At 64.8% G+C, this 113,658-nt stretch carries 102 protein-coding genes, 3 tRNA genes and 1 pseudogene (1 of these 106 only partly in view); 38 read left to right on the top strand and 68 right to left on the bottom strand.

Annotated features, from left to right (window positions below; genetic code table 11):
- Positions 1–135 carry the start of a PAAR domain-containing protein gene (locus HMPREF9710_RS27105; RefSeq protein ID WP_005666290.1) on the bottom strand. 147 nt of this gene lie to the left of the window's left edge, so 135 of the gene's 282 nt are visible here — the first part of the coding sequence; its start codon is at positions 133–135; its stop codon lies beyond the left edge, outside the window.
- A 31-nt stretch (positions 136–166) separates the two neighbouring features.
- Entirely contained in the window at positions 167–493 is a 327-nt protein-coding gene (locus HMPREF9710_RS10850; RefSeq protein ID WP_051205069.1) for a T6SS immunity protein Tli4 family protein, read from the bottom strand.
- A gap of 86 nt (positions 494–579) precedes the next feature.
- On the opposite strand from HMPREF9710_RS10850, the gene istA reads away from it, so the two are divergent.
- Entirely contained in the window at positions 580–1,659 is a 1,080-nt protein-coding gene (gene istA / locus HMPREF9710_RS10845; protein ID WP_005663623.1) for an IS21 family transposase, read from the top strand.
- Positions 1,656–2,441: an IS21-like element helper ATPase IstB gene (gene istB, locus HMPREF9710_RS10840; protein WP_005663619.1), complete on the top strand. Its 786-nt coding sequence runs from the start codon at positions 1,656–1,658 to the stop codon at positions 2,439–2,441. Before istA ends, istB begins: the two co-directional genes overlap by 4 nt.
- A 64-nt stretch (positions 2,442–2,505) precedes the next feature.
- Here the strand turns inward: istB and HMPREF9710_RS10835 are convergent, their stop codons facing one another.
- The 6 genes from HMPREF9710_RS10835 to HMPREF9710_RS10810 all read right to left on the bottom strand — a co-directional run bounded on the left by HMPREF9710_RS10835 (position 2,506) and on the right by HMPREF9710_RS10810 (position 10,426).
- Positions 2,506–3,342, bottom strand: a complete 837-nt coding sequence (locus tag HMPREF9710_RS10835) for a Tli4 family immunity protein (protein WP_229409813.1) — start codon at positions 3,340–3,342, stop codon at positions 2,506–2,508.
- Positions 3,343–3,353: 11 nt separating this feature from the next.
- Positions 3,354–3,587: a hypothetical protein gene (locus HMPREF9710_RS10830; protein WP_005666287.1), complete on the bottom strand. Its 234-nt coding sequence runs from the start codon at positions 3,585–3,587 to the stop codon at positions 3,354–3,356.
- Between the two features lie 31 nt (positions 3,588–3,618).
- Positions 3,619–4,764 carry a T6SS immunity protein Tli4 family protein gene (locus HMPREF9710_RS27100; protein ID WP_005666286.1) on the bottom strand — a complete coding sequence of 382 codons (1,146 nt, stop codon included), beginning with the start codon at positions 4,762–4,764 and terminating at the stop codon, positions 3,619–3,621.
- Positions 4,765–4,845: 81 nt separating this feature from the next.
- On the bottom strand, positions 4,846–5,991 hold the full coding sequence (locus HMPREF9710_RS27095) for a T6SS immunity protein Tli4 family protein (protein WP_081589931.1): 1,146 nt from the start codon (positions 5,989–5,991) through the stop codon (positions 4,846–4,848).
- Positions 5,988–7,820 carry a restriction endonuclease subunit S domain-containing protein gene (locus HMPREF9710_RS10815; RefSeq protein WP_005666284.1) on the bottom strand — a complete coding sequence of 611 codons (1,833 nt, stop codon included), beginning with the start codon at positions 7,818–7,820 and terminating at the stop codon, positions 5,988–5,990. The genes HMPREF9710_RS27095 and HMPREF9710_RS10815 overlap by 4 nt, the downstream gene beginning before the upstream one ends.
- Positions 7,817–10,426: a type VI secretion system Vgr family protein gene (locus tag HMPREF9710_RS10810; RefSeq protein ID WP_005666283.1), complete on the bottom strand. Its 2,610-nt coding sequence runs from the start codon at positions 10,424–10,426 to the stop codon at positions 7,817–7,819. The genes HMPREF9710_RS10815 and HMPREF9710_RS10810 overlap by 4 nt, the downstream gene beginning before the upstream one ends.
- Positions 10,427–10,584: 158 nt before the next feature.
- Between HMPREF9710_RS10810 and HMPREF9710_RS10805 the strand changes: the two genes are divergently transcribed.
- Positions 10,585–11,775 (top strand): AcrVA2 family anti-CRISPR protein, encoded by a 1,191-nt coding sequence (locus HMPREF9710_RS10805; RefSeq protein WP_005666282.1) that lies wholly within the window; start codon positions 10,585–10,587, stop codon positions 11,773–11,775.
- On the opposite strand, the gene tssG is transcribed toward HMPREF9710_RS10805, so the two are convergent.
- The 3 genes from tssG to tssE are packed head-to-tail and all read right to left on the bottom strand — an operon-like array spanning position 11,739 to position 15,178.
- The gene (gene tssG / locus HMPREF9710_RS10800; protein ID WP_005666281.1) at positions 11,739–12,869 is read right to left on the bottom strand and encodes a type VI secretion system baseplate subunit TssG; all 1,131 of its coding nucleotides are present in this window, start codon (positions 12,867–12,869) and stop codon (positions 11,739–11,741) included. The two genes, HMPREF9710_RS10805 and tssG, sit on opposite strands and share 37 nt — an antisense overlap.
- Positions 12,833–14,683: a type VI secretion system baseplate subunit TssF gene (tssF, locus tag HMPREF9710_RS10795; protein WP_005666279.1), complete on the bottom strand. Its 1,851-nt coding sequence runs from the start codon at positions 14,681–14,683 to the stop codon at positions 12,833–12,835. Before tssF ends, tssG begins: the two co-directional genes overlap by 37 nt.
- A 21-nt stretch (positions 14,684–14,704) precedes the next feature.
- Positions 14,705–15,178, bottom strand: a complete 474-nt coding sequence (gene tssE, locus HMPREF9710_RS10790; protein WP_005666278.1) for a type VI secretion system baseplate subunit TssE — start codon at positions 15,176–15,178, stop codon at positions 14,705–14,707.
- Between the two features lie 199 nt (positions 15,179–15,377).
- Here tssE and tssK point away from each other — a divergent pair, with 199 nt between their 5' ends.
- Positions 15,378–16,709, top strand: coding sequence for a type VI secretion system baseplate subunit TssK (gene tssK, locus HMPREF9710_RS10785; RefSeq protein ID WP_005666277.1), 1,332 nt, complete (start codon positions 15,378–15,380; stop codon positions 16,707–16,709).
- Positions 16,710–17,038: 329 nt separating this feature from the next.
- Here tssK and HMPREF9710_RS10780 read toward each other — a convergent pair.
- Positions 17,039–17,114, bottom strand: a tRNA-Asn gene (locus HMPREF9710_RS10780).
- 143 nt (positions 17,115–17,257) lie between these two features.
- On the opposite strand from HMPREF9710_RS10780, the gene purT reads away from it, so the two are divergent.
- From purT to HMPREF9710_RS10770, 3 genes are all read left to right on the top strand, one after another.
- Positions 17,258–18,472, top strand: a complete 1,215-nt coding sequence (gene purT / locus HMPREF9710_RS10775) for a formate-dependent phosphoribosylglycinamide formyltransferase (protein WP_005666275.1) — start codon at positions 17,258–17,260, stop codon at positions 18,470–18,472.
- Between the two features lie 116 nt (positions 18,473–18,588).
- On the top strand, positions 18,589–19,056 hold the full coding sequence (locus HMPREF9710_RS27090) for a penicillin-insensitive murein endopeptidase (protein WP_081589892.1): 468 nt from the start codon (positions 18,589–18,591) through the stop codon (positions 19,054–19,056).
- Positions 19,057–19,063: 7 nt separating this feature from the next.
- Positions 19,064–19,435: a hypothetical protein gene (locus HMPREF9710_RS10770; RefSeq protein WP_157225550.1), complete on the top strand. Its 372-nt coding sequence runs from the start codon at positions 19,064–19,066 to the stop codon at positions 19,433–19,435.
- A 45-nt stretch (positions 19,436–19,480) separates the two neighbouring features.
- On the opposite strand, the gene HMPREF9710_RS10765 is transcribed toward HMPREF9710_RS10770, so the two are convergent.
- From HMPREF9710_RS10765 to HMPREF9710_RS10750, 4 genes are all read right to left on the bottom strand, one after another.
- Positions 19,481–19,556, bottom strand: a tRNA-Asn gene (locus HMPREF9710_RS10765).
- A 66-nt stretch (positions 19,557–19,622) separates the two neighbouring features.
- On the bottom strand, positions 19,623–20,381 hold the full coding sequence (locus HMPREF9710_RS10760) for an alpha/beta fold hydrolase (RefSeq protein ID WP_005666273.1): 759 nt from the start codon (positions 20,379–20,381) through the stop codon (positions 19,623–19,625).
- An 86-nt stretch (positions 20,382–20,467) separates the two neighbouring features.
- Positions 20,468–20,543: transfer RNA gene (locus HMPREF9710_RS10755), tRNA-Asn, on the bottom strand.
- Between the two features lie 114 nt (positions 20,544–20,657).
- Positions 20,658–21,869, bottom strand: coding sequence for an amino acid aminotransferase (locus HMPREF9710_RS10750; protein ID WP_005666272.1), 1,212 nt, complete (start codon positions 21,867–21,869; stop codon positions 20,658–20,660).
- A 107-nt stretch (positions 21,870–21,976) separates the two neighbouring features.
- Here HMPREF9710_RS10750 and uvrB point away from each other — a divergent pair, with 107 nt between their 5' ends.
- Entirely contained in the window at positions 21,977–24,073 is a 2,097-nt protein-coding gene (gene uvrB, locus HMPREF9710_RS10745) for an excinuclease ABC subunit UvrB (RefSeq protein ID WP_005666271.1), read from the top strand.
- Between the two features lie 145 nt (positions 24,074–24,218).
- Here the strand turns inward: uvrB and HMPREF9710_RS10740 are convergent, their stop codons facing one another.
- The 19 genes from HMPREF9710_RS10740 to ndk all read right to left on the bottom strand — a co-directional run bounded on the left by HMPREF9710_RS10740 (position 24,219) and on the right by ndk (position 44,781).
- The gene (locus HMPREF9710_RS10740) at positions 24,219–26,225 is read right to left on the bottom strand and encodes a hybrid sensor histidine kinase/response regulator (protein ID WP_040776103.1); all 2,007 of its coding nucleotides are present in this window, start codon (positions 26,223–26,225) and stop codon (positions 24,219–24,221) included.
- A gap of 97 nt (positions 26,226–26,322) precedes the next feature.
- Entirely contained in the window at positions 26,323–26,955 is a 633-nt protein-coding gene (locus tag HMPREF9710_RS10735) for a PEP-CTERM sorting domain-containing protein (protein ID WP_005666268.1), read from the bottom strand.
- Between the two features lie 104 nt (positions 26,956–27,059).
- Positions 27,060–27,656: a MarC family protein gene (locus tag HMPREF9710_RS10730; protein WP_005666267.1), complete on the bottom strand. Its 597-nt coding sequence runs from the start codon at positions 27,654–27,656 to the stop codon at positions 27,060–27,062.
- 128 nt (positions 27,657–27,784) lie between these two features.
- On the bottom strand, positions 27,785–28,324 hold the full coding sequence (locus HMPREF9710_RS10725; protein ID WP_005666264.1) for a phosphoribosyltransferase: 540 nt from the start codon (positions 28,322–28,324) through the stop codon (positions 27,785–27,787).
- Between the two features lie 24 nt (positions 28,325–28,348).
- Positions 28,349–29,665, bottom strand: a complete 1,317-nt coding sequence (locus tag HMPREF9710_RS10720; RefSeq protein WP_005666263.1) for an adenylosuccinate synthase — start codon at positions 29,663–29,665, stop codon at positions 28,349–28,351.
- A gap of 3 nt (positions 29,666–29,668) precedes the next feature.
- Positions 29,669–30,823: an ATP phosphoribosyltransferase regulatory subunit gene (locus HMPREF9710_RS10715; protein ID WP_005666261.1), complete on the bottom strand. Its 1,155-nt coding sequence runs from the start codon at positions 30,821–30,823 to the stop codon at positions 29,669–29,671.
- A gap of 253 nt (positions 30,824–31,076) precedes the next feature.
- Positions 31,077–31,955: a protease modulator HflC gene (hflC, locus tag HMPREF9710_RS10710; protein WP_005666260.1), complete on the bottom strand. Its 879-nt coding sequence runs from the start codon at positions 31,953–31,955 to the stop codon at positions 31,077–31,079.
- Positions 31,955–33,241: an FtsH protease activity modulator HflK gene (gene hflK / locus HMPREF9710_RS10705; protein ID WP_005666258.1), complete on the bottom strand. Its 1,287-nt coding sequence runs from the start codon at positions 33,239–33,241 to the stop codon at positions 31,955–31,957. Before hflK ends, hflC begins: the two co-directional genes overlap by 1 nt.
- 3 nt (positions 33,242–33,244) lie before the next feature.
- Positions 33,245–34,483, bottom strand: coding sequence for a GTPase HflX (gene hflX, locus HMPREF9710_RS10700; protein WP_005666257.1), 1,239 nt, complete (start codon positions 34,481–34,483; stop codon positions 33,245–33,247).
- 5 nt (positions 34,484–34,488) lie between these two features.
- A complete protein-coding gene (hfq, locus tag HMPREF9710_RS10695; protein ID WP_005666255.1) occupies positions 34,489–34,728 on the bottom strand; it encodes an RNA chaperone Hfq in 240 nt (79 codons plus the stop codon).
- 158 nt (positions 34,729–34,886) lie between these two features.
- On the bottom strand, positions 34,887–36,224 hold the full coding sequence (gene der, locus HMPREF9710_RS10690) for a ribosome biogenesis GTPase Der (protein ID WP_005666254.1): 1,338 nt from the start codon (positions 36,222–36,224) through the stop codon (positions 34,887–34,889).
- 8 nt (positions 36,225–36,232) lie between these two features.
- Positions 36,233–37,387: an outer membrane protein assembly factor BamB gene (gene bamB / locus HMPREF9710_RS10685; protein WP_005666252.1), complete on the bottom strand. Its 1,155-nt coding sequence runs from the start codon at positions 37,385–37,387 to the stop codon at positions 36,233–36,235.
- 84 nt (positions 37,388–37,471) lie between these two features.
- Complete coding sequence (locus tag HMPREF9710_RS10680; RefSeq protein WP_005666250.1) at positions 37,472–38,158, bottom strand: YfgM family protein; 687 nt, start codon at positions 38,156–38,158, stop codon at positions 37,472–37,474.
- Positions 38,159–38,205: 47 nt separating this feature from the next.
- Entirely contained in the window at positions 38,206–39,549 is a 1,344-nt protein-coding gene (gene hisS / locus HMPREF9710_RS10675) for a histidine--tRNA ligase (protein ID WP_005666249.1), read from the bottom strand.
- A 66-nt stretch (positions 39,550–39,615) separates the two neighbouring features.
- Positions 39,616–40,935 (bottom strand): flavodoxin-dependent (E)-4-hydroxy-3-methylbut-2-enyl-diphosphate synthase, encoded by a 1,320-nt coding sequence (gene ispG / locus HMPREF9710_RS10670; protein ID WP_005666247.1) that lies wholly within the window; start codon positions 40,933–40,935, stop codon positions 39,616–39,618.
- Positions 40,936–40,956: 21 nt separating this feature from the next.
- Positions 40,957–42,033 carry a RodZ domain-containing protein gene (locus HMPREF9710_RS10665; protein WP_005666245.1) on the bottom strand — a complete coding sequence of 359 codons (1,077 nt, stop codon included), beginning with the start codon at positions 42,031–42,033 and terminating at the stop codon, positions 40,957–40,959.
- A 49-nt stretch (positions 42,034–42,082) separates the two neighbouring features.
- Positions 42,083–42,904 carry a type IV pilus biogenesis/stability protein PilW gene (pilW, locus tag HMPREF9710_RS10660; protein WP_005666244.1) on the bottom strand — a complete coding sequence of 274 codons (822 nt, stop codon included), beginning with the start codon at positions 42,902–42,904 and terminating at the stop codon, positions 42,083–42,085.
- Positions 42,904–44,073 (bottom strand): dual-specificity RNA methyltransferase RlmN, encoded by a 1,170-nt coding sequence (gene rlmN, locus HMPREF9710_RS10655; protein WP_005666242.1) that lies wholly within the window; start codon positions 44,071–44,073, stop codon positions 42,904–42,906. The genes pilW and rlmN overlap by 1 nt, the downstream gene beginning before the upstream one ends.
- Before the next feature lie 282 nt (positions 44,074–44,355).
- On the bottom strand, positions 44,356–44,781 hold the full coding sequence (gene ndk, locus HMPREF9710_RS10650; RefSeq protein ID WP_005666240.1) for a nucleoside-diphosphate kinase: 426 nt from the start codon (positions 44,779–44,781) through the stop codon (positions 44,356–44,358).
- A gap of 255 nt (positions 44,782–45,036) precedes the next feature.
- On the opposite strand from ndk, the gene HMPREF9710_RS10645 reads away from it, so the two are divergent.
- Positions 45,037–45,723, top strand: coding sequence for a Bax inhibitor-1/YccA family protein (locus HMPREF9710_RS10645; RefSeq protein WP_005666239.1), 687 nt, complete (start codon positions 45,037–45,039; stop codon positions 45,721–45,723).
- Positions 45,724–45,768: 45 nt separating this feature from the next.
- Here HMPREF9710_RS10645 and HMPREF9710_RS10640 read toward each other — a convergent pair whose 3' ends face one another.
- From HMPREF9710_RS10640 to HMPREF9710_RS10600, 9 genes are all read right to left on the bottom strand, one after another.
- Positions 45,769–47,361 carry a PQQ-dependent sugar dehydrogenase gene (locus tag HMPREF9710_RS10640; RefSeq protein WP_005666238.1) on the bottom strand — a complete coding sequence of 531 codons (1,593 nt, stop codon included), beginning with the start codon at positions 47,359–47,361 and terminating at the stop codon, positions 45,769–45,771.
- Between the two features lie 34 nt (positions 47,362–47,395).
- Entirely contained in the window at positions 47,396–49,315 is a 1,920-nt protein-coding gene (locus HMPREF9710_RS10635; RefSeq protein WP_005666236.1) for a hybrid sensor histidine kinase/response regulator, read from the bottom strand.
- Positions 49,316–49,419: 104 nt separating this feature from the next.
- Complete coding sequence (gene rlmD, locus HMPREF9710_RS10630; RefSeq protein ID WP_005666235.1) at positions 49,420–50,832, bottom strand: 23S rRNA (uracil(1939)-C(5))-methyltransferase RlmD; 1,413 nt, start codon at positions 50,830–50,832, stop codon at positions 49,420–49,422.
- Positions 50,833–50,979: 147 nt separating this feature from the next.
- A complete protein-coding gene (gene rpoS / locus HMPREF9710_RS10625) occupies positions 50,980–52,020 on the bottom strand; it encodes an RNA polymerase sigma factor RpoS (RefSeq protein WP_005666233.1) in 1,041 nt (346 codons plus the stop codon).
- Positions 52,021–52,027: 7 nt separating this feature from the next.
- Complete coding sequence (locus tag HMPREF9710_RS10620; protein WP_005666231.1) at positions 52,028–52,888, bottom strand: peptidoglycan DD-metalloendopeptidase family protein; 861 nt, start codon at positions 52,886–52,888, stop codon at positions 52,028–52,030.
- A 55-nt stretch (positions 52,889–52,943) separates the two neighbouring features.
- Positions 52,944–53,810: a protein-L-isoaspartate(D-aspartate) O-methyltransferase gene (locus HMPREF9710_RS10615; protein WP_005666230.1), complete on the bottom strand. Its 867-nt coding sequence runs from the start codon at positions 53,808–53,810 to the stop codon at positions 52,944–52,946.
- Positions 53,807–54,556, bottom strand: coding sequence for a 5'/3'-nucleotidase SurE (gene surE / locus HMPREF9710_RS10610; RefSeq protein ID WP_005666228.1), 750 nt, complete (start codon positions 54,554–54,556; stop codon positions 53,807–53,809). The genes HMPREF9710_RS10615 and surE overlap by 4 nt, the downstream gene beginning before the upstream one ends.
- Before the next feature lie 625 nt (positions 54,557–55,181).
- A complete protein-coding gene (locus HMPREF9710_RS10605; protein WP_005666227.1) occupies positions 55,182–57,695 on the bottom strand; it encodes a tetratricopeptide repeat protein in 2,514 nt (837 codons plus the stop codon).
- A gap of 8 nt (positions 57,696–57,703) precedes the next feature.
- Entirely contained in the window at positions 57,704–58,312 is a 609-nt protein-coding gene (locus HMPREF9710_RS10600; protein ID WP_005666225.1) for a toll/interleukin-1 receptor domain-containing protein, read from the bottom strand.
- 177 nt (positions 58,313–58,489) lie between these two features.
- Between HMPREF9710_RS10600 and HMPREF9710_RS10595 the strand changes: the two genes are divergently transcribed.
- A complete protein-coding gene (locus tag HMPREF9710_RS10595) occupies positions 58,490–59,464 on the top strand; it encodes an NADPH:quinone oxidoreductase family protein (RefSeq protein WP_005666224.1) in 975 nt (324 codons plus the stop codon).
- A gap of 17 nt (positions 59,465–59,481) precedes the next feature.
- On the opposite strand, the gene yoaA is transcribed toward HMPREF9710_RS10595, so the two are convergent.
- On the bottom strand, positions 59,482–61,530 hold the full coding sequence (gene yoaA / locus HMPREF9710_RS10590) for a DNA repair helicase YoaA (protein ID WP_005666223.1): 2,049 nt from the start codon (positions 61,528–61,530) through the stop codon (positions 59,482–59,484).
- A 31-nt stretch (positions 61,531–61,561) separates the two neighbouring features.
- Positions 61,562–61,762 carry a YdcH family protein gene (locus HMPREF9710_RS10585; protein ID WP_005666222.1) on the bottom strand — a complete coding sequence of 67 codons (201 nt, stop codon included), beginning with the start codon at positions 61,760–61,762 and terminating at the stop codon, positions 61,562–61,564.
- Between the two features lie 181 nt (positions 61,763–61,943).
- On the opposite strand from HMPREF9710_RS10585, the gene HMPREF9710_RS10580 reads away from it, so the two are divergent.
- Positions 61,944–62,729, top strand: coding sequence for a PP2C family protein-serine/threonine phosphatase (locus HMPREF9710_RS10580; RefSeq protein WP_005666221.1), 786 nt, complete (start codon positions 61,944–61,946; stop codon positions 62,727–62,729).
- Here HMPREF9710_RS10580 and HMPREF9710_RS10575 read toward each other — a convergent pair.
- The 6 genes from HMPREF9710_RS10575 to HMPREF9710_RS10550 form a co-directional block, all read right to left on the bottom strand.
- A complete protein-coding gene (locus HMPREF9710_RS10575) occupies positions 62,726–63,415 on the bottom strand; it encodes a hypothetical protein (RefSeq protein WP_005666219.1) in 690 nt (229 codons plus the stop codon). The two genes, HMPREF9710_RS10580 and HMPREF9710_RS10575, sit on opposite strands and share 4 nt — an antisense overlap.
- A 14-nt stretch (positions 63,416–63,429) precedes the next feature.
- Positions 63,430–64,527: a cell division protein ZapE gene (zapE, locus tag HMPREF9710_RS10570; RefSeq protein WP_005666217.1), complete on the bottom strand. Its 1,098-nt coding sequence runs from the start codon at positions 64,525–64,527 to the stop codon at positions 63,430–63,432.
- A 104-nt stretch (positions 64,528–64,631) separates the two neighbouring features.
- Positions 64,632–66,068, bottom strand: coding sequence for a dihydrolipoyl dehydrogenase (gene lpdA / locus HMPREF9710_RS10565; protein ID WP_005666216.1), 1,437 nt, complete (start codon positions 66,066–66,068; stop codon positions 64,632–64,634).
- Positions 66,069–66,083: 15 nt separating this feature from the next.
- Positions 66,084–66,437: a PspC domain-containing protein gene (locus tag HMPREF9710_RS10560; RefSeq protein ID WP_005666215.1), complete on the bottom strand. Its 354-nt coding sequence runs from the start codon at positions 66,435–66,437 to the stop codon at positions 66,084–66,086.
- 60 nt (positions 66,438–66,497) lie between these two features.
- Positions 66,498–67,760 carry a 2-oxoglutarate dehydrogenase complex dihydrolipoyllysine-residue succinyltransferase gene (odhB, locus tag HMPREF9710_RS10555; RefSeq protein ID WP_005666213.1) on the bottom strand — a complete coding sequence of 421 codons (1,263 nt, stop codon included), beginning with the start codon at positions 67,758–67,760 and terminating at the stop codon, positions 66,498–66,500.
- An 83-nt stretch (positions 67,761–67,843) separates the two neighbouring features.
- Positions 67,844–70,699, bottom strand: a complete 2,856-nt coding sequence (locus HMPREF9710_RS10550) for a 2-oxoglutarate dehydrogenase E1 component (RefSeq protein WP_040776094.1) — start codon at positions 70,697–70,699, stop codon at positions 67,844–67,846.
- A 322-nt stretch (positions 70,700–71,021) separates the two neighbouring features.
- On the opposite strand from HMPREF9710_RS10550, the gene HMPREF9710_RS10545 reads away from it, so the two are divergent.
- Genes HMPREF9710_RS10545 through HMPREF9710_RS10525 form a run of 5 tightly spaced genes read left to right on the top strand, consistent with a single transcriptional unit; the run spans position 71,022 to position 75,476 of the window.
- Positions 71,022–71,732 carry a PepSY-associated TM helix domain-containing protein gene (locus HMPREF9710_RS10545; RefSeq protein ID WP_005666209.1) on the top strand — a complete coding sequence of 237 codons (711 nt, stop codon included), beginning with the start codon at positions 71,022–71,024 and terminating at the stop codon, positions 71,730–71,732.
- 25 nt (positions 71,733–71,757) lie between these two features.
- Positions 71,758–72,270 carry a DUF2271 domain-containing protein gene (locus HMPREF9710_RS10540; protein ID WP_005666207.1) on the top strand — a complete coding sequence of 171 codons (513 nt, stop codon included), beginning with the start codon at positions 71,758–71,760 and terminating at the stop codon, positions 72,268–72,270.
- A gap of 25 nt (positions 72,271–72,295) precedes the next feature.
- Complete coding sequence (locus tag HMPREF9710_RS10535; RefSeq protein ID WP_005666205.1) at positions 72,296–73,111, top strand: DUF4198 domain-containing protein; 816 nt, start codon at positions 72,296–72,298, stop codon at positions 73,109–73,111.
- A 5-nt stretch (positions 73,112–73,116) separates the two neighbouring features.
- Entirely contained in the window at positions 73,117–74,136 is a 1,020-nt protein-coding gene (locus HMPREF9710_RS10530; RefSeq protein ID WP_040776091.1) for an FAD:protein FMN transferase, read from the top strand.
- A complete protein-coding gene (locus HMPREF9710_RS10525; protein ID WP_005666201.1) occupies positions 74,133–75,476 on the top strand; it encodes a sulfite reductase subunit alpha in 1,344 nt (447 codons plus the stop codon). The genes HMPREF9710_RS10530 and HMPREF9710_RS10525 overlap by 4 nt, the downstream gene beginning before the upstream one ends.
- Positions 75,477–75,535: 59 nt before the next feature.
- Here the strand turns inward: HMPREF9710_RS10525 and HMPREF9710_RS10520 are convergent, their stop codons facing one another.
- Positions 75,536–75,919, bottom strand: a complete 384-nt coding sequence (locus HMPREF9710_RS10520) for a KGG domain-containing protein (protein ID WP_005666199.1) — start codon at positions 75,917–75,919, stop codon at positions 75,536–75,538.
- A gap of 655 nt (positions 75,920–76,574) precedes the next feature.
- Between HMPREF9710_RS10520 and HMPREF9710_RS10515 the strand changes: the two genes are divergently transcribed.
- The 13 genes from HMPREF9710_RS10515 to HMPREF9710_RS10455 all read left to right on the top strand — a co-directional run bounded on the left by HMPREF9710_RS10515 (position 76,575) and on the right by HMPREF9710_RS10455 (position 92,749).
- Positions 76,575–77,012, top strand: a complete 438-nt coding sequence (locus tag HMPREF9710_RS10515) for a hypothetical protein (RefSeq protein WP_040776088.1) — start codon at positions 76,575–76,577, stop codon at positions 77,010–77,012.
- A gap of 59 nt (positions 77,013–77,071) precedes the next feature.
- Positions 77,072–77,890 carry an alpha/beta fold hydrolase gene (locus HMPREF9710_RS10510; protein WP_040776374.1) on the top strand — a complete coding sequence of 273 codons (819 nt, stop codon included), beginning with the start codon at positions 77,072–77,074 and terminating at the stop codon, positions 77,888–77,890.
- Between the two features lie 95 nt (positions 77,891–77,985).
- Positions 77,986–79,752 carry a GMC family oxidoreductase gene (locus HMPREF9710_RS10505; protein WP_005666191.1) on the top strand — a complete coding sequence of 589 codons (1,767 nt, stop codon included), beginning with the start codon at positions 77,986–77,988 and terminating at the stop codon, positions 79,750–79,752.
- Positions 79,753–79,841: 89 nt separating this feature from the next.
- Positions 79,842–81,197, top strand: a complete 1,356-nt coding sequence (locus HMPREF9710_RS10500) for an MFS transporter (protein WP_005666189.1) — start codon at positions 79,842–79,844, stop codon at positions 81,195–81,197.
- A gap of 4 nt (positions 81,198–81,201) precedes the next feature.
- Positions 81,202–84,225, top strand: coding sequence for a xanthine dehydrogenase family protein molybdopterin-binding subunit (locus HMPREF9710_RS10495; protein ID WP_005666188.1), 3,024 nt, complete (start codon positions 81,202–81,204; stop codon positions 84,223–84,225).
- The gene (locus HMPREF9710_RS10490) at positions 84,222–85,040 is read left to right on the top strand and encodes an FAD binding domain-containing protein (RefSeq protein ID WP_005666187.1); all 819 of its coding nucleotides are present in this window, start codon (positions 84,222–84,224) and stop codon (positions 85,038–85,040) included. The genes HMPREF9710_RS10495 and HMPREF9710_RS10490 overlap by 4 nt, the downstream gene beginning before the upstream one ends.
- Entirely contained in the window at positions 85,037–85,630 is a 594-nt protein-coding gene (locus HMPREF9710_RS10485) for a (2Fe-2S)-binding protein (RefSeq protein ID WP_005666186.1), read from the top strand. Before HMPREF9710_RS10490 ends, HMPREF9710_RS10485 begins: the two co-directional genes overlap by 4 nt.
- 39 nt (positions 85,631–85,669) lie before the next feature.
- Positions 85,670–87,229 (top strand): AMP-binding protein, encoded by a 1,560-nt coding sequence (locus HMPREF9710_RS10480; protein WP_005666185.1) that lies wholly within the window; start codon positions 85,670–85,672, stop codon positions 87,227–87,229.
- Positions 87,226–88,695 (top strand): UbiD family decarboxylase, encoded by a 1,470-nt coding sequence (locus HMPREF9710_RS10475; protein WP_005666184.1) that lies wholly within the window; start codon positions 87,226–87,228, stop codon positions 88,693–88,695. The genes HMPREF9710_RS10480 and HMPREF9710_RS10475 overlap by 4 nt, the downstream gene beginning before the upstream one ends.
- Entirely contained in the window at positions 88,692–89,306 is a 615-nt protein-coding gene (locus HMPREF9710_RS10470; RefSeq protein ID WP_005666183.1) for a UbiX family flavin prenyltransferase, read from the top strand. Before HMPREF9710_RS10475 ends, HMPREF9710_RS10470 begins: the two co-directional genes overlap by 4 nt.
- A gap of 31 nt (positions 89,307–89,337) precedes the next feature.
- Positions 89,338–90,144: an enoyl-CoA hydratase/isomerase family protein gene (locus HMPREF9710_RS10465; RefSeq protein ID WP_005666182.1), complete on the top strand. Its 807-nt coding sequence runs from the start codon at positions 89,338–89,340 to the stop codon at positions 90,142–90,144.
- A 14-nt stretch (positions 90,145–90,158) separates the two neighbouring features.
- Entirely contained in the window at positions 90,159–91,610 is a 1,452-nt protein-coding gene (locus tag HMPREF9710_RS10460) for an aldehyde dehydrogenase family protein (RefSeq protein WP_005666181.1), read from the top strand.
- A gap of 38 nt (positions 91,611–91,648) precedes the next feature.
- Complete coding sequence (locus tag HMPREF9710_RS10455; protein WP_005666180.1) at positions 91,649–92,749, top strand: porin; 1,101 nt, start codon at positions 91,649–91,651, stop codon at positions 92,747–92,749.
- A 12-nt stretch (positions 92,750–92,761) separates the two neighbouring features.
- On the opposite strand, the gene HMPREF9710_RS10450 is transcribed toward HMPREF9710_RS10455, so the two are convergent.
- Positions 92,762–93,697, bottom strand: coding sequence for a LysR family transcriptional regulator (locus tag HMPREF9710_RS10450; protein ID WP_005666179.1), 936 nt, complete (start codon positions 93,695–93,697; stop codon positions 92,762–92,764).
- Positions 93,698–93,844: 147 nt separating this feature from the next.
- On the opposite strand from HMPREF9710_RS10450, the gene HMPREF9710_RS10445 reads away from it, so the two are divergent.
- The gene (locus HMPREF9710_RS10445; RefSeq protein ID WP_005666178.1) at positions 93,845–94,309 is read left to right on the top strand and encodes a DUF421 domain-containing protein; all 465 of its coding nucleotides are present in this window, start codon (positions 93,845–93,847) and stop codon (positions 94,307–94,309) included.
- A 166-nt stretch (positions 94,310–94,475) separates the two neighbouring features.
- A complete protein-coding gene (locus HMPREF9710_RS10440; protein WP_005666177.1) occupies positions 94,476–95,078 on the top strand; it encodes a CHRD domain-containing protein in 603 nt (200 codons plus the stop codon).
- Here the strand turns inward: HMPREF9710_RS10440 and gluQRS are convergent.
- The 5 genes from gluQRS to HMPREF9710_RS10415 all read right to left on the bottom strand — a co-directional run bounded on the left by gluQRS (position 95,050) and on the right by HMPREF9710_RS10415 (position 98,671).
- On the bottom strand, positions 95,050–95,985 hold the full coding sequence (gene gluQRS / locus HMPREF9710_RS10435) for a tRNA glutamyl-Q(34) synthetase GluQRS (RefSeq protein WP_005666176.1): 936 nt from the start codon (positions 95,983–95,985) through the stop codon (positions 95,050–95,052). The two genes, HMPREF9710_RS10440 and gluQRS, sit on opposite strands and share 29 nt — an antisense overlap.
- Before the next feature lie 4 nt (positions 95,986–95,989).
- Positions 95,990–96,481, bottom strand: a complete 492-nt coding sequence (locus HMPREF9710_RS10430) for a nuclear transport factor 2 family protein (RefSeq protein WP_005666174.1) — start codon at positions 96,479–96,481, stop codon at positions 95,990–95,992.
- Between the two features lie 76 nt (positions 96,482–96,557).
- Complete coding sequence (gene rnk / locus HMPREF9710_RS10425; RefSeq protein WP_005666172.1) at positions 96,558–96,965, bottom strand: nucleoside diphosphate kinase regulator; 408 nt, start codon at positions 96,963–96,965, stop codon at positions 96,558–96,560.
- Between the two features lie 333 nt (positions 96,966–97,298).
- Entirely contained in the window at positions 97,299–97,973 is a 675-nt protein-coding gene (locus HMPREF9710_RS10420) for a thiol:disulfide interchange protein DsbA/DsbL (protein ID WP_005666171.1), read from the bottom strand.
- Positions 97,974–98,038: 65 nt separating this feature from the next.
- Positions 98,039–98,671 (bottom strand): MSMEG_1061 family FMN-dependent PPOX-type flavoprotein, encoded by a 633-nt coding sequence (locus HMPREF9710_RS10415; protein ID WP_005666169.1) that lies wholly within the window; start codon positions 98,669–98,671, stop codon positions 98,039–98,041.
- 105 nt (positions 98,672–98,776) lie between these two features.
- On the opposite strand from HMPREF9710_RS10415, the gene HMPREF9710_RS10410 reads away from it, so the two are divergent.
- Both HMPREF9710_RS10410 and HMPREF9710_RS10405 read left to right on the top strand, forming a co-directional pair.
- Positions 98,777–99,583 (top strand): AraC family transcriptional regulator, encoded by an 807-nt coding sequence (locus tag HMPREF9710_RS10410; RefSeq protein WP_005666168.1) that lies wholly within the window; start codon positions 98,777–98,779, stop codon positions 99,581–99,583.
- Positions 99,584–99,896: 313 nt separating this feature from the next.
- Positions 99,897–100,247 carry a hypothetical protein gene (locus tag HMPREF9710_RS10405; protein WP_005666167.1) on the top strand — a complete coding sequence of 117 codons (351 nt, stop codon included), beginning with the start codon at positions 99,897–99,899 and terminating at the stop codon, positions 100,245–100,247.
- A 76-nt stretch (positions 100,248–100,323) separates the two neighbouring features.
- On the opposite strand, the gene gltA is transcribed toward HMPREF9710_RS10405, so the two are convergent.
- The 7 genes from gltA to HMPREF9710_RS10370 all read right to left on the bottom strand — a co-directional run bounded on the left by gltA (position 100,324) and on the right by HMPREF9710_RS10370 (position 106,638).
- Positions 100,324–101,625 (bottom strand): citrate synthase, encoded by a 1,302-nt coding sequence (gene gltA / locus HMPREF9710_RS10400; RefSeq protein ID WP_005666166.1) that lies wholly within the window; start codon positions 101,623–101,625, stop codon positions 100,324–100,326.
- 95 nt (positions 101,626–101,720) lie between these two features.
- Entirely contained in the window at positions 101,721–101,999 is a 279-nt protein-coding gene (locus HMPREF9710_RS10395) for an FAD assembly factor SdhE (RefSeq protein ID WP_005666165.1), read from the bottom strand.
- A 264-nt stretch (positions 102,000–102,263) separates the two neighbouring features.
- Positions 102,264–102,974, bottom strand: coding sequence for a succinate dehydrogenase iron-sulfur subunit (locus HMPREF9710_RS10390; protein WP_005666164.1), 711 nt, complete (start codon positions 102,972–102,974; stop codon positions 102,264–102,266).
- A 51-nt stretch (positions 102,975–103,025) separates the two neighbouring features.
- On the bottom strand, positions 103,026–104,804 hold the full coding sequence (gene sdhA / locus HMPREF9710_RS10385) for a succinate dehydrogenase flavoprotein subunit (RefSeq protein WP_005666162.1): 1,779 nt from the start codon (positions 104,802–104,804) through the stop codon (positions 103,026–103,028).
- A 2-nt stretch (positions 104,805–104,806) separates the two neighbouring features.
- Positions 104,807–105,175: a succinate dehydrogenase, hydrophobic membrane anchor protein gene (gene sdhD, locus HMPREF9710_RS10380; RefSeq protein ID WP_005666160.1), complete on the bottom strand. Its 369-nt coding sequence runs from the start codon at positions 105,173–105,175 to the stop codon at positions 104,807–104,809.
- A 3-nt stretch (positions 105,176–105,178) separates the two neighbouring features.
- Positions 105,179–105,604, bottom strand: coding sequence for a succinate dehydrogenase, cytochrome b556 subunit (sdhC, locus tag HMPREF9710_RS10375; RefSeq protein ID WP_005666158.1), 426 nt, complete (start codon positions 105,602–105,604; stop codon positions 105,179–105,181).
- Between the two features lie 269 nt (positions 105,605–105,873).
- The gene (locus tag HMPREF9710_RS10370; protein ID WP_005666157.1) at positions 105,874–106,638 is read right to left on the bottom strand and encodes a GntR family transcriptional regulator; all 765 of its coding nucleotides are present in this window, start codon (positions 106,636–106,638) and stop codon (positions 105,874–105,876) included.
- A gap of 320 nt (positions 106,639–106,958) precedes the next feature.
- Here HMPREF9710_RS10370 and HMPREF9710_RS10365 point away from each other — a divergent pair, with 320 nt between their 5' ends.
- The 4 genes from HMPREF9710_RS10365 to acnA all read left to right on the top strand — a co-directional run bounded on the left by HMPREF9710_RS10365 (position 106,959) and on the right by acnA (position 112,405).
- Positions 106,959–107,948: a malate dehydrogenase gene (locus tag HMPREF9710_RS10365; protein ID WP_005666156.1), complete on the top strand. Its 990-nt coding sequence runs from the start codon at positions 106,959–106,961 to the stop codon at positions 107,946–107,948.
- Positions 107,949–108,033: 85 nt separating this feature from the next.
- Entirely contained in the window at positions 108,034–109,023 is a 990-nt protein-coding gene (locus HMPREF9710_RS10360; RefSeq protein WP_005666155.1) for an HpcH/HpaI aldolase/citrate lyase family protein, read from the top strand.
- Positions 109,024–109,031: 8 nt separating this feature from the next.
- Positions 109,032–109,577, top strand: coding sequence for a hypothetical protein (locus HMPREF9710_RS10355; RefSeq protein ID WP_005666153.1), 546 nt, complete (start codon positions 109,032–109,034; stop codon positions 109,575–109,577).
- A gap of 119 nt (positions 109,578–109,696) precedes the next feature.
- Entirely contained in the window at positions 109,697–112,405 is a 2,709-nt protein-coding gene (gene acnA / locus HMPREF9710_RS10350; protein WP_005666152.1) for an aconitate hydratase AcnA, read from the top strand.
- Between the two features lie 132 nt (positions 112,406–112,537).
- Here the strand turns inward: acnA and HMPREF9710_RS10345 are convergent, their stop codons facing one another.
- Together HMPREF9710_RS10345 and HMPREF9710_RS10340 are read right to left on the bottom strand one after the other, a co-directional pair.
- The gene (locus HMPREF9710_RS10345) at positions 112,538–112,795 is read right to left on the bottom strand and encodes a PAAR domain-containing protein (protein WP_005666150.1); all 258 of its coding nucleotides are present in this window, start codon (positions 112,793–112,795) and stop codon (positions 112,538–112,540) included.
- A 21-nt stretch (positions 112,796–112,816) separates the two neighbouring features.
- Positions 112,817–113,293, bottom strand: coding sequence for a hypothetical protein (locus HMPREF9710_RS10340; RefSeq protein ID WP_040776080.1), 477 nt, complete (start codon positions 113,291–113,293; stop codon positions 112,817–112,819).
- A gap of 185 nt (positions 113,294–113,478) precedes the next feature.
- On the opposite strand from HMPREF9710_RS10340, the pseudogene HMPREF9710_RS28230 reads away from it, so the two are divergent.
- Positions 113,479–113,658: pseudogene (locus HMPREF9710_RS28230) on the top strand (IS256 family transposase); the annotation flags it as partial.

Here is a 113,658-nt window from a genome sequence, read left to right as displayed (position 1 = left end):
CGGACAAAAGGTCATGTCGTCCTGGATTGCCGCTGCTTTGCCTATAGCAATCGTCTCCGACGAGGCACTGATGACCTGGCCGCCATGATCAGTCTTGTCATCCAGGCGAATCACGCCTCGGCCCTGATGTTTCATCACCGCTCCCAATTATAGTTTCGCCGCATTGTCACTTGGCGGCAGACGTATCCGGTTGGCCTTTTGGGTAAATGTAGGAACCTTCGGGTGCGCCGGGCACTTTGACTCGGAACTTCAGGCTGGAAAGAAGTTTGTCCCATACCGCGACCGCCTCGTCGTCGGTGACCGATGCCTTCTTAGCGGCCCCGACCATATTGTCCTTAACCTTGGTAAACATGGCGGCATGAAACTCGGATGGATTGGCCACGTCTGTCGGCGTGCCGACAAAGGCCCACTCGAAATCGTGAGTGCCGTCGGGCCTGCGAATGAGCGATTCTTCGCCCTTCCAATGTTGTACGTCCCGTTTGCCCTCGCGCAGATGTCAGCAGCGGTTGTAAACTGATACAGGCAGCGATTGAAAACTGATACACCATTTTGAGAAGATGGCCGCTTTGCGGAGCGGCCTTGAAACCCAAAGAGGTGTACGTGGAAATCCAACTACTGAAGAAGCATGGGTTAAGCCTTCGGCAGATCGCCGCCGAGGTAGGCTGTGCAGTGAACACGGTGCGCCGGCACCTGGCCCTGGAGGCCGTGCCGAAGTACGAACGCAAAGTCAAACGCCAGACGAAGCTGGCGCAGTTCGAGCAGTACCTGAGGGATCGGCAGCAAGCTGCTCAGCCCGACGTGATTCCAGCCACCGTGCTGTACCGCGAGATTGCCGCGCGCGGCTACGAGGGCGGCATGAGCCAGTTGAGGGCCTTCGTGCGCACCTTGCGCCCGGCGCCTCCCGCCGATCCGGTGGTGCGTTTCGAGACGGCGATGGGTGAGCAGCTGCAGGTGGACTGGGTCGAATTTCGTAAAGGCAGCGCGCCATTGCACGCGTTCTGCGCGACGCTCGGCTTTAGCCGGGCCAGCTACGTGGAGTTCGTCAACAACATGAAGGTGGATACCCTGATCGCCTGCCACGAGCGCGCCTTTGCAGCGTTCGGCGGCGTGACGCGGCGGGTCCTGTACGACAATATGAAGACGGTGGTACTGGAGCGCGATGCGTACGGTGAGGGCGAGCACCGCTTCCACGCCGGCTTCCTGGACTATGCCAGGCATAGCGGCTTCGTGATCAAGCTGTGCCAGCCGTACCGGGCCAAGACCAAGGGTAAGGTCGAGCGGTTCAACGGCTACCTGCGCCGATCGTTCTATGTGCCGCTGGCGAGCCGGCTGGCACAGAGCGGCCAGAAGCTCGACGTCGTGACGGCCAACGTCGAGGTGGCCCACTGGCTGCGCGAAGTGGCCAATGCGCGCATCCACGGCACGACCGGAGAACCGCCAGCCGAAGCCTTGAAGCGGGAAGTGGAGCACCTGCAAGCGCTGCCGGCACCGTGGCGGGCGGACATCGCGGCAGCCAGGCCGCAGCCGGCTGCTGCAGCACCTGCGGCGCCGCGGCCGGCAGCAGTGGTGGAGCGGATCGCGCAACCTTCTCCGGTACAGCATCCGTTGCAGGTGTATGACGCGCTGCTGGTGCGGGTATCGGAAGGGGTGGCGGCATGAACCTGCAGCATGAGCGTATCGCGGCGTTGTGCGAGAGCCTGAACCTGCCGTTCGTGGCACAGGGCTACGGCGCCGCAACCCAGAAAGCAGCGAAACAGGAGATGGCCTACAGCGACTTCCTGGAGGGGCTGCTGAGGGAGGAAGCAGCTGGGCGCAACGTGCGCAAGCAAAACACGATGACCCGTCTGGCAGGATTCCCCGTGGTGAAGACGCTGGACGAATTTAACTATGACTTCGCCAAAGGCGTAAAGCGCAGCCAAGTCGAGGAGCTGGCCGGCCTGGGATTCGTCGAGCGGCATGAGAACGTGGTACTGGTCGGGCCGAGCGGTGTAGGCAAAACGCACCTGGCGATGGCACTGGGTTACAAGGCCACGCAGGCCGGCATCAAGACGCGCTTCACGACGGCGGCCGACCTCATGCTGGCACTGACGACGGCGCATACGCAGAACAATTTGAAAGCGGTGATGCACCGCGCGATCAAGGCATATCGGCTCTTGATCATCGACGAGATAGGTTACTTGCCGATGAACCGGGAACAGGCCAACCTGTTCTTCCAGGTGATCGCGGCCTTGTATGAGCGCAGCAGCCTGATCGTGACCAGTAACCTGCCGTTCGGACAATGGGACACGACCTTTGCGCAGGATACGACGCTCACCGCGGCCCTGCTCGACCGGCTGCTGCACCATGCGCATATCGTGCCGATTGCAGGTGAGAGCTACCGGCTGAAGCACCAGCGACAGGCCGGGATGATGAGGGGGAGCGATGTTGCAGAAATGGGCTGAACACGGACGGTGTTCGGCGACGGCGGTGTATCAGTTTTAAATCGCTGGGACGACGAAATCTGTATCAGTTTTCAATCGCCGTTGACAGCAGAACGTCACGCTTGGGGTACGACGCGCCTTGGGTTTCTTGGGCGCCCTTAATGCGGGCAAGCAGGGACAGTTCATCACGCTTCATCTGCTCGAATTCAGCTTTGTCATAATCGGCGTAAGCGTCTTTGTTGGAACTGACGGAGAAGGTAACATCCGAAAGACTGGGCAAATAAATTCCCGCACTGATCGTTTCCTGAGCCACATAGCGATCGCTCGGCATGAAGCCGTGTTCGACGCAAAAACCCGGCTCAGTCGGTAGTGCCTCTGCAGCGCGCAATCTCAAGCGTTCGGCCCGAGCCAGCTGTCGGGCGATTACCGTGCTTTCGTTCTCTCCTTTTGAGATCGAATCATCTAACACGAATGTGATTTCGCCCTTGCTTATGTACGTGTAAAAAAAAAGCGCATTGCGTTCTTTATTGTACTTATCTTCGAAATAGCGAACTTGCCAGCTATCCGCGATCGGCCCCGGGCCGCTATAGGTAATCTCAGCAGTGTCGTCTTCCCACTTCACTTTCCTTATTTTCGCGTCGGCGCGGCGCTTTGCCTTTTCTAATCCGCCGGAAACAACCTCAATGCCAGAGTCGAGAACGGCACTCCCCGGTATGAGCTGCGCCTCCTGAGGCACTTCGATCGCATAGCGGCCGAAACAAAGGATTTTTGTCCTTTCAAACAGTGCCTGCAGGCGCGGGCTGAGCTTGACTTGTTCGGGCATGACGGTCTCCTTGTAAGTGTAATTGCGGGAATTTACACACAACGACACCAAGGCAAGCAGCAAGAGGGCCAGGATCGTACCGCGCTTCAGGTAAGTCATAGTTTTCACGATTACTTCCATTTCGCTGTCTTGGCGATTTGAACAACGGAATACAGCAGGGACGCCAGGACGTCTTGGTTGGCGTAGCTATTTTGGTGCTCATAGCTTTTTCCTTTCGTCTCGCCGTGCACAAACAATTTCCCAGTGACCTGTTTGTCGGAACGGGCGGCCGGAACGGTTTCGTCGCCCGGGGCCGTTGGAGGCTTGTCATCCAGGCGAATCACGCCTCGGCCCTGACGTTTCATCACCGCTCCCGATTATAGTTTCACCGCATTGTCACTTGGCGGCAGACGTATCCGGTTTGCCTTTTGGGTAAATGTAGGAACCCTCGGGTGCGCCGGGTACTTTGACCCTGAACTTCAGGCTAGAGAGAATTTTGTCCCATACCGCGACTGCCTCGTCATCGCTTACCGACGCCTTCTCAGCGGCGCCCACCAAATTGTGCTTAACCTTGGTGAACATGGCGGCGCTAAACGAAGACGGGTTAGCCACTTCTGTCGGCGTACCGACAAAGGCCCACTCGAAATCGTGGGTGCCGTCGGGCCTGCGAATGAGAGATTCTTCGCCCTTCCAATGTTGTACGTCCCGTTTTCCTTCGCGCAGAACGTCCCGCTTGGGGTAAAGAGCGCCCTGCATATCTTGGGCACCCTTGATACGGCCAAGCAGGGACAACTCGTCGCGCTTCATTTGCTCGAACTCAGCCTTGTCGTAATCGGCATAGGCATCCTTGTTCGAGCGGATCGAGAACGTAATGTCCGGGAAGCTGGGCAAATAGACTCCTGCATTTACCTTCTCTGAATCACCGTACCGATCACCTTTCATGAACCCGTGTTCGATACAGAAGCCCGGTTCGGTCGGCACCTCCTCCGCTGCGCGGAGCCGCAAGCTCTTGGCTTGCGCGAGCTGTCTGGCGATTACCGTGCTTTCGGTCTCGCCTGTCTCGATGGCATCGCCCAGGACGAAGGTGATCTCGCCCTTGCTGATATACGTGTCGAAAAAAAGAGAATTGTCCTCCTTTGCGAATTCGTTCTCGAAATAGCGTGTCTGCCAGCTATCCTCGATCGGCCCTACGTCGTTGTAAGTAATTTCGGAAGTACGCTTCTCGCGTTTCAATTTCACAATTTTTTCTTCCGCCCTGCGTTTCGCTTTCTCGATACCTCCCGAAATAATATCTATATCTGAAGGAAACGAGGCGCTCCCCCAAACAAGCTGAGCTTCCTGCGGCACCTCGATCGCATAGCGGCCGAAACAAAGGATTTTTGTTTTCTCGAACAGCGTCCGCAGGCGCGGACTGAGCTTGACTGGTTCGGGCACGGTGGTCTCCTTATAGGCATAGGTACTGGAGTTTCCAGCCAACGACACCAAAACAATCAGCAAAGCAGCGAACACTGCGCCACGCTGCAGGGTCGAGGTGATCTTCATGCAGCCTCCCACTTTGCGGACTTGGCGATTTGCACGACCAAATACTGCATCGTCGCTCCTGATTACAGTTTCGCCGCATTGTCACTTGGCGGAAGTCGCCTCGGGTTTGTCCTTAGGTAAATAGTAGGAACCCTCGGGTGCGCCGGGCACTTTGACCCGGAATTTCAGGCCGGACAGGAGCTTGTCCCACAGCGCGACTGCCTCGTCGTCGGTGACTGATGCCTTATTAGCGGCCCCGACCAGATTGTGCTTGACCTTGGTGAACATGGCAGCGCCAAACGAAGACGGATTAGCCACATCTGTCGGCGTACCGACAAAGGCCCATTCGAAATCGTGGGTGCCGTCGGGCCTGCGAATGAGCGATTCTTCGCCCTTCCAATGTTGTACGTCTCGTTTGCCTTCGCGCAGAACGTCCCGCTTGGGGTAAAGAGCGCCCTGCATATCTTGGGCACCCTTGATACGGCCAAGCAGGGACAACTCGTCGCGCTTCATTTGCTCGAACTCAGCCTTGTCGTAATCGGCATAGGCGTCCTTGTTCGAGCGGATCGAGAACGTAATGTCCGGGAAGCTGGGCAAGTAGACTCCTGCATTCGCCATCTCCTGATGATCGTACCGATCACTGGCCATGAAGGCGTGTTCGATGCAGACGCCTGGTTCAGTCGGCACTTCGTCCGCAGCGCGCAGCCGCAAGCTCCCGGCGCGCGCGCGCTGTCTGGCAATTACTGTGCTTTCGGTCTCGCCCTGCTTGATGGAATCGCGCAGCACGAATGTCATCTCGGCTTTGCTGATATACGTGTCGAAGAACAGCGCGTTGCGCTCTTTTTTGTATTTGTCTTCGAAATAGCGCGTCTGCCAGCTGTCCTCGATCGGCCCTACATCGTTGTAAGTGATTTCGGCAGTAGCGTCTTCCCACTTCATTTTTGCAATTTTTTCTTCGGCCCTGTGTTTTGCTTTCTCGATTCCACCGAGAAACACCCTGACGGTTGATGGAAACGAGACTTCTCCCATAATGAGCTGGGCTTCTTGGGGTACTTCGATCGCATAGCGGCCGAAACAAAGGATTTTTGTTTTCTCGAACAGCGTCCGCAGGCGCGGACTGAGCTTGACTGGTTCGGGCACGGCGGTCTCCTTGTAGGCATAAGTACGAGAATTTCCAGCTAATGACACCAAAGCAATCAGCAAGGCAGCGAATATGGCACCACGCTGCAGGGTCGAAGTGATCTTCAAGCTGCCTCCCATTTCGCCGTCTTGGCGATTTGTACGACCGAATACAGCAGCGAGGCCAGCACATCCTGGTCTGCATAGCTGTTCTGGTGTTCGTAGCTCTTGCCTTTGGTCTCTCCATGCACGAACAGCTTGCCCGCAATCTGTTTGGCGGAGCGGGCGGCGGGGACGGTTTCGTCGCCGGGGGCGGCTGGCGGTTGCAGGACGAGCGTCAGCACGCGGCTGGCGGTCTGGACTTTCAATGTACCCTGGGCGTCATCGCTCAGCAGCTTCCAGGTCTCTACTGGGGACAGCCTGATGTGCCGGCTGTCCCATAAGTCGGGGTCGGTCGCCTTGAACACGATCTCGCCATAGCTGAGGCGTTCCTGCGACGAACAGAAGCTGCCGTAGCAACTGGTCGGATGGAAGGTGGTCTTGATGTCTTCAATAAATTCACTGGCTTTTTTCAGGCGCTCCATAACGGCAGAGATACCCCCGCCATCCTCTTCTATTACGCGCCCGGGGTTGACCCAATTCGGATTGATGAGTCGCCACCATCGATCGGCGGGTTGCAGGTAAATGCTCTTCAAGGCGCTCGCTTTGTCGCCCGGCCAGCTCCACATCTCGCGCCCGGACCCGTCCACGACCTTCAGCGACGATTTGCCGTAAGCGGAACCGGGAAACAGTTCCAGTGCGGCAGGCGCGTTGGCGAGGATGGCGGTGGCATGTTTCCCATTGAGGCCGAAAATGCTGGCCTTGGTTTCGGGAAACAGCAACGCCTTTTCCAGGAACCCAAAACGCATGCGTTTATAGGATGCGGCGGCGCCCATGGTCGGCATCACGTTATGGTAGATGCCGAGCATCTTGACAGCGGGGTCGTTCAGCAGGTTCCCATACTTTGGATGGATGAGCGCCCGCGCCAGCAGGCCACCCATGCTGTGCGTGACGATAATTACCTCGTCGCACTTGAAGCCCCGCTTCTGGTAGCCCTTGGCAAGCCCGCGGATCCGCTCCGCGATCGTCGTCGCGGTTTTTCCGTTGCTCTTCAAAAAGTTGTATCCCATGGCATGGACGGGATACCAGCACGCGGCGATTTTCTTCAGGTCCTGCTCCGTCAGTGCCGAGCCTGCATTTACGCCGCCAAAAGTGCGTGGATCGGCGAAGAAGGGTTTCCACATTGGGTTGGCCGCATCTCCTACCACCATATTGTTGAGGTGGCTTTCAGCCGTTTTCAACATCTTCCCGTAAGCTCCGGCGAACAGGACCTCGCTCCAGCCGCGCCACCTTGCGATCTGTGCTGGTGTTTCGCGTTTCTTCACCAGAGGACCGCGCCTGAAGTTCCGTCCTGTTACCGCACGCATTCCTATCAGGGGTGGAATGGGTTCGAGGCTGTCGGGGACGTTTTGATGCAATTTGTCCGAAGCCAGCGTTTCGGCGCCTTCGGGATCGAAGCGATCTTCGCTTTCCGTATAGTTGTAGTACTCGACCTCCGTCTCGTTCGGGTCGAGCATGAGTTGCCGCTGTTCCGGCGAGGCATTCTTGTACCAGCCGACCAGCCCGGCACCAACAAGGGCGGCCCCGCTATTGATGCCGACCATGTCGTCCGGTCGCCACGAACGGTTATCGGGCCGATCAAGTTCTTCTTGTCGTTTTTTGCTCAGCCGAAGATTGCTGCCCATCACACCGGGCAGGAAGATCACGGGAATCACTTTTTTGGGCGGGAGCTTGACGTCGTGGCGGATCGTGTCGGACGTCTTCGTCATGTGGACCGTGTATTCCGCCCACCCGCCGACACCCTGCGTGAATTCGCCCTGATAATTGCCGCGCTCGTTCAGTTCGGATTGATCGCTCATGGTAGTTCGCCCTTGTAGCGGATGGTATAGGAGTCGAAACCGCCGGATTTCTGTACCTCGGTGCTGCCGCTGGCCGCCGTTTTCCCGTCCATGACCGTTCCATCTCCGCGCACGAGTTCGTAGGCGACGGCCTTCTCGGGCTTCAGGTTCGCGTCGACGAAGTTGACCTCCTGGTCGAACTGGTAATCCCGGGAGCGTTCGTTGAACGCCTGCGACACGCTTTTTGGCGGCAGCGTCTCGAGATTGCCGTGGAATAGCACTGGCGCCGCGGTGAAAAACTGGACTTGCTCGCCGATCTCGACCATGTTCTTGCCGCCGCCGTACATGCGGATCCCTTTCTTGCCGCGGATGTTCACCCACTCCGTGTCGCTGATCATCTCGAGCACCTTATTGGCGATGATTTCCACGTCGTCGGTCTGCGCCTGCACCGACACCTTGCCGGCGGCCGCAATCAGCTTCATTCCCGCCTTGTGCACGAACAGCCTGAAGGTCTTGCCCACGCTGGCGAACAGGCTGTCGACGCTTGCGAGCGAAAGACTCTTGCCGCTTGTGATCGCGGTGTGGCGTTCGCTGGCGATGTGGGTCGACTGGGCGCTCGTGAGCTCGATGCCGGCAGGGCTCGCCATGACAAGATGCGGCTCAGAGAGCTCGGGGGACGACCCCTTGGCTGCCCCGCGGATAGCCGAGTTCTGGGCTTTGACGTCCTCCGCAGCCTCATCCTGTTGGCCGCTTTCCTGCGCTTCGTGATCGAGCGCCATCGCGGCCAGCTGTTCCTGAATCTGCGCCGCCGATGCCAGCCGCTGTGCGGTCTCGCCCAGGTCCTTCGCATGGGACGCCGCGTTCAGCCGCGCTTCGGTGGTAATGAGCATCCCCTGGGCGGCGCGGGCGACACCCCAGGCATTGGTCGTGAGTTCCCAGCCTTCCCCGCGCGCGTCCTTGCGCCCGCTCGTGTCTTCGATGCGTGTAATATGTCCCAACGAGAGCTGGCTGCATTGATGATCGCTTTTCAGCTGCGCCTGGATCTGCTCCTTCGTGTCATCCAGGATCAGGTGATTGCCGCGCGAGCCGCCGCCGAGTTCCCGGCTGCGCAGGCCGGCCAGGGCACTTTGCTCCGGGAGCTTCCAGGGCGGCATGTGTTTGCCGTTGTAAACTGCGCCAAGGATCAAGGGGTGGTCGATATTCCCATTGGAATAGACGACGCCCACTTCCTCACCCACGCGCGGCAATCGGACCTGCCCGAATTCATTGCCGGCGGCGGGGGTCATCACCCGGATCCAGGGCGAGCTGTTCTCGTCGTATTTTCCCAGCCGGTCCCAGGGAAACTGCAGCTTGACTCTTCCATAGCCGTCCGTATGGATATCGGCGCCGGCGGGGCCGACCACGGCCGCGGTGTGCAGCCCCATGTTGGTGCCGGGCGCGCTGTTGAAGCCGGGGCCTGGGCGCCAGCGGATGTCCTTGCGGATGCAGGTGAAGCGGTTCTCGTATTGCGAGGGCGCGCCGACCCCGGCCTGGTAGTTGTTGGTCGCTTCGTGTTCGACGTCCAGGATCAGGTAGCGGCGGTCGCCGATACTGCGGCGCGGCTCGGGATCGTATTCGGGCGAACGCGGCTCTGCGCTGAAATGGTCGCCGAGCTTGAAGGTGCGGCCCGGCAGCACGCTCCTGTCGTTGCCCGCCGCCTCGAAATACTGCCTGTTCTTGTCCTGCTCTTCCATGCGTCGCGCTGCCAGTTGTTCACCGTCGCTGCGCATGCGAAAGCCGTACGCCCCGGTGTCCTCGTAGATCTCGTAGGGGAAGACGTCGCCTTGCTGGTTGCCCGAATCGACGCTGGCACGCTGCGCCCCCGGATTCTTGTAATCCGTGCTCGCCAGCGTGACCTGGCCCGGACCGAGGCGCCGGATCGCCGTCCACTCGTGGATGCCGTCGTCCTCGCGCGAGCCGCCCTTGTCGTGGAACGGGATCAGGTAGGCTTCCTCGTCGATCGGCTCGGCCAGGAAGCTGTTGTCCGAGATCATGAGCTTATGGCGGCCAAATTCATGCTCGTACCAGTAGTGCAGGCCGAGCGCTTCCCAGCGCCGGTGCAGGTGGTTGTAGTCGGTCTCGTTGTACTGGTTGGCGACGGTCAGCTTCGACTCGTCGACCGGGTACATGTGCCAGTCGGCCGGGCGGTAGTGCTTCAGGGTGTCCTCGGTGATCTCGCGCACGCTCTTGTTGTGGAACGACATGCTGTTCTTGCGCAGCCGCGTGAACGCGAGCCAGGGTTCGAGCACCATCTGGTAGAAGGCGAAGCCGCCGTCGCTGCGGACAAAACGGAACTCGGTGACGTAGCCGTTGAAATAGCGCAGCGACCCGTCTTCCCGCACCAGGGAGATCGTCACCATTTTGCCCATCACTATCTTGAGGGGGATTTGCGGGTCGTCCGACAGCGCCTCGACCACGATGCGGAAGCAGCGCGACACTGCCTCGGAAACTTTCAGCTTGTTTGGAAGCAGGATGGCGGGCGGGCCGTCCTCGAACGGAAAATCGAGCCGCATGATGCGGTTGTGCTGGGATGCGCCGCTAAACGCCGAGCGCGCGGCGCCGGCCGCGATTGCCTGGATTTCCCCCACTGATTGCCTCCGATCGCCGCGAATTAGAAAAAGTCCAACGGCTACGTTACCTTGACGCCGCTAGGCTGAAATTGACCAGAGTCAATGCGTTTCCGTAAGCCATGTCTACAGTTTCCCGAGAGTCTTCTGCGAATCGATCTTCTCTAGGCGAAATTGACATGCTGAAAAAACTGGCACAACGAGGACTGGCCCGAAACGATGGCGTCATCGCGCCTGGAAGGCAGTCGCTGGAGCACCAACTGATCGACATCGGTCCAGCGGTGGACTGCAGCCGGGTGACGACTCTGCGCGGGCGGCCCTACCCGGTCGAGTTTCGCAATCAAGGGGCAATCGACGCCTGGACGCGGGCGCTCGGGCACACCGAGGTCTGGCGCCGCTGGCAAGATCAGAGCACGCTGTGCTGGCAGATCAGGAAGGAGATCCTCCGGCAGTTCGAGCACACACGGCCCGAGCACCCGCTGTCCGGAGCGATGGCCGAGATGCTCGCCGAGGACCTGCAAAGGCTCGCGGTCGAGATCAGCGTGAACCTGAAATACCATTTGCAAAAGGGGACGGTAATCGAGGCCACGCCGGCACTGGAAACGCTGCTGATGAACTCGGACGTAGACCTCAGCCTGCCGATGAGCATGGTGGCGCTGCCTTATCCGGCCCAGTACTTACGCTTTGGAGACACGGCGATGCGCTACCTGAAGGTGCCGGTTTCGCAGGCCGAAGACCATTTGTTCGATGGCGTTTTCTGTTTCCTGACCCCACCCGCCGAGCTTTGCGCCGACGGGGAGTCTCGCTGGACGCTGGAACTCATCTTTGCCAGCAAGCGCCAGGATCTCTACAGAGGCCATGTATCGCTGCTCGGCGAGACCGACAGGGGAAACACCACAGTTGGCGAATGGTTGACCAGGGTTCCTGGCGCTGTCAAAGAACAGGCGGACGGGGATTTCCATCGGCCGATGCACGCCGCGGTCAGCTACGTTGTGAGGGTGTTCTTGTATATGGCATTGAAACAGGCGCGCGTCGCGGAGCACCGTGACCACGATGCGGCGCTGCGCCGTGCCGCTGGCTTGGGCGAGCGCAAGCGCGCCAAACTCTTGCAGAGATCGGCCTCCCTGTACGACGGCATCATGGTTGGTCCCGAGTCCTTGCCGTTAAGCGCGCCGACGTGTGCGTCCGGAGGCAGCGTGACGCCTCATTGGCGCCGGGGGCATTTTCGGATGCAGCCCTTTGGCATCGGAAACCTGCAGCGCAAACTCATCTTTGCCGCGCCGGTACTGGTTCATGCGGAACAGCTGCAGGGCGAGGTGCCCGCGCCCAAATCCTACCGGGCCGGTGCCGCCGCAGTCACCGCCGCTTGACCCGTTCCCCCTCCCTGTGCCGGGAGAGCGACGCGCGCCGGCAGGCGCAGCATCGACCTGATTTCTGGACGCCTGGCGACGCCGTCAGTCCCGGTCAGGAACGTGTTCCAGCCAAGCCGGCGTGGCGCTGTCCTCGTGCTCAAGGTGAAGCGCTTGATGCAGGGAGGCGCGAGCAGCAGCCGTAGTTCGTAACGAACGGTTGGCGTCGCAAACAGGCTGGCCATCTCCGCCAGGGCGGTCAGCGCGTCTCCGCCGGGAAGAAATCCCGCTACGTGCGCATCGTCGAGAGGGCCGATGTGCAGCTTGGCGCGCAGGTCGTGGCGCCACTGGCGCACGCCGAGCGCCGCACTGACGCCAAGCGTCGGCGCCGTGACGCCGAGCGTACTGCGCCGGTTCAAGGGGACCGGCGCCCAGCAGCCCACGAACTGCTCCAGCTGGACCGGTAGCCCGAAGTAGGCGCTCAACACTTGTTCGACTGTGCCTGCCGAGACCGGCCGGGTCCTGAGCAGCCCCGAAAAGTAGGCTGCAGTCTCCTGCTTCACCTGGCCAGCCGGGTACATGTGTCCGGATGCCGATCTTACGCCCGCCATGGCGGTCAGCATTGGAAGCAGGCGGTCCTGGCCCTGGACGTCGAGGCTATGCTCGACCCGGTACTTGGCCCAGGCTTCGTAGAACATCCCGATCAGGCGGTTCGACAGCACATCAAGCAGTTCGCGCTGGCTGGCATCGCCGGCATGCGCCTTCTGGGCGGCGATCCGCTCGGTGTCGTGCATGGGAAGGGTGCCGCCAGCCCCCAGCAGCCCGATGAATGCCGGCGTGATCCGGATGCGCTTCAGCTCCCCCATGCGCAGGGAAGCGAGAGAATCCGGCACGTCCGGCTCGACCTCGAGCGAATGCACTTCGCTGGCCGGGAACGAGAGCGACAGGTTGTTCTGGAACCTGAGCACCTCGCGCATGGCTCGCTCGTAGGGAATACCCTGGCGCCGCAGCTCGCGCAGCAGGAGGTTGAGCAACTGTGTGAATTCGAACTGGTGCGGTTCGGCCAGCAGCACGCCGATCACACTAGATTCATGCGTCCGCTTCGTGGCTTGCATCGGAACAGTTCCTTTCCGCTTTGCTGAGACAGGATGACGAGCTCGACAAAGCTGTTGATATGCACGTACAGCGCGAAGAACTGGTCGAGAACCTGCACGAACAAATGCAGGCCGGCGCCGGCGTAGGCTTCTTCGTCGAGCGTGAGGCGGATCTCGGTGCCATGCACCAGGGAGGAACCGCGCTTGTGCCGCATCCAGGCCGTGGTCTCGCTCTGATCGAGGGAGACAATGCCGCCGATCTGCCGGCGCGAGACGGGCGACGGTGCGAAGTCGTACAGTGCCAGCATCTCCCGCAGGCCGTGCGCCCCTTCCAGCACCAGCGAATGGTGGTTGAGCGCGAGGTGGGAGATCAGGCGCCAGTGCATGCCAGGTGTGTTCGCCAGCCGAACCGGACGGGTCGGCCTGCGCAACAGGCGGATCACGTTGCCACCCGTTGCGCCGGGAATGGACAAGTCTCCGTCCGGCGCGCCGATCTTGAGCGAGCATGGCAGGTCGCGGTTGGTGCAGTTCAGATCGATGGACAGGACGTTGCGTTCTATTTCGAGCGGCTCGCAGTCGGCGTTGACGAGTGTGATCGATTTTTCATGGCCGGGACTGCAAATGGCAAGGGTTTCGTCATGGTGCATCAGCCAGTAGCGTCCACGTCCCGTCAGGCTTTCGTCGCCATGCTGAAGCGAATAAAAGGGGCGAAATTCGGTGACGGTCGCGCCCGAGCCTTGCTGGCGCACCAGGTGCACCTGGTCGACCGAGTACACCTCGTACGCTTGCGGATGATTGCCGTGCGCTAGCAGGGTGTAGTCGGCCGATAGCTGGTCATAGGTGATCGGCACGCCCGGTTGCCTGAACAGGTTCACTACCGGCGTGCAGCCGGCCAGAAGATGCTGTTTCGACAGGCTTGCCAGCATTCGCGCCTTGTCGCCCTCGTGACGTATGTCGGCGATCGCCAGGCGCAGCGTGAAGTGCGTGCGCCCGGCAGGGATGCGGCGGAGCAGGACTGGAATGTCGATGTCGAAGAAGTTGAATTTCTCGGGAAAGGCGAAATACTCGGCGAGGAGACGGTACGCCGCGTGGGCGCGTGCTTCGAAGGGAATGAGCGCATCGTCATCAGCGAATCCGGCTGGCGTGACCGGGACGAGCGGCAATCGTTCCCATGGCCCCTTGTCGTCCAGTTGCACGTATGCGGCTCGGGTGTGCATGAAAAGGGTGTCGCGCAGCGCAGCGCAGAACGAGGCATCGCCATCGGCGTACAGGCGCATGGCGGTAGCGGTTGCCGCGCAGAGCGGCTCGCCCGGCCGCGCTGATGCGAACTTTAGCGTCAGCGTCGCGGTGACACTCTCGGGCAGGCGCGTCGCGACAGGGGCGCAGACGGCGGTGTCGAAGCTCGCTTCGGAAAGCACGACGCCCGAAGGCTTGACGTCGTAGACAGTCTTGAACGTGCAAGCCACGCCGGCTACTGGCGCGGATGCGAGCAGGGTGCCACGCGGCATGTCGGGAATCGTTCCTGATTCTTTCTTTCCGCCTGGCTCGCCCAGCACGCGCGCGATCGCGCACGAGGGAAACGGTCGCAGGTAGTGAGGAAACAGCAGATTGAGCAGCGCTTCGGTGAACTGCGGATACGAATCGTCCACGCGCTTCGCGACGCGTGCGCTGAGCAAGGCGACGCCCTGGATCAAGCGTTCCACGTGGGGGTCGTCGCACGTGTCTCCTCCCAGCTGCAGTTTCGCCGCGACCTTGGGGTAGCGCTGCGCATACTCCCGGCACAGCGACCTGAGGGTGACGAGTTCGCGCTCGTACTTCGTGAACAGTTCATCCATGGGATCGGTGCTTTTCGCGTTTTAGTCCGTGCCTTCGATCGAATACTGCTGGAGGGAAGGCCGGAACACGGCGTTGAAGGACATCGGTTCGCCCAGGTGCGCGCCTTTGAGCCGGGCGGTGATGACGAAGTCGACGCGGTTGATCGCACCCTGCCTCGGTCGCAGGGTCACCGCCACCTGATGCAATCGCGGCTCGTGGCGTACGATTGCCAGCTGGACGGCCTTGCAGATTTCCTGCTGATCGTTGTCGCTGCCCATGCACATGCTGGCGAAGTCGATGAGGCCGTAGTTCACGATCGATCCGGATACTGCCGAATAGGACTCCAGCGACGCCAGCGACAGGGCCGATCGGGTATTGAGGAGCGCCTGCAGGTCGCGCGTGACGCTGCGTATGGCCTCTTCCATTGCCCGCGCGCGCGTTTCGCGCTTGTTGCCGGAAGGCAGGGCGTCATCATCGTCGAGGCGATCGAACAAGCCGCGGGTAAAACCTTGCATGGTGTTCTCCTCCAAGGGGCCCCGAAGCGACCACGGCAGCCATTATCGAGCCTTGCATGTGAAAAACGTTGCGCATTCACAATGGAGTGGCGTGAGCAGGCCGATGGCACAACAGGATGAGCAAGATCAACGACTGCGAAGGGTTGCGAAGTCATGCTTCCAAGAATCTGTCTGGTAAAAACACTTCGTGGAGGAGCTCATGAGCGCGGCATCCAAGATCATGTGGTCGGAAGGCCTGACGTTAGGTCCGCAACACTTCCAGCGCCAGGATCTCTACCACGAAGCGCGGCTCAAGCGGATAGCCTCGGCCCTGAACCCGTACTTCTGGGGCGTGTGCGCGGTGCAGTGGAATCTGGCCGGGCTGGAAAATAACCGCCTTGGTGCGAGCACAATGTCGATCATCTTTCCGGATGGCGAGATCTATGAGGCGCCGGAGGCCGACCTGTTGCCTGAGGTGGTCGACCTCTCGCGCCTGCCGGCTGACATTAATACGTTCACGTTTTACGCCGCGCTTGCCCTCGTCAAGCCGCACGGCGGCAATGCCGACGAGAATGGGCGCTACGCGTGCCGAGAAATCGAAACAAGCGATCTGTTCAGCGAGGCCCTGGCGATCGAAGTGCCGTTCCTCAAAAAGCAGCCGAGGTTAATCACCCACGCCGAGACGAGCGGCCTGCATGACAGCGTTTCCGTGGTCCGGATCCGGCGCGCGCCAGAAGGCGGTTTCGAGATAGACCCTTCATTCGTCCCGCCGAGTGTTACGATCGGCGCCGCTCCGGCCCTCCGGGGTTTGCTGGATGAGCTGGTTAGCGTGATGACGGCGAAGATCGAATCGCTCCAGCGTACGCACCGCAAGGCGAGTAGCGAAGTGTACGAAGTCGGCGCGGGCGACATTTCGTCATGGTGGATGCTCAATATCCTGAGCACGGCCAACGCCCAACTGATGCACTGCTCCCGGTCCCCGGGCTTGCATCCGGAAGCCATGTTTCGGCAAATGCTCTCCGCCGTAGGCGGCCTGATGACGTTTTCCGACCGCTTCAAGACAGCCGATTTGCCGGCCTACCGCCACGAAGCACTGGGCGAGGTGTTTGCGGAGCTCGATGGATTGTTGCGCGACCTGGTCGATACGGTGATTGGGACAAAATATTTCATCATTCCGCTGGTCGCCGAACCGGGCCGGCGTGCGTATTCGCAGGCGGTGCTGGACCCGGCAAGAGTCACTCAACAGACGCAGCTATGCCTGGGAGTCACCGCCGATATGCCCGGACTCGAACTGGTGGCGACAGTGCCCATCCGGCTCAAGGTTGCCGCACCCGATGCCATCGAAAGTATAGTCAAGTCGGCGTTGCCGGGCGTGCCGCTGGCGCATATGCCTCAGGTACCGCCAGCAATCCCGGTGCGGCCAAATACCTATTACTTTTCATTGTCGACCAAAAGCCCTCTCTACGAAAAGGCATTGCACGCTGGAGCGCTGGCGGTCTACGTGCCGGACGGAATACCGGGGCTAAAGATCGAGCTGATCGCCATTACGTGATCAGGGCCACGGTGTACTTCGACCCGCGTATTCTACCTCTATGCCTGACTGTGACCCTTCCAATGCATCCCGATCGTGCTTACGTGCTATCGGTTTCGACTGAAAATAATTCAGCAATGCTCCTCCAGGGTTCCAAGAGGTGACCGGGGCATTGATGATCCGGTGCGGAACCTCGACGATGTCAGGGTTATACATTGGCTGCTGACAGCAGCCAAGTGGCAGCAAGAGGCGGCCTTCTGCACGTCACGATTACAGCACAGCGGGATGAGGCACTCGCCGTTCCGGAAATAAAAAAGAGCTCATATCACTATGAGCTCCCCTTCGTATTCTGGCTCCCCGACCTGGACTCGAACCAGGGACCTGCGGATTAACAGTCCGTCGCTCTACCGACTGAGCTATCAGGGAATTGAGGCAATATTATAGCCGGGCGTTTGCAGTTTGACCAGTCCCGTATGCGAATCGCTTTCGCCACCGATCCCGCGCCGCCCGCTTTGCTATAGTTTCGGCTTCGCCGCCAGCTGCGGCCTGCTACTTTTCACAGACAAACCATGACCACTCCCCGCACCCTCGGCACCCCACTCTCCCCTTCCGCAACCAAAGTCATGCTGCTCGGCTCCGGCGAGCTCGGCAAGGAAGTGATCATCGCCCTGCAGCGCCTGGGCGTCGAAGTGATCGCCGTCGACCGCTACCCGAACGCGCCCGGCCACCAGGTGGCGCACCGCGCGCACGTGATCGACATGACGGATGGCGCCGCGCTGGAAGCGCTGATCGACCAGGAGCGCCCCGACCTGGTGGTGCCCGAGATCGAGGCCATCGCCACCGACAAGCTGGCCGAACTCGAAGCCGCGGGCCGCATCACCTGCATCCCGACCGCGCGCGCGGCCCAGCTGACCATGAACCGCGAAGGCATCCGCCGCCTGGCGGCCGAGGAACTGGGTCTGGCGACCTCGCCCTACCGCTTCGCCAGCAGCCTGGCGGAACTGGAAGAAGCCTGTGCGGCGGTCGGCTTTCCCTGCGTGGTCAAGCCGGTGATGTCGTCGTCGGGCAAGGGCCAGTCGAAGCTCGATTCGGCCGCCGACGTGCAGCATGCATGGGACTACGCCGCCGCGGGCGGCCGGGTCGACGCCGGCCGCGTGATCGCCGAAGGCTTCATCGATTTCGACTACGAGATCACCCTGCTGACCGTGCGCTCGCTCAGGCAGGACGGTCAGGTCGAAACGAGCTTCTGCGAGGCGATCGGACACAAGCAGGTGCAGGGAGACTACGTCGAATCGTGGCAGCCGCATCCGATGCAGCCGCTGGCGCTCGAACGCGCGCGCGACATCGCGGCCAAGGTCACCGCCAACCTGGGCGGCCTGGGCGTGTTCGGCGTCGAGCTGTTCGTCAAGGGCGATATGGTGTGGTTCTCGGAAGTGAGCCCGCGCCCGCACGATACCGGCATGGTGACGATGGCGAGCCAGGTGCAGAGCGAATTCGAGCTGCACGCGAAAGCCATCCTCGGCCTGCCGGTGAACCCGGCATTGCGCGCGCCCGGTGCTTCCGCCGTGATCTATGGCCAGCTGGACGAAGCCGGCATCGCCTTCGAGGGCGTGGCCGAGGCGCTGGGCGTGCCGGGCGCCGACCTGCGCCTGTTCGGCAAGCCTGAATCGTTCGCGCGCCGCCGCATGGGCGTGGCGCTGGCCACCGCCGACGACGTCGAAACCGCGCGCCAGCGTGCGCTCGAGGCGGCGTCGAAGGTCAAGCCGGTGTCGAGCAAGCGCTGATCGGCGCAGCGGGCTACCGCGTACACTTCCGTACGCAACATGCTTGCGCCGCGCTAATACTGCAGAGGGCTGGACCGGCATGATGGGATGCATTGCAGCCATCGCAGGAGTGATCGATGCATCCCCAACCGCAGGACAGCCGAGGTTATTTCATGTTGCCTCAAGGGCCGGAAGGCGCCGGCTATTACGTGTATGGAACGCCGGGTCGAGGTGCCGGCCAATATGCGCATCCGGCAATGATGAACTTGCTCCTGTACGTCGAGAGGGTCTGGGCAACGCTAGATTCCCGCAAATTCGGGATAGGAAACATCAGCTTGGCGGGTGGAAAACCTTATGACAAACACAGATCGCATAAGACGGGGCTTGAAGTCGACGTACGGCCCATTCGAAAGGATGGCAAGCGACAGGCCGTATATTGGCAGTGGACTGATCAATACGATCAGGCAGCCACTGCACGGCTAATCGAACTCTTTCGTCATTTTCCTGGCGTGACGAAGGTCTACTTCAATGACCCAGCGCTCCGTCATCTGGCGCGCCCCTTGGGCGGCCATGACCACCATTTTCACGTAGAGGTGAGAGGCTGAAATGAGAATGCCAATAGCCGCCATCCTCTGCATCGCCGGCTTATGCTCGGTCGCTTTTGCCGCAAAACCATGGGACGGCACATACAGCGATTTCAAGGGCAGTTACCTCATCTATTCTGGCGACCTCGGCGAAGAAGCGGCGCCGACATCGAGCGATCACAAAGCCGCACTTTCCATCCAGGGCGACATGGCGAAAGTCTTGTTCGACTCAATCGGACCGGACTTGAAAGACGCATGCGGGGCGTCGGCCGACATACGCGTGCGCGAGAAAGGCGATCTTGACTGCGTCCATGACAAGGGGGATCGAGCTTCGCCCTACGTCTGCCATTTCGGCATCAATCTGCGAACGGGCAAGAGCATGCGTGGATCAATCTGCTAGCCAAATACAAAAAGGGCCGCATTCGCATGCGGCCCTTCTCAATTCTGGCTCCCCGACCTGGACTCGAACCAGGGACCTGCGGATTAACAGTCCGTCGCTCTACCGACTGAGCTATCAGGGAAAGGAGGCCGCATTATACCTGCTGATTTCGATTTCGCAAGTGTTCACACGACGAAAAAACGGGAAACTAGACTGTCGCCCGCGCAACCAGGCGCTTCAAGGCGTCCAGCACCACGTCCGGCTCGGTCAGTTGCGGGAAGTGGGCGCTGCGCTTGGCCTCAATCCGCTCGCCCAGCGGCGACAGCGCCGCCAGTCCCAGCTGGGTGCGCTCGCGCTCGCGCACCAGGGCGGCCGGCACCATCCAGCGCGGCAGGCGCTTCGTGCCGGACAACACCGTCACCGGCACCGGAGGAAACGCCGGCGCCTCCTGGATATCCTTCACGGTCTCGAGTTCGTTCCGGATCTCGTCGAACTGGTCGCGCGGCGAGATGCGGTCGAGCAGCTTGATGAAGCCGCGCTGCAGCGGCGACTGGAATTGCTTGAGCGTGGTGACGTCGCTAGGTGCGGTGGCTTCCAGGAACAATACACCGGCCACTTCGTCGGCGAAGGCGCGCGCGAACAGGTTGGCGTGCAGGCCGCCGAAGGAATGGCCGACCAGCACGAACGGCGGCTCGACGCCGGCCGCCTGCAGCAGCAGGCGCAGCTGAGCGACCACGGTCTCGCCATACTGCGCCTCGCGCGGCTTGGGACTGCCGCCGACGCCGGGCCGGTCGTAGGCGAACACCGTGCCCAATTGCTCGATCTCGGGATACAGCTTGTACCAGCCGTCGAGCGGGCCGCCCGCGCCATTGATCAGCACGATCGACGGCTTGCCCTGCCCCGACTTCATCAAGCGGAACATCTGCCCTTCGATCAGGGTAGCATGGCTGTTCGGCAATTGCTTCACGCAAGAATCTCCTGTGACCAGCGACGCCTTGGCACGCGCCGCAAAGCAAAAAGGCCGCATCTCACGACGCGGCCTTTTCAGTATTCTGGCTCCCCGACCTGGACTCGAACCAGGGACCTGCGGATTAACAGTCCGTCGCTCTACCGACTGAGCTATCAGGGAATTGATGCTTGCATTATATGGCTGCTGAAACGTTTCTGTCAAATTTGCCCAGATCGCAAGCGCCACTCCTGCTGCTCTCCGCACACGCCGTAACGCTTGCGGAGAGCCGGGATTTTAGAGAACTTTGGCAACCGCGTCAACGACGCGATCGATATTGGTCGAGTTCAGCGCGGCGACGCAGATGCGGCCGGTGTCCACGGCGTAGATCGACTCGTCGCGCAGCTTGCCCACTTGTTCCTTGGTCAGGCCCGAATACGAGAACATGCCGACCTGCTGGCGCACGAATTCGAAGTCGTGGCCCGGGGCCTTGGCCTTGAGCTTCTCGACCATCGCGCCGCGCATTTCGCGGATGCGCACGCGCATGCCGGCCAGCTCTTCTTCCCACAGCTTGCGCAGCTCGGGGTTCGACAGGACGGTGGCGACGACCTTGCCGCCATGGGTCGGCGGGTTCGAGTAGTTGGTGCGCACCACGCGCTTCAGTTGCGACAGCACGCGGGCCGCCTCCTCACCGCTGGTGGCGACGATCGACAGCGCGCCGACGCGCTCGCCGTACAGCGAGAACGACTTCGAGAACGAGTTCGACACCAAGAGCGGCATGCCGGTCGCGGCGAAGCGGCGCACGACGGCGCCGTCTTCGTCGATGCCGTTGGCGAAGCCCTGGTAGGCCATGTCCAGGAACGGCACCAGGCCGCCCGCCTGTACGGCGGCGATCACCTCGTCCCACTGCGCTTGCGACAGGTCGGCGCCGGTCGGGTTGTGGCAGCAGGCGTGCAGCACGACGATCGAGCCGGCCGGCATCGCCTTCAGCGCGGCCAGCATGCCGTCGAAGTTCACGCCACGCGTAGCAGGGTCGTAGTAGGCGTAGTTGTGGACGGTGAAGCCGGCGCTCTCGAACAGCGCGCGGTGGTTTTCCCAGCTCGGATCGCTGATGTAGACGTCGGCGTGCGGCAGGAAGCGCTTGAGGAAGTCGGCGCCGATCTTGAGCGCGCCGGTGCCGCCCAGGGCTTGCACGGTGATCGCACGCTTCTCTTGAATTACCGCGCTGTCGGCACCAAATACCAGTTCTTGCACGGCCTTGTCGTAAGCCGCCAGGCCGTCGATCGGCAGGTAGGTGCGCGGCGCAGGCTGCTCCATCAGTTTCGCTTCCGCTTTCTGTACGCACTCCAACAGTGGCACCTTGCCGTTATTGTCATAATAGACGCCTACTCCAAGATTGATCTTGGCGGGATTGGTGTCGGCATTGAAGGCTTCGGTAATACCCAGGATCGGGTCGCGCGGGGCCATCTCAATGGCGCCAAAAAGGCTGGCGGAGGCAGTGGAAGTCATCGTGATAAACTCAGTTGTTTCGGCTGGGTTGACAGCGGTTGTATAGACAGCGGCCCTTGTATTGAAAGGCCGCGAGCGGATTCTCATTCTAACAAAGGTCTGTAAGTATGGCTGATTTATCCATCGCAACTTCACCCGAACCGACGGTCCTCACCTTCCCCGATTCGCCGTTCAAGCTGCACCAGCCCTTCCCGCCGGCCGGCGACCAGCCGACCGCGATCGAGGGCCTGGTCGAAGGCATCAACGACGGCCTGTCCTACCAGACGCTGCTCGGCGTGACGGGCTCGGGCAAGACCTATACGATGGCCAACGTGATCGCGCGCGCTGGCAGGCCGGCGATCGTGTTCGCGCCGAACAAGACGCTGGCGGCCCAGCTGTATTCGGAGTTCCGCGAATTCTTCCCGCAGAACGCGGTCGAGTATTTCGTCTCCTACTACGATTACTACCAGCCCGAAGCCTATGTGCCGCAGCGCGACCTGTTCATCGAAAAGGACTCGTCGATCAACGAGCACATCGAGCAGATGCGCCTGTCGTGCACCAAGTCGCTGATGGAACGGCGCGACGTGGTCATCGTGGCCACCGTGTCGGCAATCTACGGTATCGGTAATCCGAACGAATACCACAAGATGATCCTGACCCTGCGCCACAAGGACAAGGTGGCGCAGCGCGACATCATCGCGCGCCTGATCCAGATGCAGTACACCCGCAACGAGATGGATTTCTCGCGCGGCAGCTTCCGTGTGCGCGGCGACACCATCGACATCTTCCCGGCCGAGCACGCCGAGCTGGCGATCCGCGTCGAGATGTTCGACGACGAGATCGAATCGCTGCAGCTGTTCGACCCGCTGACGGGCCGCGTGCGCCAGAAGATCCCGCGCTTTACCGTGTATCCGGGCTCGCACTACGTCACGCCGCGTTCCACCGTGCTGCGCGCGGTCGAGTCGATCAAGGCCGAGCTGCGCGACCGCCTCGAGGAATTCCGCCAGCAAAATAAACTCATCGAAGAACAGCGCCTCGAACAGCGCACCCGCTTCGACCTCGAGATGCTGGCCGAGATCGGTTTTACCAAGGGCATCGAGAACTACTCGCGCCACCTGTCCGGCGCGATGCCGGGCGAGCCGCCGCCGACGCTGATCGACTATCTGCCGAAAGACGCGCTGATGTTCATGGACGAGTCGCACGTGATGATCGGCCAGCTCAACGCGATGTACAACGGCGACCGTTCGCGCAAGACCAACCTGGTCGACTATGGTTTCCGCCTGCCGTCGGCGCTCGACAACCGGCCCTTGAAATTCCAGGAGTTCGAGGGCAAGGCGCGCCAGACGATCTTCGTCTCGGCCACGCCGGCCGAATACGAGCAGCAGCGCGCCGACAACGTGGTCGAGCAGGTGGTGCGCCCCACCGGCCTGGTCGATCCGCAGATCATCGTGCGCCCTGCCCTGTCGCAGGTCGACGACCTGATGAGCGAGATCAACGACCGCATCGCCAAGGACGAGCGCGTGCTGGTCACCACGCTGACCAAGCGCATGGCCGAGCAGCTCACCGAATACCTGGGCGACCACGGCATCAAGGTGCGTTACCTGCACAGCGACATCGACACGGTCGAGCGCGTGGAAATCCTGCGCGACCTGCGCCTGGGCACCTTCGACGTGCTGGTCGGGATCAACCTGCTGCGCGAGGGCCTGGACTTGCCTGAAGTGTCGCTGGTGGCGGTGCTCGATGCGGATAAAGAGGGCTTCCTGCGTTCCGAGCGTTCGCTGATCCAGACCATCGGCCGCGCCGCGCGTAACCTCAACGGCGTGGCGATCCTGTACGGCGACCAGATCACCGATTCGATGCGACGCGCGATCGACGAGACCGAGCGCCGCCGCGCGAAGCAGATCGCCTTCAACGAGGCCAATGGCATCACGCCGAAGGGTGTGCAGAAGAAGATCAAGGAAATGATCGACGGCGTGTACAGCAGCGCCGCGCAGAAGGCCATGGTCGAGGGCGTGCACGAGGATGCGGCGACGGCCAAGGTCGAGTCGATGAGCGAGAAGCAGATCAGCAAGGAGATCAAGCGCCTCGAGAAGCTCATGGTTGACCATGCCAAGAACCTCGAGTTCGAGAAGGCGGCGCAGGTGCGCGACCAGCTGCATGTGCTCAAGCAGCAGGCGTTTGGCGCGCCGGGGGCGGATAACGTGGTGTCGATGTTGGGCAAGTAACGCGGCTGCGTAACCAGGGTGCAGGGTGGGGCTGGCCTCGGCGGCCCCGCGCTTCGCCGCCGACGCGGTGATGGTTACCGGTTCCTTTCCTGGCCGGATGACCTCGCCGCCAACGATCACCGCGTCGGCAGCGCCGCTGCCAACCCTACGCTACTCCCGCCAGCAATTCCAGCAATTTCGCCAAATCCGCCGGCTTGGCCATGTGATGGTCGAACCCGGCCTTGTACGCCCGCCGCTGGTCTTCGACCTGCCCATATCCCGTCAGGGCTACCAGCACCGCCTGCGTGGTCTCGGGCATCGCCCGCAGCCGGCGCGCCAGTTCGTGGCCATCAATGTCCGGCAATCCGATGTCGAGCAGAGCCACGTCCGGCGGCGCCTGCACCGCGCTCGCCAGCGCGCCCTTGCCATCGTAGGCGATGCTAACCTCATATCCATTCATCTCGAGCAGCGTCGCCAGCATCTGGGCCGCGTCGACGTTGTCGTCGACCACCAGCACCCTCAGCCCGCGCGCGCCGCGCGGCTGCACGTCAAGCGGCGGCGGGCTCACTTCCGGCGCCTCGGCCAGGCATGGCAGGTAGACAACGAACTCGCTGCCCTTGCCCAACCCCGCGCTGTGCGCCTCCACCCGTCCGCCATGCAGCACGGCCAGGCTTTTGACCAGCGCCAGGCCGAGCCCCAGGCCACCCTGCGAACGGTCGGGCGTGCGCTCGGCCTGGATGAACAAATCAAAAATGTAGGGCAGGATCGGCGGATCGATGCCCTGCCCGTTGTCGCGCACCGCCACCCGCAAGCAACCCGACTCGATGCACGCGGTGAGCAGCAGGCGCCCACCTGGCGCCGTGTACTTGGCCGCATTGTTCAGGATGTTGGACACTACCTGGATCAGGCGCGTGCGGTCGCCCTCCACGCGAAGCGCGCCAGAGGCGATCTCGCACTGCAGCTCGTGGCCGCGCGCATCGATCAACGGTCGCACCTGCTCCACCGCCTCGTGCACGATCTCGCGCATTTCCAGCGCCTCTTTCGAGATGGTCACCAGGCCGCGCGTCACGCGCGAGACGTCGAGCAGGTCGTTGACCAGGGACGTCATGTGCTGGGCCTGGCGCGCGATGATGTCGCTGGCGCGCTGGATGCCGGGCGCGTCCATCTGGCCGCGCTGCAGTAGCTGGGCCGCCGTGGTGATCGGCGCCAGCGGATTGCGCAGCTCGTGCGCCAGCATCGCCAGGAACTGGTCCTTCTGGCGGTTGGCGGCGCGCAGCTCGTCCTCGATGCGCTTGCGCGCCGTGACGTCGCTGCCCTCCACGAAGATGCCCGAGACCTTGCCGTGCTGGTCGTGGATCGGCTGGTAGACGAAGTCGATGAAGCGCTCTTCCAGCGGCGCATTGGGGTCGCGCTGCACGCGCAGCGGCACCGCGTGGCCCACGAAAGGCTGGCCGCTCTGGTACACGTGGTCGAGCAGCTCGAAGAAGCCCTGCCCCTGCACCTCGGGCAGCGCGTCGCGCACGGCCTTGCCGACCAGCGCGCGGTGGCCGACCAGCTGCAGGTAGGAGCGGTTGGTGATCTCGAATACGTGGTCCGGGCCGCGCAGCACGGCGATGATGCCGGGCGCCTGCTCGAACAGGGTCACCAGGCGCTCGTTCTCCTCCTCGCGGTAGCGCTGGGCCAGCACCTCGCCCGTCATCTCGACGCAGGCGCAGAACATGCCGGCCACGGTGCCGTCTTCGTCGCGCACCGGCGAATACGAGAAGCGGAACCAGGTGTCCTCATCGTAGCCGTGACGGCGCATGCGCAGCGGCAGGCGGTCCATATAACTGGCCTCGCCCCTGAGCGCGCGTACGATCAGCGGGTGGATGTCGTGCCAGATCTCGGCCCAGACGTCGTGGAAGCGCTTGCCGAGCGAGGTCGGATGCTTGTCGCCCAGGATCGAGATATACGAGTCGTTATAGAGAAACCCGAGTTCGCCGCCCCAGGCGACGAACATCGGGAACTTCGAGTTGAGCATCAGGCCGACCACGGTGCGCAGCGCCTGCGGCCACTGGCGCGGTGAACCCAGGGGCGACGCACTCCAGTCGTGGGCGCGCATCATGGCGCCCATCATGCCGCCACCGCTGAGGAAAGGCAGCCATTCGGAGGGTGTCGCTGGTTCCTGTTTCATTCATGGTCCGGGAGTCGCGCGCAATCTGCGCGACTGCAGTGTGCCAGATTTGGGGCAACGACTCCCGCACGGATGCCCGGAACAGGCTGCTTGCGGCTCAGGCAGCGCGTGCGCGCCGCCACCTGCTCAGGCCAAGACAGCCGAGCGCCATGCCGAACAGCGACAAGGTTCCGGGCTCGGGGATCTGGCTGACCGCCAGCTCGACCGAGATGTCGTCGAAGAAGATCCCCGAAGGGTCGTGGTAGCCGGACAATTGCAGGATGGTCGATGCCGATGTCGCCAGCAGGTTGCGGACGATGATTTGCGTGGACGGGCCGCCCGTCCCGATATCGGTGGACGTGTTCGTGGTCGGGAAATTGTAGATGGTCGTCGCGATCGCGTCTCCGAACATCACCCTGATTCCATTGTCAAACTGAAATATCGGAAAGCCATCCGGGCCGATCACGCCGTCCGCATACAGCCAGAAGCTCAGGTCGTAGCGCTGGCCGGTCGTCGTCGGCAGGGCTTGGGTAGCAAAGCAGGAAAACTCGGGACCGAAGCAGCCGGTACTGAGCGAGTTGACGCCGCTGCTCGCGCCGCGGCCGGCGTCTCCCAGAAACCAGCCTTCGGTGAGTTCCCAACTGCCATCGTTCAGTTCAAAATCGCCGTCGCGGACAATATTGGCGCTTGCCGGCACGGCGACTGCCACCGCAAGCAGGATTGCGGCGGCAAGGCGCATTACAGCGTTCATCGAGACCTCCTCTGAGCAGACCAGAGTAAACGATGATTGATTGCCGCAAGGACGATCTGATGGGAGTCAATGCGGCAGGGGATCCATTGCCGCCCGCCGTCCGCTTACAGGCTCTGTACGAACTCCCGGATACCACCCAGCAGCATCTCGATGGACATCGCCGTCAGGATCAGGCCCATCAGGCGCTCGAAGGCGGTCATGACTTGCGGGCCGAGTTTCTGCTGCAGCTTTTCGGCGCTCAGGAACACTGCCAGCCAGACCACGCCCACCGCCGCCAGCGCGGCGACGTGCACCATCGTGTCGGTGAAGCTGGTCGACGAGAACAGCAGCACGGTGGCCAGCGCCGACGGCCCGGCCAGCGCGGGAATCGCCAGCGGCACGATGAAGGGCTCGCCGCCTTCGCTCTTGCCCAGCACGCCGTCGGGGTGCGGGAAGATCATGCGGATCGCGATCATCAGGAGGATGACGGCGCCGCCGATGCGCAGCGCGACCGGGCTCAGGTGCAGCGCCTCGAGGAAGTGCTTGCCGAAGAACATGAACACCAGCAACAGCAGGAAGGCGATGCCGCATTCGCGGATTACGATCTTGTTGCGACGCTCGATCGGGGTGTCTTTCAGGGCGGCAGCAAACAGGGGGACGTTACCAAAAGGGTCGGTGACGAGGATGAGGAGAATGAAGGTCTGGAAGAAGCTTTGGGTCATGGCTTGTTATTGTTGGGTTGCCAGAAATGTTAACAGCGCAATATTAGCAGCCGCCACCTCGGCCGACGAAAAAAAACAGGGAAAGGCTTGTACCCTTCCCTGCTTCGATTCGATCGCGCGGACCGGTATTACTTCTCGAACTTCTTCAACCACGCCGCCAGCTGATGCGGACGCAGGCCGTCATATTCTTCGAACGGCTGGTGGATCCACGGATTGTGCGGCAGGTCGTCCAGGTAGTAATCAGGACGGATCGAAGACGTGCCCTTGACCCAGATGACGGCCGATTTCACTTCGGTGACATCCTTGTAGTTCTCGGTCAGGTGCTCGCTGACCTTGCGCAGGGTGACGCCCGAATCGGCCAGGTCGTCGACCAGCAGCACGCGGCCGGCCAGCGGGCCCTTGGTCATGGTCATGTACTTCGAGATGTCCAGGTCGCCCTGCTTGGTGCCGGCTTCTTCGCGGTACGAGCTGGTCGACAGGATCGCCAGCGGCACGTCGAAGATGCGCGAGAACACGTCGCCAGGACGCACGCCGCCGCGCGCCAGGCACAGCACTTGATCGAACTTCCAGCCCGATTCATAGACCTGCAGCGCCAGGCGCTCGATCAGGCGGTGGTATTCATCCCAGGAGACCCACAGGTCCTTGTCGGTCGATACGGGGGTATTCATCTTCTACTCCAGATTCTTCTTGGTTTACGCTGCGAACGGATGACGCAGGACGATGGTTTCTTCACGGTCCGGACCGGTCGACACCATGTCGATCGGCACGCCAACCAGTTCTTCGATGCGCTTGATGTAGGCGCGGGCGTTGGCCGGCAGCTCTTCCATCGACTTGGCGCCGACGGTGCTTTCGGTCCAGCCCGGCATTTCTTCGTACACCGGCTCGCACAGTGCGGCTTCTTCAGCGCCGACCGGGAAGATGTCGACGTCGCGGCCGTCGATCCTGTAGCCGGTGCAGAGTTTGAGGGATTCAATACCATCCAGCACGTCCAGCTTGGTCAGGCACATGCCCGACACGCCGTTAATCTGGACCGAGCGGCGCAGCAGGGCGGCGTCGAACCAGCCGCAGCGGCGGGCGCGGCCGGTCACGGTGCCGAATTCATGGCCGATGCGCGACAGGTGCTCGCCCACGCCTTCTTCGGTCGGCAGCTCGGCCGGGAACGGGCCCGAACCGACGCGGGTGGTGTAGGCCTTGGTGATGCCCAGGATGTAGTGCAGCATGTTCGGGCCGACGCCGGCGCCGGCGGCGGCATTGCCCGCCACGCAGTTCGACGAGGTGACGAACGGATAGGTGCCGTGGTCGACGTCGAGCAGCGAACCCTGCGCGCCTTCGAACAGCAGCTTGCCGCCTTGCTTGTGGGCCGCGTACAGCAGCGACGACACGTCGGCGACCATCGGACGCAGGCGCGGCACCAGGGCCATCGCGTCATCATAGGCGGTCTGGAAGTCGATCGCTTCGCCGCCCAGGTAGTTGACCAGCACGTGGTTGTGGTAGTCCAGGTTTTCCTTGAGCTTCTCGGCGAAGCGCTCGGCGTTGAGCAGGTCGGCGATACGGATCGCGCGGCGCGCGACCTTGTCTTCGTAGGCCGGGCCGATGCCCTTGCAGGTGGTGCCGATCTTGTTCTCGCCGCGCTTGGCTTCGCGCGCCTTGTCGATGGCGACGTGGTAAGGCAGGATGATCGGGCACGCCTCGGAGATCTTCAGGCGCGACACCACTTCGATGCCGGCGGCCTGCAGCTTGTCGATCTCGCGCATCACGTCCGGCACCGAGACCACGACGCCGTTGCCGATGTAGCAGGCCACGCCTTCGCGCATGATGCCCGAAGGGATCAGTTGCAGCGCGGTCTTCTGGCCCTTGATGACCAGGGTGTGACCAGCGTTATGGCCGCCCTGGAAACGCACCACGCCGGCGGCGTGGTCGGTGAGCCAGTCGACGATCTTCCCTTTGCCTTCATCGCCCCACTGGGTGCCGATGACAACGACGTTCTTTGCCACGTTAGTATTTGACATCACTTAACCTAAGTTTTTGAGAATCCAATTTCCGTTTTCGAGGACGAGCACGCGGTCGCACTCGAACTCGTCCTGAACATTGTCGTGACCAGGCATGCTCTGGATCACGACTTCGCCTGCCTTGCGCAGGTCAGCGATTTTTTCCTTCAGCTCGGGGGCATTGCCCCACGGCGCGCGGATGGAATGCTTGCGCTCGGCCGTCGGCAGCAGCCGGGCCAGTTCGCGCAGGTCGAGCGAGAAGCCGGTCGCCGGACGCGCGCGTCCAAAGGCCTCGCCCACGTGATCGTAGCGCCCGCCCCTGGCGACCGCATTCGGCAGGCCCGGCACGTACAGTGCGAACATGGCGCCGCTTTCGTACTGGTAGCCGCGCAGGTCGGCCAGGTCGATCGCCACCTCGGCGCGGCCGATGGCGCCGGCGGCCAGCGCGGCCAGTTCGGCCAGCGCACGCTGTATGCCCGGCAGCGCCGGCAGCTGTTCGCGCGCCTTGGCCAGCACCTCGACGTCGCCGTACAGGTGCGGCAGCGCCAGCAGCGCCTGGCGGGTCTGCGGATAGTAGTTCGTCGAGATGGCGTCCAAACCCGGCGCATCCTTGGCGCGCAGCAGGCAGTAGATCTGGGTTTCGTCACGCTTGGCGGCCGGGTCTTCGTTCAGCAGCGCGCGCAGCACGCCGACGTGGGCCAGGTCCAGGCGCACGTTGGCGAAGCCGGCCAGGGCCAGCGAGCCGAGGGCCAGTTCCTGGATCTCGGCGTCGGCTTCCAGGCCGGCATGGCCGTAGATCTCGGCGCCGATCTGCACCGGCTCGCGGGTGGCGTGCAGGCCCGACGGACGGGTGTGCAGCACGCTGCCGGCGTAGCACAGGCGGGTGATCGATTCACGGTTCAGCAGGTGCGCGTCGATGCGCGCCACCTGCGTGGTCATGTCGGCGCGCAGGCCGAGCAGGCGGCCCGACAGCGGATCGATGACCTTGAAGGTCTTGAGGTCGGTATCTTCGCCGGCGCCTGCCAGCAGCGACTCGGTATATTCGAGCAGCGGCGGCATCACGAGCTCGTAGCCGTAGAGCCGGAAGTTATCGAGCATCAGGCGGCGCAGCTCCTCGATCTTGCGCGCTTCGGACGGCAAGACATCGGCAATATTCTCAGGCAATAGCCAGTTCGGCATGGGCAACAGATGGGAGTTGGGATAATTAGCTGCGACTGGCAGGGACGACGATAGACGTGCCAACGCATGGCGCGAACGCCGAATCGGTGATTTTACCCGAAAACCGCGCGGGTGAGGCAGGGAATGCTGGTTCGACACCTTGCCGGGTTAACAATCTGCCACGTCACGGATGCCTATACAAGCTGGCAAATCCCATGAAAAACGGGCTCCCGTTGTGCGGGAGCCCGTCCTGGGCAAGGCCTGGGAGCGCGGCTCAGCGACCCGACGCCGCCGGCTGCTTGAAGTACTTGAAGAACTCCGAGTTCGGATCGACCACCAGCACGTCGCTGCGGTCCTTGAAGCTGGCGCGGTAGGCTTCGAGCGAACGGTAGTAGCGGGCGAATTCCGGGTTCTTGCCGAAAGCTTCGGCGTAGATGGCCGAGGCCTTCGCGTCGCCGTCACCCTTGACCTTCTCGGCGTCGCGGAAGGCTTCGGCGATGATCACGGTGCGCTGGCGGTCAGCATCGGCGCGGATCTGCTCGGACTCGGCGGCGCCGGTCGAACGCAGCTCGTTGGCGACGCGGACGCGCTCGGCGCGCATGCGTTCGTACACCGAGTTGTTGATCTGCTCGATGTAATCCACGCGCTTGAGGCGCACGTCGACGATGCCGACGCCAATTTCCTTTGCCTCGGCCACGACCTTGGCCTGCACCGCCGCCATCACCGCGGCACGCTCGCCGGAAATCACTTCGCGCACGGTGCGCTTGGTGATCTCATCGTTCAGGGCCGCCTTGATGATCTGCGACATGCGGTCGCGCGCACGGCTTTCGTCACCACCGAAGCTGACGTAGTACAGGCGCGGATCTTCGATACGCCATTTCATGAAGGCATCCACCAGGATGTTCTTCTTCTCGGCCGTGATGAAGCGGTCGGCGTCGGGCGTGTCCAGCGTCAGGATGCGCTTGTCCAGGTAGATCACGTTCTGGAACGGCGGCGGCAGCTTGAAGTGCAGGCCCGGCGTCGAAATCACTTCCTTGACCTGGCCGAGCGCGAACACGATCGCGAAGCGACGCTGGTCGACGACGAAGATCGTGGACGACAGCAGCATCAGTGCGATGAAGCCCGCGACGAAAAGAGTTACGAGGCGGTTCATCAGCGGGTCTCCCTGTCACGTGAGGAATCGCGGCTGCGCTCGTCTCGCTGGCGCACCGCTTCCATGGCCTGGCTCACTTCGGCAGGTTGGCCGGACTGCGGCAATTGCACCGGACCCGATTTGCTGCCGATCTGGGCATCGTTGGCTGCCTGCTGCTGCATCAGCTTGTCGAGCGGCAGGTACAGCATATTGTTGTTGGCGCGCGAGTCGACCATCACCTTGGTGGTGCTGGTGAAGATCTGCTGCATGGTGTCGATGTACATGCGGTCGCGGGTCACGGCCGGGGCGCGCGAATAGGCGGCCACCACCTGGTCGAAGCGGGCGGCGTTACCGGTCGCGTTCTCGACCACCATCGAACGGTAGGCTTCGGCGTCCTGCTGCAGGCGGAAGGCCTGGCCGCGCGCCTGCGGGATGATCTGGTTGGCATACGCCTCGCCCTCGTTGCGGGCGCGGGCGCGGTCCTGGCCTGCGCGCACGGCGTCGTCGAAGGCGCTCTGCACCTGCTCCGGCGGCTGCACGCCCTGCATCGTCACGTTGGTGATCAGGGCGCCGAGCGCGTAGCGGTCGCCGATCGCCTGCATCATCGAATGCACGTCGGCGGCGACCTTCTCGCGGCCTTCGTACAGGACGAAGTCCATCTTGTTGCGGCCGACCACTTCGCGGATCGCCGTCTCGGCGATCTGGCGCACGCTGTCGTCCTGGTCGCGGTTGTTGAACAGCCAGGCGACCGGGTCTTTCAGCGTGTACTGCACCGCGAACTGGATGTCGATGATGTTTTCGTCATCGGTCAGCATCAGCGATTCTTGCGGCTGCTTGTTGCGCACGTTCGCCCGGTAGCCGATCTCGGCGGTACGGATCTGCGAGGTGTTGACGGTCTCGTGGGCCTGGAACGGATACGGCCAGCGCCAGTTGAAACCCGGCGTGGTCGAGTGGCTGTACTTGCCGAAGGTGGTCACGACGCCGACCTGGCCCTCTTGCACGATGAAGGCGCCGCTGGCAAGCCAGATGAAGCCGACGATGATGGCGATCACGCCGGCGCCGATGCCGGCGCCGCGCATTTCGCCGCGCGGGCCGCCGTTGTCGCCGCCGCCGTTATTGTTGCCGCGGCCGCCGAACATGCGGTTCAGGCGCGCATTGAAATCGCGCCACATCTGGTCGAGGTCGGGAGGACCGTCACCGGGGCGGCGACCATCCTGGGCCTTGCGGTCGTCTTCGGGGTTGCGTCCCCAGCGTGGGTCGTTCAGCGACAATTTGACGCCGAATCTTTTTAGTAGAGAAACAAGCATAGGCTAGTTGGGCCTGACATGGGTGGAAGTTGGCATATTGTCGGCAAGACCGCCGGGGTGCGCGTCCACCGACGCGTCTTCCTCGGCGAGCCCGAAGGCTTCGTCGTGCTCTTCGTTTTCTGGGTTGCTGTACCCGCCTGGGCCCGGCGCGGACTTGGCCGCCTCGGCGATTGCCGAACGCAGCAGATCCAGGCCGGCGCCACTGTGGGCGCTGATGAAAACCCGGTTGATCTTATCATACTCATCACGCTCGACCCCAGGTTCCAGCCCGGCGGCATCGATCTTGTTCCACACCAAAATTTGCGGAACATGATCTGCGCCAATCTCGCGCAAGACTTCATTGACCTGTTCGACCTGCTCCATGCGCGTCGGGGAGGCGCTGTCGACCACGTGCAGCAAGAGGTCGGCATGGATGGTTTCTTCCAGCGTGGCGCGAAACGCCGCCACCAGCTGGTGCGGCAGTTCGCGCACGAAACCGACGGTGTCCGAGATCACGACGCTGCCCACCTCGTCGCCCAGGTACATGCGGCGGCTGGTGGTGTCGAGGGTCGCAAACAGCTGGTTCGCCACGTACACGCCGGCTTTCGTCAGCGTGTTGAACAGGGTCGACTTGCCGGCATTGGTATAACCGACGAGCGACACCGAGAAGGTCTTGTTGCGGCCGCGCTGGCGGCGCTGGGTCTCGTGCTGCTTGCGCAATTTGCCGAGGCGCGCGCGCAGCATCTTGACCCGCTCGCCGATCAGGCGGCGGTCGGTCTCGAGCTGGGTTTCACCCGGACCGCGCAGGCCGATACCGCCCTTTTGACGTTCCAGGTGGGTCCAGCCGCGGATCAGGCGCGTGGCCAGGTGCTGCAGTTGAGCGAGCTCGACCTGGAGCTTACCCTCGTGGCTCTTGGCGCGCTGGGCGAAGATATCGAGGATCAGGCTGGTGCGGTCGATCACGCGCAGCTGGAGGCGACGCTCCAGGTTGCGCTGCTGGGCGGGAGAGAGAGCGTGGTTGAAGATGACGATCTCGGCGCCAAGGGCCTTGGCGTCGAGGGCGATTTCGTCGGCCTTGCCGCTGCCGACGAAATGCGCGGGGTCCGGGCTGCTGCGCTTCGCCGTGATCGTGGTGATCGGATCGGCGCCGGCGGAGCGCGCAAGCAGCGACAGCTCATCGAGACTGGCGGCGAAGTCGCCAGTCCCGAAGTCGATGCCGACCAGCGCTGCGCGCAGGGTTGGAGTGCCGGGGGCGTCAGCCATCGGCCTTACTCGGCTTCGTTGGAGTCGAGGTTAAGGTTGACGGCACGGGCCGGCACGACAGTGGAAATGGCATGCTTGTAGACCATCTGGGTCACGGTATTACGAAGCAAAACGACGTATTGGTCGAAGGATTCGATATGACCCTGGAGTTTGATACCGTTGACGAGGTAGATCGAGACAGGGACGTGTTCCTTGCGCAAGGCGTTGAGGAATGGGTCTTGTAACAGTTGCCCTTTGTTGCTCATAACAGCTCCGTAATGTTGTTGTAGTTAAAAGTTTGAGGCGATTTGCCGGTTTTCAAGTAGTTAGAGCCATATTCTGCGTGAGCGAATGCAGCCCTAAGCCTACTGTAACCTGTTTTGCCGCTTTTTGTCGTACTGCTACGACTTTCAGCCTAAACAATTCAGTCTTTTGCGAACGGATTTTTCCCGCTGCGCAGCTCGATCCTGAGCGGGGTGCCGACCAGGTTGAACGTGTCACGGAAATGCTTTTCCAGATAGCGCTTATAAGGCTCGGTGATCCCCTCCAGCGCATTGCCGTGGATGACGATGATCGGCGGATTCTGACCGCCCTGGTGGGCATAGCGCATCTTCGGACGCGAGGTGCCCTTGCGCTTCGGCTCCTGCTTCTCGACCGCCTCCTGCAGCGCGCGCGTCAGGCGCGGCGTCGACAGGTTGGCCGTCGCGGCGGCATACGCCGACTCCACCGACTTGAGCAGCTGGCTGATGCCGGTGCCGCGCAGCGCCGAGACGAAGTGGGTCTTGGCAAAGCCCAGGAAGTCCAGCTTACGGTCGAGGTCGTTCTTGACCTGGTCGCGCTGGTCGGTTTGCAGGCCGTCCCACTTGTTGACGGCCACCACCAGCGCCCTGCCCGATTCCAGGATGAAGCCGGCGATGTGGGCATCTTGCTCGGAAATATCTTGCTGGGCGTCGAGCAGCAGGATGACGACGTTGGCATCCGAGATCGACTGCATGGTCTTGACCACGGAGAATTTCTCGATAGCCTCGAAAATCTTGCCGCGGCGGCGGATGCCGGCGGTGTCGATCAGTGTGTACTTCTTGCCGTCGCGCTCGAACGGCACTTCGATCGCATCGCGGGTGGTACCCGGCATGTCGAAGGCGATTACGCGCTGCTCGCCGACCAGGGTATTGATCAGGGTCGACTTGCCGACGTTCGGGCGGCCGACGATGGCGATCTTGAAGCCGTGATCGGCCGGTTCCAGCTCTTCCGGTTCGTCGGGGCGCTGGGCGAAGGCGATGTCGAGCGCCTCGTTGACCAGGTCGTGCACGCCGTCGCCATGGGCGGCGGAGATCACGTACGGGTCGCCCATGCCGAGTTCATAGAAGTCGGCGGTGACGGAGGTGTACTTCATGCCTTCCGACTTGTTCACCACCAGCATGACCTTGCGGCCACTCTTGCGCAGGTAATCGGTGATGGTCTTGTCGTGCGGGGTCAGGCCCTGGCGGCCGTCCACGATGAACACGACCACGTCGGCCTCGGCCACGGCCTGGCGCGTCTGCAGCGCCATTTCATGCATGATGCCTTCTTTGGCGACCGGCTCGAAACCGCCCGTGTCGATGACCAGGAATGGCCGTTCGCCAATCCGGCCTTCGCCATAGTGGCGGTCGCGCGTCAGGCCAGGGAGGTCGGCCACCAGCGCGTCACGCGAACGGGTCAGGCGGTTAAATAAGGTCGATTTCCCGACGTTGGGACGACCTACGAGTGCGATTACCGGCTTCATGTTTTATTCTATTCGACCGCGATCGCGGTCACAGTTCCATTTTGTGTTTGAAAAATCAGGTTCGTGCCGGCCACCAGCGGCGTGCCCATGATCGGGCTGCCATCGGTCGCTGCGCGCGCCAGGAAAGATCCGTCCTCGCGCGACAGGAAGTGCACATAGCCTTCGAAGTCGCCGACCGCGACGGCGCGGCCATACGACAGCGGGGTCGACAGGCGGCGGAAGGCCAGCTTGTCGTTCTTCCAGCTGGAAGAACCCGTGTCGCGGGTGAAGGCATGCAGGGCGCCCTTGTCGTCCGGTGCGAACACGTACAGCTGGTCGACGGCGACGCCGGCATCGGACGACAGGTCGCGCGTCCACTTCGCCGAACCGGTGACCAGGTCGAAGCAGCCTACGCGGCCCTGGTAGGACGCGGCGCACACCTCGTTCTCGAACAGCACCGGCGCGCCGCCGATGTCGGTCACGCGTTCCAGTTCGGTGGCGCCGCGCGAGACGCCGACCTCGACGTCCCAGCGCGGCGCGCCGGTGGCCAGGATCATCGACGACAGCTTGCCGCCCGGCTGGGCCACGATGACGTCGGTCCCGGCCACGATCATTCCCGGCGCATTGCGCAGGGTGAGCGGCGGCGCGACTTTTTGCACGGTCCACTTCTTGTTGCCGTTGGCGGCATCGATGCCGACGATGCGGTTGTCGATCGAGCGCGCCACCACGATGCCTTGCGACACCACCGGCGCCGACAGGATCTCGCTCGACAGCTGGGTCTTCCACAGCGCCTTGCCGTCCATGTCGAAGGCCAGCAGCTGGCCCTTGTCGCCGCCGACCACGATCAGGTTGCCGTCGGTGCCGACGCCGGCCGACAGTTCGGTGTCGGCCTTGATGCGCCACAGTTGCTTGCCGCTCCCGGCTTCGACGCGCGCGATGGCGCCGTCGGCGCCGGCCACGACCACCGTGTTGCCGGTCAGCGCAGGCGAGAAGGTGTAGCCGCGCGCCTTGCCGATATCAAGTTTCCATGCGGTGCGCACGGCCATGCTGCCTTTCAGCTCGACCAGCTTGGCCGGCTGGTCGCCCTTCTTATCCGACGCGAATGGATTGAGCGAATTGAGGGTCGAGCAACCCGTCATCAGGGCCAGTACGCCGACACCAACAAGCTTGCTGCAAATACGCATTTTGTTCTACCTTGTTCCTGGACTATAGAGGACGCAAGGCCCGCGCCGCCGTCAGGCGTGCGCGGGCCCTCTCATGGGGGAGGATTACGCGGCTGCCTTTTGCTCGGCAGCTTTTTCTTGTTCCGATTTCTTGTCGGCCGGCACCGTGCCGCCGATCGCTTCGAGCTTGATCTGCACCAACTGGCGGCCCGGCGCGTTCGGATCCATCGCGGCGATCGCCGCGACATAGGCCGCGCGCGCTTCGTTCAGCTTGTTCTGCGCGACCAGCACGTCGCCCTTGCGGTCGTTCACTTCCGAGGTGAACTGCGGCAGGAATTTGCCGTTCAGGACCTTCAGCGCTTCGTCGAATGCCTTTTCGTCCAGCAGCACGCCGGCCAGGCGCAGGTTGGCGATCGACTTGTATTCGTCGTTGCCGTGCTCGGCCGCCCACTGCAGCTGCGCCTTGGCGGTCTTGAGGTCGTTCGCTTCGAAGGCGGTCTTGGCCGCCGCCAGCGCCGCCATCGGGGCATAGGCCGACGATTCGTACTTGGCGCGGATGTCGCCCGCCACGCGCTGCACCTTGGCATTGTCGTTCGCCAGCAGCGAGGTCTGCAGCTCGTCATACAGCGCCGACGCCTCGACCGACTTGTTGCGCTGGTGGGTTTTCCAGTAGTTCCAGCCGGCGTAGGAGCCGAGCGCGAGAATCAGGACCCAGATGATGATGTTGCCGTACTGCGACCAGAACGCCTTGAAGGAATCAAGCTGTTCCTGTTCCTGGTGATCGTATGCCATGTGCGTATTCTTGTATTAAATGGTTGATTGGTGGTGCCGAACGCCGGTTACGGGTGGTAGTGCACGTGATCGTGGTCGTGGCCGTGGTCGTGACTGCCGACGATCTGGTCGACCAGGTAGTCGACCACTTCCTCGAACGGCACGGCGGCCTGCTGCTGCTCGCCCACTTCGCCGCGCATGGTCTTCACTTGCGCGGCATTGTTCGCGATCTCGTCCTGGCCGATGATGACGGCAAAGGCGGCGCCGCTGCCATCGGCCTTCTTCATCTGGCTCTTGAAGCTGCCCGCACCTGTTGGCGTTGCGCAATGTAACACAACATCCAGGCCGGCATCCCGAATCCGCTCGGCCAGGATGAAGGACTGCAGCTGGGCCTCTTCTCCCTGGTGGACCATGTACACGTCGCACACGTTCGGCTCGGCCGGTTCGCCCAACCCTTTCATGAGCTCGATGATGCGTTCCATGCCCATCGCGAAACCGACCGCCGGGGTCGGCTTGCCGCCGAAGGTTTCGATCAGCGGATCGTAGCGGCCGCCGGCGCAGATCGTGCCCTGGGCGCCCAGCTCGTCGGTGACCCATTCGAACACGGTGCGGTTGTAGTAGTCCAGGCCGCGCACCAGGCGCGGGTTGACGGTGTACTGCACCGCGTTCTTGTCCAGCAGCGCCTTGACGCCGTTGAAGTGGGCCAGCGACTCTTCGCCCAGGTAGTCCAGCAGGCGCGGGGCGGCATTGACCATCTCCTGCATCGCCGGGTTCTTGGTGTCCAGGATGCGCAGCGGATTGCTGTGCAGGCGGCGCTTGGCCTCGGCGTCGAGGATGTCTTCGTGTTTTTCGAGATAGGCGATCAGGTCGGCGCGGTGGCGGTTGCGCTCTTCGGCGTTGCCGATCGAGTTCAGCTCGAGGCGCACGTTCTGCAGGCCCAGGTCATCCCACAGGCGGCGCGACATCATGATCATCTCGGCGTCGATGTCCGGGCCCGAGAAGCCGATCGCTTCGGCGCCGAACTGGAAGAACTGGCGGTAGCGGCCGCGCTGCGGGCGCTCGTGGCGGAACATCGGGCCCTTGTACCACAGGCGGCGCGGGCCGTCGTAGACCAGGTTGTGCTCGAGCACGGCGCGCACGACGCTGGCCGTGCCTTCCGGACGCAGGGTCAGCTGGTCGCCGTTCATCGAGTCTTCGAAGGAATACATCTCCTTCTCGACGATGTCGGTGACGGCGCCGATGGCGCGCGAGAACAAAGCGGTCTGCTCGACGATCGGGGTCACGATCTTCTGGTAGCCGTAGCTCTTCAGGATCGTTTCGGTGGTGTTCTCGAACAGCTCCCACAGCGGCGCGTCTTGCGGCAGGATGTCGTTCATGCCTTTGATGGCGACGATTTTTTCTGGTTTGGACATGGTTTTCTTTCTCAATTCTTGGCGCTGCTCGTGGGCGCAGGTCGGCCAGCTCTCCCAGCCCCAGGCTTACGCCTGGGTCGCTGCGCCGGCGAGCGACATGTCGCTCGAAACCCCGGCTCGCCCGTAATTCTTCTTCACATAATCGAGCACGATGGTCTTGAACTCATCGACGATGCGCTCGCCGCGCAGGGTCGCGAATTTCTGGCCGTCGACGAACACCGGGGCGGCCGGCGATTCGCCGGTGCCCGGCAGGCTGATGCCGATGTTCGCGTGCTTCGATTCGCCCGGACCGTTGACGATGCAGCCCATCACGGCCACGTTCATCGCCTCCACGCCCGGATACGTTTTCTTCCATTCAGGCATCTGCTCGCGCAAGAAGCTCTGGATGTTGTCGGCCAGCTCCTGGAACACGGTCGAGGTCGTGCGGCCGCAGCCCGGGCAGGCGATCACCATCGGGGTGAACTTGCGCAGGCCCATGGTCTGCAGGATTTCCTGGCCAACCACGACCTCCCTGGTGCGGTCGCCGCCCGGTTCCGGCGTCAGCGAGATGCGGATGGTGTCGCCGATGCCCTCTTGCAGCAGCACCGACAGCGCCGCGGTCGAGGCGACGATGCCCTTGCTGCCCATGCCGGCCTCGGTCAGTCCCAGGTGCAGCGGATAATCGCAGCGGCGCGCCAGTTCGCGGTAGACCGCGATCAGGTCTTGCACGCCCGACACCTTGCACGACAGGATGATCTTGTCGCGCGCCAGGCCGACTTCTTCGGCGCGCACGGCGTTCTCGATCGCCGATGTGATCAGCGCTTCGTACATCACCGCCTGGGCGCTCCACGGATTGGCGCGCGCGGCGTTCTCGTCCATGATGCGGGCCAGCAGCGTTTGATCCAGACTGCCCCAGTTGACGCCGATGCGGACCGGCTTGTCGTACCTGGCGGCGATCTCGATCATCTGGGCGAACTGGGTGTCGCGCTTGGCGCCCTGCCCCACATTGCCCGGATTGATGCGGTATTTCGACAGCGCCTGCGCGCATTCCGGATAGTCGCGCAGCAGCAGGTGGCCGTTGTAGTGGAAGTCGCCCACCAGCGGCACGTCGACTTCCATGCGGTCGAGCTGTTCGCGGATCGCCGGCACGGCGGCGGCTGCCGCCGGGGTGTCGACCGTGATGCGCACGATCTCGGAACCGGCGCGCGCCAGCTCCTTGACCTGGATCGCGGTGCCGATCGCGTCGGCGGTATCGGTATTGGTCATCGACTGCACCACCACCGGGGCGTCGCCGCCCACCCAGACCGTGCGCTGGCCGTGCGAGACGGCCACCTTGCGGCTGGCGCGGCGCGCCAGCGGGCCGGACGGTATGGCTTCAGGAGTGCAGGCTTCGTTCAACGAATTCATTTGGTGTATTCCAGCTTCAGCTTATTTCAGCGCCACGCGCGCGATGGTGCGGCCCGACTGCTGCGGCAGCGCGACGTTGGCGCCGCGCAGGGTCGCGGTCACGCCGCCAGGGGCCCCGACCACCAGGGTCGCCGGGCCGCTCAGCTCGACCGACTCGGTGCTGCCGCCCTTGACCAGGCGCGAGATCAGCGGACGGCCGCCGGCGCTCGGACGCACTTCGATCCAGGAATCCTCGCGCACGTTCAGCACCAGGGTGTTGGCGCCGGCGGCGGGGGCCACGGCGGTGACCGGTGCGGCAGCGGTCGAGATGTTCGGGGCCGGCGTCACGCCAGGCGCGGCCGCGCTCGACGTTCCCGCCGCCGGTGCATTGGCCGGCGCATTGGCCGGCGCATTGGCCGGCGGCGGGACGGCCGGCACCGGTGCGGTCGGGGTGGCCGGCGCGGCGCCCGGCGCCGAACCGGGCGCTGCCGCTGGCGGCGCAGTTTCGCCAGCCGGCGCCGGCACCGAGATCAACGGCACCGATGGATTGATCAGGCCTTGCTGGGCGCCGGCCGCGGGCGCCGAGCCTGGCGCGACGACGCCGGCGGCCGGGTTCTCGAGCACCGTGGCGTCGCCCGCCTGGCCGTCGCGCTGCAAGTTCGGAATCAGGTCGAACTGCCAGGCCGCAACGGCGGCGCCGGCCACCACCACGGCGGCGGCGATCCAGCCCAGCGGCAGGCGGTTGCGGCGGCCGGCGATCGGAAAGCGGGTCTCGGAGAACGTGGCCGGACGCTGTTCGCGGCGCACGGCGCCGGTGTTGATGGGCGCGCCGGCCTGGGCTTCCGGCGGCATGTTCAGTTCGATCATCGACACCAGCGGCGCGGCGTCGATCTTGAGCAGCTTGGCATAGACGCGCACGAAGCCGCGTGTCACGGCCGGGCTCGGCAGTGAAGCGTAATCGCCGGCTTCCAGGGCCACCACCTGGCGCGGGGCCAGCTTCAGCTGGTCCGCCACCTGTTCCACACTCCAGCCCATCGCTTCGCGCTGGGATTGCAGGGTCTTGCCAGGGATGCCGGGCTGGTTGCCTGGCGTAGCCGGCTGATCTGCTTGCTCGTTCATTGTCCTCGTCCTTGTCCGTGTGAGCTTCTAGTTGAGCTTGTTCTTGTGCTTACTCGTCGAACGCGCCGCGCTCGAACGCCGCGTATTCGGGCGAACCCGGGAAACGCCGGCGCAGCTGGGCCGCGAGCGTCGCCTCATGGGTCCGGTCGCCCAGCTTGCGCTGCACGCGCAGCGCGAGCCAGAGCGCGTCGGCCGGCAGTGTCTCGATGCTGGCCGTCTCGATCAGGCGATTCACGAAAAAACCGGCGCGCTGCATGTCGCGCCGCTCGTAGTACACCCGCGCCAGGCCGGCATTCACGGCCGGCAGCGCCGGGCTCAAACGCAGGGCTTCGAGCAGGTAGCGCTCGGCCGCGTCGACATTCCGGTTCTTGATGCTGCACGCACCCGCATTGACCAGCGCGGAGAGCGGCGTCTGGTAGGCGGGATTCTTGAGGGCGGCGTCGAAATAGCGCAGCGCGTCGAGCGGCTTGTTCACCGACTGGCACAGGAAGGTGCCATAGTTGTTCGCGAACTCGGGATTGCCCGGTTCGAGGCGCAGCGCGTGGCGATGGTTTTCGTCGGCCAGCGGGAACTGACCCATCGAGGTATAGATCAGGGCCCGCAGGCCATAGGCGTCGGCGTAGTTCGGATCGGCCGCCAGCGCCTGCTTGACTTCGTCGAGGGCGATCTCGTGCTTGCCCTCCTGGTAGTAGCCGACCGCCAGCTGCACCCGGATCGAGGCGCGCTTTTCCAGCGCGGTCTGGTCCGAGGCGGTCTTGAGTTCGCCGTCGCGCGTGGTCGTCGCGCCGCCCGCCCCCGTGCCGGCGCAACCGGCCAGCAAAGCGAGGGACAGGGTCGATGCGAATGCGAGCCAGGCGGCGGCGAATTTCATCAGGTCGGGATCTCCACGATGCGGCCGAAATCGGCGCCGAATTTCTTCTGGTACTCGGCCATCTTTTCCATGCGCTCGGCCACGCGGGTGCGGTCCTTGACCTCGCCCGCCAGCTGGCCGCAGGCGGCGTCGATGTCGTCGCCGCGCGTCTTGCGCACGGTGGTCACGATGCCGGCGTTCATCAGGACTTCGGCGAAGGCCTTGATGCGCGGGTTCTTGGAGCGGGTCAGGCCCGACTCGGGGAACGGGTTGAACGGGATCAGGTTGAACTTGCAGTTCACGCCCACCACCGGATCGTTCACCAGCGCGATCAGTTCGCGCGCGTGCTCGTCGCTGTCGTTGAAGCCGTCGAGCATGCAGTACTCGAAGGTGATGAAGTCGCGCGGCGCGAATTCGAGATAGCGCTTGCAGGCGGCCATCAGCTCGCGCAGCGGATATTTTTTATTCAGCGGCACCAGGATGTCGCGCAGCGCATCGTTCGAGGCGTGCAGCGACACGGCCATGGCCACCGGCACGTCTTGCGACAGCTTGTCGATATTCGGCACCACGCCCGAGGTCGACAGCGTCACGCGGCGGCGCGACAGGCCGTAGGCGTTATCGTCGAGCATCATCTTGAGCGCGGTGACGGTCGGCTCGTAATTGAGCAGCGGCTCGCCCATGCCCATCATCACCACGTTGGTGATCTGGCGCTCGCCTTTCGGGCCCGGTTCGATGCCCTTGGTACGGCGCAGTTCGAACTCGGCCATCCACAGCTGGCCGATGATCTCGGCGACCGTCAGGTTGCGGTTGAAGCCCTGCTTGCCGGTCGAGCAGAAGCGGCAGTTGACGGCGCAGCCGGCTTGCGTGGAAATGCACAGCGTGCCGCGGTTTTCTTCCGGGATGAACACGGTCTCGACCGCGTTGCCGTTGCCGACGTCGACCAGCCATTTGCGGGTGCCGTCGCTGGCCGTCTTGTCGCTCACGATGGCCGGCGCACGCACTTCGGCGCGCGACTTCAGCTTTTCGCGCAGCGACTTGGCCAGGTCGGTCATGCTGTCGAAATCCGACGCGCCGAACTGGTGTATCCAACGCTGCAGTTGCTTGGCGCGGAACGGTTTCTCACCCAAGTCGGCGCAGTAGGCGACGAGTTGCGCGGGATCAAAGTCCAGCAGATTGGTGAGAGTTGTCATGTCGTAATCCTATATTCCTGAACCTGCTCGCATCGCCCCGGGGGCGCAGGCGAGCAGGTTACTCATTTGGAGCCTTCCCTAGCAGGTGGTAGTCGCTGCTAGCGCGCCTGGCAAGCGTGGGCGGCGTTGCTCGTCGTTGCATGGCTAGCCATGCGGCCTCCTCGCGCCTTGCCCACACTTGCCATGCATCGCTATCAGCTTCCCCCCACCTGCCAGGAAAGGCTCCTATTAGTCCGGGGGAATCGATCCGGGGAACGCCCGGACTGCGCTCCCCCTTACTAATTAACGCGAGTAGACGTTCAGCGCCGGGAAGTAGTAAGCGATTTCCACAGCGGCGGTTTCGGCAGCGTCCGAACCGTGAACGGCGTTGGCGTCGATCGAGTCGGCGAAGTCGGCGCGGATGGTGCCGGCGTCGGCCTTCTTCGGATCGGTAGCGCCCATCAGGTCGCGGTTTTTCAGGATCGCGCCTTCGCCTTCCAGCACCTGGATCATCACCGGACCCGAGATCATGAAGTCGACCAGGTCCTTGAAGAACGGACGCGCAGCGTGCACTGCGTAGAAGCCTTCGGCTTCAGCGCGCGACAGTTGCACCATGCGGGCAGCCACGATCTTCAGGCCGGCTTCTTCGAAACGGCTATAGATTTTGCCGATCACGTTTTTTGCAACTGCGTCCGGCTTGATGATGGACAGGGTGCGTTCGATTGCCATGAGAAAACTCCAATAAAAGAAAGGTTTTGAACTGAGAAATTCGTTTGAACTTTAGGACTCAATCAACCTTTAATTTTACCATACCTGCCCCAGATATCCGATATTGCGGTCGTGGCAAGCATGGTGTTACAGTGGCGGAAAAGTCCGTCCGATGTGGGCCTTTCTTCATCTTCAGTTAAGAAAGATGCGATAGGATCAAGCTGACGTACCTTGCGTAGCACTCGCACGTACCATTTATCTAACCGGAGGCACTATATGTACCCTAGTACCCAACAGCAAAGTACCATCGACCTGAGCAAAGGTGGTCAGGCCACGCGTAACAAAGTGTTACGCAACACGTATTGGCTGCTGGCGCTGTCGATGATTCCTACCGTGCTCGGCGCGGTCGCCGGCATGTCTTTCGGCATCGCCTTCACCGGCATCATGGGCTTCGTGATCTTCCTCGCGGTTGCCTTCGGCTTCATGTGGGCCATCGAAAAGAACAAGGATTCCGGCCTGGGCGTGGCCCTGCTGCTCGGCTTCACCTTCTTCATGGGCATGATGCTGGCCCCGCTGCTGACCCACACGCTCAATTACTCGAACGGCGCCAGCCTGATCATGACCGCCTTCGGCGGCACCGCGGCCGTGTTCGCCGTGATGGCCAGCATCGCCACCACCACCAAGCGCGACTTCTCGGGCATGGGCAGCTGGCTGATGGCCGGTGTCGTCGTACTGCTGCTGGCGGTCGTCGCCAACATCTTCCTGCAGATGTCGGTGCTGTCGATCGTGATCTCGGTCCTGGCGATCGGCATCTTCTCGGCCTTCATCCTGTATGACGTGCAGCGCATCGTCAACGGCGGCGAAACCAACTACGTCACCGCCACCCTGTCGATCTACCTGAACGTGTTCAACATCTTCACCAGCCTGCTGCGCCTGCTGGGCATCGTGGGCGGCGACGACTGATCGATCGCGTCTCCAAAAGAAAACCGGCCTTCGCGGCCGGTTTTTTTATGGCTGGCTCAAACGCAGCAGGCGGGCGTCCAGGCCATCCGTCAGGACGTAGATCGCGCCATCCCGGCCGACCTTGACGTCGCGCAGGCGCTGATTCAATTCTGCCAACAAGGTCTGCTGCCCGACGATCCTGCCGCCATCGCGCACGACGCGGTGCAGGGCGCGACCTCGCAGCGCCGGCACCAGCAGGTCGCCACGCCATTCTGGAAACAATGCGCCATCGTACACGGCCAGGCCAGCCGGCGCGATCGACGGCGTCCATTCCAGCAGCGGCGCCTCGAAGCCGGCCAGGCGGCTGAACGGCGTGACGCGGCCGAACGGGTAATCGATGCCGGCCGTGACCAGCGGCCAGCCGTAGTTCTTGCCGGCCACGATGCGGTTGATCTCGTCGCCGCCGCGCGCGCCATGCTCGGTGAGCAGCAATTCGCCCGTGCCTGGGTCGACGGCGATGCCCTGCGGGTTGCGGTGACCGAGGCTGTAGACCTCGGGCGCGGCGCCGGGGCGATTGACGAAGGGATTGTCGGCCGGCGCCCTGCCGTCGCGGTCGAGCCTTACGACGGTGCCCAGGTGGTTGGCGGGGTTCTGCGCCTCTTCGCGGCGCCAGTTGCCGTCGCCGACCGTCAGCGCCAGCGTGCCGTCGGGCAGGAAAGCGATGCGGCCGCCGTTATTGCCGGCGCGCGGCTTGGGCGTGGAACTGAACAGGATCCGGACGTCTTCCAGACGGTCATTCCGCAGCCTGGCCCGCACCAGGCGCGTGCCATTGGCGCCCTCCGCGCCATGGCCCATCGTCAGGTACAGCAAGCCATTGCGCGCGAATGCGGGGTCGGGGGCGACGTCCATCAGGCCGATGGTGCCGCCGCGCTGGAACACAGGCGGCAGGCCATCCGTCGCGATCGGCGTCGATGCGCCGTCGGCGCCGATCGCCAGCAGGCGTCCGCCCATCTCGGTGACCAGCATGCGGCCGTCCGGCAGGAAGGCCAGCGACCATGGCCGCTCGAGTCCCCGCGCGACCGTCTCGATGCGGTAGCTGGCCGGATCGACCGCATCGGGGCGCCCGGCGGCGCCGGGCGACGTCACCAGGAACAGCAGCGCCGGGACCAGCGCCAGCATGGCCGCCAGCGCGGCATGGCGCCGCGGATCGCCCGGGCCGCGCGCCGGCGCGCTCATGCGGGCGTACAGCAGGCCGCCGACGATACCCGTCGCGGCCATCAAGGCGTGATCGGCGCCGCCGCGGGTCGCGGCGATGGCCGGCATGGGAATCACGTGCAGCATCAGCCAGAACGCCACCCACAGGGCGACGACCGCCGCCAGCGCGAAGATGGCGGCGCGCCATGGCGACGGTGCGCGCCGCGCCAGCAGGTGCCCGGCGCCGAACGCCGGCAACAGCGCGACCAGCGCGATGCCGGTCATGACCGCGCCAAAGCCGGCCAGGTCGCCCAGTGTGACCCGAAGCCGGTCCGCCAGGCCGATCGACGCGCCGAGCGCGCTGAGTTCGCCGAGATTGATCTGCGTCTGCACGACGCTGGCAACGGCCGCGGTCGCCACCGCGGCGGCCAGCCAGTCGGCGAGCCGCCGGGTGAATTCCTTCATTTCATTCCTTCCGATGTCTCGGCGGCCGGACGCGTCAGCGCGCCTCGACCAGCTCCTTGATCCGCACCGCCAGCGCGTCCACCGCGAACGGCTTGGTCAGCACCTGCATGCCTGGCATCAGGTGGCCGTTGCCGATCAGGCTGTTCTCGGCATAGCCGGTGATGAACAACACCTTCAGCTCCGGCCTGCGCTCGATGCCGGCTTCCGCCATCTGGCGACCGTTCATGCCGCCAGGCAGGCCGACATCGGTCACCAGCAGGTCGATGCGCGTATCGGACTGCAGCAGCTTGAGTCCGGCCACGCTGTCGGCCGCTTCGAGCGCCACGTAACCCAGGTCTTCCAGCACCTCGGTCACCAGCATGCGCACCGACGGCTCGTCGTCGACCACCAGCACCGTCTCGCCCTGGCCGGCCGGCGCTTGCGGCGCCGGCGGCAAGCCGATGTCTTCCGGCTTGAGCTCGCCATAATAGCGCGGCAGGTAGAGGCAGACGGTGGTGCCCTCCCCCACCTCGGAATAGATGCGCACCTGGCCGCCCGACTGGCGCGCGAAACCGTGGATCATCGACAGGCCCAGGCCCGTGCCCTCGCCCATCGGCTTGGTGGTGAAGAAGGGTTCGAACACCCTGGCCACGATCTCCGGCGTCATGCCGGCGCCGGTATCGGTCACGCAAAGAGACAAGTACTGGCCTTCCGGGATGTCGTGCGCCCTCGAGGCCGAATAGTCGAGCCATTTGTTGGCGGTCTCGATCGTGATGCGGCCGCCGTCGGGCATGGCGTCGCGCGCGTTGATGCACAGGTTCAGCAAGGCGTTCTCGAGCTGGCCGGCATCGACCAGCGTCGGCCACAGTCCCACCGCGCCAACCACCTCGAGCGTGACCTGGGGCCCGATGGTGCGCCTGATCAGCTCTTCCATGCCGGACACCAGCGCATTGACGTCGACCGGCGTCGGGGCCAGCGTCTGGCGCCGCGAGAAGGCCAGCAGGCGGTGCGTAAGCGCGGCGGCGCGCCGGGCGGCGCCCTGCGCCACCGCGACGTAACGCTCGAAGTCGCCGAAGCGCCCCTGGCGCATCCGGATCTGCATCAGGTCGAGCGCGCCGGTGATCCCGGCCAGCAGGTTATTGAAGTCGTGGGCCAGGCCGCCGGTGAGCTGCCCCACGGCCTCCATCTTCTGGGCCTGGCGCAGCTGCTCCTCCAGGTGGCGCTGGGCCGTCGTCTCGATCCCGACGCCGGTGCGGCGCAGCGGCTGCCCATGTTCGTCGAGATAGGTGCGCCAGCGCGAATGCACCCAGCGCACGACGCCATTCGGATGCCGCAGGCGGTACTCGAAATTGGCGTCCTTGCCCGAGGTGAGGCTGTCCGCGATCTCGGTCATCAATGCCGGGCGATCGTCCGGATGGATGTTGGCCATGAGTTCCTCGGCCGGCAAGCCGCCGGCGGCGCGCACCGGATCGACCCCATACAGGTCGGCGATCGCGGCGTCGCAGACATAGGTGCGCGCCTGCAGGTCGGCGGTCCAGATGCCGACGCCGCCCACCGAATGCAGGGCCAGGCGGGTAAAGTCCTCGGCGTCCTGCAAGGCCTTCTCGCGCCGGTGCTCGTGCGTCAGGTCGCGCCCGGCGGCATACACCTTGCCCTCTTCGAAGGCGCCGGTCCAGCCGAACCAGCGCCATGAACCGTCCCGGTGGCGGAAGCGGTATTCATAGGGCGTCGCCAGCGGCCGCTCGAGGATGCCCGCGAACGCGGCCAGCGTCGCATCGAGGTCGGCGGGATGGGTGAACTCGATGAACTTCCGGCCGACGATCTCGTCGTCGGCATAGCCCAGCAGCCTGCTCCATGCCGGATTGACCGCCTCGATCGTCCCATCTTGCGCGGCGACGACCAGCAGCTCCCGGGAAAAGCGCCAGAAGCGTTCGCCATGATGCTCGTCGTTATTGCCGTGTTTGGTAGTGTCCATACGCACCTCTGTTTCCCAACAGTAAAACCGAGATGGATAGCGCGGTCTGTACGGTGTCGCTCATCCGTTACAGCTGCTTACCAAAACGCGGCAGCTTGCAGACCTCAGGCGGCGTCGGGCGGCGCGGGCACGTCGGCCGGCACATAGTGCGCGCCATCGGCGGGCCGCGCCGGCTTGTCTCCCAGCTCGAACACGCCGATCGACTCGACGTGCGAGGTGTGCGGGAACATGTTCACCACGCCCGCCTTCTTCATCACATAGCCGGCCTTGTGCACCAGGATGCCGGCGTCGCGCGCCAGGGTCGACGGGCTGCACGAGACGTAGACGATGCGCTGCGGCATCAGGTGTTCGTGGGTCTCGCGCAGTTCGGCCAACGCAAGCGCCAGCGCCATGGCGCCGTCGCGCGGCGGGTCGATCAGCATGCGATCGAATTTGCCCAGCGCGACCAGGTCGTCCTTGGTGACTTCGAACAGGTTGCGGGTCGAGAACGAGGTCTTCTCCGCCAGGCCGTTCGCCTTCGCATTGTCCAGCGCGCGCGTGGTGAGGGCCGTGCTGCCTTCGATGCCGACCACCTCGCGCGCCTGGGTCGCCAGCGGCAGGGTGAAGTTGCCCAGGCCGCAGAACAGGTCGGCCACGCGGTCGTCCTGCTGCACTTCGAGCAGGCGCAGCGCCTTCGACACCAGCACGCGGTTGATGTGATGGTTCACCTGGGTGAAGTCGGTCGGCTTGAACGGCATGCGGATGCCGAACTCGGGCAGCGTGTAATACAGCTTCTTGCCCAATGGGTAGAACGGATAGGCGGTGTCCGGGCCCTTCGGCTGCAGCCACCACTGGATCTCCCATTTGTCGGCGAAGGCCTTGACCAGCACCTCGTCGGCCGGCGTGAGCGGCGCCATGATGCGCAGCACCAGCACCGTGGTCTCTTCGCCGATCGCCACCTCGATCTGCGGCATCTGGTTGTAGATCGACAGGGCGCCGACCAGCTCGCGCAGCGGCACCAGCAGGCGCGCGACGTGGTCCGGCAGGATCTCGCAAGTGGTGATGTCGGCCACATAGGACGAGGCGCGCTCGTGGAAGCCTACCAGGACCCCACCCTTCTTCGCCACGTGGCGCACCGACAGGCGCGCGCGATAGCGGTAATCCCAGGTCGGGCCATACATCGGGCGCATGATCATCTCGGCCTTCACTTTACCGAGGTGCCACAGGTTGTCTTCCAGCACGCGGCCCTTCATCGCCACCTGCGCGCTCGGCTCCAGGTGCTGCATCGAGCAGCCGCCGCAGTAGCCGAAATGCTGGCATTTCGGCTCGACCCGCATCGACGAGGCGCGCTGCAGGGTGACCATGCGGCCTGCTTCCCAGTTCTTTTTCTTGCGCGTCGTCTCGAAGCTGACGCGCTCGCCCGGCAGCGCGCCTTCGACGAAGATCACCTTGCCTGGCGAGCCGTCCTCGTTTTCGAGGTGGCCAACGCCGCGCCCGTCCATGTCGAGGGATTTGATGTCGATGAAGATTTCTTGCATGGTGATGAGAAAGTGGAGTGAAGGCAGGAGCCGGCCCCGGCCGGCGGCGCATGCTTCAAAGGCCGCGCATAAAAGAAAAATGGCCGAAACGGCCCGGCGGGCATGATAGCAAGGAATCGAAGTGGGCGCTACCTGGTAGGGTTGCCGTTACAACAATGAATCGCGCACCACGCCGCGCGCCGCCATCGCGCGCTTGAGCTTGACCAGCGCTTCCTGCTGGATCTGGCGCACCCGCTCGCGCGTCACGCCCATCTCTTCGGCCAGGGTTTCCAGGGTGGCCGGATCGTCGTTGTCGAGGCCGAAACGGCGGGTGACGACCAGGCGCTGCTTGTCCGGCAGCCGGGTCAGCCAGTCGCGCACCAGCAGCGCCACCTCCTGCTGCTCGGCGTGGGCGTCGGGGCTGCCTTCGCCGTCGTCGGGCAACATGTCCATCAGGCTCGATTGCGGATCGTTGTCGAGCGGCGCATCGAGCGAGGTCGCGTGCTCGGACAGGGTCAATATGTCTTGCACTTCCTCGACCGGGCGGCCGACCAGGCTGGCGATGTCCTCGCTCGAGGCTTCCTTGCCGTCGTGCTTCTGGGCTTCGAGATGGTATTTGGCGCGCAGCACGCCGTTGAGCTCGCGCACCATGTGCACCGGCAGGCGCACGGTGCGGGCCTGGTTCATGATGGCGCGCTCGATGCTCTGGCGGATCCACCAGGTGGCATAGGTCGAAAAGCGAAAGCCGCGTTCGGGCTCGAACTTGTCGATGGCGCGCATCAGGCCGATATTGCCCTCCTCGATCAGGTCGAGCAGGACCACGCCGCGGTTGATGTAGTGCTTGGCGATCGAGACGACCAGGCGCAGGTTATGCTCGATCATCTTCTGGCGCGCGCCGAAGTCGCCGGACTTGGCCAGGGTGGCGAAGTGGACTTCTTCGACGGCCGTCAGGAGCGGCCTGGCGCCGATCTGGTTCAGGTAGTGCTGGGTGGTGTCGGTCGCGAGCTCGGCCTGCAAGACCTTGCCCAGCTCGTCGACCGTGTCGATGCTGGCGTGGCGCGCCAGCGCCTCTTCGCCCGCCGCGCCGCCCGCGCCGTCGACGCGGTCGACATGGTCGAGATCGCCGTCGGCATGCGCGCGCCCGCTTTCCGGCTCATCCGGAAACTCGTCCGTATCCTCCTGGTCCAGCGGGTGCGGCGGCTGCGTCATACCGTTCCTAACGAACGGGCAAGAACCTCGTCGGGTCGACCGGCTTGCCCTGCTGACGAATCTCGAAGTGCAACTTGACCGCGTCGGCGTCGGAGTCGCCCATCTCGGCGATCACCTGGCCACGGCTCACGTTATCGCCCTCCTTGACCACGATCTTGCGGTTGTGGGCATAGGCGGACAACAGGCTGTTGCTGTGCTTGACGATGACGAGATTACCATAACCGCGGATGCCGCTGCCAGCATACATTACCTTGCCCGAGCCGGCGGCGACCACCGGCTGGCCCATCTTGCCGGCGATGTCGATGCCCTTGTTGCGGCCATCGTCGAAAGTGGCGATGACGCGGCCTTCCGAAGGCCACATCCAGCTCAGGCGCGCTTCGTCGCTGGCGGCCGGGGCGGCAGGCGTGGCCGGCGCGGTGGTGGCCGGCGGCGTGGCGGTGGCCACCTTGCCTTCGCTGTAAGGGGTCTTGTCGGCGCGCGGCTCGGTCTTGCGCGGCACGCTGGCCGACGGCGGCATCGGCACCGGCTGGGTCTGCACATTGGCGCTGCGCTCGCCTTCCGGCTGGGTCACGCGCAATACCTGGCCGACCTTGATGTCGTCCGGATTGGCCAGGTTGTTCCAGGTCACCAGATCGCGGTAGTTCTGGCCGAAGTCGAGCGCGATGCGCAGCAGGGTGTCGCCCTTGCGCACGGTGTACATGCCGCGCTCGTCCTGTTTCGGCGCTTCTTCCACGCGCGCGGGCGCTGGCCGGCTTGGCGCGGCGGTGACGGGGCGCTCGACGACCGGCGCCTGGCGGGTGGTGGTGGAACAACCGGCCACGAGGCCGATGAGGATCGTCAGGAGGGCTAAACGCGGTGCTTGTGTCATTGGCATTCTATTGTCTTATCGGCGTACGGCGGGCCTGGCGGCCCCTGTTGGGTTTTCAGATGGTGCCTGGGCGCAGCGGCACGAAGTGGCACGCTTCCAGCGTTTCGCTGGTCCACTCGGATTTGCCGGTGCGGGTAATACGGTGCAGGTGCTGCACCTGGGCGCCGACCGGCGCCACGAGATGCGCGCCGATGGCCAGCTGCTCGAGCAGGGCCCGCGGCACCTCGAGCCCGGCGGCGGCGAGGATGATGCCATCGAAAGGCGCGACCTGCGGCAAGCCTAGCATACCATCCCCATACTGCAAACGCAGGTTCGATATCCGCAGCGGCCGCAGATTGGTCTTTGCGAGCTCGTGCAAGGGCTTGATGCGCTCGATCGAATACACCTCTTTCGCGACGAAGGACAGGACCGCGGCCTGGTAGCCGCAGCCGGTGCCGATCTCGAGCACTTTCCCCAGCGTGGCGCCGGGACGCATCGCTTCGCGCATTGCTTCGATCATGCGGGCGACGATATAGGGCTGGGAAATCGTCTGGTTATGGCCGATCGGCAGCGAGGCGTCGACATACGCCTGGCCGGACATCGCCGGCTCGATGAACAGGTGGCGCGGCACGGTTTCCATCGCCATCAGGACCTGCGGATCGCGCACGCCCTGGCGCGCGACGCGGCCCACCATCGCGCGGCGCACCGCCTCGGTGGCCGCCAGGTCGGAACGCTGGGCGGCCGGCGCGCTGCTGGCCGCCTGCACATAGCCTGGCGTGCGTGGCGCCGGGCTCGGGGACGGCGGCGTCCTGGCGCCGGTATAGGTGGTGGCGTTGCGGGTGGCGGTCTGCGGCGTCTGCACCGGCGCCGGCGTGCCGGGCTTGCGCACGCCGCTCGTCACCGACGACAGCGGCAGCGGAAAATTCGGTCGCGCATCCTTCATGCCAACCCTCCCGCCAGCAGGGCCAGCTGGGTCTTGTGGGTCAGGTCGATCTGCAGCGGCGTGATCGACACGCGGCCCTGCGCGGTCGCGTGGAAGTCGGTGCCCTCGCCGGCGTCGCGGCAGGCGCCGGGAGCGCCGATCCAGAAGATCTCGCGGCCGCGCGGATCCTGCGCGCGGATCACGGGCTCGGCCTGGTGGCGGCGTCCGAGGCGGGTCGGGGTCAGCGGGCCAATCTCCTCGTACGGCAGGTTCGGGATGTTCACGTTCAGCAGGAAAGGCTTGGGCAGCATGTCGAAACCGCCGGCGGCGAAACGCTCGACGATGTCGCGCGCGACGCGGGCGGCCGAATCGACGTGGGCCCAGCCACCGTGCACCTGCGAGAAGGCGATCGCCGGCAGACCGAACAGGAAGGCTTCGGTGGCGGCGGCGACGGTGCCGGAGTACAGGGTGTCGTCGCCCATATTCTGGCCATTATTGATGCCGGAAACCACCAGGTCAGGCGGCGCATCGGACATGCCGGTCAGGGCGATGTGCACGCAGTCAGTCGGCGTGCCATTCGTGAAATAGAAGCCGTTGGCCGATTTGTAGACCGACAGCGGCCGGTCCAGGGTCAGCGAATTCGAGGCGCCCGAGCGATTGCTGTCGGGTGCGACGACGACGATGTCGGCGATCGGCGCGAGCGCGTCCGCCAGCGCCTGCAGCCCAGGCGCCAGATAACCGTCATCGTTACTGATCAAGATTCGCATGGCGGAGATTTTACCCGAAGCAACGCCTGTATCGACGCCCGGCAGCAGAAATTCACGCCTGGATTTCACAATCCGGGACGGCCGATGAACCGTCTGATAACAGTGCGGCGGCCATGCGACAGTTTACTGGACAGGCTGACAAGCCCGGCGATAACCACGCAATGCCGTCCTGTCAAGTTGCTTGTCGCGCAGTTAATTCGGGGGTGGCGCGGTAGCGATGGCAAGTCGGCGCAGCGCGATGCGAAGCCGGCCAGGCTGCTGTGGACTGGCGCCGCGCAATGGATGTCGGTTCGATGCCGTCGAGCCAGGGCCGGTGAATCCGGGCTGGCAAGTCGACAAGTTGGCGCGGCAAGGGCTCGGCGGGACGGCGGCCCGTTGGACTGGTGGACTGGTGGACTGGTGGACTGGTGGACTGGTGGACTGGTGGACTGGCGGACTGGCGGACTGGCGGACTGATGGTCTGCGGGCAAGCGGGGCCGGTCGGCGGCTCGGCGCCCGGCGATCCGGGCATACGGGCGCCGGCATACGGGCACCGGCATACGAGCGCCGGCATACGGGCGCCGGCGCAAGCACTTGCCCGGACCATGCCGGGGGTCGAGGCTGGCGCAGCGCCCGCCCCGCGCTGTCAGCGCATCGCCATCGGATTGTCGCGCGCCGCCTCGATCAAGGCCCCTTCGAGCAGCGACACTTCGTCCTGGGTGAAGGACAACAGCGCATCCTTGTCGCCCTCTTGCAGATAGACCTGCTTGATCATGGCGGCGCCGCGCCGGCGCAGCGGATGGGCGGCGCTGGGCCTGAGCACCGAGGTGCGCAGGCTGTCGGCCAGCGCCCTGGCTTCTTCAGGACTGCGGCTGTCGATCAGGTTCTGCAACTCGGTAAGCTTGTGGCCCAGGTTGTCGGCCGCATGACTGGTTTCGGCATGCTCGCGCGGCGCCGCAAGTTCATGCTGTCCGTGCGCTGCAACGCCGTCCGCCGCAGGCGGCGACGATGACAGGCCGGGCGCCACGCCGCCCGGCGACAGGCTGGAGCCGGATGCCCCGCTGTGCGCCCGCATCTGGTCCCGCATCTGGTGTGTCAGCTGCACCTGCACGGCATCGTCCAGGGCGCCGCCGGACGGCGGCGCGCCTTCGACCTCGCGCAAGTGCTGGCGCAGCTCGGCCACCTGTTCGCGCAGGCGGCGCGCGGCTTCGGCCTCGCCCTGCTGGCCCAGGGTGGAGGCCAGCCGCAGCTGCATATTGAGCGTTTCGGGATGGCCGGCTCCCAGGTGCCGCTCGCGCGTGCGCGCCAACGATTCCTGGATGCTGCGCACCGCCGCCAGGTCGCCCTGCGCCGCCAGGATCTCGGCCAGCGCCTCGCGCGCCGACAGTGTGCCGGCGGCGTCCAGGCCGTCGTGACGTTCATGGGCCCGCAACACCGATTCGAGCATGCGCCGCGCGTTGCCCAGTTCGCCCGTCTCGCCCAGCAGCAGCGCCAGCCGCTGGCCGCAACGCAGGGTGTCGGCATGCTCGCTGCCCTGGCGCCGGCGACGGGCGTCGAGCACCCGTTCGACCACGATGCGGGCGCGTTCGAATTCGCGCTGCTGCACCAGGCTATGCGCCAGGTCTTCGAGGCAGTCGAGCGTGACCAGGTGTTCGGCGCCGAGCGCGCGTTCGCAGGTGGACACCACCTGCTCGTGCAGCGCCAGCGCGCGCTCGCCCTCGCCCAGCGCGGCCAGCGCCCGCGCCAGCTGCGAGCGCGCCGCCAGCGTCTCGGGCGCATCAGGACCGGCCGTGCGCGCGCAGGCCTGGACCAGCAGGTCGTAGTGGCGGCGCGCCTCTTGCACGACGCCGCTGTCGAGCAGGAGCGCGGCCAGCGCGACGCGGGCCTGGCGCGTGGCCGCATGGTCGTCGCCAAGCAGGCGTTCGCGCACGGCCAGGCTTTCTTCGAGGCAGGCGCGGGCTTCGTCGCGGCGCCGCTCACGGCGGCACAGCTCGCCCAAGCGGCCGAGGTGATCGGCCAGCGACGGTGAGCCGATGTCGTCGCCGCCGGCCTGGCGGCGGGCCTGCGCGACCGCCGCGCGCAGGCGCACTTCGGTCAGCGACTGCCAGGGGAAGCGGCCCGGCGCCAGCCATTCGGCCAGCAGCGCGGCATGGCGCGCCAGCGCACGGCGGTCGCCGCCCGGGCCGGCGGTGGACAAGGCGTCGGCCAGCGCCAGCTGGGTCTCGTCGAACCAGCTGTCGAGGTTGACGCGCGACCAGCCATAGCTGGCGCGCAGCAGCGCCTCGATGCGCGGCTGGTAACCCGGGCCATGGCGCGCATCGCCGCGCCGCCAGCGCGCATGCGGGTCGCTGCGCGCGCCGTCGGCCGTGCAGGCCAGCGGGTAGAGCAGCAGCGGACGCTGTTCTTCTTCGTGGGTGCAGCGGTAATCGATGGCGCGCCGCAGCATGCCTTCGATGCCTTCGATGCTGCCCGGCGCCGGCGTGAACAGGCCCACCAGGCGGTCGGGCACCAGGGTCGAGCACACGCTGACGGCGGCCGAGCGCCCGGCGGCGGTGGCGACCAGCACGTGGCCGAAATGCTGCGCCAGGCGCGCCGCGAAGCGGCGGAACAGCGCCGGGCAGGCGTCGAACAGGGCTGGGTAGTCGAGCCGGCCGGCGCGTTCGGCATAGCTGCCGTCGAAGCGTCCGGCGCGCAGCAGGTAGAGCGGACGGCGGCCGTCGGCGCGCTCGAGATAGGCCTGCCAGCCGACGCCGTCGATCACGCGGTCGGCCAGCTCCTCGCCGCGGCCGGCGGTGTTGCGCAGCCGGGCGCGGCAAGCCTCGAGGAATTCGAGCAGCCCGGGCCGGGCCGCGTCGCCGGCGTCGGTGGCATGCGCGCCCGCAGGCGCCGCCGGGTGCGCGGGCGCCGGCCCGGCGCCATGCAGGGAAACAGGCAGGTCGGCATACGGTTCATCGGCCGGCACTGCGAAATGGCGATGCAGTGCCGGCGCCTCGAGATCCCAGTCGATCACCAGCACCGGCGCCTCGGCGTCCCCACCCGCCAGCTGCAGCGCCAGCGCCGCGAGCACGGCATTGCGCGCCGCGCCGCCCTCGTAGGCATAGAAGCTCGTCACCGCGCCTGGCGTGGCCAGCGGCTGGAGCGAGATACCTTGTTGGTCCATATGGCTCCTCATTCTTTTGGAAACGTCAGTTCTGGAACATCGCGCCATTCGGGTGGGACAGCGGGAAGCACGAATTGGTTGCAGTCGTGGTCGAGCGGCGTATGCTTTTTTTGACATGCATAATGGGCTGCAATCCGCTTGACCATCTTGTCAATGTCCGGCAAGAAGTCTGGATTCGACATCAGATCGGGCGTGGCCATCGTGTAGTGCGAGAAGTCGACATAGAAGCGCGCGTCGCTGATCTGGGGCGGCAGGGATTCGGGGTGGCGCGTCATGACGACCGGGATGATCAGGCGGCTCGGCAGCGTGTACCACTTGCCGCGCTCGGCCTCGATCAGGCGCATGGCCTCGTACTCGCGCCGCGTATAGGCGTGGGCCTCGTACTTGGGCGTGTAGATGAGGATCATGCAGACGCTCTCGCACATGGCGCGTGCGATCTTGCGGTCGAGATCGTCGCCGCCGCCCAACTGCTCGGTATCGACAAACAGTTCGTCTTCGTTGTCGAAGTAGGGTTCGAGATAGCAGCGCAGGGCGTCGGCCAGGGCCGACTTGAAGCGCTGCATCAGCGCGTGTCGGCCGTGGGCATAACTGAAGAAACAACCGTAACGAATTGCCATGCTTGTCCTCTGGTCCCGGCGCGCGTGGCGCCCGCATCCCAAGACTCTAGCGCGCGGACCCCTGCCGGCTTTGCGGGCGGACAAGCAGACACGGGCCTTGCGGACGAAGATTCGCTCTCTTTCTTAAGGCATAATTCGCCCCGCCAATAACCCCGCCAATAAAACTGTGAGGAAGCAATGAAAGCCGTACGCTGCACCGCTTGGGGACCACCAGACAGCCTGGTGCTGGAAGACTTGCCGGAACCGGTCGCCGGCCCGGGCGACGTCGTGGTGGACGTGAAGGCGGCCGGCGTCAACTTCCCCGACGTGCTGACGGTCCAGGGCAAATACCAGGTGCGTCCTCCCCTTCCCTTCACGCCGGGCAACGAGTTCGCGGGCGTGGTGCGCGCCGTCGGGGCCGACGTCCGCGGCTTCGTCCCCGGCCAGCGCGTGATCGGTTTCACCCGCACCGGCGCCTTCGCCGAGCAGGCCGTGGCCCCGGGCAGCGCCTTCCTCCCGATGCCGGACGACATGGACTTCGATGTCGCCGCCGCGATCACGCTCACCTACGGCACCTCGTACCACGCGGTCGCCGACCGCGCTGCCTTGCAGCCGGGCGAAACGATGCTGGTGCTGGGCGCGGCCGGCGGCGTGGGCCTGGCGGCGATCGAGATCGGCAAGGCCCTCGGCGCGCGCGTGATCGCGGCCGCGTCCAGCGACGAGAAGCTGGCGGCGTGCAAGGTGCACGGCGCCGACGTGCTGATCAATTATGAAACCGCGGACTTGCGCGAAGCGCTGCGCGCCGCCACCGATGGCCGCGGCCCGGACGTCATCTACGATCCGGTCGGCGGCAAGTACAGCGAACCGGCGCTGCGCTCGATCGCCTGGCGCGGACGCCACCTGGTGGTGGGCTTCGCGGCCGGCGAGATCCCGCGCCTGCCGTGGAACCTGATGCTGCTGAAAGGGGCGTCGGTGGTGGGCGTGTTCTGGGGCGACTTCACGCGCAAGGAGCAGGATGCGCACCTGGCGGCGATGGCGCGCATCACCGGCTGGATCGCGCAAGGGAAACTGCGGCCGCTGGTGTCGCGGCGCTATGCGCTGGCCGACACCGCGCAGGCCTTGAACGACATGGCGGCGCGCAAGGTCATCGGCAAGGTGATCATCGTGCCCTGACGCCGCTCAGGCCGCGCTCAGGCCGCGCTCTCGTCCGCCTCTTCGACCGGCCGGAAGAACTGGATCACCTCTTCCTGCACCCGGGTGCGCTTGAACGACGGCAGGCTCTGCCAGATGCGGCGACCATACGGCTTGGTGATGATGCGCGGATCGCAGATCATCAGCACGCCGCGGTCGTCGACGTCGCGGATCAGGCGTCCGGCGCCCTGCTTCAGGGTGATGATCGCCTCGGGCAGCTGGTGGTGCATGAAGCCGTTCATGCCCTGCTTTTCCATCACCTCGATGCGCGCGGCCAGCACCGGATCGTCGGGCGGCGCGAACGGCAGCTTGTCGATGATCACCAGCGACAGCGCATCGCCGCGCACGTCGACGCCTTCCCAGAAGCTCTGGCTGCCGACCAGCACCGCATTGCCCGCATTGCGGAAGGAATCGAGCAGTTCGGTACGGCCGCGCTCGCCCTGCACGAACAGCGGGAAATCCCAGCCGCGTTCGGCGAACTCGGCGCGCAGGCGCTCGGCCACCTTGTTGACGGCGCGGATCGTCGTGCACAGGAAGAAGGTGCGGCCGCCGGCGGCCTCGATCACCGGCAAGGCGGCATCGACCACCGCGTCGGTGTACACGGCCGCCTGCGGCTCGGGCAGGCCGGTCGGCACGTACAGGATGCCCTGGTTCTGGTAGTCGAACGGGCTGGGCCAGGTCTTGGCCGGCTCGCCGGTCAGTCCCAGCTGGTCTGAGAAATGCTTGAAGTCGTTCTTCACCGCCAGCGTGGCCGAGGTGAAGATCCAGCTGCGCGGCGTGCCTTCGCGCTGGCTGGCGAAGATCGGCGCGATCGACAGCGGCGTCTTGTGCAGTTGCAGCGAAGACGAGAAAGCCTCGGCCCACAGCACCGCCTGCTCGTTGGCCGGCGCCTTGTGGTCCGGCTTCCAGGCCTCGAAGGCGGCGGCCAGCTCGTGCGCACGCACGCGGCAGGCTTCGATGGTTTCGGCGCGCGCGGAATTTTCCTCCAGCACCGTGATCATGCCGGCGATTTCTTCTTTGAGCTTTTCAAGTGCCGGGAAGAACTGGGAGGTCGGCATGATCTGCGGCAGCGACAGGCGCAAGTTGCCGTCGCCGAAGGACAGGCGCAGGTCGCGCGCGGCCTTCTCGACCACGGTCACCACCTTGGCCCAGTCCGGGCCGCCGCGCGCATGGGCCAGGCCTTCGGCCAGCACGTCGCGGCACAGTTCCAGCACTTGCGAGGTCGAGACCGACTGGCCGAAGAACAGGGTCGCGACGTCGGGCAGCTGGTGCGCCTCGTCGAAGATGATGGTATTGGCCGACGGCAGCAGCTCGGCCACGCCGGTATCCTTCAGCGCCACGTCGGCGAAGAACAGGTGGTGGTTGACCACCACGACATCGGCCTGCTGCGCTTCCCTGCGCGCCTTCATCACGAAGCAATCCTGGTAGTACTGGCATTCGGCGCCCATGCAGGTGTCGCGCGTGGAGGTGACCAGGTTCCAGACGGTGGCGGTCTCGGGCACCTTGGCCAGCTCGGCCTTGTCACCCGAGCTCGTCATCTTGATGAAGCGCGAGATCTCGCGCAGGTGGCCGACATCGTCGCGCGAGGTCAGGCGTCCGTTCTGCAGGGTGCGCTCGAGATGGAAATGGCAGACGTAGTTCGAGCGGCCCTTGAGCAGGGCGACCGAGACCGGCGCGCGCAAGGCGGCGCGCACGGTAGGGATATCGCGCAAGAACAATTGATCTTGCAAGTTCTTGGTGCCGGTCGAGACGATGGTCTTGCCGCCCCACAGCAGCGCCGGCACCAGGTAGGCGAAGGTCTTGCCCGTGCCCGTGCCGGCCTCGGCCATGAGCACTTGCTGGTCGGCGATGGCCTGGGCCACGGCCTTGGCCATCTCGGTCTGCGACTGGCGCGGCTTGAACGTGCCGACGGCGGGTGCGAGCGGGCCGCCGGCGCCGAACAGGCGATCGACGTCGGCGTCGTACTTGCCGGCGGGAGCCTGGGATTCCAGTGTTGCGGGAGCAATAGTCTCTACCGCATCCGGAGAAGCAGAAAGTTGGTCGGTCAAAATACGTGGTTTCGTTGGGCCTGGGAATGAATCAGGCCGGGATATCGGGTACCAGCTGCATCTTCAGCAGCGTAATATGATCTTTGAGCTGCAGTTTACGCTTCTTGAGGCGGCGCAGTTGTAACTGGTCGGCATGACCGTCCGCCGTCAACAGGGAGATGACGGCGTCGAGGTCGCGGTGCTCCACATCGAGTTCGATAATACGGCGCTGGATGTCCTGTACGTCAGTCATGTTGGATGCAGTTACGGGAAAGAATGGCGAAAAGCGCCGGCCAGGGCGGGCGCTCCGGATTATGCTATCTTGTTGCTACAAGATTAACTTGCAAGCTGGTGGCTTCTCAGTGCATAGTTTAATCGAGGCGGAGGTTGCCGCCAACAAAGATTGGCGTTAGCGTCCTGGAAAACACGGATTTATGACTTCTTACAAGATCGAAGCGGGCACCGCGCAACACATCGGGAACCGCCCCCAGCAGAACGACCGCGCCGCCCTGTTCACCGGCGCCCGCGCCCCAGGCTACGTGCTGGCGGTGCTGTCGGACGGGGTCGCCAGTCCGGCCGGGGCCGACCAGGTGCTGCACACGGCGCGCCAGGTCTTCGACGAATTCAAGCCCGGCGACCGTCCCGGCATCGAGCGCCTGGCCCAGCTGCTGCACGAGATGATCAGCGAGACCCACACGGTGATCAAGATGAATGCCGTGGCCACGCAGGCCGAGATTCACGCCAGCTTCGTCGGCCTGGTGATCAGCCCGCACGGCGAGGCGGTCTGGGCCCACGTGGGCGATTCGCGCCTCTACCGCTTCGAGCACGGCAAGTGCGCGGTGCGCACGGGCGACGCCGCCTATGTCGAGCACCTGGTCGCCAGCGACCGCCTGCCGCCGGAGGCGGCGCGCAATCACCGCCGCTCCAAGCTTTTGCTCAATGTATTGGGAAACAGCCGCAAGGAACCCTTCGTCACGACCGGCAGCCATACCGGGCTGGCCGCGGGCGACAGCTTCCTGCTGTGCTCGGACGGCCTGTGGCATTTCTTCACCGACGCCGAGCTGGCGGCCGTGACCGCCAGGACGACGCCGCGCCAGGCCTCCGAAATGCTCATCAACAAAGCCACCGAGCGCTCGCAAGGCAAAGGCGGCAATTGCACCATGGCCATCGTGAAGCTGGTCAAGCCGGCCCAGGACGGGTCGTTCGCCGGTCAGCGCTAGTTCGTTGGCGCCGGCTGATTGCCGTTCGCCCGCTTCGCTTCCTCGGCCGCGCGCTGGGCCGCCTTGGCTTCGCGCTCGGCCACGCGGCGCGCCACTTCTTTCTGGCGTTCTTCCGACTTGCGACGGCGCTCTTCATAGGCCGCGACATTGGCCGCGCGCTCCGCGGCTTCCTTCTCGGCGTTCGCCGCATTTTCCTGGGCCCGCTGCTGGTTGCGCACCACGCGCGACTCGCCCGGCTTGGTGCGTGGCGGCGGCAGCGCGGCGGCGGCCGAGTCCTTCGCCGGCGCCGGATCGGCGGCCAGCCTGGCTTCTTCTTGCGCATAGGCGGCATCGGCTGCGGCGATCGCCTTGTCGCGCTCCTCGACCTTGAGGCGACGCAGATAGTGCGAGGCCTCGATCTCGATCGCGCGCTGCGTCACCAGGGCCGCGCGCCGCACTTCGCGGGCTTCATCCAGGCAGCGGTTGACGAAGAATTTGTCGTAGCAAACCACTTCGCGCTCGGCAAAACGGGCCTCGATCGCGGCGCGCTCGGCCGCGACCGCGGCCAGGCGCTGTTCGGCCTGTTCGGGCGACGTGGTGGGCGCCGGCGGCGCCTCCTGCTGCGCCAGCTCGGTGCTCGAGCAAGCCGCCAGTAACAGGGTAAATGCGGCGGCTGCGGTAGCGCGCAGCATCGGTTGTCTTGTCATGGTGTTCCTTTCGATCATGCAATGGCGTCGGCCGCGCCGCGCCGTTCGGCCAGCAGGTACTCGCGCGACTGCATCTCGATGATACGCGATACGGTCCGGTGGAATTCGTTCGCCAGCTGGCCCTTGGTGTACAGCTCTTCCGGTTCGACTGCGGCCGACATGATCAGCTTGACCTTGTGGTCGTAGAACACGTCGATCAGCCAGGTGAAGCGGCGCGCCTCGGACGACTGGGCGGCCGACATCGCCGGGATGCCGGACAGGATCACGGTGTGGAACTGGCTGGCCAGTTCCAGGTAGTCGTTCTGCGAGCGCGGGCCGCCGCACAGGGTGGCGAAATCGAACCAGATCACGCCGCCGGCGCGGCGCAGCGCGCGGATCTCGCGCTTTTCGATGGTCACCACCGGCGCTTCGTCGGCGGTGTCGGCCACCCTGGCATAGGCGTCGCGCAGCGCCTTGTCCGACGCCGCGTCGAGCGGCATGTAATAGGCCTCCACCTGCTCCAGTGCGCGCTTGCGGTAGTCATTGCCGGCGTCGACGTTCAGGACGTCGAGTTTTTCCTGCAGCAGCGCGATGGTGGGCAGCATGCGGTCGCGGTGCAGGCCGTCCGGATACAGGGTCGACGGCTCGTAATTGGAAGTCATCACGAAGCTCACGCCGTTGTCGAACAGGGCCTTGAGCAGGTTGTACAGGATCATCGCGTCGGCGATGTCCGAAACGTGGAATTCGTCGAAGCAGATCAGGCGATATTTCTTGGCGATGCGCTTGGCCACTTCGTCGAGCGGATCGGCCACGCCTTTCAGCTCATCCAGCTGGCCGTGCACGGCGCGCATGAACTCGTGGAAATGCAGGCGCGTCTTGCGCACCACCGGCACCACCAGGTAGAACGAATCCATCAGGAAGGATTTGCCGCGCCCCACTCCGCCCCACATGTACACGCCCCTGGGCACGTCGGGCCGGTTGATCAGGCGCTTGAAAGCGGACGACCGCTGGGCCTTGTAGTGGACCCAGTCGTCGTACGCCTGTTGCAGGCGGTCCACCGCCATCTGTTGCGCCGGGTCTGACTTGAAGCCGCGCTCGTTCAGCGCGTGCTGGTAATACTCTTGGACATTCATATTCTTACCGCTGTAAACGTAATGTGGGCGGGGAAACCCGCCCACATTACGGGATACCGTTCGCCGGCGCCGCGTCCACGGTGCCGACGAATGCTCCTGTTTGCTTAGAAGTTCAGCGAACGCTTGTCGACTGCCAGCGCGGCTTCCTTGGTCGCTTCCGACAGCGACGGGTGCGCGTGGCAGATGCGGGCGATGTCTTCCGACGACGCCTTGAACTCCATCGCGACCACGGCTTCCGAGATCAGCTCGGAGGCCATCGGGCCGACGATGTGCACGCCCAGGATTTCATCGGTGGTGGCATCGGCCAGGAACTTGACCATGCCCGAGGTGTCGCCCAGCGCGCGCGCACGACCATTCGCCATGAACGGGAACGTTCCCGCTTTGTAGGCGATCTTTTCGGCCTTCAGCTGTTGTTCGGTCTTGCCGACCCACGCGATTTCCGGCGAGGTGTAGATCACCCATGGAATCGTGTTGAAGTTGACGTGGCCATGCTGGCCGGCGATGCGCTCGGCAACCGCCACGCCCTCTTCCTCGGCCTTGTGCGCCAGCATCGGGCCGCGCACGACGTCGCCCACCGCCCACACGCCCGGCAGGCTGGTGCGGCATTCGTCGTCGACCACCACGAAGCCGCGCTCATCGAGCTGCAGGCCCACGGTCTCGATGCCGAGGCCGTTGGTGTTCGGCACGCGGCCGATCGAGATGATCAGGCGGTCGAAGGTAGCCTTCTGTTCGGCGCCGGTCGAATCGGCGTATTCCACGGTGACGTCGTTGGCGCCCTTGGTGATCGCGCCGATCTTGCAGCCAAGGTTGATCTTCAGGCCCTGCTTGGTGAACAGCTTGTGCGCTTCCTTGGCGATCTGCTCGTCGACCGCGCCCAGGAAGGTCGGCAGGCCTTCCAGCACCGTGACGTCGGCGCCGACACGGCGCCACACGCTGCCCATTTCCAGGCCGATGACGCCGGCGCCGATCACGCCGAGCTTGCCCGGCACGGCGTCGATCGCCAGGGCGCCGGTGTTCGACAGGATCAGTTTCTCGTCGAATTCCGCGCCCGGCAGCTGGCGTGCGTTCGAACCGGTCGCGACGACCACGTTCTTGGCGCTGATGGTGTCGGTGGTCGGGCCGCTGACGTTGATGGTGTAGCCAGCGTCGCCTTCCGCCTTGCCGGCGAAGGCGCCGCGGCCGTGGAAGAAGGTGACCTTGTTCTTCTTGAACAGGAACAGGATGCCGTCGTTGTTCTGCTTGACGATGGTGTCCTTGCGCTTGAGCATGGTGCCCAGGTCGAGCTCCAGGCCCGAGACCTTGATGCCGTGGTCGGCGAAGGCGTGGCCGGCGTGTTCGAAGTGTTCCGACGATTGCAGCAGCGCCTTCGACGGGATGCAGCCGACGTTGGTGCAGGTGCCGCCCGGGGCAGGCTTGCCGGCGGCGTTGCTCCACTCGTCGATGCAGGCGGTCTTGAAGCCCAGCTGGGCTGCGCGGATGGCGGCGATGTAGCCGCCAGGACCGCCGCCGATCACGACGACGTCAAATTGTTTATCGCTCATTACTTTGATTCCTTTTTATTCTTCCGGAATGAATACCCACAGCAGCAGGTATATCAGGATGCCGAAGCCGAACGTCAGGACGAACAGCACGAAGATCAGGCGCCAGACCCACGATTCGAGACCGTAGGTGCGCGCCAGGCCGCCGCACACGCCGCCCAGCCAGCGGTCGAGCCGCGAGCGGCGCAGGCCGCTCAGCAGGTCGTCGCGGTGCTGGTCGAAGGAGATCCGCTCGGTGGCCGGCGGTTCCTTATTGAGGCTCACGGTCGACGCACCCGACAGGATGCGCGCCTTGGCCTGCTCGAACTCGGCATCCGACAGCGCGCCGGCCTGGTGCAACTCGTGCAGCCGCTTGATTTCGTCTGACAACATGGCGTTCTCCGGCAAACAGCAAGCCGGCGCCGCCATGGCGGCGCCGGCACGTGACGAGAATTACAGGTCCAGCAGCAGGCGGGCCGGATCTTCCAGCGCGTCCTTCATCGCGACCAGGCCCAGCACGGCTTCGCGGCCGTCGATGATGCGGTGGTCGTACGACATTGCCAGGTAGTTCATCGGACGGATGACGATCTGGCCGTTCTCGACGACGGCGCGGTCCTTGGTCGCGTGCACGCCCAGGATCGCCGACTGCGGTGGGTTGATGATCGGGGTCGACAGCATCGAGCCGAACACGCCGCCGTTCGAGATCGAGAAGGTGCCGCCCGACAGGTCGTCCAGGGTCAGCTTGCCGTCCTTGGCTTTCTGGCCGAACTCACCGATCTTCTTCTCGATTTCGGCGATCGACATCTGGTCGGCGTTGCGCAGGATCGGCACCACCAGGCCACGTGGCGAACCGACGGCGATGCCGATGTCGAAGTAGCCGTGGTAGATGATGTCGTTGCCGTCGACCGAGGCGTTCAGGATCGGGTACTTCTTCAGCGCGGCGACGGCGGCCTTGACGAAGAAGGACATGAAGCCCAGCTTGACGCCGTGTTCTTTCTCGAACTTGTCCTTGTACTTGTTACGCAGTTCCATGACCGGAGCCATGTTCACTTCGTTGAAGGTGGTCAGGATGGCGTTGGTCGACTGCGATTGCAGCAGGCGCTCGGCGATACGGGCGCGCAGGCGGCTCATCGGCACGCGCTCTTCCGGACGGTCGCCCAGGTTGGCTGGTGCAGGAGCAGCGACTTGCTGCAGGGCTGCCTTCGGCGCGGCGGCCGGTGCAGCGGCAGGTGCGGCGGCTGGCTTGCCGGCGACGGCGGCCAGGGCATCGCCCTTGGTCACGCGGCCATCGCGGCCCGAGCCTTCGACGTTCGAAGCGCTCATATTGTTGTCGGCCAGGATCTTGGCGGCGGCCGGCATGGCGACGCCGGCTTTCGACTGATCAGCGGCTGGCGCGGCGGCCGGCGCAGCGATCGGGGCGTTCGGCGCTGCCGATGGAACGGCCTTGACGGAGATCGGGCTGGTCTGCGCCGATGCTTCGGTATCGATGATCGCGATGACTTCGTTGGCGACGACGGTATCGCCGTCGGCTTTCAGCAGTTGCACGATCACGCCGGCGCTCGGCGCCGGCAGTTCCAGGACCACCTTGTCGGTCTCGATGTCGATCATGTTTTCGTCGCGCGACACGGACTCGCCGACTTTCTTGTGCCACGACAGCAGGGTTGCTTCAGCAACGGATTCCGACAGAACAGGTACCTTGACTTCGATTTGTGCCATTTTTTAAAACTCCAGTAATTATTCTTTGCAAGTGCCCCCGCGCACGGGACGCGGGGGGCGTGGTTTTACTTACCCGGCCGTGATTACTTGGTCAGGATGAAACCCTTGAGTTTCGAGAACGCGGTCTCCAGCAGTTCTTTTTGCTGGGCGATGTGCTTGTCCGCATAACCCACGGCCGGCGATGCCGACGCGGCGCGACCGGCGTAGGCCAGGCGCTGGCCATCTTCCATGCCTTCGAAGATGTTGTGCTGGATCTGGAACCATGGACCCTGGTTCTGCGGCTCGTCCTGCGCCCACACCACTTCGGTCGCGTTCGGGAACTTCTTGAGTTCGGCGGCGAACGACTTGTGCGGGAACGGATACATCTGCTCGATACGGATGATCGCGGTGTCGGCGCTGTTACGCGTCTTGCGTGCGTTGACCAGGTCGTAATAAACCTTGCCCGAGCACACGATCACGCGCTTGACCTTGCCTGCGTCGATCTTGTCGTCGCATTCGCCGATGACGGTCTGGAAACCGCCCTTGGTCAGGTCGGTCAGCGGCGAGCCGGCATCCTTGTTACGCAGCAGCGACTTCGGCGTGAAGATCACCAGCGGCTTCCTGAACTGGCGCACCATCTGGCGGCGCAGCAGGTGGAAGATCTGGGCGGCCGTGGTCGGCTGCACCACTTGCATATTGTTGTCGGCGCACAGTTGCAGGAAGCGCTCGATACGGGCCGACGAGTGCTCCGGACCCTGGCCTTCGTAGCCGTGCGGCAGCATCATGACCAGGCCCGAGGCGCGGCCCCACTTCACTTCGCCCGAGGCGATGAACTGGTCGATGACGACTTGCGCGCCGTTGACGAAGTCGCCGAACTGGGCTTCCCAGATGGTCAGGGTGTTCGGTTCGGCGGTCGAGAAGCCGTATTCGAAGCCCAGCACCGCCTCTTCGGACAGCACCGAGTCGATCACGGTGAAGTCGGCCTGGTTGTCGGAGATATTGGCCAGCGGCAGGTAGATGCCCTGGTCCCAGCGCTCGCGGTTCTGGTCGTGCAGCACGGCGTGGCGGTGCACGAAGGTGCCGCGGCCGGCGTCCTGGCCCGACAGGCGGATCGCATAGCCCGACGACAGCAGCGAGGCGAAGGCCAGGTGCTCGCCCATGCCCCAGTCGAGGTTCACTTCGCCGCGGCCCATGGCGGCGCGGTCGGCCAGCACTTTTTCAACCAGCGAGTGTGGTTTGAAACCCTCCGGAACCTTGGTGATGCGTTCGGCCAGGCGCTTCAGTTCGGTGACCGGCACCGCGGTGTCGGCGGCATCGGTCCACTTCTTGTTCAGGAACGGCGCCCAGTCGACGGCGTACTTGCCCTTGAAGTTGGTCAGCACCGGATCGACCGTGTGCTTGCCTGCATCCATGGCGTCGCGGTAGGCGGCCACCAGCTTGTCGCCGCCGTCGGCTTCGATGGTGCCTTGCGCGGCCAGCTTCTCGGCGTACAGCTTGCGGGTGCCCGGGTGCTTGGCGATCTTCTTGTACATCAGCGGCTGGGTCAGCGCCGGGGTGTCCTGCTCGTTGTGGCCCAGCTTGCGGTAGCAGATGATGTCGACCACGACGTCCTTGCCGAACTCGGCGCGGTAGTCGAGGGCGATCTGGCTGGCCAGCACGACGGCTTCAGGATCGTCGGCATTCACGTGCAGCACCGGCGCTTCGATCATCTTGACGACGTCCGAGCAGTACAGGGTCGAGCGCGCGTCGCGTGGATCCGAGGTGGTGAAGCCGATCTGGTTGTTGATGACGATGTGGACGGTGCCGCCGGTGCCATAGCCGCGGGTCTGCGCCAGGTTCAGGGTTTCCATGACCACGCCCTGGCCGGCGAACGCGGCATCGCCGTGCACCAGAATTGGCAGCACTTCCTTGCCCTTCTTGTCGCCGCGACGCATCATGCGCGCCTTGACCGAGCCTTCGACGACCGGGTTGACGATCTCGAGGTGGGATGGGTTGAACGCCAGCGACAGGTGGACCGGGCCGCCCGGGGTCGAGATATCGCTCGAGAAGCCCTGGTGGTATTTCACGTCGCCTGCCGGCAGGTCGTCGGCGTGCTTGCCTTCGAATTCTTCGAACAGGTCGGCCGGGCTCTTGCCCAGGGTGTTGACCAGGACGTTCAGGCGGCCGCGGTGGGCCATGCCGATCACGATTTCCTGGATGCCTTTTTCACCGGCGCGCTGGATCACTTCGTCGATCGAGGCGATGAACGATTCGCCGCCTTCCAGCGAGAAGCGCTTGGCGCCGACGTACTTGGTGTGCAGGTAGCGTTCCAGGCCTTCGGCCGCGGTCAGGCGCTCGAGGATGTGCTTTTTCTTCTCGCCGCTGAAAGTCGGGGTCGAGCGGATCGATTCCAGACGCTCTTGCAGCCAGCGCTTTTCGGTCGGATCGCTGATGTACATGAACTCGGCGCCGATCGAACGGGTGTACGTATCACGCAACATGTTCAGGATGTCGCGCAGCGGCGCGGTTTCCTGGCCAAAATAGGTGTTGCTGATATTGAAAACGGTGTCGAGGTCGGCTTCGGTGAAGCCGTAGAAGGCGGGGTCGAGCTCTGGGAGGGGTGGGCGTTCCTGGCGCTGCAGCGGGTCCAGGTTGGCCCAGCGCGAACCGAGGTAGCGGTAGGCGGCGGTGATCTGGGTGACGGCGACGCGTTTGCGGCCCAGTTCGGAGTCGGCCGAAGCGACGACGGTACGGATCGGGCCCTGCTTGGCGCGTTCCGCGAACGAGGCCACCACCGAGGAATGCACCACATCGGGGCGGTTCGAGCCGTCGACTGCCGGCACGTGTTGCATCTGGTCGAAGTAGGCGCGCCAGTTTTCGGGCACCGAGGTCGGATTATCCAGATAGGCCTCGTACAACTCTTCCACGTACGGGGCATTGCCGCCGAACAGGTAGGAGTTGGCGTTATATTGTTGCATCATTCTTGCTCACCTTTCTTTTCGCGCTTCGCGAGGTTTGGGCGGGTTGTTTAAAACCTTCCGCGACACGGCCTGACCGGTTAGCGGATTGCACTTCAAGACATCAAGTTGTGGGGGAAGGACTGTTCGGTACTAAAAAATACGTGTGCAAAATCCTGCCAATTTGCGCACATTATTGTAACGCATGATCTCGGCCAGGGCAGACTCCCTTCCAAGAAATTATTTATTACAAAATGTGTATTTCTGAGTCGCACTTTTGGAACGAATCCCGCATTGCGCTCATTGCTGAGTTGACCATGTAAATGATAATCGTTATCATTTAAAGATGCCTTCTTCCGCAACTCCTCTCAAGAATAAAGCCGAGCCGGCCATCAAGGCCGAGCCCGCGCCTGCCGCCGCCGCGGCTGGGACCGCCCTGCCCGGCGCTCGCCGCGCTATGTGGCTCAAGCAGTTGCATCAATGGCATTGGATCAGTTCGGCCATCTGCCTGATGGCCATGCTGCTGTTCAGTTTTACCGGGCTGACGCTGAACAACGCCACGCTGATCGAGGCCAAGCCCGTCGTCACGCGCCTGAAGGCGACGCTGCCCGAGCCGCTGCGCGTCCAGCTGCAGGCCTTTGCCGAAGACCACGTCGACGCCGAAGTGCCGCTGCCGAGCGAGATCGCGGACTGGACCAATGGCGCCTTCCCGGTCGACGTGCGCGGCAAGCGCGCCGAGTGGAGCGAGGAAGACGCGTATGTCGCCCTGCCCCGTCCCGGCGGCGACGCCTGGCTGCGCATCGCGGTCGACGGCAGCGCCGAGTTCGAAAAGACCGACCGCGGCTGGATCTCGTGGCTCAACGACATGCACAAGGGCCGCAACACGGGCGTGGTCTGGAGCTGGTTCATCGACCTCTTCGCCGTGGCCTGCGTGGTGTTCTGCATTACCGGTTTCCTGATCCTGAAGTATCACGCGGCCAAGCGGCCGTCGACCTGGCCGGTGGTCGGTTTCGGCATCGTGCTGCCGATCGTGCTGGCCCTCCTGTTCGTCCACTGATCCACCTACCGAGAGAAGACCAAGAATGAAACTGTCCCATTCGCTCGCCCTCACCCTCCCGCTCGCGTCCGGCTGGGCCATGGGCGCCGACCTATCCGTCAAGTTCGACGTGCCGCAGCTGAACGTGGCCGAGTATCACAAGCCCTATGTGGCGATCTGGATCGAGAATGCCGACCAGGGCATCGCCTCCAACCTGGCCGTGCTGTACGACGTCAAGATGAAGGACAAGGGCGGCGAGAAATGGGTCAAGGACTTGCGCACCTGGTGGCGCAAGGCGGGGCGCGACGCCGCCCTGCCGATCGACGGCGTCAGCGGCGCCACCCGCGCGCCCGGCACCCACACCATGAAGTTCGCCGGCGCCAGGTATGGCATCGACAAGCTGCCGCCCGGTGAATACAAGCTGGTGGTGGAAGCGGCGCGCGAGGCGGGCGGACGCGAAGTGGTCAAGGTGCCGTTCACCTGGGCCGGCAAGGGCAAGCTGGCGGCGAACGCGGCCGGCAAGGACGAACTGGGCGCCGTGTCGCTCCAGATCCAATAACGACAACCACCATCAGGAGAACCCCATGCAACAGAACACATTCTACAAAGCCGCCATCGTCGGCCTGATGCTCGCCGGCGCCTCGCTGACCGCCCAGGCCCACCGCGCCTGGATCCTGCCGAATACCGCCATGGTCGATTCGAAGGAAGCCTGGGTCACGATCGATGCCGCGATCTCGAACGAGGTGTTCGAGTTCAACCACCACCCGCTGCGCCTGGACAACCTGGTGATCACCGATCCGGACGGCGTGCAAGCCAAGGCCGAAGGCGCCGTGGTCGGCAAGTACCGCAGCACGCTCGACCTGCGCCTGCCGAAGGACGGCACCTATCGCCTGTCGATCGTCAACAACAACGTGATGGGCAGCTACAAGCTGGGCGGCGAGACCAAGCGCTTCCGCGGCGCCGCCGGCAGCCCGGCGGTCGCGATTCCCGCCGGCGCCGTTGATGTGCAAACGACTGCCGTCCACTCGCGCAACGAGACCTTCGTCTCGGCCAACAAGCTCAGCGACACCGCCCTCAAGCCGACCGGCGAAGGCCTGGAAATGATCCCGCTGACCAATCCGTCCGACCTGCGCGTCGGCGAGCCGATCCGCGTGCGTTTCCACCTCGACGGCAAGCCGGTCGCCAACCTGCCGTTCAGCATCGTGCAGGGCACCGTCAAGTACCGCGGTTCCTCCGGCGAGCAGCGCTTGACGACCGACGCCAAGGGCGAAGCGTCGTTCACCGTGCCGGCGGCGAATATGTACTGGCTCAGCGCCGGCTTCCCGTTCGGCGAAGGAAAACCGCAGCCGGGCGCCAAGCGCTACAGCTACGCGGCCACGCTCGAAGTCCTGCCGCAGTAATCCGGATGCGCGACGTTCTCGTTCCGCTGGAAGTCGACATGGCGCTGCCGCCCGGCGGCAGCACCCTGTACACGACCTCGGGCACGGCGATGGGCACCGGCTGGTCGGCGCGGCTGATGCTGCCGCCCGGCGCCGACGGCGCTGCCTTGACGCTTGCCCTGCAGCGTGAACTGGATGAGATCGTCGCGCAGATGAGTCACTGGGAGCCCGATTCCCTGCTGTCGCGCTACAACCAGGCCCCGGCCGGCAGCTGGCATGCGCTGCCGCCGCACTTCTTCGACGTCGCCGATTACGCGCTGCGGGTGCATGAAGACAGCGGCGGCGCCTACGACCCGGCCGGCGGCCAGCTGGTGAACCTGTGGGGCTTCGGCGCCACCCGGCGCTACGACCAGGCCGGCTTCTACGCACCGGATGCGGCAGCGATCGGGGCCGCGCTGGCGCAGCGCGGCGCCAGTCAACCGCTGCTGGACCGCGCCACGCGCCGCCTGCTGCAGCCGGGCGGCGCCCTCCTCGATTTCTCTTCCGTCGCCAAAGGCTATGCGGTCGACTGCATGGCGCGCTGCCTCGAACAGCGCAGCGTGCGCCACTATGTGGTCGAAGCCGGCGGCGAGCTGCGCGGCGCCGGCGCCAAGGCCAATGGCGAACCGTGGTGGGTGGAGATCGAAGGGGTTCCGGATGCGGACAATGCCGACGCTGGCGCCACCCAGGCCGTGGTCGCCCTGCATGGCCTGGCGATCGCCACCTCGGGCGACTACCGCCGCTACTTTCAACACGGCGCCCGGCGCGCCGCGCACACCCTCGATCCGCGCAGCGGCTATCCGGTTGTGGACGGCGTCGCGTCGGTGACGGTGCTGGCGCCAACCTGCATGGCGGCCGATGCGCTGTCCACCGCGCTCACCGTGCTGGGCCCGCAAGACGGCCTGGCCTTCGCCGAGGCGCGCGGCATCGCGGCGCGCTTCCTGGTGCGCGCACCGGGCGGCCTGCTCGAAACCACGTCCAGCGACTGGCGCGCCCTGCTGCAATGATGTTGACGATCGACCCTCTGCGCTTGGGCGGCGCGCTCGCGCTGTCCTGCGTCTATCTGGCGATGTGCCTCGGCATCTGGCGCAGCCGTCTGGTGCGCACCCGGGCTGCCGGCGGCGCGGCCGACTGGCTCGTGGTCCACGCCAGCCAGACCGGCAGCGCCGAATTCCTGGCCGAACGCACCGCCGCCACCCTGGCCTTGGGCGGCCTCGACGCACGCGCCGTCTGCATGTCGACGCTGGACGGCGCCCAGCTGGCGGCCGCCTCGCGCGTGCTGTTCATCTGCAGCACCTACGGCGAAGGCGATGCGCCCGACACGGCCGCGCGCTTCGCCGGCCACACGATGGGCCAGGCGCTAGAGCTGTCGCACCTGCACTACGGCGTGCTGGCGCTGGGCGATGCAACGTATTCCCATTACTGCGGCTTCGGCCGCGCGCTGGATGCCTGGCTGCGCGAGCGCGGCGCTACGGCGCTGTTCGACCGGATCGACGTCGACCGCGGCGCGCCCGCGGCGCTGGCCGCATGGCAGCACCACCTGAGCCACCTGGCCGGCACCAGCGATGCGCCTGACTGGGAAGCGCCCGCCTACGGCGAATGGCGCATCGCCAGCCGCATCCACCTCAATCCCGGCAGCGCCGGGGCGCCGCTGTACCGTATCTCCTTGGCGCCGCGCGCCGGCGCGCTGCCCGCCTGGGAAGCCGGCGACCTGGCCCAGGTCAGCGCGCCGCTCGACCCGAGCCATCCGCGCGAATATTCGATCGCGTCGGTGCCGGGCGAAGGCCGGCTCGAACTGCTGGTACGTCTGCAGACGCGCGCGGACGGCACGCCGGGCGCGGCATCCGGCTGGCTGTGCGTGTGCGCGGACCAGGACGACACGATTCGCCTCCGCGTGCGCGCCCATGCGCGCTTCCGGCTGGGCACGAATGCGGGGCGGCCCCTGATTGCGATCGGCAACGGCAGTGGCCTGGCAGGATTGCGGTCGCTGCTCAAGGCCCGCATCGATGCCGGCATGCACCGCAACTGGCTGCTGTTCGGCGAACGCAATGCGGCCCACGATTTCCTGTTCCGGGAGGAACTGGAAGCATGGCGCGATGGCGGCATGCTGGCGCGGCTCGACCTGGCGTTTTCACGCGACGAGGGCAAGGCGCGCTACGTGCAGCACCTGGTGGATGCGCACCAGGAAGAACTGCGCCGCTGGGTCGCGGATGGCGCGGCGGTCTATGTCTGCGGCAGCCTGCAAGGCATGGCCGGCGGCGTGCACGATGCGCTCGTGTCGGCGCTCGGACTCGATACGGTCGACGCCATGGCAGCGGATGGCCGCTACCGGCGCGACGTCTACTAGACGTCAAACAGAACCGCCGGCAATGCCGGCGGATCGATCAAGCTGGCGCCTCAAGGCGGTCAGCGGTTGTCGTTCTTGTGGCTTTGACGGCCGGCCTGGGCATGCTGCTCGGACGAGCCGCCGCGTTGGCCGCTCTGCTGGTTGCTGCCCTGGTTGGCGCCACCCTGATTGCCGCTCTGCTTGTTGCCATCGTTCTTGTGGCTCATCGAACCGGCCTCGCGTGCTTCCTGCGAATTGAACTCGTGCGCATTGCCCGATGCGTGCGCCGCGCGGCCGCCTTCGCTGGCGATTTCACGCTGGCGCTGTGGATCCATCGATGCGAAACCCTGGTTGCCGCTGCCGCCCTGGTTGCCCTGATTACCCTGGTTGCCGCTCTGCTGGCTACCTTGCTTGGTGAACTGGTTGTTACCTTGCGGGTTGTTGTTTTGCGACTTGTTTGCCATGATTGCCTCCTTACATGATGAAGAAAATGCCAGCAGTAAGCTGACTCGAAGGACCTCATGGTAGGCCTCCAATATCGGTCTGAACACCAAAATACGGCAGTCGGCTTGTAGGACCGGGCCTTGCCGGACTACCGGCATTGGCCGTCATCCTGAAAGAAAAATCTATTATGGATCGATCAATTTATAGAAGAATAATTATGAAAATAGAACTTGAACAGCATGAATTGGCTACTTTAGTCGGCTCGAATTTCCACGCCAACACATGAACATTGGCATCGGATATCTTTGTTCGGCGCCGTCCTGCTGGACATTCTGACAGTGGCGGGAGCGGAACTCTAGTCGCGGTTTTGAGGTCTGATGATACGTAAGCTGGCAAAGCGGATCACTATCAGAGTGCTCATCTATGGCGCGAAAACCAAGCGCAGCAAATGGGGACGTAGATGGGACGCCATACTTGCCTACTGCACTATACAAATGAGATGCGGCTCGCCACCGGTGCCTGTGCGGCACGATCGGCGCTACCCGTGGCGAATCTGGCGGCGACGTCAGATACTGCCACCGGCATGTTGCCGGTGGGAGGCGGGAAAGTAACGCCTGTCAGGTACGAATGCGGTCAGCAGGACGGTTCGGGGCAGGAAGAAGACGCTGAGCACATTTGCTCACGTCTTTGATAGCAGCGGGTGTTCTGTTGCTGCGGCAAAACGTCATGCAGCACTTCGGCGACTATGCGCAAGCCATCGAACTCGACCGCCTGGACGAGTTGTCGGCGTCCCTCGCGCGCCAGTATGGGCGGCGCGGCGACTGGATGTTCATTCCCGCCGCGGAGCGGCGCGCCCGGATATCGACCGAGCTTGCACGCCTGCAGGCCGTGCGCAGCGTGCCTCTGCCGCCAGTCGCACCGATCGCACCCGTAGCGCCGGCCGCACTCATCCTCCCCGCGATCCCCGACGCCATGCACGAGGCCTGTGCCGACAAGAACGATGGCAGCAGGCTGAGCATGACGCTGCGCCCCGGTGAAACGATGGCCGGCGTCTGCGAACGCGAAGACGGCAGGATGGTGTTTCAGTTGCGCAGCTATCGCCTCGACGACTGAACGGCGCCTGGCGCAGGCGATGTCGTGCTTGCGGTAGCATGTTCACCATGACACAGCCCATGCCAGACCATCAACCGTTCTTCGTCGACCTTCGCTGGCGCGATCAGCGCATCCAGCTGGAAGCGCAGTGGGTCGGCGCCCCCGCGTCGCCGGCCCCGACCGTCGTGTTCCTGCACGAAGGTCTCGGATCCGTCTCACACTGGAAGAACTTTCCCGATGAATTTTGCCGCGCACACGGGTTGCGCGGACTCGTGTTCTCGCGCTTCGGCTACGGCCGCTCGAGCGCCCGCACCGCCGCCCTGACGCCGGACTATTTGCACCAGCAGGCGCATGAAGTCCTGCCCGCGCTGCTTGCCCAACTGGGCATCGTGAAACCCTGGCTCTTCGGCCACAGCGACGGCGCCTCGATCGCCCTGCTGTACGCGGCGCGCCACAGCGCCGAGCTGAGCGGGCTGATCGTCGCCGCGCCCCATCTGTACGTCGAGGATTGCGCGCTGCAAGCCATCGCGGCGGCGCGCGACGCCTACCGCGACGGTTCGCTGCGCGCGCGGCTGGCGCCCTACCATGCCGACGTCGATGCGGCGTTCCGCGGGTGGAACGACATCTGGCTCGACCCCGCCTTCCGCGACTGGGACATCCGTGCGGACGTGGCGGCGATCACGGCCCCGCTGATGGCGATCCAGGGCGAGGACGACCCCTACGGCACGCTCGATCAGGTCTACACGATCGCGCGCCTCGTTCCGGATACGCGCCTGCTGGTCTTGCCCGGCTGCGGGCATTCCCCCCACCGCGAGCGCAGCGCAGAGGTCATTGCTGCCGGCGGCCAATTCATTTTCGGCGCCGGCACGACCGAGAACTTGAACACGGAACTATCATAAAGTTTGATATTACGGATCATTAAACATTATTAGAATAGATAAAGATTCCACGTTAATCTTCTTGCATACAAGTAGCAACACGACGAACACCGGCGATGTTGCACGGCAAGGAGACATGTGTGAGCAAGGCAAGTGAAAACTATGATTACCTGATCGTCGGCGGCGGCTCTGCCGGTTGCGTGCTGGCCAACCGCCTGTCCGAAGACCCCGCCGTGCGGGTCGCGCTGATCGAGGCCGGCAGCGACACCCCACCAGGCGCCGAGCCGGCCGAGATCCTCGACAGCTACCCGATGCCGCTGTTCTGCGGCGACCGCTTCATCTGGCCGGACCTCAAGGCGCGCGCCACCCCGACCTCGCCGCTAAAGACCTATGAGCAGGGCCGCGTGATGGGCGGCGGCTCCAGCATCAATGTCCAGGCGGCCAACCGCGGCCTGCCGCGCGACTACGACGGCTGGGCCAGCCAGGGCGCCGCGGGCTGGAGCTGGAACGAGGTGCTGCCTTACTTCCGCAAGCTCGAACGCGATCTCGATTTCGGCGCCTCGCCGCTGCACGGCGACCGCGGTCCGATTCCGATCCGCCGCATCGCCCGCGCCGACTGGCCGCGCTTCTGCCACGCGTTCGCCGGCGGCATGCAAGCCAACGGCCTCGCCTACATGGACGACCAGAACGCCGACTTTCGCGATGGGATGTTTCCGGCGGCGTTCTCGAACATCGACGACCGCCGCGTATCGAGCGCCGCCGGCTACCTGGACGCGGCGACGCGGGCGCGGCCGAACCTGCGCATCCATGCGGGCCTGAGGGTCGAGCGCGTCGTCATGGCCGGCCGCACGGCATGTGGCGTGCAGGCGCGCGACGGCGCCGGGCATCCATTACATATCGACGCGCGCGAGGTGATTCTGTGCGCGGGAGCGTTGCAGTCGCCCGCCCTGCTGCTGCACGCCGGCATCGGCGACGCCGCCGCCCTCGGCCGGCTCGGCATCGCGGTCGTGGCCAACCGACCCGGCGTCGGCCGCAACCTGCAAGACCACCCTTCGCTCACCTTCTGCCATTTCCTGGCGCCCGAATTCCGCATGCCGCTGGCGCGCCGCCGCGCCAGCATGACGGCGGCGCGCTTCTCCTCCGGGCTGGCCGGCTGCGACGCGTCCGACATGTATATGTCGAGCTCGACCCGCGCCGCCTGGCATGCGCTCGGCAACCGCCTCGGCCTGTTCTTCCTGTGGTGTAACCGGCCGTTCTCGCGCGGCCAGGTGCGCATCGCCTCGCCCGATCCGCTCGCGCCGCCCGAGATCGACCTCAACCTGCTGAGCGACGAACGCGACCTGCTGCGCATGGCGATCGGGGTGCGCAAACTGGCCGCGGTTGTCATGGGCAGCGAGCTGCACCACCATGCCGGCGACTTCTTCCCGGCCTCGTTCTCGCCGCGCGTCAAGGCGCTGAGCCGCGTGACGCCGGCCAACGCGCTGCTGACGAAGGCGCTGGGACTGGCGCTCGACACTCCGGCGCCGCTGCGGCGCTGGATCATCGAGCGTTTCGTGACCGGCGGCCAGCGCATGGGCGCGCTGCTGGCCGACGACGGGGCGCTGCATGCCTTCATCCGCAAGGCGGTGTTCGGCGTCTGGCATGCCAGCGGCACCTGCCGCATGGGCGCCGTCGACGACCCGGCCGCGGTGACCGATGCCGAAGGCCGCGTGCACGACGTGGCCGGCCTGCGCGTGGTCGACGCTTCACTGATGCCGAGCCTGCCTTCGGCGAACACCAATATCCCCACGATCATGATGGCCGAGAAAATCGCCGACGCCATTCGCGCACGCGGCCGCAACGGCGACGTGCCGCGCGAACCGGCCCTGGCGGAGGCTTACTGAGGCCCGCAGCAGACGGCACGCACGCAGTCGAGACCACCACCACGGCGCCCCGAGGCGCCGGGACCATAACCATTCAACAGGAGACAACCATGGCGCTGGCATCATCCGATACTGTAATGACCGCAAAGGAGAACGACCGCAACACGTTCAGGGCCGTGGTGGCCTCGTGCGTCGGCTGGTCGCTCGACCTGTACGACCTGTTCATCCTGCTGTACGTGGCGCCGATCATCGGCCGCCTGTTCTTTCCTTCCGAGCACGCGATGCTGTCGCTGGCGGCGGTGTACGCCTCGTTCGGCGTCACCCTGCTGATGCGCCCGCTCGGCTCGGCGCTGTTCGGCTCCTACGCCGACCGCAAGGGCCGCAAGGCCGCCATGATCGCCTCGATGATCGGCGTCGGCGTCTCCACCGCCGCCTTCGGCCTGCTGCCGACGGTGGCCAGCATCGGCGTCATGGCGCCGGTGCTGTTCATCATCCTGCGCCTGGTCCAGGGCGTCTTCGTGGGCGGCGTGGTCGCATCGACCCACACCATCGGCACCGAATCGGTGTCGCCGCGCTGGCGCGGGGCGGTTTCGGGCCTGATCGGCGGCGGCGGCGCCGGCCTGGGCGCCCTGTTCGCGTCGTTCACGTTCTGGGTCCTGTCCTCGATCTTCCCGGGCGAGCAGTTCGACGAGTGGGGCTGGCGCTGGATGTTCTTCACCGGCATCATCAGCGCGGTGCTCGGCATCACCATCTTCGGCAAGCTCGAAGAGTCGCCGATGTTCAAGAAGCTGCAGGCGGAAAAGGCGCGCAACAAGGCCACCGCCGCGCCGACCGCCAACCCGATCCGCACCCTGTTCACCGGCAAGTACCGTAACGTCCTGCTGGTCAACCTGCTGCTGACCCTGGGCGGCGGCGCCGGCTACTACCTGACCTCGGGCTTCCTGCCGACTTTCCTGAAAGTGGTCAACGGCACGCCTTCCGAGACCGCCGGCTTCATCCTGATGCTGGCCAGCGTCGGCGTCATCATCGCGTCGATCGCTACTGGCCACATCAGTACCTTCATCGGCCGCAAGAAGACCTTCGTGTGGGTCGGCGTGCTGCGCCTGATCATGTTGCCCGCCATCGCGCTGCTGATGCCTGGCGTGACCGACACCTTCACGCTGGCCGTCTACGTCATCGTGTTCAGCATGCTCGGCAGCATGGGCTATGCGCCGATCCTGATCTTCCTGAACGAACGCTTCCCGACCGAGATCCGCGCCACCGGCACCGGCCTGTCTTGGAATATCGGCTTCGCCATCGGCGGCGTGCTGCCGACCTTCGTGTCGCTGGCCTCGCCCATGCCGTCCGACGTGCCGATGTCGCTGGCGCTGTTCCTTGCGGGTATCAGCGTGATCTTCCTGATCGGCGCCCTGATCGTTCCCGAAACCATCGGCAAGCTCGACGAACCTGCCGCCCCTGGAGCCTGACAGCATGCACACCACGAGCCCTCGTTCCCTCGAGCGGCAAGCGCCGGCGCCCTTCGTCGGGCGTTCGCTGCAACGCATCGAAGACGTGTCGCTGCTGACCGGCCGCGGCCAGTTCGGCGACGACGTCGGCGTCAAGCCCGGCACGCTGCACGCGGCGATCGTCCGGGCGCCGCACGCCCACGCCCTCATCAACGGCATCGACAGCACCCGGGCCGAGCAGGCGCCGGGCGTGCGCGCGGTGCTGACCGGGGACGACCTGGCCGACTGGTCGAAACCGTTCGTCGTCGGCGTCAAGGCGTCGATGGAAATGTGGGCGCTGGCGCGCGAACGGGTGCGCTATGCCGGCGAGCCGGTCGCGGTGGTCGTCGCCGACACCCGCTACCTGGCCGAGGATGCGGCCGACCTGCTGGTGGTCGACTATACCCGGCTCGATCCGGTCACCTCAATCGACGCCGCCATCGCGCCGGACGCGCCGGTGCTGCACGATGGCGTCGGCAGCAATGTCGCGAGCGACCGCAGTTTCCGCTATGGCGACCCGGAAGCGGCGTTCGCCCGCGCCGCGCACACGGTCGAACTGAGCGTGCGCTACCCCCGCAACTCGTGCACCCCGATCGAGTGCGCGGTGGTGGTCGCCGACTACCTGTCGCCCGAGGAAGGCTATGACGTCGCCTCGAACTTCATGGGTCCGTTCTCGCTGCACACGGTGATGGCGCTGGCGCTGCGGGTGCCGGGCCACAAGCTGCGCCATCGCACCTTCCGCGATTCGGGCGGCAGCTTCGGCGTCAAGCACGCGGTGTTCCAGTATGCGGTGCTGATGTGCCTGGCGTCGCGCAAGGCCGGGGCGCCGGTGAAATGGGTCGAAGACCGCCTCGAGCACCTGGGCGGCCTGACCTCGGCCACCAGCCGCCAGTCCACCATCCGCGCCGCGGTCGAGGCCGACGGGCGCATCACGGCGCTCGACTACGACCAGTTCGACGACGTCGGCGGCTACCTGCGCGCGCCGGAGCCGGCGACCTTCTACCGCATGCACGGTTGCCTGACCGGCGCCTATGCGATCCCGAACCTGGCGGTGCGCAACCGCGTGGTGCTGACCAACAAGACGCCCGCCGGCCTGGTGCGCGGCTTCGGCGGCCCGCAGGTGTACTTCGCGCTGGAACGCCTGATGCAGCGCATCTCGGTCGAACTGGGCATCGACCCGGTCGACCTGTACCGCCGCAACTTCATCCCGGCCGACGCCTTCCCCTACCAGGCCGCAGCCGGCGCCCTGATCGACTCGGGCAACTACCAGCGGGCGCTGGAGCTGGTCGCCGGCGAAGGCGGCTTGGCCGCGCTGTACGCGAAACGCGAACGGGCGCGCGCCGAGGGCAGGCTGTACGGCATCGGCTTCGCCGCCATCATCGAGCCGTCGATCTCGAACATGGGCTACATCACCACCGTGCTGCCGAAGGAAACGCGCGCCAAGGTGGGGCCGAAGAACGGCGCGATCGCCTCGGCCACCGTGGCCATCGATCCGCTGGGCGGCGTCAACGTGACGATCGCCTCGGCGCCGGCCGGCCAGGGCCACCGCACGGTGTGCGCCCAGGTGGTGGCCGACGTGCTGGGCGTGGATCCCGACCAGGTCGCGGTGAACGTCGAATTCGACACCCAGAAGGATGCCTGGTCGGTCGCCGCCGGCAATTATTCGAGCCGCTTCGCCGGCGCGGTGGCCGGCACCGTGCACCTGGCGGCCATGCGCATCCGCGACAAGCTGGCCGCCATCGCCGCGCCGCAGCTGGGCGCCGACGCCGCCGACATCGTGTTCGCCGGCGGCGCCGTGCACGTCAAGGACGACCCGGCGCGCGCCCTGCCCTTCCCGCGCATGGCCGCCAGCCCGCACTGGGCGCCGGCGCTGCTGCCCGAGGGCGTCGGGCTGGGCCTGCGCGAAACCGCGTTCTGGAGCGCGCCGCAGTTGGGCGCGCCCGACGACGACGACCGCGTCAACACCTCGGCCGCGTATGGCTTCGCCTTCGACGTGTGCGGGGTCGAGATCGACCGCCACACCGGCCGCGTCACGATCGACAAATACGTCACCACCCACGACGCCGGCAAGATCCTGAATCCGGCGCTGGCCGACGGCCAGATTCGCGGCGCCTTCGCCCAAGGGCTGGGGGCGGCGCTGATGGAAGAATTCCGCTACGGCGAAGACGGCAGCTTCCAGTCCGGCACCTTCGCCGACTACCTGGTGCCGACCACCTGCGAGGTGCCCGAGCCGCACATCATCCACCTCGAGACGCCGTCGCCGTTCACGCCGCTGGGCGCGAAAGGCCTCGGCGAAGGCAACAATATGAGCACCCCGCCCTGCATCGGCAATGCCGTCGCCGACGCGCTCGGCGTGGCCGATATCGTGCTCCCGCTGACGCCGTCGAAAGTCATGGCGCTGATCGGCGCCGACGAACCGCCGCCATCCGCGGCGGTGCGCCAGGCGATGCCGGCGCCCGCGCCTGCCGCAGGCGGCAAGGGCGGCAAGGCGCTGTCCGCGCGCGGCGAAGTGGTGCTGGCGGCGCCGCCGGAGGCCGTGTTCCGGGTCTTGCTCGACCCGGTCGCGCTGGCCAAGGTCATCCCCGGCTGCAACGCGCTGGAACCGGCCGGCGAACACCGCTACCGCGCCGATGTCAGCGTCGGCGTGGGCATGATCAAGGCGCGCTACGCGGCCGAAGTGGCGCTGTCCGAACTCGACCCGCCGCGCAGCCTGCGCCTGGCCGGCTCCGGCCTGTCGGCGGTCGGCAGCGCCAGCGGCAGCGGCCTGGTGACGCTCGAACCCGCCGACGGCGGCACCCTGCTGCGCTACGACTATTCGGCCGAAGTGTCCGGCAAGGTCGCGGCGGTGGGCAGTCGCATGCTCGAAGGCGCGGCGAAGATCGTCCTCGGCCAGCTGTTCGAACAGCTCGGCCGCGAAGCCGGCGGCCAGGGCGCACTGCCGCAGGCGAGCGCCGATCAAGGGCGCGGCCTGTGGCGGCGCCTGCTGGCCCTGTTTGGAGTAACACGATGAAACCACAAGCATTCGACTACGCACGGCCCGACAGCGCCGACGAAGCGGTGGCGCTGCTGGCCGAGGCCGGCGACGAGGCCCGCATCCTGGCCGGCGGCCAGTCACTGATGGCGGTGCTGAACCTGCGCCTGGCCCAGCCGGGCATGCTGATCGACATCTCGCGGGTCCCCGACCTGAACTATGTGCGCGCCGGCGCCACCCATCTCGCGATCGGCGCCGCGACCACCCAGGGCGCGGTCGAGTGGCGCGCGCAACTGGCCACCGAGGTGCCGCTGCTGGCGCAGGCATTCCCGCACATCTCGCACTTCCAGATCCGCAACCGCGGCACCGTGTGCGGCTCGATCGCGCATGCCGATCCGAGCGCCGAGCTGCCGCTGGCGCTGCTGGCCCTGCAGGGCGAGGTGGCGCTGCGCAGCCGGCGCGGGCGGCGCGTCGTCGCCGCCGCCGATTTCTTCCAGGGCATGCTGATGACGGCGCGCGCCGCCGACGAACTGGTGGAGGAAGCGCGCTACCCGCTCGCGCGTGCCGGCGAACGCTACGCGTTCGAGGAATTTTCTAGCCGCCACGGCGACTTCGCCGTGTGCGCGGTGGCGGCGGTGGTCGGCCCCGACGGCATCCGGCTGGCGGTCGGCGGCGTGTCCGACCGCCCGCGCGTGAAGACCTGGCCGCGGCTGGCCGGCGCCGACCTCGAACACGCCATCAACGACTTCGCCTGGGAACTGGAGGCGAAGGACGACCATCACGCCTCGGCCAAGTTCAGGCGTCAACTGGTGCGCCACCTCGGCGCCACCGCGATCCGGAGAGCATCCACATGAAGACCTACCGCAAGAACGACGTCGTGCGCATCGCGCTGGTGCTCAACGGCCAGCCGCGCAGCGGCACCTGCGAGCCGCGCACCCTGCTGTCGGACTTCCTGCGCCAGGAACTGGGCGCCACCGGCACCCACGTCGGCTGCGAGCACGGCGTCTGCGGGGCCTGCACGGTCACCGTCGACGGCGTCGCCGGTCGTTCGTGCATGACGCTGGCGGTGCAGGCCGAGGGCTGCAGCGTCGACACGGTGGAAGGCCTCGACCGCGCGCGCAAGGCCGCGGGCGAAGACGGGCTATCGGACCTGCAGGAAGCGTTCCGCCGCAATCATGCGCTGCAGTGCGGCTTCTGCACCGCCGGGATCATGATGTCGTGCAGCGACTACCTGCGCCGCAATCCCGATCCGAGCGAGGACGAGGTGCGCGCGATGCTGTCGGGCCACCTGTGCCGCTGCACCGGCTACACGAATATCGTGCGCGCCGTGCTGGAGACCGCCGCCGACCGGCTGGGCAAGCCGCGCGCGCCCGGCGCCCGGCCGGATGAGCCGGGCCACGCCGCCATCGGCGCGGCCGAGCAGGCGCGCCTGGTCGACGCCTGACGCCGACACCCCTATCACAACAACGACAAGGAGAACATCGTGCTCGATCTTGGACGCACATTCCTGCAAAGCGTCGAACGCAGCCCCCACGCGCTGGCGGTCGTCGACGGCGCGCAGCGTCTCACCTACGCCGAATGGCATGACCGGATACAGCGCGTCGCCCACGGCCTGTCGGCGCTCGGCCTGCGGCGCGGCGACCACCTGCTGCTGGTGCTGCAGAACCGCATCGAGATGGCGACGCTGCACTGGGCCTGCCAGTTCCTGGGCGTGATCGCCACGCCGCTCAACTGGCGCGCCAAGCCCGACGAGGTCGAGTACTGCGCCGTCGATTCGGGCGCGAAGGCGGTCGCGTTCGAACCCGTCAGCGCGCCGGCGGTGGCGGACAGCCTGTCGGCCAGCGCACTGCCGCGCATCGCCGTCGGCGGCGCCGAAGGCGGCACGCTGGCCTTCGACGACCTGCTGGCCCAGGCGCCCGCCGCGCCGATCCTGCAGGCCGGCAGCGACGACATATCGCTGATGCTGTACACCTCGGGCACGACCGGCAAGCCCAAGGGCGTGCCGCGCCGTCACCGCGCCGAACGCGCCGCCGCGCTCGGCCATGTGGCGCAGAACATGTACCGGCGCGGCGAGTGCACGCTCGGCGTCATGCCGCTCTATCACACGATGGGCGTGCGTTCGCTGCTGGCGATGGCGCTGGTCGACGGCCGCTTCGTGTGCGTTCCCAAATTCGACTGCGCCGCCGCGTTCCGTTCGATCGAGCAGGAACGCGTCAGCAACCTGTACCTGGTGCCGACGCTGTACCACGACATGCTGGCCTGGCGCGAGAAGCATGGCGCGGACATCTCGTCGGTGACCAAGCTGGGCTTCGCCGGCGCGCCGATGCCGGACGGGCTGCTCAAGCGCCTGACCGAGACCTTCAGGCCCGAGCTGTTCGTCAACCACTACGGCTCGTCCGAGGTGTACACCTTCGCGATCGACCAGGACGCCACCCGCAAGGCCGGCAGCGCCGGGCGCGCCGGCATCAACACGCGCCTGCGCGTGGTGCCGCTCAGCGCCGAGGGACCGGACCGCCTGGCGGCGCCCGGCGAAGAGGGCCAGATCATCTGCGACCTCCAGGGCGACGAATCCTTCGACGGCTATTGGAACCGGCCCGACGCCGACGCCAAGTCGATCCGTGCGGGCTGGTACTTCACCGGCGACACCGGCTACCTCGACGCCGACGGCGACCTGTTCGTCACCGGCCGCATGGACGACATGATCATCAGCGGCGGCGAGAACATCTCGCCGGTCGACATCGAGTCGGTGCTGTCGCTGCATCCATCGGTCGACGAAGTCGCCGTGGCGGGCCTGCGCGACGAGCGCTGGGGCCAGAAGGTGGTGGCCTTCGTCAAGGCGCATGGCGAAGTCAGCGCCGAAGCATTGAACGAGTACTGCCGCAATTCCGACCTGCTCAACTTCAAGCGCCCGCGCGAATACGTGTTCGTGCGCGACATCCCGAAATCACCGGTCGGCAAGATCCTGCGCCGCAAGCTGGTCGCCGGCGAATACGAATCGATGGCGGCGCCGGGCGCCAACGCACATGGAGACACCAAACAATGAACAACGCCGAGCTCCCGAACCACAAGGCGCGCGACCTGCGCCATTGGCTGGCCCACCTCGAAGCGACCGGCCGCCTGGCCGTGATCCGCGAAGGCGTGCCGCTCAAGCACACGCTGGCGGCGATCGCCAAGCGCCTCGACGGCAGGCAGGCTGCCTTCTTCCCGCGTCCCGACGGCCATGACATCCCCGTCGTGTCCGGGTTCGTGGCGCGCCGCGCCTGGATCGCCGAGGCCATGGGTGTCGAACAGGCCGGCCTGCTCGGCGCGTTCCGCCGCGCGGTCGACCATCCGCTGCCGTGGCGCGAGGTCGACGCCGCCGATGCGCCGTGCCAGCAGGTGGTGCACGAGTTCGGTGGCGCGATGGCCGGCGACCTGCATGCGCTGCTGCCGATCCCGACCCACAGCGAACATGACAACGGCCCTTACATCACCGCCGGCCTGGTGATCGCCCGCAATCCCGTCACCGGCGTGCAGAACGTCTCGATCAACCGCATCCAGGTGCACGGCCCCGACCGCATGGCGATCCTGATGCTGCCGCGCCACCTGCTGGCGTTCTACAAGGCGGCCGAGGAACAGGGCCAGGCGCTGGACGTGGCGGTGGTCATCGGCGCCGATCCGCTCACCCTGCTCGCCTCGCAGGCCATCACGCCGATCGATTTCGACGAACTGGAGATCGCCGGCGCCCTGCATGGCGCGCCGCTGCCGGTCGTCAAGTGCCGCACCAGCGAGATCCGCGTGCCGGCCGGCGCCGAGATCGTCGTCGAGGGCAAGCTGCTGCCGAATGTGCGCGAGCCCGAAGGCCCGTTCGGCGAATTCCCGAAATACTACAGCGCGCGCGAGAACCGCGAAGTGATCGCGGTCGACGCGGTGACCCATCGCCGCCAGCCGATCTTCCACACCATCGTGCCGGCCGAGATGGAACACCTGCTGCTCGGCTCCATCCCGCGCGAGGCGACCATGCTGGCGCACCTGCAACGCAGCTTCCCGAACGTGCTGGACGTGCACCTGTCGGTCGGCGGCGTCGGCCGCTACCACCTGTTCGTCAAGTTCCGCAAGCAGCGCGAGGGCGAGCCGCGCAACGTGATCCTCGGCGCCTTCGGCGCCCATTACGACATCAAGCAGGTCACCATCGTCGACGAGGACGTCGACGTGCACGACCCGCAGCAGGTCGAATGGGCGGTGGCCACGCGCTTCCAGGCCGACCGCGACCTGATCGTCATCGCCGGCGCCCAGGGTTCGGCGCTCGATCCCTCGACCACGGTCGGCCAGATGCAGGACGGCGAAGCCGCGCCGCCGCACCTGCAGGGGATCAGCGCCAAGATGGGGCTGGACGCGACCAAGCCGGTGGCCTACCACGGCCACGTCTTCACCAAGGTCAGCATTCCCGGCGAGCGCGAGATCGATCTCGACCGCGAAATCGTGCGCGGCGCCACGATCGACTGGAACGACGCGGCGGTGCGCGCATGAATCGACCGCGACTGATCGTCGCGATCACCGGCGCCAGCGGCGCGGTGTACGGCGTGCGCCTGCTGCAGCATCTGCGCGCGTCCGGCGTCGCCGAGACCCACCTGGTGATGTCGGCATCCGGCGTGATGACCGCGCAGCAGGAGCTCGACCTGCGCCGCGCCGATATCGAGGCGCTGGCCGACGTGGTGCACAACGTGAAGGACATCGGCGCCACCATCGCCAGCGGCTCGTTCCGCTCGGCCGGCATGGTGGTGGCGCCGTGCTCGATGAAGACGCTGGCCGGCATCGCCCACGGCCTGGCCGACAACCTGGTCACGCGCGCCGCCGACGTGGTGCTGAAGGAGCGCCGCAAGCTGGTGCTGGTGGCGCGCGAGACGCCGCTCAATCTCGCGCACCTGCGCAACATGACGGCCGTGACCGAAATGGGCGGCATCGTGTTCCCGCCGGTGCCGGCATTCTATACCCGGCCAGCCTCGCTCGACGAGCTGGTCGACCATACCGTCGGGCGCCTGCTCGACCTGTTCGACCTGCCCCACCAGGGCCTCGTGAAGCGCTGGGAAGGCATGGGCAGGGCCGGCGCCGGAGGCGCCGAACGAACCGACAATTCTTGACCATACAAACCGATCACACCAGGAGAACCGCATGACCCAACTGAACCACCCCGCCCACAGCCTGCTGGCCAATCTCGAAGGCTTCCGGGTCGAGATCGACGCCGCGCGCCAGCGCGCCGACATCGTCCTGTCGAACGGCCCGTTCAACATCATCTCGATGACCCAGCGCGAGCAGCTGCGCCTGGTGTTCGAGTCGCTCGACGCCGACGAGCGCGTGCGCGTGATCGTGCTGCGCGCCGACGGCCAGCACTTCTCGAGCGGCGGCGACATCCGCGGCTTCCTGGAGGCCAGCCCCGAGCATGTGTCGAAGCTGGCCTGGAACGTCGCCGCCCCGACCCGCTGCAGCAAGCCGGTGATCGCCGCCAACCGCGGCTTCTGCTTCGGCGTCGGCTTCGAGATCTCGCTGGCCTGCGACTTCCGCCTGGTCACCGACACCACCTTCTATGCGCTGCCGGAACAGAAGCTGGGCCAGATTCCCGGCTCGGGCGGTTCGGCGCGCCTGCAGAAGATGGTCGGCATCACCCGCACCAAGGACATCGTGATGCGCTCGCGCCGCATCCCCGGCCAGCAGGCCTACGACTGGGGCGTGGCCACCGAGTGCGTGCCGGACGCCGAACTGGAAGCGGCCACCGACCGCCTGGTCGACGAACTGCGCGCATTCTCGCCGATCGCCCAGCGCACCGCCAAGAAGCTGCTGAACGACACCGAGGATTCGCCGCTGTCGATCGCCATCGAGCTGGAAGGCCACTGCTACAGCCGCCTGCGTTCCTCGAACGATTTCCGCGAGGGCGTCGAGGCGTTCCACGCCAAGCGTCCCCCGGTCTTCGACGGCTCCTGAGGGAGAGCGCCGACATGAGCGATCTGCACGCACAGAACTATATCGATGGCGGGTGGCAGGAGGCGGCTTCTGGCGCCACCGGCGCCAGCCACGATCCGTCCAGCGGCGCCGCCATCGGCCGCTTCGCCGCCAGCGCCGGGGAAGACGCCCGGCGCGCCATCGCCAGCGCGCGCCGGGCCTTCGACGAGTCGCACTGGGCCCACGACGCGCGCCGGCGCCAGATGGTGCTGCTGCAGTGGGCCGACCGCCTGGAGCGGTGCACCGGGCTGGCCTCCCTGCTCACCTGGGAAAACGGCAAGGTGCTGCCCCAGGCGCACGGCGAGATGGCGGCGGCGATCTCGGAGATCCGTTACTACGCGGGCCTCGCGCGCCACATTCCCGGCCATTTCATGGAAGTCGAGCCGGGCGCCTATTCGGCGACGCTGCGCGAAGCGGCCGGCGTGGCGGGCCTGATCATCCCGTGGAACGCGCCGGTCGTGCTGCTGATCCGGTCGCTGGCGCCGGCGCTGGCGGCCGGCTGCACGGTCGTGGTCAAGCCCGCGCACCAGAGCGCGCAGATCAGCGCCGCCGTCCTGCGCGAACTGGCCGCCGTCGAGACCCTGCCGCGCGGCGTGCTGAACCTGGTGCTGGAACAGGGCAGCGAGGCCGCCCAGGAACTGACCACGTCGGCCGACGTGGACGTGCTGAGCTTCACCGGCTCGAACCTGACCGGCCAGCGCATCATGGCCGCGGCCGCGCCGACCATGAAAAAGCTGTCGCTGGAACTCGGCGGCAAGTCGAGCTGCCTGGTGTTTCCCGATGCCGACGTCGCCGCGGTCGCGCGGCGCTTGGCCACGGCGGCGACGATCATCTCGGGCCAGCAGTGCACCGCAGCCCGGCGCGTGCTGGTGCATGCGGCCTGCTACGACGCCATGAAGGAAGCGCTCAAGGGCGCGCTGGCGGCGATCGTGGTCGCGCCGGGAACCACCCCGGGCGCCGGCATGGGACCGCTGATCGACGCCGACGCCTACCTGCGCGTGTCGGCCGACGTGGCGCGCGCGCTCGACCTGTGCGACGAGGTCGTACTGCGCGGCGGCCGGCCCGACGGCGCGCCGCCGGGCGGGCATTTCATGACGCCGACGCTGGTGGCGCATGCCGACGCCTCGGCCTTCTTCACGCAGGAAGAGATCTTCGGCCCGTTCGTGGTGCTGGAACGCTTCGAGGACGAACGGCAAGCCGTGGCGCGCGCCAACGACACGGTGTTCGGCCTGTCGGCCAGCGTCTGGACCGCCGACGGCGACCGCGGAATGCGCCTGGCCCGCGCGCTGCGCAACGGCACGGTCTGGATCAACGACCACAACCGCCTGTTCGCGGAAGCCGAAACCGGAGGATACCGGCGCAGCGGCATCGGCCGCCTGCATGGCTACGAGGGACTGGCGGACTTCCTGGAGACCAAGCACATCTTCCGCGACGCGGGCCTGCTCTGATCAGCGCCCCGTAAAAAACTACAACGACTGGAGACACCATGAACCACCTCACCAGAGGCGCGCTCGCGCTCGCCTGCGGCATTGCCACGTCCAGCGCCGCGTCCAGCGCCAGCGCGCAATCCTCGGTCCAGATCTACGGCATCGTCGACAGCGGCGTGGTCCACACCACCAATGCCGACGCCGAGGGCGACTCGATCACCAAGGTGCCGTCGCTGACCGGCTCCTTCCCGTCGCGCATCGGGTTTCGCGGCGCCGAAGACCTGGGCGGGGCCCTAGAGGCGTTCTTCGTGCTGGAAAGCGGCATCGCCATGGACAGCGGCGCGCTCGGCCAGGGCAACCGCCTGTTCGGCCGCGCCGCCCATGTCGGCCTGAAAGGCGACTGGGGCACGCTGACGGTCGGGCGCCAGGTGAACATGACGTATATCGCGACCATCAAGACCGACGTGATGGGGCCGAACCTGTTCGCGATCAGCAGCATCGACGGCTACCTGCCGAACGCGCGCTCGGACAATGCGATCGGCTACATGGGCAACTTTGGCAGCCTCGTGGTGGGCGCCACCTGGAGTGTCGGACGCGACGCCTCCAGCGCCGGCGGGCCGGCCGCCACGAACTGCGCCGGTGAAGTGGCGGGCGACGCGAAGGCCTGCCGCCAGTACACGGCCCTGGTGGGCTGGGAAACCAAGCGATGGGGCGTGATCGGCTCGTACGACAAACTGCATGGCAACGACGGCGCCGCCTTCGGCTTGACCAGCAGCGCGCATACCGATGTGCGCACCACCCTGAACGGTTACCTGATGCTGGGACCGACCCGCCTCGGCGCCGGCGTCATCCACCGCGACACCGAGGCCGCGACCGGCCAGGCGCAGTCGAACCTGTGGTACGTCGGCGCAAGCCACCCCATGGGACCGTTCACGCTCGACGCCCAGTGGGCCAGGCGCGACCTCAAGGATTCGCCGTCCGACGTGACGATGCTGGTGGCGCGGCTGACCTATTCCTTGTCCAAGCGCAGCCACGTCTACGCCGCGGCAGGCCGCATGGACAACGACGGCGCCTCGGCGGTCCCCCTGGATGCGGGCGGCACGGTAGGCGTCGGCATGGCGCAGAACGGCGTCATGATGGGCCTGCGTCACCACTTCTGAGCAAGGCGTCGGCTAGTCCGCGGCTTCGGGCGTCTCGGTGGCGGCGCCCGGGGCGCGCAGGCGCAGGTTCGCCGCCAGCATCGAAATGAACAGTTTCGTGGCCGGACTGAGCGGCCGCCGTGGATTCGACACGCTCACCACGCGCCGCACCAGGCGCGGCGACACGATGCCGTGGGCGCGCAGGCTGCCGTCATACAGTTGCCGGTGCACCGCCACGCGCGGCACGATGGTCGCCATCCGGGTTTGCTCCACCAGCTTGATCGTCGCGACCAGCGAATCGATCTCGAACTTGGGCGCCAGCTCGATGTTCTCGCTCTCGAAAAAGCTGTCGATATTCGCCCGCAGGCCGTGGCCGCGGGTGGGCAGCACCAGGTCGAGCCCGATCCCCGCCATCTGGCGCAGCGTCATGCTGGGCGCGAGGCTGCCTTCGAATCTGTGGCCGACGATCAGCACCATTTCTTCATCGATGATGTGTTCGACGTCGAGCGCCAGCGGACGACGCGGCTTGTTGACGATCGCGGCATCGAGGCGTCCTTCCGCGACCCGGTCCGCCAGCACGCTGGTGTAGCCGTCGCTGACCGACACGTCGACCCCGGGATACTGGCGTGAAAACGCGCCGAGCGTCTCGACCAGCACGCCTTGCGTGATGGAGGCGATCAGGCCGATATTGACGTGCCCGCGGATCTCTCCTTCGCTGCTCAGCATCTGCGCCTCGGCATTCGAGAAGTCGCGCATGATCGGCAGGAACAGGCGGTACATCTGGCGCGCCGCGTCGGTGGGCACCATGCCATGCTTGGTGCGCTCGAACAGCTTCTGGCCGAGATGCTCTTCGAGCCGGCCGATCTGCATGCTCAACGCCGGCTGAACGATGTGAAGACGGTGCGCCGCGCGGGTGACCGTGCCTTCCTCGTACAGGGAAATGAAATAATGAATCTGACGGAAGTCCATGGGCGAAACAGTGCGCGCCGGAGCTGACTGAAAGGAACATCATACCTTAGCAAGAACCGCTGGCCGGAGAGACGCGCACGCTTGACCAGAAAATTGTTAGCAAAGTGCTTACAATTGACTGAACAGACTCATGCTTGCGGAGGCCATATGTTCGAGCTCGATCTTGATTGGTGGGAACTAGTCGCGCGCGGCGCGATCGTCTACTGCGCGCTGCTCCTGATGATGCGCCTGTCCGGCCGGCGCACGGTCGGCCAATTCACGCCCTTCGACCTGCTGGTCGTGATGCTGCTGTCCGAGGCAGTCTCGAACTCGCTGACGGGCGGCGACGATTCGCTGTTCGGCGGCCTGATCATCGCAGCCACGCTGGTGGCCCTGACCGTGCTGTTCGCCTTCCTCACCTCGCGCAGCAAGAAGATCGAACGGCTGATCGAAGGCAGCCCGGTGCTGATCGGACGCGATGGGGTATTCTTCGAGAACGTGATGAAAGGCTGCCGCCTGTCGCAAAGCGATATCGAGGAAGCTTTGCGCGAGGCCGATTGCCCGCGGCCCGAGATGAAATGCGCCTTCCTCGAAGCCGACGGCCGGATCAGCATCATGCGCAATCCCCAGTGAACGGGCGGCGATTTGCCGCGCCGCTCTTGTCTCAACTGCCGAGATTTCTCAGCAGCCTTTGACCACCCGTACGGTGTGGGCGGGCTACTCTTCCTGTGCTAATTTTTTGGGCACCGCCGCCAATCCGGCGGCGCGATTGGTTTCTTTCCTGATCAGGAGGTCTACCATGAAACGAGCCCTCACCGTATTCGCGCTGGCCGCGTCGACCCTGGTCGCCGCCACCAGCCAGGCCGCGCCGGTCTACTACCGCGCGGTTGCCAGCGGCCCCGCCGAAGACATTCCCAACGGTTCGCCCGGGTCGAGCGTCGCGGCCTTCGAGATCGACGACCTCACCCTGCGCGCCGAGGTGCCGTTCCGCGACCTGTCCAGCCCGACCATCAGCGCCCACATCCATTGCTGCACGGTGGATGCCTTCCGCGGCGTCGCGCCGGTGGCGATTCCCTTCCTGGACTTCCCCTTGCAGGTCACTGCCGGCATGTATTCGGCCGCCTTCGACCTGGGCGACCCGGCCGTCTACGATCCGGACTTCCTGGCGGCCAACGGCGGCACGCCGCAGCTGGCCAGCGGCGCGCTCATCAATGCGTTCAACGGCAACCAGGCCTACGTCAACATCCACAGCACCGCTTATCCAGGCGGCGAAATCCGCGGCTTCGCGGTGGCGGCCCCGATTCCGGAACCGGCCACCTGGGCGATGATGGGGCTGGGACTCGGTATGCTGGCGCTGCTGGCGCAGCGCCGTTTTACTCCCCGGCCGCGCCTGGCGAAGTAATTGCCGCGGCGGCGCGGCGCGCCAGCAGGCGGCCCCAGGCGGGAATCGCCACCTGCCAGAAGGCCTGGCGCGAGCGCGGGGGCGCCAGCGCGAAGTCGAGGTCCAGGTCGAGGAATCGCGCCGCCTGCACCAGCGCGGCGACGGCGGCGGCTTCATCCCCCGCCGTCACCGCCAGCGCACCAGTCTGCTTAGACAATTTCTCACCGTTTTCGTTGCGCACCACCGGCACGTGCAGGTAGCGCGGCGTCGGCACGCCCAGCAGGCGCTGCAGGTAGATCTGGCGCGGCGTGGAATCGAGCAGGTCGGCGCCGCGCACGACGTCGGTCACGCCTTGTTCCGCATCGTCCACCACCACCGCCAGTTGATAGGCCCAGAAGCCGTCGGCGCGTTTTAGCAGGAAGTCGCCCGAGTCGTGCGCCAGGTGCTGGGTGACCTGGCCCGCGAAACGGTCGATGAAGGTGATTTCGTCCGCGCCGGCCTCGGGCACGCGCACGCGCAGGCTGCGCATGGTGCGGCCCGGCCCGAGGCCGTGGCGGCAGGTGCCGGCATAGATCGCCGCGCCGTCGGGCGCGAAGCCCAGGCGCGAATCGGCGATCTCGCGCCGGTTGCAGCCGCAGGGATAGGTGTCTTGCCGGATGCGGTCCGCCGCCGCCTGGTACAGGTCCTTGCGCCGGCTCTGCCAGACGATCTCGCCGTCGGCATGCATGCCCAGCGCATCGAGCAGCGCCAGGATGCCCTCGGCCGCGCCAGGCACGCTGCGGCCTTCGTCGATGTCTTCGATGCGCACCAGCCAGGCGCCCTGGTGCCAGCGCGCGTCGAGGTAGCTGGCCAGCGCCGCCACCAGCGAGCCAGCGTGCAGCGGGCCGGAGGGCGATGGGGCGAAACGGCCGATATACGGTTGGCTCACTGGCTTACTTCTTGGCCTTCTTTTCGTGCTCGGCGATGATGCCGGTGACCTGGTCGATCACCTCGTTCGGCACCGCCAGCGAGAGCTGGTAATGGACGATCTCGAACCCCTTCGCCGTCTTGCGGATTACGCCGCTGGCCATCGCATGGCCCATGTTCTTGGTGTCGAGCAATTCGTCGAACCAGATCAGCGACTTGTCGGCGGAAGCGTAGACGTTACGGCGGGTCGCCTTGAAAGTCCAGGCCGATTTGGCGTCGAAATACTTCTTCGACCAGGCCTTGAATTCGTCGCGCGTCCACAGCTCGCTGCGGTCGGTGCCGATGTAGACACCGTCCTTGGCGATCTTGTCGAAATAGGCCATCCGCGTATTGGCCGCGTCGTCGTGCCATCCGTCGACGAAGGCGTTGACCTGCTTCGTCAGTTCGGCATCGGTGGCGGCGTTGGCAGCGCCAATCAAGCCCAGGCACAGGAAGCAGGCGGTCAGGAAGCGTTTCACGGAATGTCCCTTCGTTGGAGTTGTTGAGCGCGGTTATTGTACACATGGAAATGTATCGAACCACGCTCCCACCCTGCTATCGGTGCAGCTCACCTGCCCGTTCCGGCTGGTAGTCGATGTCGAGCACGGTGGCTTCGAAGGTGCCGCCGCCCGGGCGTTGCCAGGTGATGCTGGCGCCGACGCGCAGGCCCAGCAAGGCGGTGCCGACCGGCGTCAGCACGGAGAGCTGCTCGCCGCTGTCCTTCATGTCCTTGGGGTAGCTCAGGGTCATGGTCACGTCTTCGTCCGAGCCCGCGAAGCGGAAGCGCACGCGCGAATTCATGGTGACGACGTCGGGCGGCATGTCCCATGGTTCGACCATTTCAGCACGCTCGAGCTCACTCAACAGGGCGTCGCGCGCATTGGCTTGCGCGGCGGGAAGGCGGTCGAGGATGCGTTCGAGACGCTCGAGGTCGAGCCAGGATACGACGATGGATGGTTTCATGTGTACTCCACAAAATGACCGGATAAGGTCGAGATTGATGACGGCGCAGCATGGTCGATGCGGCGCTTCAGTGAATGGAGGCGGCCCGGGAGGATGGGCAGGCGCTGGCCTGCCGTGTTTCCTCACCGAGCCCGGGAAAGCCGGGCGAGGTCGAGGCTGGAAAGGTGCGCCGCTCGGCGCGATGCCACGCACGTGCACACGCCACCTGCGCTCAGGAGCGATGCGGCGGCAAATTGTGACAGGCGTGCTTGGTTCATGGCGGGCGGCGAAGGCGATTAACGCAGTATAGCCCGCTTTGTCGTCCAGTCAACCGGCGGCTGGACGATCGCTTGATTACTTGGTGGCAGCGGCCTTGCTCACGAGGGCGTCGAGCACCTGGCCGGTGGCCGTCATCAGCTGGCCCACGTCCTGGATCTTGTTGGCCTGGCGCACCGCATCCGGCGACACGACGTACCTGCCATCGATGACCACCGTCGGCGTGCCGCTCACCTTGTAGGCATTGGCGATCTGCGACAGGCGCTTGAGCCTGGTCTGCACGCCGAACGAATTCCAGGCTTCCATGAATTTCGCCTTGTCCAGGCCGTTCGCTGCGGCCCAGGCGATGATGTCGTCGTCCTTCATCAGGCGCTTGCGCTCGACGTGCACGGCGCGAAACACGCGGTGATGGTATTCGTCGAGCTTGCCCATCGCTTCCAGCGTCAGGAACAGGCGCGCTTCCGGGTCGAGCGGGCCCTGGAACGGTAGCGGAATGCGGCGCATGACGATATTGTCGCCCTGCTTCTTCGCCCAGTTGACGAGGGTCGGCTCGAATGCGTTGCAGGCGCCGCAGTGGTAGGCGAAGAACTCGATCACCTCGACCTTCTTGCCGACGGCCTGGGTTGCCTGCGGCGCGGCCAGGGTGGTGAATTCGGCGCCGTTGCGCGGCTCGAGCGGCGACGCGTTGGCGACGCCAGCCGCCAGTGCGGCCGCAGTCAGGACAAAATGCGGGGCAAAACGCATGAGACGCATATCTTTCCTTCGGCAAATATGTAGACGAAGGCGAGATTACCACTTTTTCAAGTGTCGACGGCCGCCTAATACAGGTCGTGACGCACTGCGTGCGCATAGTGCGTGTCGAGCTGGGCGCCTTCTTCCTGCGAGATGCCGGTGAGCCGGGCCAGGACCTGGCCGGGCGTGGGCACCGCGCCGCGCTCCAGCCGGCTTTCCGGCTCCCACAGCCTCGCCCGATTGCCCGCCTTCCCGCAATGGAACAGCACTTCGTTCAGGCGCACCACGGTCGCGCTTTTCGGCATCTTGCCGTTCTCGCTCAGGGTCGCCAGCAAGTCGGGCCAGGCGCTGACACGCGCGATGCCGTTGATGCGCAAGAACACGTCCAGGCCAGGGAACAGAAACAGCATGCCGATGCGTTCGTCCTGCGCCAGGTTGCGCATCGACTCGATGCGATTATTGCCGGGCCAGTCGGCGAAGGCGACGGTGTGCGGATCGAGCACGCGCACGAAACCGGGCGGACCGCCACGCGGTGAGGCGTCGAGACCGTTGCCGCTGGCCGTCGCCAGGCAAAAGAAGGTGGCGACCTGCAGGTACTGCTCGTGCACGTCGACCAGGCGGTCGAGCACGGCCTTCTGGATCCGCTCGGCGGGCGCCGCGTACAGGGCGTCGAGATCGACGCCGCCCGGAACGGCCGGGAATGCCTCCATCGTGGACATGGGTTTGTTCCTTGTAGTCATGATGGAAGCAGGGTAGCATCGGGATCGATGGCGGCTGTACAGCAACCACGCCATCGAATAACGAAATGGCGCCACAATCTCAGCATGAGTAACTTCGTCGTCGACCATGGATTGGTCAACTGGGCCGATGGGCCGTCCGTCATCGTCGCCGCCGGGCGCGACGACAGCATGCGCCAATCGGAACCGCACTCCCACGCGCGCGGCCAACTGTTCGCCTCGATGCGCGGCCTGCTGACGATCGGCGTGGCCGACGCCGTCTGGGTAGTGCCGTCGGTGCACGCCGTCTGGCTGCCTCCGCACCACGTGCATTCGGCGCGCTCGCACGGCCCCTTCGAGGGCTGGGGCGCTTACGTGGCCGAGAGTTCATGCGCCGACCTGCCCTCGTCCGCCTGCACCATCCGCATTTCGAACCTGCTGCGTGAAGCCGTGATGCGCGCCGCCAGTTGGCCGCTGGAGCGCCACCGGGCGCTGACGCCGGCGCAGGAGCGCATCGCCGGCGTCATCATGGACGAGATCCGCGACCTGCCGCCGGAACCGCTTGGCTTGCCGATGCCGCAGGATGCGCGCCTGCAGCGCATCGCCAGCGCACTGGTCGACGATCCGGCATCGAAGCGCGATCTCGATGCCTGGGCGACCTGGGGGGCGCTCAGCAGCCGTACGCTGAGCCGGCGTTTCGTCATGGAGACGGGTTTTACGTTCACTGCCTGGCGCCAGCGCGCACGGCTGATGCGCGCGCTCGAGATGCTGGCGGCAGGCGAGCCGGTGGGAACGGTCGCGCTCGACCTGGGCTATTCCACGGCCAGCGCTTTCATTGCCGTGTTCCGGGAAGCGTTCGGGTGTACGCCAAGCGTTTACCAGCGTCGCTTGCTGGCATGGGACGTTGTGAATTAACTGTTTAGCCGCAAGACCTCACCAGCACAGTTGTTCCATGCTTCCTGTCGTCAAAGTAACCTTTCAAATGAGGGGGCTTATGCTTCATGTGAACAGGGACGGCTACATTGTCAATGCGCGTGTCCGGTGGCAGCGCCTCTGATCGAACGCGGAGTTCTGCAATACCGACGACTGAGATATTCCGACACCCGGTCGTCTCCCGCAAAAACCCGACTGAAGCGAGAAGCGCGTTATGGTAATTGCTCCATTGCTCCTTGCCCTCGCAGCAGGCGCGCCCCCGGCTACGGTCGATGGTGTAGGGACTGAACCAAATATGGGCAACACGCATCTCTCCCCGATCAGCACGATCACGATCCGAAACAGTGGCACGACATCCCCCGCATCAGGCGAACCGGCGGACCAGTGCGCCGATTTCAAGCTCAGTTATCATGAAATCCGTGCCTACATCGATAAAGCGTCCCACGTCACCGAACACGATTACCTGCACATGCTCGACTGGTCCCCCTGCCATGCGAGCGGCGAGATAACCTTCAATAATGGCCTCACGGGTACCTGGGCAATCCAGCGGTATCGCGCCGGTTCGCTCAAGCTGAGCGACGGCCGGACGCTCTACCTGTATTGTCCTCGATGCCAGGCGAAAGCCTTCCCGATGACGGACGAATGATCGGCCACTGCCTGCTGGTGCGACGGGCACAAAAAAAGCGGACCGAAGCCCGCTTTTCCAGTGACAGCGCGTCGAATCAACGCTTGTCGATCGCTGGCACGTCGCGCACCGGCGAACCGACGAACAGCTGACGTGGACGGCCGATCTTCTGTTCCGGATCGGCGATCATTTCGTTCCACTGGGCGATCCAGCCGATGGTGCGGGCCATGGCGAAGATGCCGGTGAACATCGAGGTCGGGATGCCCAGGGCCGATTGCACGATGCCCGAGTAGAAGTCGACGTTCGGGTACAGCTTGCGCGACACGAAGTATTCGTCGTTCAGGGCGATCTTTTCCAGTTCCATCGCGAGCTTGAACAGCGGGTCGTCCTGCAGGCCCAGCTCGTTCAGCACTTCGTGGCAGGTTTCGCGCATCAGCTTGGCGCGCGGGTCGAAGTTCTTGTACACGCGGTGACCGAAGCCCATCAGCTTCACGCCCGAGTTCTTGTCCTTGACCTTCTCGATGAAGGCCGGGATGTTCTCGACCGAGCCGATTTCCTTCAGCATGTTCAGCGCAGCTTCGTTCGCGCCGCCGTGCGCCGGGCCCCACAGGCAGGCGATGCCGGCTGCGATACAGGCGAACGGGTTGGCGCCCGACGAACCGGCCAGGCGGACGGTCGAGGTCGATGCGTTCTGCTCGTGGTCCGCGTGCAGGATCAGGATGCGGTCCAGGGCGCGCACCAGCACGTCGTTGACCTTGTACTCTTCGCACGGGTTGGCGAACATCATGTACATGAAGTTGGCGCTGTACGACAGGTCGTTGCGCGGGTACATGAACGGCTGGCCGATCGAGTATTTGTAGGCCATGGCCGCCAGCGTCGGCAGCTTGGCGATCAGGCGGATCGCCGAGATCTCGCGCTGCTTGGCGTCGTTGATGTCCAGCGAGTCGTGATAGAACGAAGCCAGCGCGCCGACCGTGCCGACCAGCACCGCCATCGGGTGCGCGTCGCGACGGAAGCCACGGAAGAAGAAGTTCATCTGCTCGTGGATCATCGTGTGCTTGGTCACGGTGTCGCTGAACTCTTCTTTCTGCTTGGCGTTCGGCAGTTCGCCGTTCAGCAGCAGGTAGCAGGTCTCCAGGAAGTCGCAGTTGACGGCCAGTTGCTCGATCGGGTAGCCGCGGTACAGCAGTTCGCCCTTGTCACCGTCGATGTAGGTGATGCTCGAGTTGCACGAAGCGGTCGACATGAAGCCAGGGTCGTACGTGAACTTGCCGGTCTGGCCGTACAGCTTGCGGATGTCGATGACGTCCGGGCCGATCGTGCCCTTGTAGATTGGCATGTCGACCGACGGGCTGCCGTCCGAGAACGACAGGGTGGCTTTGGTATCAGAGATGTTCATGGCACTTCCTTCTTGTGGGAGTGGGTCTACAAAATAAAACGAAACCGGAGGGCGCCGCGACCAGCCCGCGAGACAGACCGGATGCCCAATTTCGCTTACGCTTGCCGCAACCGCGCCAGCAAGGCACGCACATGCGGCAGGTCGACTTCGCCGGAAGGCTCGGAGCGTCCCAGCAGCAGGTCCATCAACGGGTTGTCCGCCAGATCGAGCAGACGGGTCAGCGCATCGACCTCTTCGTCGGTCAGTTCTTCTTCGTGCGCATCGAGGAAGCGCGTGAGAATCAGATCGTTCTCGAGCAATCCCCGGCGTGCGCGCCAACGCAGGCGGGCACGGTTGGCGGGATCGGATTGATGCGCGTTTGCACTAGGTTTCACACTAGAGTCCGTTGTTGGTTCGACATCATACTCCGGCTGCCGCGATTCGGCAGTACGGTACTTTTACTGTATTGCTTCGGCATATTTGGTGCCGAGGCGGGGTGTGCACACGTTCGTTGAGCGCGTCGGCGGAAGGACCCGCCAACCCGTGGGGTGGACGGCTTGCCGTCCACGCGTTCAACCTGCGGTGAAATACCACATCGGTCAACGCACGTCTGCACACCGCATGCGGCGCCAAACCGGCCGCCGCATGCATGACACCAATTAAATGGCGCGACGAACCAGCAGTTCCTTGATCTTGCCGATCGCCTTGTTCGGATTCAGGCCCTTCGGGCACACGTCCGTGCAGTTCATGATCGAGTGGCAGCGGAACAGGCGGTACGGGTCTTCCAGGTTGTCCAGGCGGTCGTTGGTCGCTTCGTCGCGCGAGTCGGCGATGAAGCGGTAGGCCTGCAGCAGGCCGGCCGGGCCGACGAACTTGTCCGGGTTCCACCAGAACGACGGGCACGAGGTCGAGCAGCAGGCGCACAGGATGCATTCGTACAGGCCGTCGAGCTCTTCGCGCTCTTCCGGCGACTGCAGGCGCTCTTTCTCGGGCTTGATCGAGTCGTTGATCAGGTACGGCTTGACCGAGTGGTACTGCTTGAAGAAGTTGGTCATGTCGACGATCAGGTCGCGCACCACCGGCAGGCCCGGCAGAGGACGCAGCACGATCGGCTGGGTCAGCTCGTTCAGGTTGGTGGTGCAGGCCAGGCCGTTCTTGCCGTTGATGTTCATCGCGTCCGAACCGCACACGCCTTCGCGGCAGGAGCGGCGCAGGGCCAGCGAATCGTCGACGTCCGACTTGATGCGCTGCAGGACGTCCAGCAGCATCTTGTCGGTGTCTTTCAGCTCGACGGTCACGTCTTGCATGTATGGCTTCGAATCCTTGTCCGGATCGTAGCGGTAGATTTTCAGTTGGACGGTGCGTGCCATTTGATTACCTGTTGTATCGGGCCGGTGCGCGATGCCCCGGCCCAGTCAATATTAGAAAGTACGGGCCTTCGGCTTGAAGGTGTCGACGGTCAGCGGTTTTTGCACCACCGGCTTGTACTCGAGGCGGTTGCCTTCCGAGAAGAACAGGGTGTGCTTCATCCAGTTCGCGTCGTCGCGGTTCGGGTAGTCGCTGTGGGCGTGGGCGCCGCGCGATTCCGGACGGGCCGCTGCCGACACGATGGTCGCCTTGGCGGTCTCGATCAGGTTGTCCAGCTCCAGCGCTTCCACGCGGGCGGTGTTGAACACCTTCGACTTGTCCTGGAACGACACGTGCTTGCGGCGCTCGTCGAGCTTCATGATTTCCTTCACGCCCGTATCCAGCAGTTCCTGGGTACGGAACACGCCGCAGTATTTCTGCATCGTGGCGCGGATGTCGTTGGCGACGTGCTGCACCTTCTCGCCACCGGTCGAGGTCTCGAGCTTGTTCAGGCGCGCCAGCGCGAAGTCGGCGGCGTCCGCAGGCAGTGGCTTGTTCGCCTTCTGTTTCAGGTTCGAGGCCACCACGTGGTTGCCGGCCGCGCGGCCGAAGACCACCAGGTCGAGCAGCGAGTTGGTGCCCAGGCGGTTCGCGCCGTGGACCGAGACGCAGGCGCATTCGCCGATCGCGTACAGGCCATTGACGATCTTCTGGCCGCCAGTACCGTCAGGCGCGACGACTTGACCGTGGATATTGGTCGGGATGCCGCCCATCTGGTAGTGGATGGTCGGGACGACGGGAATCGGTTCCTTGGTCGCGTCGACGTTGGCGAACTTGTGGCCGATCTCCAGGATCGAAGGCAGGCGCTTCTCGATGGTGTCCTTGCCGATGTGGCGCAGGTCGAGCAGCACGTGGTCTTTATTCGGGCCGCAGCCGCGGCCTTCCTTGATCTCCTGGTCCATCGAACGCGACACGAAGTCGCGCGGCGCCAGGTCCTTCAGGGTCGGCGCATAGCGCTCCATGAAGCGTTCGCCGTTCGAGTTGATCAGGATACCGCCCTCGCCGCGCACGCCTTCGGTGATCAGGACGCCGGCGCCCGAGACACCGGTTGGGTGGAACTGCCAGAACTCCATGTCTTGCAGCGGCAGGCCGGCGCGCGCCGCCATGCCCATGCCGTCGCCGGTGTTGATGAAGGCGTTGGTCGAGGCGGCAAAGATGCGGCCTGCGCCGCCGGTGGCGAAGATGGTGGTCTTCGCTTCCAGGATCATCACGTCGCCGGTTTCCATTTCCAGGGCCATCACGCCGACCACGTCGCCTTCGGCGTCGCGGATCAGGTCGAGGGCCATCCACTCGACGAAGAAGTGGGTGCGGGCGCGGACATTACGCTGGTACAGGGTGTGCAGCAGCGCGTGGCCGGTACGGTCGGCCGCGGCGCAGGCGCGCTGGACCGGCTTCTCGCCGAAGTTGGCGGTGTGGCCGCCGAACGGACGCTGGTAGATGGTGCCGTCGGGGTTGCGGTCGAACGGCATGCCGAAGTGTTCGAGCTCGTACACGACCTTCGGGGCTTCGCGGCACATGAATTCGATCGCATCCTGGTCGCCCAGGTAGTCGCCACCCTTGACGGTGTCGAACATGTGCCAGTACCAGTCGTCCTCGCTCATATTGCCCAGCGAGGCGCCGATCCCGCCCTGCGCCGCGACGGTGTGCGAGCGGGTCGGGAAGACTTTCGACAGGACCGCGACGTTCAGGCCGGCTTCGGCCAGTTGCAGCGAGGCGCGCATGCCGGAACCACCGGCGCCAACGATGACCGCGTCAAAACGACGGGTAGGAATTGCAGTTTTGATTGCTGCCACGATTACACACTCCAGAGAATTTGCACGGTATAGGCGACGCAGCCCACCAGCCAGAAGATGGTGATGAATTGCAGCGTCAGGCGCAGGCCGACGTTCTTGACGTAGTCCATCCAGATATCGCGGATGCCGACCCAGGCGTGGTAGTACAGGCCCAGGAAGGTGACCATCGACAGCAGCTTGAACCACTGTTTCGCGAACAGGCCGGCCCAACCTTCATACGTGAAATTCTGGCCGGACAGGAACATGGCCAGCAGGACGACGGTGTAGACCGCCATGAGGATCGCGGTGACGCGCTGGGCCAGCCAGTCGCGGAAGCCATAATGGGCGCCGACGACGAGGCGACGCTGGCCGATATTATTCTTGCTTGCCATGGTTTAGAACACTCCGAACAGTTTCAGGCCGACCAGGGCGGTCAGCAGCAGGCTGATGATCAGCACCCAGCGCGCGGTCTTCTGGGCGGCGTCCTTGTCCAGGGCAAAGTGATTGTCCATGAACAGGTGGCGGATGCCGGCGGTGAAGTGGTGCAGGTAAGCCCAGGACAGGCCCAGCAGGATGATCTTGACCAGCGGGTGCGAGACGATGCCGGCGAAGTAGCCGAACGACGATTCCGACAGCAGGCTCTGCTGGAACAAATACAGCAGGAACGGCAGCAGCAGGAACAGCCCGGCGCCGCTGACGCGGTGCAGGATCGACACGATCGCCGATGGCGGCATGCGATATTTCGTCGTGATATCGCCGATTCCGACGTTGCGATACACCGGCCGCCCTTTCTTGCTTGCTTCTCTCACGGCTTCCGACATGATGGTACACCTCCCATTTATGACAAATTTTTGTATGAACCCTGCATTCTTGCCGATTTCAAGGCCCGGTCCGGGAAAGTGGGACCAAGCCAGCGGGACAGCGAGCGGCGAACCGGGTCATGTCCGTCGCGTACCCAAAACCAATATATTTTAATCGCATTCACGCGATCGCCGCAGAGGGGAGTTTTATTCCGCTTGCTATTTTCCGAATTATTTGAAAAGACAGAAAACAGAGAATATTTACTCGTCTATTTTCTGTTTTATTCTCCTTACGACAACTCGTTCAAATAATGGTGTTTCGCGGTCGAGTACAGCTCGCGGCGCAGCTCGACCGCCTTGTCGCCGTAGGTGAACGACACCCGCTCGCCCAACAGCAGCGGCGTGCCGGGCGCCACCTTCAGGTGCTCGGCCGTGGCCGCGTCGGCCGACACCGCCCGGATCTTTTCGGTCGCGCGGATCATGCGCGTGCCGAATTCCGTCTCGAACAGGCCGTACATCGGCCCCTTGTATTCCTGCAGCCGCTCCGCGCTCAGGCCCTTGAACAGCTGGCCCGGCAGCCACAGCTCTTCCAGGATGGTCGGCTGGCCGTCGAACGACTGCACGCGCTTGATGTAGACCACGGCGTCGCCCGACTTGAGCTCGAGCAGGCGCGCGACCTCGGCCGGCGCACGGATGCGCTTGACCTCGAGGAAGCGGTTCTCGGGATGATGGGGGACGCCTTCATCGGGCATCAGTCGCAGGAAGCGGAAATGGGCGCGCTCTTCGGCGTGGCTGGCAACGAAGGTGCCCTTGCCCTGGCGCCGCACCACGAGGTTCTCGGCGGCCAGTTCGTCGATTGCCTTGCGCACGGTGCCCTGGCTGACCTTGAAACGGGCCGCCAGCTCGACTTCGCTCGGCATGAGTTCGCCAGGTTTCCATTCACCGGCCTGCAGGCTCTGGGTGATCAGTGCCTTGATCTGCTGGTACAGGGGCCGGAACGACGGCGAGCCACTGCTGACAGGATCAACGGCCGGATTGGACGGGGCGGAATTCATAGACCGCGATTTCACCACAAAAGAGCATGACCGTCCAGTATTAGAGGTCTTTAGATATGTGTCTTATATAAGACATATGATATTGAATTGACAGACCAAACGGCAGAGGAATACACTCATGGCCGACCGGGAGTCGGCGCCACTCTTGACATCATTGTACGCGCGCGACACCCGTCATTCGACCTTGAAGGCTTGAAGTGCGCTTTTGGTATCATTGCAGCTTCATCAAACCGCAGTGAAAGTAACTTGTAACCAGACAGGCGTATGCTCGGCGTCGACCTCGGCGCAAACCGTTTTCATTCCCACTTTGGAGATTCATCATGGCTAAAACCCCAATGCGCGTCGCCGTCACCGGCGCGGCCGGCCAGATCGGCTATTCCCTGCTGTTCCGCATCGCCAACGGCGACATGCTGGGCAAGGACCAGCCGGTCATCCTTCAGCTGCTCGAGATCGACAACGAGAAGGCACAGAAGGCGCTCAAGGGCGTCATGATGGAAATCGACGACTGCGCATTCCCGCTGCTCGAAGGCATGACCGCCCACTCCGACCCGATGACCGCCTTCAAGGACGCCGACGTCGCCCTGCTGGTTGGCGCCCGCCCACGCGGCCCGGGCATGGAGCGCAAGGACCTGCTGGAAGCCAACGCCCAGATCTTCACCGTGCAAGGTAAAGCCCTGGACGCCGTCGCTTCGCGCAACGTCAAAGTGCTGGTGGTCGGCAACCCGGCCAACACCAACGCCTACATCGCGATGAAATCGGCCCCGAACCTGCCGGCCAAGAACTTCACCGCCATGCTGCGCCTGGACCACAACCGCGCCCTGTCGCAAGTGGCCGCCAAGACCGGCAAGGCCGTCAAGGACATCGAGAAGATGGTCGTTTGGGGCAACCACTCGCCGACCATGTACGCCGACTACCGCTTCGCCACCGCCGGCGGCGAGTCGATCAAGGACCTGATCAACGACCAGGAATGGAACGCCAACACCTTCCTGCCGACCGTCGGCAAGCGCGGCGCCGCCATCATCGAAGCGCGCGGCCTGTCGTCGGCTGCGTCGGCCGCCAACGCCGCCATCGACCACGTGCGCGACTGGGTGCTGGGCACGGGCGGCAAGTGGACCACCATGGGTATCCCTTCGGATGGTTCCTACGGCATCCCTGAAGGCACCATGTTCGGCTTCCCGGTCACCACCGAGAATGGCGAATACACCATCGTGCAGGGCGTGGATATCGATGCGTTCTCGCAAGAGCGCATCAACCTGACCCTGAAAGAGCTGGAAGAAGAGAAAGCCGGCGTCGCTCACCTGCTGGGCTGAGTTTGAATCATGGCGCGCGGCATTTGCCGCGCGTCGACCGTGCCGTGCCATTCACCTGGCACGGCCGTTTCATGTTGCGAGAGATATGCACCCTTCCGAGGTTTTATTCCAGGGCAAACGCCAGCCACTCCTTCTCCCCGCCTGCGACCACTACGCCGGCTCCGAGAAGCTGATGCGCAAATCGATGGCCCTGCAACAAGAGCTTGGCCCCCTGTTCGACATCACCTTCGACTGCGAAGACGGCGCCACCGCCGGCAGCGAACTGGAACACGCCATCCTGGTGGCGCAGCTCGTCAACAGCGACGACAACCATTTCGGCCGCATCGGCGCGCGCCTGCACGAGCCGGCCAGCCCCCATTTTGCGAAAGACGTCGAATTCATCGTCGGCGGCGCGGCCAAGCGCCTCGCCTACGTGGTGCTGCCGAAGGTGGAAAGCGCGATGGAAGTCACGCGCGCGATCGACCTGATCAACCAGCACGCCCAGGCCGCCGGCCGGCCAGACCTGCCGGTGCACGTGCTGATCGAAACCCACGGCGCGCTGCGCGAAGCCTACGACATCGCCGCCCTGCCCCAGGTCGAGTGCCTGTCGTTCGGCATCATGGATTTTGTGTCGAGCCACTATGGAGCCATCCCCGCGAGCGCGATGCGCACCCCGGGCCAGTTCACCCACCCGCTGGTGGTGCGCGCCAAGCTCGAGATGGTGGCGGCCTGCCACGCCCACGGCAAGGTGGCGTCGCACAACGTCACGACCGACATCAAGGACAGCCCGACTGTCGCCAACGACGCCCAGCGCGCCGGCGCCGAATTCGGCTTTACCCGGATGTGGAGCATCCATCCGGACCAGATCAAGCCGATCCTCAAGGCGTTCACGCCGCGCCTGTCCGAGGTGAATGAAGCGACGAATATCCTGACGGAGGCGATGGCGGCGGACTGGGGACCGATTGCTCAACATGGCCGCTTGCACGACCGTGCGAGCTACCGATATTATTGGTCGGTGTTGCAGCGTGCCAAACTGGCGGGCCTCGCGCTGCCGGAAGCCGCTGCGGCAATCGTCAACCTCCCCGACAGCGAATAATCCGACCCATGTCCACCCTTCTCCCCAAATTCGTCGCCGCCTGCGCTGTCGCGCTCGCGGCCGCCGTCGTGTGTGCGCCGGCAAGCGCTGCAGCCGCCAAGGAAACGCATCCGAAAGCGGAGAAAGTCCTGAAGGCGCAAGCCAAGAAGAAACCGTCGAAGAAGGCGCAGGCTGCGGCGGCGGCTGCAGCGGCTGCCGCGGCTGCCGCCGCGGCGGCCAATCCTCTCGAAGTCGACGAGCCGGACATCACCGACACCAAGGTGACCGAATACGCTTGCGAACTCGGCAACAAGATCACGATCTATACCAACGACGCCGATGACAGCCATATCGCGCTGCGCTGGAAGCAGCGCCTGCACCGCCTGGCCCGCATCGGCACCACCACCGGCGCGTTGCGCTTTGAAAATCCGCACTATGGCCTGATCTGGATCGGTATCCCGTCCAAGGGCATCCTGCTCGATTCGAAGCTTAACCGCCAGTTGGCCAATGAATGCAAGAACGCCGAACAGTCCGCGATCGTGGCGACCGCGGAACCGGAGGCGAGCAAGACTTGAAAGTGCGGCGCGGATTTTCCCGGATCTCCGCGCCGTTCTGTCGCCCGAAGTTATATCTGGTCCGTTATTTCCGTGAACGCTGCTGTTGAAATAACAATATTCCCACTGAAGGAGAGATTATGTCTCGCAACACTCTGAACACACTGAAGGAATTCCCGATCGGCGCAGGCCAGAGCGGCCAGTTCCATTCGCTGCCGGCGCTGGCGGAAAACCTCGGTGTGAACCTGTCGCGCCTGCCGGTGTCGATCCGTATCGTCCTCGAGTCCGTGCTGCGTAACTGCGACGGCAAGAAGGTCACCGAAGAGCACGTCAAGCAAGTCGCCAACTGGGGCGCGACCGCAGAGCGTACCGACGAGATCCCGTTCGTCGTGGCCCGCGTCGTGCTGCAGGACTTCACCGGCGTGCCGCTGCTGGCCGACCTGGCCGCGATGCGCAACGTCGCCGCCAAGATGGGCGCCGATCCGAAAAAGATCGAGCCGCTGGTGCCGGTCGACCTGGTGGTCGACCACTCGGTCACCATCGACCACTTCCGCGAGCCGGGCGCGCTCGACCTGAACATGAAACTGGAATTCCAGCGCAACAACGAGCGCTACCAGTTCATGAAGTGGGGCATGCAAGCATTCGACACCTTCGGCGTCGTGCCGCCGGGCTTCGGCATCGTCCACCAGGTCAACCTGGAATACCTGGCGCGCGGCGTCATGAAGCAGGGCGACATGTACTACCCTGACACCCTGGTCGGCACCGATTCGCACACCACCATGATCAACGGCGTCGGCGTCGTCGGCTGGGGCGTGGGCGGCATCGAAGCCGAAGCCGGCATGCTGGGCCAGCCGGTCTACTTCCTGACCCCGGACGTCATCGGCGTCAACCTGAAGGGCAAGCTGCGCGAAGGCTGCACCGCGACCGACCTGGTGCTGACCATCACCGAACTGCTGCGCAAAGAGAAAGTCGTGGGCAAGTTCGTCGAATTCTTCGGCGAAGGCACCCGTTCGCTGTCGACCACCGACCGCGCCACCATCGGCAACATGGCGCCTGAATACGGCGCGACCATGGGCTTCTTCCCGGTGGACGAAGCGACCGTCGACTACTTCCGCGGCACCGGCCGTACCGAAGAAGAACTGGCTGCCTTCGAAGGCTACTACAAGGCCCAGGGCATGTTCGGCATCCCGCAGGAAGGCGAGATCGACTACACCCGCGTGGTGGAACTCGACCTGTCGACCGTGACCCCATCGCTGGCCGGTCCGAAGCGTCCGCAAGACCGTATCGAACTGGGCCACGTCAAGAACACCTTCACCGAACTGTTCAGCAAGCCGACCACCCAGAACGGCTTCAACAAGAACCCGGACGACCTGCACAAGGTCTACGAGACCACCAACGGCGTGCGCGTGAAGAACGGCGACATCCTGATCGCCGCCATCACCTCGTGCACCAACACCTCGAACCCGAGCGTGCTGCTGGCTGCGGGCCTCTTGGCCAAGAAAGCCGTCGAGCGCGGCCTGACCGTGGCGCCGCACATCAAGTCGTCGCTGGCGCCTGGATCGCGCGTGGTCACCGAGTACCTGACCGCCGCCGGCCTGCTGCCTTACCTGGACAAGCTGGGCTTCGGCGTGACCGCCTACGGCTGCACCACCTGCATCGGCAATGCCGGTGACCTGACCCCGGAACTGAACGCCGCGATCACCCAGAACGACATCGTCGCCGCCGCCGTCCTGTCGGGCAACCGCAACTTCGAAGCACGTATCCACCCGAACATCCGTTCGAACTTCCTGGCCTCGCCACCGCTGGTCGTCGCCTACGCGATCGCCGGCAACATGACGAAGGACCTGATGACCGAGCCAGTGGGCAAGGACAGCAACGGCGTCGACGTCTACCTGGGCGACATCTGGCCGTCGTCGCAGGAAATCGGCGAACTGATGCGCTTCGCGATGAACTCGGACGTCTTCAAGAAGAACTACGCCGACGTCAAGGGCAACCCTGGCGCGCTGTGGGAACGCGTGTCGTCGACCGAAGGCCAGGTGTACAACTGGCCTGAATCGACCTACATCGCCGAACCGCCGTTCTTCGCCGACTTCGAGATGACCCCGAAAGCAGCCGCCACCGGCATCACCGGCGCCCGCGCGCTGGGCGTGTTCGGCGACTCGATCACCACCGACCACATCTCGCCGGCCGGTTCGATCAAGGAAGACGGTCCTGCAGGCAAGTGGCTCAAGGAACATGACGTCCTGAAGGCGGACTTCAACTCCTACGGCTCGCGCCGCGGCAACCACGAAATCATGATGCGCGGCACCTTCGCCAACGTGCGTATCAAGAACAAGATGATCCCGCCGAAGGCGGACGGTTCCGCAGTCGAAGGCGGCATCACCCTGCACCAGCCGACCGGCGAACAGATGTCGATCTACGACGCTGCAATGAAGTACGTGGCCGCGGGCACCCCGACCATGATCTTCGGCGGCGAAGAGTACGGCACCGGCTCGTCGCGCGACTGGGCCGCCAAGGGCACCCAACTGCTGGGCGTGAAGGCCGTGGTCGTGCGTTCGTACGAGCGCATCCACCGCTCGAACCTGGTCGGCATGGGCGTGCTGCCGCTGCAGTTCATCGGCAACGACAGCGTCGAGTCGCTGGGCATCACCGGCAAGGAAACCTACGACCTGAAGGGCCTGGAAGGCGAGATCAAGCCGCAACAACTGGCGACCCTGGTGATCCACCGCGAAAATGGCGAATCGCAAGAGGTGCAGGTGCTGCTGCGTATCGACACCCCGATCGAAGTCGACTACTACAAGCATGGCGGTATTCTGCCGTTCGTGCTGCGTCAGCTGCTGGCTGCTTAATTCTGGAAGGCCCGCTGCGGCGGGCTGCCTGGATGGCAAAAGGGCTGGAATCCGGGAGGGTTCCAGCCCTTTGTTTTGCATGAACCTGTCCTGCATGCCATTTTCAAGAGCGTTACACATTGGCGGAGAGAGTCATATTGAAGAGATGAGCTTGGCGCCGCACGCAGTAAGGTCCTGGTCATATGCGACCTGCTTGCCGTGATGCTTGCGGGTGCTGCCGCTGGGCTGAATCGGGAACTGGCCTTTGCATTTGGGGCATAAGGTAGTGTCGCCTTCTACTGCAACGCACTTGCCGAGTACCGTGAAGTCCTTCACTGCGGAGATCACCTCGCCGCCATGCGTGGTCTTGTCACCGAGTCGGATGACACCTCGTCCGTTCTCATCTTTCATAGTGAACCTATTTGGTGTGGGTCATGCGGCGCTGCGTGCGGTGTCGTCATCCTGATTAGCCGCGATGACGTGATCGTCGGTACCGAGGAAGACTCGGCGATAACGCCAGTAACCAGGCATTTCCAGGCTCGGCGAATTGAAGCCGGCCAGCGAATCATGGACATAGTTATCAAAGAATGCAGCAAAAGATGGCGGTGTCGGAGCGGATTTTTTGGCGAGAGCAAGTACTGATCGAGCCTCCGGCTCGAGAAACGATGTCGTCACCAGATCCTTTCTGGCCCCCGTGAACAACACATCTTTAAAAACTGCAAGCGTTCGCTTGCTGATACTCATCCCGCCGCTTCGCGTCATCGCAGCAGCATCGCTGATCAAACTCTTGTTAAAGGTTAGCAGGATATCCTTATCGACCTGATTTGCTCGCTTGACTTGGTTGGTCGTGTGAAAGCGGTCGCGCACCTGCCATCGCCAGTTAAGGTATGGCTGGAGCCATTCGTACATTGGACGTGGCGCTAACGTGGTACCTGAGAGGAAGTCGTCAAATGCCTGGGCCAGTTCGGGATGAATCGCAAACGAGTTAAAGCTACCGGGGCTGACTACAGGCTTGGTGACCGGAACGCCAGCTGGAGCCTGTCAGAATTTCTGTGTGGAACGGGGTCATGAAATAATCCCGAAAGGACTGTTCCATGACCGAAGTGATGACCACCAAGAAGCCCAAAAAACAGAAAGCAGCGTACCCGTTTCCCGTTGAGCTGATCGACCAGTTGCTGGCCCAGGTTGAGAACAAGGACGCCGAGTCGATCCTTGGCGAATCGGGCCTCGCCGGGCAGCTCAAAAAAATGCTGGCCGAGCGTATGTTGTCGGCC

This window comes from Massilia timonae CCUG 45783 (genome assembly GCF_000315425.1).
In the GTDB taxonomy this organism is placed as follows: domain Bacteria; phylum Pseudomonadota; class Gammaproteobacteria; order Burkholderiales; family Burkholderiaceae_D; genus Telluria; species Telluria timonae.
This window is presented reverse-complemented; position numbering and strand designations above follow the sequence as displayed.

Coding starts and splice junctions, on each gene's coding strand:
- istB (WP_005663619.1), top strand. CDS start 1,656: ATGAACCTGCAGCATGAGCGTATCGCGGCGTTGTGCGAGAGCCTGAAC.
- HMPREF9710_RS10835 (WP_229409813.1), bottom strand. CDS start 3,342: ATGACTTACCTGAAGCGCGGTACGATCCTGGCCCTCTTGCTGCTTGCC.
- HMPREF9710_RS10830 (WP_005666287.1), bottom strand. CDS start 3,587: ATGAAACGTCAGGGCCGAGGCGTGATTCGCCTGGATGACAAGCCTCCA.
- HMPREF9710_RS27100 (WP_005666286.1), bottom strand. CDS start 4,764: ATGAAGATCACCTCGACCCTGCAGCGTGGCGCAGTGTTCGCTGCTTTG.
- HMPREF9710_RS10815 (WP_005666284.1), bottom strand. CDS start 7,820: ATGAGCGATCAATCCGAACTGAACGAGCGCGGCAATTATCAGGGCGAA.
- HMPREF9710_RS10805 (WP_005666282.1), top strand. CDS start 10,585: ATGCTGAAAAAACTGGCACAACGAGGACTGGCCCGAAACGATGGCGTC.
- tssG (WP_005666281.1), bottom strand. CDS start 12,869: ATGCAAGCCACGAAGCGGACGCATGAATCTAGTGTGATCGGCGTGCTG.
- tssF (WP_005666279.1), bottom strand. CDS start 14,683: ATGGATGAACTGTTCACGAAGTACGAGCGCGAACTCGTCACCCTCAGG.
- tssE (WP_005666278.1), bottom strand. CDS start 15,178: ATGCAAGGTTTTACCCGCGGCTTGTTCGATCGCCTCGACGATGATGAC.
- tssK (WP_005666277.1), top strand. CDS start 15,378: ATGAGCGCGGCATCCAAGATCATGTGGTCGGAAGGCCTGACGTTAGGT.
- purT (WP_005666275.1), top strand. CDS start 17,258: ATGACCACTCCCCGCACCCTCGGCACCCCACTCTCCCCTTCCGCAACC.
- HMPREF9710_RS27090 (WP_081589892.1), top strand. CDS start 18,589: ATGCATCCCCAACCGCAGGACAGCCGAGGTTATTTCATGTTGCCTCAA.
- HMPREF9710_RS10770 (WP_157225550.1), top strand. CDS start 19,064: ATGCCAATAGCCGCCATCCTCTGCATCGCCGGCTTATGCTCGGTCGCT.
- HMPREF9710_RS10750 (WP_005666272.1), bottom strand. CDS start 21,869: ATGACTTCCACTGCCTCCGCCAGCCTTTTTGGCGCCATTGAGATGGCC.
- uvrB (WP_005666271.1), top strand. CDS start 21,977: ATGGCTGATTTATCCATCGCAACTTCACCCGAACCGACGGTCCTCACC.
- HMPREF9710_RS10740 (WP_040776103.1), bottom strand. CDS start 26,225: ATGAAACAGGAACCAGCGACACCCTCCGAATGGCTGCCTTTCCTCAGC.
- HMPREF9710_RS10735 (WP_005666268.1), bottom strand. CDS start 26,955: ATGAACGCTGTAATGCGCCTTGCCGCCGCAATCCTGCTTGCGGTGGCA.
- HMPREF9710_RS10730 (WP_005666267.1), bottom strand. CDS start 27,656: ATGACCCAAAGCTTCTTCCAGACCTTCATTCTCCTCATCCTCGTCACC.
- HMPREF9710_RS10725 (WP_005666264.1), bottom strand. CDS start 28,324: ATGAATACCCCCGTATCGACCGACAAGGACCTGTGGGTCTCCTGGGAT.
- HMPREF9710_RS10720 (WP_005666263.1), bottom strand. CDS start 29,665: ATGTCAAATACTAACGTGGCAAAGAACGTCGTTGTCATCGGCACCCAG.
- HMPREF9710_RS10715 (WP_005666261.1), bottom strand. CDS start 30,823: ATGCCGAACTGGCTATTGCCTGAGAATATTGCCGATGTCTTGCCGTCC.
- hflC (WP_005666260.1), bottom strand. CDS start 31,955: ATGAACCGCCTCGTAACTCTTTTCGTCGCGGGCTTCATCGCACTGATG.
- hflK (WP_005666258.1), bottom strand. CDS start 33,241: ATGCTTGTTTCTCTACTAAAAAGATTCGGCGTCAAATTGTCGCTGAAC.
- hflX (WP_005666257.1), bottom strand. CDS start 34,483: ATGGCTGACGCCCCCGGCACTCCAACCCTGCGCGCAGCGCTGGTCGGC.
- hfq (WP_005666255.1), bottom strand. CDS start 34,728: ATGAGCAACAAAGGGCAACTGTTACAAGACCCATTCCTCAACGCCTTG.
- der (WP_005666254.1), bottom strand. CDS start 36,224: ATGAAGCCGGTAATCGCACTCGTAGGTCGTCCCAACGTCGGGAAATCG.
- bamB (WP_005666252.1), bottom strand. CDS start 37,387: ATGCGTATTTGCAGCAAGCTTGTTGGTGTCGGCGTACTGGCCCTGATG.
- HMPREF9710_RS10680 (WP_005666250.1), bottom strand. CDS start 38,158: ATGGCATACGATCACCAGGAACAGGAACAGCTTGATTCCTTCAAGGCG.
- hisS (WP_005666249.1), bottom strand. CDS start 39,549: ATGTCCAAACCAGAAAAAATCGTCGCCATCAAAGGCATGAACGACATC.
- ispG (WP_005666247.1), bottom strand. CDS start 40,935: ATGAATTCGTTGAACGAAGCCTGCACTCCTGAAGCCATACCGTCCGGC.
- HMPREF9710_RS10665 (WP_005666245.1), bottom strand. CDS start 42,033: ATGAACGAGCAAGCAGATCAGCCGGCTACGCCAGGCAACCAGCCCGGC.
- pilW (WP_005666244.1), bottom strand. CDS start 42,904: ATGAAATTCGCCGCCGCCTGGCTCGCATTCGCATCGACCCTGTCCCTC.
- rlmN (WP_005666242.1), bottom strand. CDS start 44,073: ATGACAACTCTCACCAATCTGCTGGACTTTGATCCCGCGCAACTCGTC.
- ndk (WP_005666240.1), bottom strand. CDS start 44,781: ATGGCAATCGAACGCACCCTGTCCATCATCAAGCCGGACGCAGTTGCA.
- HMPREF9710_RS10645 (WP_005666239.1), top strand. CDS start 45,037: ATGTACCCTAGTACCCAACAGCAAAGTACCATCGACCTGAGCAAAGGT.
- HMPREF9710_RS10640 (WP_005666238.1), bottom strand. CDS start 47,361: ATGAAGGAATTCACCCGGCGGCTCGCCGACTGGCTGGCCGCCGCGGTG.
- HMPREF9710_RS10635 (WP_005666236.1), bottom strand. CDS start 49,315: ATGGACACTACCAAACACGGCAATAACGACGAGCATCATGGCGAACGC.
- rlmD (WP_005666235.1), bottom strand. CDS start 50,832: ATGCAAGAAATCTTCATCGACATCAAATCCCTCGACATGGACGGGCGC.
- rpoS (WP_005666233.1), bottom strand. CDS start 52,020: ATGACGCAGCCGCCGCACCCGCTGGACCAGGAGGATACGGACGAGTTT.
- HMPREF9710_RS10620 (WP_005666231.1), bottom strand. CDS start 52,888: ATGACACAAGCACCGCGTTTAGCCCTCCTGACGATCCTCATCGGCCTC.
- HMPREF9710_RS10615 (WP_005666230.1), bottom strand. CDS start 53,810: ATGAAGGATGCGCGACCGAATTTTCCGCTGCCGCTGTCGTCGGTGACG.
- surE (WP_005666228.1), bottom strand. CDS start 54,556: ATGCGAATCTTGATCAGTAACGATGACGGTTATCTGGCGCCTGGGCTG.
- HMPREF9710_RS10605 (WP_005666227.1), bottom strand. CDS start 57,695: ATGGACCAACAAGGTATCTCGCTCCAGCCGCTGGCCACGCCAGGCGCG.
- HMPREF9710_RS10600 (WP_005666225.1), bottom strand. CDS start 58,312: ATGGCAATTCGTTACGGTTGTTTCTTCAGTTATGCCCACGGCCGACAC.
- HMPREF9710_RS10595 (WP_005666224.1), top strand. CDS start 58,490: ATGAAAGCCGTACGCTGCACCGCTTGGGGACCACCAGACAGCCTGGTG.
- HMPREF9710_RS10585 (WP_005666222.1), bottom strand. CDS start 61,762: ATGACTGACGTACAGGACATCCAGCGCCGTATTATCGAACTCGATGTG.
- HMPREF9710_RS10580 (WP_005666221.1), top strand. CDS start 61,944: ATGACTTCTTACAAGATCGAAGCGGGCACCGCGCAACACATCGGGAAC.
- HMPREF9710_RS10575 (WP_005666219.1), bottom strand. CDS start 63,415: ATGACAAGACAACCGATGCTGCGCGCTACCGCAGCCGCCGCATTTACC.
- zapE (WP_005666217.1), bottom strand. CDS start 64,527: ATGAATGTCCAAGAGTATTACCAGCACGCGCTGAACGAGCGCGGCTTC.
- lpdA (WP_005666216.1), bottom strand. CDS start 66,068: ATGAGCGATAAACAATTTGACGTCGTCGTGATCGGCGGCGGTCCTGGC.
- HMPREF9710_RS10560 (WP_005666215.1), bottom strand. CDS start 66,437: ATGTTGTCAGACGAAATCAAGCGGCTGCACGAGTTGCACCAGGCCGGC.
- odhB (WP_005666213.1), bottom strand. CDS start 67,760: ATGGCACAAATCGAAGTCAAGGTACCTGTTCTGTCGGAATCCGTTGCT.
- HMPREF9710_RS10550 (WP_040776094.1), bottom strand. CDS start 70,699: ATGATGCAACAATATAACGCCAACTCCTACCTGTTCGGCGGCAATGCC.
- HMPREF9710_RS10545 (WP_005666209.1), top strand. CDS start 71,022: ATGCCTTCTTCCGCAACTCCTCTCAAGAATAAAGCCGAGCCGGCCATC.
- HMPREF9710_RS10540 (WP_005666207.1), top strand. CDS start 71,758: ATGAAACTGTCCCATTCGCTCGCCCTCACCCTCCCGCTCGCGTCCGGC.
- HMPREF9710_RS10535 (WP_005666205.1), top strand. CDS start 72,296: ATGCAACAGAACACATTCTACAAAGCCGCCATCGTCGGCCTGATGCTC.
- HMPREF9710_RS10530 (WP_040776091.1), top strand. CDS start 73,117: ATGCGCGACGTTCTCGTTCCGCTGGAAGTCGACATGGCGCTGCCGCCC.
- HMPREF9710_RS10525 (WP_005666201.1), top strand. CDS start 74,133: ATGATGTTGACGATCGACCCTCTGCGCTTGGGCGGCGCGCTCGCGCTG.
- HMPREF9710_RS10520 (WP_005666199.1), bottom strand. CDS start 75,919: ATGGCAAACAAGTCGCAAAACAACAACCCGCAAGGTAACAACCAGTTC.
- HMPREF9710_RS10510 (WP_040776374.1), top strand. CDS start 77,072: ATGCCAGACCATCAACCGTTCTTCGTCGACCTTCGCTGGCGCGATCAG.
- HMPREF9710_RS10505 (WP_005666191.1), top strand. CDS start 77,986: ATGTTGCACGGCAAGGAGACATGTGTGAGCAAGGCAAGTGAAAACTAT.
- HMPREF9710_RS10500 (WP_005666189.1), top strand. CDS start 79,842: ATGGCGCTGGCATCATCCGATACTGTAATGACCGCAAAGGAGAACGAC.
- HMPREF9710_RS10495 (WP_005666188.1), top strand. CDS start 81,202: ATGCACACCACGAGCCCTCGTTCCCTCGAGCGGCAAGCGCCGGCGCCC.
- HMPREF9710_RS10490 (WP_005666187.1), top strand. CDS start 84,222: ATGAAACCACAAGCATTCGACTACGCACGGCCCGACAGCGCCGACGAA.
- HMPREF9710_RS10485 (WP_005666186.1), top strand. CDS start 85,037: ATGAAGACCTACCGCAAGAACGACGTCGTGCGCATCGCGCTGGTGCTC.
- HMPREF9710_RS10475 (WP_005666184.1), top strand. CDS start 87,226: ATGAACAACGCCGAGCTCCCGAACCACAAGGCGCGCGACCTGCGCCAT.
- HMPREF9710_RS10470 (WP_005666183.1), top strand. CDS start 88,692: ATGAATCGACCGCGACTGATCGTCGCGATCACCGGCGCCAGCGGCGCG.
- HMPREF9710_RS10465 (WP_005666182.1), top strand. CDS start 89,338: ATGACCCAACTGAACCACCCCGCCCACAGCCTGCTGGCCAATCTCGAA.
- HMPREF9710_RS10460 (WP_005666181.1), top strand. CDS start 90,159: ATGAGCGATCTGCACGCACAGAACTATATCGATGGCGGGTGGCAGGAG.
- HMPREF9710_RS10455 (WP_005666180.1), top strand. CDS start 91,649: ATGAACCACCTCACCAGAGGCGCGCTCGCGCTCGCCTGCGGCATTGCC.
- HMPREF9710_RS10450 (WP_005666179.1), bottom strand. CDS start 93,697: ATGGACTTCCGTCAGATTCATTATTTCATTTCCCTGTACGAGGAAGGC.
- HMPREF9710_RS10445 (WP_005666178.1), top strand. CDS start 93,845: ATGTTCGAGCTCGATCTTGATTGGTGGGAACTAGTCGCGCGCGGCGCG.
- HMPREF9710_RS10440 (WP_005666177.1), top strand. CDS start 94,476: ATGAAACGAGCCCTCACCGTATTCGCGCTGGCCGCGTCGACCCTGGTC.
- rnk (WP_005666172.1), bottom strand. CDS start 96,965: ATGAAACCATCCATCGTCGTATCCTGGCTCGACCTCGAGCGTCTCGAA.
- HMPREF9710_RS10420 (WP_005666171.1), bottom strand. CDS start 97,973: ATGCGTCTCATGCGTTTTGCCCCGCATTTTGTCCTGACTGCGGCCGCA.
- HMPREF9710_RS10415 (WP_005666169.1), bottom strand. CDS start 98,671: ATGTCCACGATGGAGGCATTCCCGGCCGTTCCGGGCGGCGTCGATCTC.
- HMPREF9710_RS10410 (WP_005666168.1), top strand. CDS start 98,777: ATGAGTAACTTCGTCGTCGACCATGGATTGGTCAACTGGGCCGATGGG.
- HMPREF9710_RS10405 (WP_005666167.1), top strand. CDS start 99,897: ATGGGCAACACGCATCTCTCCCCGATCAGCACGATCACGATCCGAAAC.
- gltA (WP_005666166.1), bottom strand. CDS start 101,625: ATGAACATCTCTGATACCAAAGCCACCCTGTCGTTCTCGGACGGCAGC.
- HMPREF9710_RS10390 (WP_005666164.1), bottom strand. CDS start 102,974: ATGGCACGCACCGTCCAACTGAAAATCTACCGCTACGATCCGGACAAG.
- sdhD (WP_005666160.1), bottom strand. CDS start 105,175: ATGGCAAGCAAGAATAATATCGGCCAGCGTCGCCTCGTCGTCGGCGCC.
- sdhC (WP_005666158.1), bottom strand. CDS start 105,604: ATGTCGGAAGCCGTGAGAGAAGCAAGCAAGAAAGGGCGGCCGGTGTAT.
- HMPREF9710_RS10370 (WP_005666157.1), bottom strand. CDS start 106,638: ATGAATTCCGCCCCGTCCAATCCGGCCGTTGATCCTGTCAGCAGTGGC.
- HMPREF9710_RS10365 (WP_005666156.1), top strand. CDS start 106,959: ATGGCTAAAACCCCAATGCGCGTCGCCGTCACCGGCGCGGCCGGCCAG.
- HMPREF9710_RS10360 (WP_005666155.1), top strand. CDS start 108,034: ATGCACCCTTCCGAGGTTTTATTCCAGGGCAAACGCCAGCCACTCCTT.
- HMPREF9710_RS10355 (WP_005666153.1), top strand. CDS start 109,032: ATGTCCACCCTTCTCCCCAAATTCGTCGCCGCCTGCGCTGTCGCGCTC.
- acnA (WP_005666152.1), top strand. CDS start 109,697: ATGTCTCGCAACACTCTGAACACACTGAAGGAATTCCCGATCGGCGCA.
- HMPREF9710_RS10345 (WP_005666150.1), bottom strand. CDS start 112,795: ATGAAAGATGAGAACGGACGAGGTGTCATCCGACTCGGTGACAAGACC.
- HMPREF9710_RS10340 (WP_040776080.1), bottom strand. CDS start 113,293: ATGTACGAATGGCTCCAGCCATACCTTAACTGGCGATGGCAGGTGCGC.